Below are 86,029 nucleotides of genomic sequence, written 5' to 3' on the forward strand. Positions count from 1 at the left end.
TTAAAAATAAAACTCCTTGGTGGGTTTGCAGTTCATATTGAGGGACAAATGCTTTCCAGTTCGGCCATCAAGGGCAGAAAAGCCAGGTCCTTACTTAAGCTGCTGGCACACCAACGGCAATATCAGATGGTAAGGGATCATGCCGTAGATATTTTATGGCCTGAATTGGAAGCGGATGCAGCCAATGCACAATTGTATAAAGCCCTTTACCATATCCGAAAAGCCTTTGCAAAACACCATAAAGATGCGGGAAATTGGATTGGGATTACCGATGAACTTATAAAGGTCTCTCCTCCAGGGGGATTGGTTACTGATACAGCACTTTTCACCCAATCAGCTCGAATAGGACTAAGGGATAAAAATACAGCTGAACTGGAAAATGCTTTGTCATATTATTCCGGTGACTTTCTTCCCATGGACCGCTATTCGGATTGGGCTTCCTTTCCTCGGGAGCATTATCGTCAACTTTACCTGGATGTGCTTTCCGCCTTGGCAGAAGCCTATGAAAATCAAGGCAAGCTCTCTGAAGCTGCTGAATTGATGCGTCTTGCCTTGGATAAAGAGCCTACATTGGAAACCGCCCATGGTCAGTTGATGCGAATTTTTGTCAAGATGGAGCAGCCGACCCGCGCATTTCATCAATATGAAGTTTGCAGACAGACCCTTCGGGATGAACTGGGCATTAGTCCTTCACCAAATACCAGGAAAATCCTGGATGATGTGGCCGAAGGAAAACTCCGGGAAAAGAAGGAAGCAAGTTCTAATGGAACTTCCGGTTCTAGTTCCTCCTCCCCCCTTATCGGACGGGCTGAAGCCTGTGCCGCTATAGATCAGAGCCTTGAAGACTTAAGCAAAGGGATGGGTGGAAGCATGGTCCTATGCGGAGGAGCAGGTCTGGGTAAAACCCGCTTGGTTGAGGAATTACGCCTGCAAGCCCGGGAAAAAAGATTAAATGTCTTTATGGGATGCACCCATTCTGACCGGGGGAATAGGCTATACGAACCCTTCATTGATTTGTTCGAAGAGATACTCAGCCATCAATCTGGATTGAAAAATATTCTCCCCAATGAATTGGGATTCCTAATACCAGGTTTCGCCGGGAGTACGCAACCGTTAGCCCATGGAGACAAACGGGCCACAAAAGGAGATCTCTTTGCCCAGGTGCATCGGTTTTTTTGCCAACTTTCGCTGGCAGGTCCTGTTATCATCATTTTGGAAGACCTGCATGCTGCCGACCGCGCGAGCAATGATCTGTTGGCCTATTTGATTGAGCACCGCGGTCGGATGCCCCTCCTTTATGTACTGACTTACCGAAATGAAAAAGGACGGCCTTTATCCGGCCTGTTAGCTGATCTGCAGGGTCATTTAGGAGAAGTACTCGAACTTGGCCCTTTTACCTATGAAGAACACATCCAATTGCTCCAATCCCAGGCTGAAAATGAAAGGTTATCTAAGGAATTGGCCGAGAATATTTATCAACTTGCCGAAGGAAATCCTTTTTATGCCCTGGAGCTTTTTTTTCATTACAGGGGAAATGGCAATAGGTTCCTTTCTGAGAAGTTGGAAAGCCATGAAATACCATCCGCTGCAACAGGTACCCAAAAAATCCCACCGTCCATTTCCAAAATTCTTGAGCAGAAGCTGGAGAGGCACTCGCCTGCCGCCCGGCAATTGCTGTTTATTGCAGCAGTATTAGGGCGACAGGTACCTTACCAAATGCTGTCATCTATGTGGGAGGTCGAAAATGATGATGACCTGTTTAATGCGCTTGAGGAGGTCCTCCGGTCCAGGATATTGGAAGAGAACGGTCTTGATTATAGTTTTAGGCATGCACTGGATCAGGAAACCATCTATGCATCCATTGGTGAGGCCCATCGACAAATGTTACATCAAAGAGTAGCGGAAATGATTGTGGAAATGTCACCTGATACGACTGAAACACCCGCTGAATTAATTGCCTGGCATTATCTTGGGGCCAAAGAATGGATGAAGGCGGCCCACTATTTAAAAACTGCGGGTAGACGTGCCGATAAGGTTTATGCCCATGAAAACGCACTTCAGCGTTACAGGGAAGCCTACGATGTTATCAATAAAGAAATTCAGGCCTGCGGGAACAAGGTCGGGGATGCCAAAGCATTGAAGGCTGAAATAATGGAGGGGATCGGTGATGTTTACCGGGCCTCGGGCCAGCTTGGGAAGAGTTACGAAGCCTATGAAGAAGCCCTTTCCCTTGACGAATGCGTACCCATACGAGATCAGGAATTACAGGAACTTCATCGAAAAATGGCCGTCGCTGCGATTTTTCGAAAGGATAGTGAAACCTCAAAAAAGCATTTGGACAAAGCATTCGCACTTCAGACAAGTGAGCTCGGCCCTCAGGAACGCCTGTTGATTACCAAAGCGCTTTATCTATGGAACGTCAACCGATTGGATGAAGCTTATGGTATGGCCCAAAAAGCATTTTGGGGGGCTAAAGAAGCGGGTATGGAGGCAGAAGCCTCGCAAGCCTGCGAGATCCTGGCGATGACATGTCTTCCGCTTCGCCGTTTTAAGGAAGGCTTAAAATATGAGGAGGAACTTGAAATCCTTGGCTGGTCCCCGGAAATTCTTCTGGCAAACGATTTGCACCGGTGCTTGGGGGAGTTTCATATTGACACAAATCAACCTTTACAGAAACCACAATCATTATCTGAGCGGGTTTCTTTTCAGGTGGACGGTTTACGGTCCGTTTCTTTTAAAAAAATGACTGCGCAGGAAGGTTCTCCAGCAAGGATGGCCTATTCACATGCCCGGAAAGGTGTACTTCTTACCTTGACAGGAAACAAAGCATTGGGTTGGCAAACCGTACAGGACGGCTTTGTTTATGCCATGCAGGCCGGGGTGGGAGATCATTGCCTGCGAAGGCTTTATGCCATTGGAATCTGGAACAGAGTGGAAGCCCATGACCTTGAACAGGTGGGGGTATTGATTGAAAACACGGAAAAACTGCTGGCCCAATCAGCACCCTGCCCAGCCTGTATTTTGGAACTCTATCCCTGGTTTTCCTATTATTTTTTACAAATAAGGGAGTTGGGGAAGGCCCAGGAATGTTGTAAAGCCATCGCTGAACTTTCAAAAAAGACAAGTAATCCCACTGGCAGAGCGATGACAGCGATGATCAAATCCAGCTTTTGTGCAGCCCAAATGAATTGGGAGCAAGCAGGGGAATTCAAGAAAAAATCCCGAAGGATTTTGGAAAATGAAGTTCCTGAAGCCGTTAAACCTGCGATCGCAGACTACCTTAAACTAATGGCTGAACAACAGCGAACCCTTCAACCGATTTAGGAATTTTTCAGAAACCCGGGTTGCTACATTTTTCATCATTCAAACCGGAAGAAAACCGGAAGATTTGATTGGTAGTTTTGGGAAAAATCAAAAATCCATAAAACTACTAGTTATGCCTATTTCAAATACAAAATTAGATGAAGCATCGGTGTTTCATGCCGTAAAAGAAATGTATGAGGAAGTAGCCGTAAAACCTGAAAAGGGCTTTCATTTCCCAACGGGAAGAAACTCTTGCCTTTTCCTGGGCTATCCGGAGGAGGTGCTGAACGCCATTCCCGATACTGCCATTGAATCTTTTGCGGGAGTCGGCTATCCATTAATGGCTGATATGATCCGGCCGGGACAAACGGTGGCCGATATTGGTTCCGGTTCTGGTACCGATGTGTTGATTGCAGCCCTCAAAACGGGACCGGATGGTCAGGTTTTCGGCATAGACATGACCGAAGAAATGATTGCCAAGGCACAGAAAAACATCAAAAATGCCGGTATGCACCAGGCCAAAATAATCAAAGGCCGGGCCGACAAGGTGCCTTTGGAGGAGGCATCTGTAGATGTGGTAATCAGTAACGGTGTGTTCAATTTGGTACCTGATAAAGAAAAGGCCTTCCGCGAAGCTTATCGTATCCTCAAGCCGGGAGGTCAGCTTCAAATTGCAGACATCGTCCTTTCTAAACCGGTTTCCGAGACGTCGAAATCCAATCCCCAGCTCTGGGCAGAGTGTATTGTCGGCGCTGAACCGATAGATCGCTATTTGGAAATTATCCGGTCGGCAGGGTTCGAAAATGTAACCGTAATCGACCGTTTGGATTATTTCGACCGCAGTTCCAACGAAGGAACAAAAAAAGCTGCAAAAGGACTTGGAGCACATACTATCGTACTGACTGGAGAAAAAAATTAAAGCTTGACAGTACCTGTCAAACAGGACGATTGGGTGCCCCATTCAGACCGAAAAAACCTATTATTTTAAAATTAAAATTAGATAATTATGGAACCGAACACAAAGAACCAATCTCTATACGAGCGATTGGGAAAAGCCCAAGGCATTTCAGCATTGGTTGATGATATTGTAAAGGCACATATGGCTAATGATGAAATAAAGGCTCGCTTTTTACCCTATAAGGAAGACCCGGATAATTTGAAACAAATCAAAGACCACCTGGCAAATTTTCTTTGTGCCGGAAGTGGTGGCCCGGAACAATATACGGGAAGGGACATGCCTGCCGCCCATAAGGGAATGAACATCAGCGAAGCTGAATATTTAGCTGCAACCGATGATATTATGATGGTATTAGAACAACATGGGATCGATGAGGAATCCCAAAAAGAGGTGCTTGCAGTGGTTTATTCTCTTAAGGAGGAAATTGTCAGGCTTTAATTATGGAGCAAATATTTTAGGATCAGTGAATAAAACCAATCATGAATACTCAGAAAATCAATGAAGAACAGGTTAACGAACTAAAATCTCAAACTAGGGGCGAAGTAATTTTGCCGGAGGATGCCCAATATGACGAAGCGCGTGCCCTATACAATGGGATGATCGATAAATGCCCTGCGATGATTGTGCGGTGCAAAAATTCCGGAGATGTCATCTATTCAGTGAATTTCGCCCGAGAACATGATTTATTGTTGGCCATCCGTAGTGGAGGGCACAACGGTCCCGGTCTTGGTACTTGTGATGGCGGAATGATGATTGACCTTTCCTTAATGACAGGGGTTCAGGTTGACCCTGAAGATCGTACTGCCACCGTAGAAGCCGGATGTACCTGGGGGGATGTGGACCATGCGACTCATGCTTTTGGATTGGCCACGGTCAGCGGGGTAATCTCCACCACTGGCGTAGGCGGGCTTACCCTTGGGGGAGGTCACGGTTATTTGACCCGGCAATATGGGCTGACCATTGACAACTTGTTGGAAGCCGATGTGGTCCTGGCTGATGGGCGTTTTGTGAAAGCCAGCGAAGAAAAAAACGAAGACCTGTTTTGGGCCCTTCGTGGTGGAGGGGGTAATTTTGGAATTGTCACCTCCTTTAAATTCAAATTACATCCGGTAGATACGGTCATTGCAGGGCCTTTGTTCTGGCCGCTAGACCAACTTGAAACCACCCTAAAATGGTACAGGGATTGGCTGCCCAAGGCGCCGGAAGCTATCGGCTCATTCTTTTTGTTGGCTGAAATTCCTTCGGCACCCCCTTTCCCTGAATCGGTACAGGGCAAGAAAGTATGTGGGCTGATGTGGTGCCATACGGGCTCATTGGAAGAAAGCGAACGGGCGATTCAGGAAGCCCGGGAGGTAGCCGAGCCTCTATTCGAGCACACGGGCCCCATGCCTTATCCGGCTTTACAAAGCTTGTTCGATGTATTCTATCCTAAGGGTGACCAATGGTATTGGAAAGGCGATTATGTCAACGAAATAAGCGATGAAGCCATTGCCGAACACCTGCGTTTTGCAGAAGTACCGACTCCGCAATCCTGCATGCACCTCTATCCCATTAACGGAGCTGTAAACCGGGTGGATAAGCATGAAACAGCTTGGAGTAAGCGGGATGCCAATTGGTCGATGGTGATTGTTGGGGTGGATGCTGATCCAAAAAACAAAGATAAAATAGCCAATTGGGCTCGGGATTATTGGGAAGCCCTGCATCCGCATTCGGCCGGAGGTTCCTACATCAACTTCCTGATGGAAGAAGGAGAAGAACGGATTCGTGGTACCTATGGTGATAATTATAACCAACTGGTGGAGATAAAAAACAAATACGATCCTGAGAATTTCTTTAGGGTCAACCAAAACATTCAACCAAAACCAGTGGAGTTAGACCGCTAAAGGTTTTCGAATTTTTTGAATTCCGGGTTTCCTTTTCCGGAGTCCCTGAAACTGACATGAATAAATAGATTCATTATAATGATTGAGCGAGATGAAGACAAAATTTTATTTTCCCAGTTGTTCAATATTATTCGTGTTGATAGGCTGTATGCTCCAATCTTTAAATGCGCAGGAACGGATGCCGGTACAGCATTCCTTTCAAACCCTCCAACTTCTACTTCCTGAGCAGGAAAACCGACTTACCCAGGAGGAAGAGAAGTTACTTATCGAACAGTTAGTGGATAGGATGGAATACTGGAATGATCTTTCCAGAGAAAACGATCCTGGATGGAAAAATAAGGCGCTAAAGTTCCTGGTTAGTAATGGTGTAGAGAAATTTACAGGCATGGCAGCCAGATCACCAATTTTGAGTACCTCTCCTTTGAGAAACCATGTAAAGGCAACAGGAGGGTGGCTTGGTGAACAAGTAACGAACTATCTTTTTGAAAAGGATGCTCAGGAATATGCCCGTCTGAGGGACTTTAAAATCCGCGAAACCTTTGAACTTACGGCCAATGCCATTGTGGAAGACCATTGTTCGGGGGACGTAAATTGTATGGATGCGGTTTTTAGGCAGGTTTTAGATGATCCCGATGTGCAGGAGCAAATTCTTGAAGCGGACGCGTTGGGAGCCTTTGATGAGGCCCAAACAAGGGCCTATGTGAAAAATGCTCAGGAAAATTCGTTAAATAATTATGATGGGGCTATCATGGAAATTGACAACCTGTCGGCAACGGTCAATGCTGCGGTGTCTGATGTAAAGGCAACCGTGGTCACTAATTTTCAGGAGTTGATCCAAAACCAGGAACATTTTATCCATACCGCGGCCGAAATCATGCATTCCCAACAGGAAAATACCATTGCCCTGGCAAATCTTCAGGAGATTGTAACCAACAACCTGGAAAATATCGATACCAAAGTCGATAATATCACCGTAACACAGCAGGAAATCTTATTTATCTCCGAAGCGATTCAGGATGGAATCGTAGAAATCGATAGCAGAGTCATTGCTCTTTCCGAATCTTTTGAAGCCATGCGGAAGGAAGAAAAGATTGAAGAAATCCATCAAATTTTCGAGAATTCACCGATCAACAAAAAGATTGAGGCATTGGACAATGAAAACAGTGCCATCAGTATGCTTCTGGGAGAGGAGAAAAGACAAACCGTTCTAGAGAATTTAAGGAAAGTCAAAAAGGAGCAAGATATAATTAAAGCAACCGAGATCATTGGTAAGGCTGGAACAGTGGGCCGGGAGGCACTCAGTGTTTTTTGCCAGAGCCGGGACTGCCACCCTGAAATTGAAAAGAGCATCGACCTGGGTTTGGCCCTTACCGATATCGTAGGCAATTTCACTGCTGGAAACTGGGCCAAGGCCAGCTTAACGGCCCTGGGCATATTTAAAGAACCGCAACCAGGTCCCGAATTAAAAATGCTCAACCAAATTAGTAAGCAATTGGAAGGTTTAGAGGCCAATATGAACCAGGGTTTTAAGAATGTGCATGAACACCTTTTTGCCCTTGAGGATAATCTGGGACAACGTCTTGATATCATTGATATAAAATTAGATCAGCTTTCCAGGGAATTGATCCAAACCCGCCAGGATATCTTACAAAGCCTGGGCCGTGTGGATACAAAATTAAACTATATTGTCAACCAAAATGAATGCATCAAGGAGCTTATTCTGGAGGTAACCCTGGAGCAAAATCAAGACCTCTGCAGGTCCCCGGCAGAGACTTTTACCAAAAGGATCGCAAACGAAGAAATCTCGGATTATCAGGATCTGGAAAATTTCTTTCGGGGTGGATCCTGTGGAAGTTGTATTGCAGCGCTGTTAAAGGTCAAGGAACAGCCTCTTTCTCCTTTTTTCCGATATGTTGGGTGTAATCCGGAAGGAGAAAATAACAAAGCAGCCCCCAACCGGATATATGATTATGCCTTTAACAAACTCCTGGACGGAACAGGGACGAATAAAAATACGGTCCATTCACTTCTATTTGTTCCGAAAAATTTAAGGTTACTGGATTCATTGAAAAATGCGTTAAAACCTCTTGAAGACAGCATTACATTTGATCTAAAGAAAGAAGACAGCCATTATCGCAATTATGGCGCTGTTTTGGATTATGCCCGTTATGTGCTCAATTTATTCCCCTTTTTGGAGCTTTATGACGGTGGGGAATTGTTGCGTCCGGAGGAAATCCGCAACAACCCCGGGTTCTCAAAAGAACGTAGCCTGTTTTTGATCAGCCAGCTGGAAGGAACATTGGATCTTATTAATCATACCATTTTCCAGCAATCGCTGATGGCAGGCAATGGGGTATTGACTACCGTTGATCAGATGTTGGAGGAGGGTCTTTCCGGTTTTGATGAAAGTGGCGTTTTTACCCTCCGGGATCTATTTTCCTATAACCCCTATTTTAGGAAAAATTATTCAGCTCATCTGCTGGATGAGGTAGTAGGTCTTGAAAAGATAAAAGACTTGATTGATCATGACCGGCTTAAAGAAGGGCCCCAAAGGATCGTGATGAAGGGCTACAATATTCAAATCTTTGAAGAAGAAAATGCACCTGTTTTTACGGTCAGCATCAACAATCGCAAAGAACCGGAACAACATAGTACATTGTTTGACGGCTATCTTCCTGTGGCGGATGGCAATATCGATGAGGAGACCTACCAAAGAAATCTGGAATTTGCGTACCCTTCCTCCATCACCGAACTTTCAGAAATGAAGCAACTGGTAATTAATAAGCTTGGCGAAATGCGGATGATTGCTTCTTCTGAGCTTGATGAGTCGGGCACTGAACTTTCAAGTGCGGATTTGGCCGATTTGATAGTGCTGTTCAAAGAATAAACACAGGCTTCAAAATTCAGAAATGAACTGAAAAAAATATAGTGATGATTCCGATAAGATTCTTTTCTCTTTCTCTGATGGTAATTGGTTTATGCATAGGCCATAATACAGCAGTCTTTTCTGAGGAGCTCACTCGGCTTGTGCAAGATGGTGTTCCTGAGAAAGGTTTACCAAAAGAAACCAATCTTCACTTAGATAAAAACCTGACCGAATATATCAACGCCCAGGCCGAGTTGGATGGTGCGGATCAGGTAGTACTAATTGCGGATTCAGTGTTTGTCACGCAGGCGGTAACTTTTAGGGAAGTAGATTTAGTTATTGTTACCAATTATTTCAGTACGGATGGAAACCAGGTGGATGTCCTTCCTGCCCCAACAAACAACGAACGAAGTGGAATTTCCGGTAAAAATGGCAAGGAGGTCCAAGTTATAGCCAAACATATCGGGGAGGCCGAATTTCACCTTCCCGGAATGGACGGAACAGATGGTAAGGATGGCAGCAATGGAAAAAGCGGAAAGAAAAGTGAAGTGAAGAAACATGGAGATGTAAGTAAAGGCACCGCTGGTAACGATGGACAGGATGGAGGAAGTGGTGGAAAAGGTGGCCAATTGGTCCTGCATGCCGGGAATGATGGTTATCCGGTACGATTGACCGCACCAGGAGGAAGCGGCGGTAGTGGGGGTAAAGGTGGTACCGGGGGGACCACCTTCATTTGGGTATTTACCCAACCACCCGGGAAATCCAAAAACCCGGATCCGGGACGGCCTGACCCCGGTGGGAATGTCCAGATTCAAAGCCAAAATAATCAATCAGCTATAAAGAGCAGACAGGAAAAGGATGGGCAAAATGGCAAAAGAGGAAGAAACGGATTGGATGGAGAAAAGGAAATAGAGGTGCTGTCCGATCAACAATTTGCAGGAGCGGTCCGCAGACATTATCATTTTGATTGGCAAAATTTAGATCGGACAGGCTGGCAAATTCTTTTCAGAAAAAAGTAAGAAATCCCAATAATACCAAGGCAATTCAATATTCCATAAAGGGTTGATAACTGGAACTTTATAAATTTATTGTGTACATTTATTATAGCTTTCAATTCCATAAAGACATAAATTATGACTTTAAGAATAATTTCCATTTCGTTGTTTATCTTGTTATTCGGCTCAGCCGGTTTGCTAGATAATGGCGCAATAGCACAAAGCAAAGAGGAGGTATCGGTGGAGGGAAGCAGTGCCCCTGAATTCAGCCTCCCGGATCTGAAAGGGGAGCAAGTAAGCTCAGATGATTACAAGGGGAATTACGTGGTGATCCATATCGCCACGACCTGGTGCCCGTTTTGTAATGCGGAAGCTCCCCATTTGGAACAACTCAATCAGGATTACGAGGATAAGAACGTCAAAGTACTGATTATTGACGTCAAAGAACCCAAAGATTTGGTAAAAACCAAGTTGAAAGATCGTTTTAACCTCTCTTTTCCGGTTCTATTGGATTCTGACGGGTCTGTGGCGGCAAGTTTTGCTCCTGAAGGTGTGCTTCCCGATTTGGCCCGTGATGAGGTCATGCTTGCTTCCAATATTTTGATCGACCCCAAAGGGAAAATTCAATTCTTTTCCCTCTTGGACTCCCAAAACTTTGATGCGAAATTGGTGGATTTAAAGGCCAAACTCGATGAATTACTTGCCTCGGAATAACATCCTTATATTTTATTTTTTGATTTTACCTTTTACTGCATTTGCTCAAGTTGAGGAACGCAGGTTTGTGGAATTAAAATCCGAGCCGGAATTAAGGTTGGCACCGGGTGAGGAAAATCAATTGATAGTTTCCTTTCTTATCAAAGAGGGTTACCATATTCAGGCAAACCGGGTTAAAGATGAAAACCTTATTCCTACTAAATTATCCTTTGAATCGGCTGAAGGTTTACGTATTGGAGATCCAGTTTATCCGCAAGCGGATGAATTCAGGATGGAAGGTGTCAAAGAACCTCTGGCTGTATTTGGAGACACCTTGAAAATCCAGCTTCCGGTCAAATTAATAAATACGATGGGGAAGCAGCGGTTCCTTATTAAGGGGCAATTGTATTACCAGCCTTGTGATGCTTCCAAATGTTATTATCCCCGTGAGTTTGATTTTAACCTGAGTATACGGGTGAAGTAACGAGGATAATTTTGCCATAATAGGAGTAAAGGAAATGGTCATCCCCTTCCCTATAAAGATATTCTATCCACCTTATGATATCGATTATTTGTGATACCTTTTGACTATGAACAAGTTATTTTGGTTGCTTCAGTTGATGATCCATTGTACTGCCTATTCGCAAGGAATCCATAAAGGCAGCTTTGTCAAAGGGATCTATGGCAATCCGGAAAGGATCCTTGAGGCAGGCTACGCGTTTGACGAATTGGGGGTGAATGCCGTTTTTGTCAGAAGGTCCTCATTAAATCAGGAATTTTATCAACAAGCCAAAGCCCAGGGATGTAAGGTATTCGTGGAATTCCCTACACTTAATGGCAAGGGCTACATCGAAGGCCATCCTGAAGCCTGGCCCATCAATGAAAAGGGAGAGCCCGCAGGTCCTGCAGATTGGTTTATGGGCGTTTGTCCTACCGATCCCGGTTTCCAGGCCCTCAGGGAAGAACAACTCAGGGAAACGCTTGCCAACTATTTGGTAGATGGCGTGTTTTTGGATTACCTTCATTGGCATGCCCAATTCGAAACGGACCAACCTTTACTGCCAGAAACCTGTTTCTGTGACCGATGTACCCGACTTTTTGAAAAGGCCAGGGTCCTCCAAATTCCTGAAAAAGATATATCGGCCAGGGCACAATGGATATTGGCCAATCAGGAATCCGCCTGGCGGGACTGGCGAAATGGTATTTTGAATAAATGGGTGAGCGATATGGGCAAAATCCTTACCGAAAACCAATCTGATGCCCTTTTAGGAGCCTTCTATTGTGCCTGGTTTCCAGAGGACCATGGTGGAGCCTTGTACAATACCCTGGGCATCGATGTGCCTTCTTTGGCCGAACGGGTGGATGTGTTGGCCCCCATGCTTTTTCATCGGATGTATGCTCGACCGGTAAACTGGTCGGGGGACTACCTGGATTGGCTGAACAACACCATCGATTCGCCGGAGCCATTGGTCTGGCCCATTGTTCAGGCGCACAACAAACCCGGAATCGTCTCCCCTGAGGAATTTGGCAAGGCCCTGCAAGCAGGTTCTCAGCCTCCTGCATCGGGTATTATGATGTTTTCCGAACAGTCGCTCATGGAAAATCGGGAAAAGATGAAGGTGATGCAAGATTTTTATCAGAGAACAAAACCGTAGTATTTTACAAATGACTCTTCTTAAGAAAGCGAAATTTTAATGAAGGCAGCAGGTAAATTTCCGGCAAAAGCGTTAAGGTCTTTTTTCCACCCTGTTTATTTTTCTATTGCGTGAACAGAGATATTCTCATTAAGTGTAGGTGCCTTTTTAAACAGGTTGGTTGGGGTCATGGAGGCAAAATTTGTTGAAGAGTCATTTTTATTGTCTTAAAATTTAGGTAAATTATACTCGGTTAATAATCAGACAACTATCCAATAATTCCTTTGATTGACCCGTAAACTTGGGAACCATGAAAAAGCTAACTACTCCTTCTTTCAGCGTTTTCCTTTTTTTGCTGGTATTACTGAGTCATCACTTTATCGCCTTCGGGCAGAGGCCTCCGACCAGTGGACCTAATCCGGATGAAACTAATTTGACACCTTATATTATTGGGGGAACTGGTTTGCTGATGGCGGCCGGATCTTATTTATACCTTAAAAGCAGGGGACCAAAAATTCCGGTCACAGACAATCTTCGGGATTATTTGTGGCGTCAGAATATCATGCCCTCACCGGATGCCCTGGACCTGATGTATGAACTCAATCCCAGCCTTAGGGGAAAGGAATTAATGCGCGAGAAAAAGAACTTGCTCACACCGGAATTTCCCGAAATTCCCGAGGAGATGAAACAATTAGCGGCTGATGTGCCCCCTCCCACCCATGTCATACCGGACAACCTAAAGGAATTGATGGAGCAATTCAAATCAAGTCTGAGTGCTTTCCGAAATATTAGTGTGGCAACAGCTAATCCGAATGCTCCAAAGGGAGCCTTTATTGAGGTCCTGGGCAATTTGGAGGGTTTCCTTACCGCACCCGAAAGGAATACTGAGGCCAGGAACGCCGTAAAGGACCAGTTATTGACCGATCTTATCAGGGCGATCAATCAAACCATGGATGATGCCATCCAGACAAGGGAACTGTCAGAGGACCAGCTTTTTCTTTTACATGCCATAGCAGAGGATTTGGAGAATTTGCTTTTCCCCAACCTCAACTCCCCACCACCGGTGGCGAGTACGAGTATAGGTGAAGACGGAGACCATTTTGCGAACTGGGATTCGTTTTTGGCATCGGCCGATAAACATTCCAATGAAAACGGGGATCATCAACCGGATTTGAAAGGAGATATTCGTGGAGGGTTGATGGATCAAAATGAAAATGCGGATGTAAAGTGGTTCGCATTTGCCGTTTACAAATACGATACGGAGGGAGACCTCGTCACCAAAGGAAAGGAAGTAGAAAAAAGGTACCAAATATCCTATGCTTCACCTGCCTTGAAAGATATCGAGGGAAGCTTTCATGCCATTAATGGAAACGCTTCTTATGGAATTGCCCTGCTGGGAAATGGGAAATATTTTATAAGAGTCAAAGATGGGGAAGTAGAGGTGCCTGTTCAAAACCCGATAATCCATTTTGGACTGGCCTTTCAAAATCCCGTAAAAGAATTGCACAATGACTTGACGAAGGTTATTATCTATTTATTAGAGTGATCAAACTATTACAATATCGGGCCGCATTGGTGACAGTTATGTTTGGACTGTTTGGCGGAGCCATTTCCAATTTTTTGGTGATAGAAGAATATTCGTGGATTTACGTTGGGTTAGCGAGTATACTGGGGCTGACCGTCAATTTGCTTGTCTCCTTTTTACTGAAAAGCAGATGGTCCAAAGGTATCAAAAATAATATAAAAATGGTATGTATCTTTTTGTTTACGGCCATGGTGGTGAACTTATACATGCATACCAAATTCTTTTTGGAAAGGACCTTTGCCTATAGGGATTTTAATAATGAGGTGACCTACTATGTGAAAGGAACAGAATATACGTCCCTGGCCAAAGCCTTTAAGCTCGCCAATCCTCAAATCGAAAGTGATGCCGACCTTATCATGGAAGGGTTTGGGTCTCCTTTGGAAAAAGGTAAAGTGTGGACGGAGGCTTCCATTATTGAAAGCTGGTTAAAATTAATTTCTTCCTATGCCCTGTTTATCATTTTTTTTGTGGGCCTTATCTCCGTTTTGATCGAAGTCTTAATGGGTCAATACGGGAAAAGCACCGCAAAATCCATGGAAATTATTTCAGCTAAAAGTACAGAAGAGGGTTAGCTGTTTAAGGTAGAAATCAGTTTTGAGCTTCCAAGAATCAAGATAGAAATAAAAGAAAACCAAAGGATCCTATGAAAAACGCAACAATGTTCCGATTCAGGCCAATCTATTGGGGCTTGATCCTTTTTATTTTCGTTAGTTGTGAAAACTTTGATGATTTGACCGATCCGGTTTTAGTTAGGTACAATGTCCCTACCGAGGTGCTGGAAATGGTTTTCACCCCAGATATTCCAAGTGATATCAAAAATGTGGATAATTTCCTTGATCGGATAAAGCAGCATGGAATGGTCATTCATGAAGGGAACAGCCCTCCCGCTATACCCGGTTCGTTTAGCAATTTTACACCAGGATTCAGCATTGGGAATCATTGCATTTACGATGGAAGTAATTCAGAAAATGAGGGGTTTAGTTATGGCAGCTACGAGGAAATAATTCGGGTGCATACGGATCAAAATCAAAACAATTTTCTTGGCGATATTTCTTATACCTCTATTTTTAATCCGGATTATCCCGATTACCCAGTAGGTCTTGACAGTGGATCAGGCAGGGGATATGTGTCTGGCGAGGGTGATGATTTCACCATCTTCACAAAAGTTACGAACGGAAGCTATGGAGATGTCAGCTATAGTGCCATTTGGATCATTTCCGGAACTTACGCCTACATTGTAGGCAGTCAATATGAGTTGAGAAATGTTACCAAATGCATGATAATGCTGGAGAAAAGTGAGGATCCTGGGGATAGGGTAGCCAACAGAGGAACGGTGAGGATTTTCAAGGATGATGCCCCCCAACGGATTCGCGATTGAAGAAGTGGAAATTACCCTTTCAAAAATGCTTGCGAACCAGAGAATAGCTATAGGATAGCTTACAATTGAAAATACGTTCCGAGGTGACATTAAGCAAAACCTAAGGGAACAAAAAAGAGCATTATGCAAACCAATTTGTAGGCTCAGGAATGTCATGCGTTAACCTGTTGCTACTCCTCTAACTTGGAATACTATCAAAGTATGCCGTTAATTTGGCTGGTAACCGCTTGCTGATATCAGTCGTAGTGAGGATTTGGTATATTACCAGAGAAAGCGATTGATCGAAAAATTTTGGCCAAACAACTTACGCTACCTTTCGTTTGGTTTGGGTGTCGTACATGCGTACCTTGACAATAACCTCAAAAACGACACCTTGAAAATATTACTTACAGGAGCTACAGGATACATTGCCCAACGTTTATTGCCGGCACTATTGCAGGAAGGGCATCAGGTGGTATGTTGCGTGCGAGATAAAAACAGGTTTAATGCGGAGCGATTTCCCCCGGAAAACCTTAGCGTGGTGGAAGTTGATTTTCTGGAGGAGAAAAGCCTTCAGAATATCCCTAAAGACATTGACCTTGCCTACTACCTCATCCACTCCATGTCTACGCAGAGCGGAAAGTTTGAAGAAATGGAGGCTACTTGTGCGATTAATTTCAAAAAAAGGATCGAGGAAACATCGGCCGACCAGGTCATTTACCTAAGTGGTATTGTGAACGATGAGGAGTTGTCCAAACATTTATCCTCCCGCAAAAACGTGGAAGGGATTTTATCGGATGCCCGTTTTGCGCTTACCACGTTGAAAGCAGGGATTATTGTTGGGTCCGGCAGTGCTTCCTTTGAAATCATTCGGGATCTGGTGGAGAAGTTGCCGGTTATGATCGCTCCCCAATGGCTGAAAACAAAATGCCAACCCATTGCCATCCGCAATGTAATTCAGTTTTTAAAAGGTGTTATTCTGAAAAAGGAAACCTACAACCAAAGTTTCGATATTGGAGGACCGGATATCCTGAATTACAAAGAAATGTTGTTGCGTTTTGCAGAAATCAGGGGACTGAAGCGAAGGATTGGGATTGTGCCGGTCATGACGCCAAAAATTTCATCCTACTGGTTGTACTTTGTTACCTCAACCTCTTATGCCCTGGCCCAGAATCTGGTCAACAGCATGAAGATCGAGGTTATTTGTACGCCCAACAACCTGGCTTCCACGCTGGGCATCACCCTTATTGGCTATGACGATTCCATCCGCCTGGCGTTTGATAAAATCGAACAGAATCAGGTTCTATCCAGCTGGAAGGATGCCCAAACCAGCGACCTGCTGCAAAATGGGCTCAGCCAGTACATGGAGGTACCCGTAAACGGTTGTTACGTGGAGGTTCGAAAGCAGGCGATTGATAACCCGGAAAAGGTGCTGCAGAATATCTGGAAAATAGGTGGAAAGCAAGGCTGGTATTATGGCAATTGGCTTTGGGAGATCCGAGGCTTTATGGATCAGTTGGCAGGAGGTGTAGGCATGCGCAGAGGACGGAAAAGTGATACCGAGATTTCTGCTGGAGAAACATTGGATTTTTGGCGGGTACTCATTGCCAGCAAATCGGAAAAACGGCTCTTGTTGTATGCAGAAATGAAACTACCGGGGGAAGCCTGGCTGGAATTTAAGATTGTGAAAGACGAGTTGGTGCAGACCGCCACTTTTAGGCCCCTAGGCCTGCTCGGCCGGGTTTATTGGTATTCCGTTTTCCCCTTTCATGGGTTTATTTTTGGGGGGATGATCAGAAATATCATCAAATACAACCCCTAAGTTAAAGGCCTACTGATAATTTCGATTACCTTAATAGCAATAGATTTTTAAATTTTGGCTTCTTTTCAGTTCCAAAACTCCTGCATCTAACTTTTGATATTCAATTCTTATTTTCGAAAAAAGAATGATTTTTCCATTTTAAGAGGTAAATTCAAAAGGTAATAAATTTCTGACAATCAGACCTTATGAAAAAAACAGCCTTGATCACCGGTGCCTCGGATGGCATTGGTTTGGAGTTGGCCAAAATCCATGCTTCCAAGGGAGATGACATCGTGCTAGTGGCGAGGACCCTATCCAAATTAAACGAACTTAAGAAGCAGTTGGAAAGTGAGTTTGGAATACAGGTTCACACCATTCAGAAAGACCTTTCTGTCCCCAATGCTGCCAGGGAAGTGTACGACGAAGTGGCAAAAAAGAATATATCCATTCAGCACCTGATCAATAATGCCGGGTTTGGTGATTTTGGATTTTTTCACGAAAGTGACTGGGAGAAGCAAGCAAAGATGATCAACCTGAATATCATGGCCCTGACCCAATTTACCAAACTTTACCTGGAGGATATGATCCGGCAGGGAGGAGGTAAGATCATGAATGTGGCTTCCACAGCTGCTTTTCAGCCAGGTCCAATGATGGCCGTTTATTTTGCCACGAAGGCTTATGTGCTCCATTTTTCTGAAGCCATCAATAATGAAGTGAAAGAAAACGGCATATCGATAACCGCTCTTTGCCCAGGTCCTACAGAGAGCGGATTTAAAGCAGGGGCAGAAATGGAAGAGAGCCGCCTTATGAAAGGGAAGAAACTACCATCCTCCAAAGAAGTTGCTGATTTTGGATACCACAAAATGATGCAGGGTAAAGCAGTGGCCATTCATGGTTTGAAGAATTTCATTTTATCGAATTCGGTACGATTTGCGCCCCGGTCCCTTTCCGTTAAAATCGCCAGATCAGTGATCAAAGAAAGTTAGTTGAAATGGGGTTAGGTTTCATTTTTTAAGGTATTCAATCGTTATTCTAAAAGAACTGCTGAAAGGAGGTAAAAAATTCTAGGTTCAATTCTATGACTAATGAAAGATTGTGTGGTATTTTTCATCCATTTTTATAAAAACGTTCATCCCTTCAGTTTGAAAATGATTTTTTCAATTGGAAAAAGTTGTCAGAGAAACCAAAAAGCAGCTAAAATCAAGGTTGCAGGTGTTTGTGGAGAAAGTTTACCGTCGCTTCATTCACCTTCACCATATTCGAAAATTTCATCCAATGGTGGGTATCTCCTGGAATGACCAGATAGTCATAGGGTTTTCCCAATTCATCAAACCTTCTTGCCAGGTCTGCGCTGTGGTAAAAACCTACGTTTCGGTCATCGTCGGAATGGATAAACAACACCGGAGAGGTCCATTGATCCAAATCAGCAATTGGAGATGATTCCCAGGCAATCCGCTTGGCTTCCTCATAATCCGGTGCCACTTCAACACCCTCTGGCAGCTCGTATCGATGGTCCATGTCGTGCACGCCGCTAATGTCCACGCCCACTTTGAATAAATCGGAATCCCGGGCCAGTGCCATAGCCGTCAAATAGCCCCCATAGGAGCCGCCATAGATTCCAATTCGCTCCGGATTTACCTGCTCCAGACCAGCCAGGTACTGTCCGGCAGCTTTGATATCCTGGTACTCCGCGGCACCCTGATAGTAGGTGCCGGAGGGGCGATGGAACTCATAACCATAGCCAATACCCAACCGATAATTCACCGACAATACCACAAACCCCATTTCGGCCAGTTTTTGGTTGATCGCATACGTATTGGAGTAATAATCCATGTAACTCCAGCCCAATAGCATCTGCCGTTGCGGTCCGCCATGAACGAATACCACGGCAGGTTTCGGGCTGGTATTATCCGAGGGCTCAAATAACTGTCCATATACGGTAGTACCATCTGCTGCTGTAAATTGTACATGCTTCGGGTTGATCAGATCCGCCTGAGGGAACTCCCCGGGAATGAGTTCCTCTCCCAGCAGGGTGATTTGCTCTTCGTTAAGAATTGCCGGAAGCAGGGGACGTGTTGGCGTAGCGGAGAAAAAAGCAACTTCATCTTCCCTCCCGGTGAACACTGGATAGGCTTCTATGCCCTGACCAGCACTTTTCCATTCAAAAGTGCCCGTGGTTAAATCCACTGTAGCCAAATGCCTTCTGTCCCGGTCATCCGGAAGATCTCCTCCATTGGCAGCAAAAACCAGGCTTTGCCCATCCGGATGCAGGCTGAGTTGCTCTACCATAAAGTTACCCGGGGTAAGCAAGGTGGATGAATTGTTTCGAAGATCTCTGGAATAAAGGTGCGGCCAGCCGTCCTCATAGGATAAATAGACCAATTGATCCTGAATTGGCCAATGAAGGTTAAAGCCGCCATGTGTAGAGGGCACCGATCCTCGCAGTGTCTCGGGAGCTTTCCACTGCATTTTCGCTTCTCCGGTTTGCACATCTGCTGTCCAGATTTCCCAGGGCTGGTGTCTTTTTTCCATGAGAGGCAAAGCAGCTCCCGAACCGCCCAGGGTCCGTACAAAAGCGAGGGATTTACCATCCGGAGACCATCTTGGGGATTGGTCTCTTTGAAAAGAGGGAGCCAGCCATTTTATGGGTTTAGCAGGGTCACTGTATATGCCGATCAGGCTATGGGTTCCTCTATTGGCCACAAAAGCCAATTGCCTCCCATCCGGGGAAAAGTGAAGCTCACCCAGCCTTCCCCTGTTCTGGATAATGGAGTGCGGTGCTTTATCCGAATCCAGGTCTTTCATCCAAATCTCCCCATTTTTGATGAACGCCAACTGATGTCCGGCTCCCCAAACGGGATCATCTCCTTCTATCAACGATTCGGTCTTTCCGGTACCCAGATCGATGGTCCAAATGGCCACATTCGTCATTAGGGGCAAATTACGGGTATTTACCGGCCGGGAAGCATTGCCTCCTCCATGATCCCCTCCACGGACAAAAACCAGGTATTCCCCATCTTCACTGAACTGCAAACCGCTGATCTCCTGTCCGTCGTCTTCCAGAAAATCGGTTACCCGCCTGGGCTGATATTCAGGTGCCTGGGCAACATACACGTTTCGCTTACCTTGCTCATTCATGGCCCAGGCGATGCTGGATTGGCTGGCGTTGGCCGTAAGTTCAGAAGGAAAGGAAAATTTGGAAACAGCTGCCATGCTGAAATCCTGGCCAAAGCCAGAAAGTACCGGAAGTAGAGAGCAAATGAACAGGGCAAGCAATGGGAGAAACCTTAGGGTAGGCATGGCAGGAACGTGTTTAATAATTGGAATGGATGAAATACAGTACTTTTTGAAGCTCCTCTTTTTGTACATTGGAACTGCCGGTGTAGTTATTAAAAAACGTGCTAAAAATTAGCGTTTTGCCGCTTTTGGTGATCAGGTATCCGCTCAAAGCCGAGCTCATGCTCAAGGTGCCGGTTTTAGCATAGATATAGGCCGGTTCGCCCGGGTCTGCCGGATACCAATTCCGAATCGTCCCGGATTCCCCGCCAGCAGGGAAGTAGGCCTTGATTTTTTCCATGGGCACTTCCTCCTTTATCTTTTCCAGTAGTCTTACCACAGACCGGGGAGTAAACATATTTTGTGGGGAAAGGCCGGATCCATCCACCCATTGGGGCTCGTCCGGAAGGTCCTGCAGCAGGCTGTCCTTGGAATATTGGATGGCGGCTGATAGGTCTAGCGAGTCAAAGAGTTCGTCCGATACCATCACCATTAACTGTTCGGCCAAAAAGTTGTCGCTTATTTTCATCATTTGCGCATAGATGGAATCCACTTTTGCGGTTGGCAATTTTTGGTGAGTGAGGTTGGAATAGCCCAGGTCATCGATCAGGGTTATTTCCCTTCCTAACGCTTCCTGCAGCAGGTTTTTGGTCAGATTGGCAGAGGTAATAAAGGGCTTGTCCGTTTCAAAGGTCAACTCCCCGGCTTCCGGATTAAGTGCATAACTGAAAATGTTTCTTTCAAAGTCCCTTCGGATAACGTAGCTATCCGGGGTGTTGTCTATTTGTTTGCTCAAAGGCAATAAGGCCGTGTAGGGATACGTTTTGGCGAGCGGATCTTCTGCTTCTTTTGAATAGCGCAGCACATTCCCGTAAACAGGCATGCTAGAGCGCTCGGCAGCAAAATAATAAGGGTACCAGTTCCAGGTCCATCCTCGCCCATACCGGGAAATCTGATCAAAATTATCGACCATATACAAGTCCTCCGGCCGTTTTTGTAAAAAACGAATGACTGTACTGTCCTGAAGGTCCGGATGCAGCAGGGAAGGGTCGCCGGTTCCCCAGAATAGGAGGGAATCTCCTTTTTCGATGTAGTTCAGGCCATTGACCCGATCATCTCCCAGTACCTTATAGCTGGTATAAAAGGTAAAGATCTTGGTATTGGAGGCAGGAATGAAATACTTCTTTTCATTCAGGCTGACCAGGGTCTTTTCCTTTACCGGGTCATAGAGCATAAAGCCCATATGTCCTTTTTCAAAGACTTCGGAGTCGTAGACGGATTTTTTTACTTTTTGGACGGTGCAGTTGCAGAACAGCAGGAGCAATAGCCAGTAGATGTGCTTCATGGTTTAAATTTAAACCTGCTTGGGCAATAAAAAATAAAAAACTAGAAAAATACCGGTTAATAAGCTGTTTTTATTTGAAAATGGGGATGGATTTCATTTTTCCTCCTGATTTTTAAACCGAAAAAGGCTGCCAATGGGAAGTGCCATCGCTGTGTCGTAATAAAAGGGATCGTCCGTGTTCCGGTCGGAAAACCAATTAAAAACTCTTTCCCAAACTGATTCCTCCCCAAAGCGGGATAAATTTTCGGAATCCTTCATTATTGAAATCAAGCGAAATAAAAGGGGTATAGCCTACCCTGAAAAAGAAGCCGCCCTCAGGTTTTTGGTACCTGTATCCTACTCTCAGGGGCACCACCGCATCCAACGTAACTTTATCTCTGAATTGTGAAGTATTCTGGTCTTGTTCACCGATTACCGTTAAATAGGCCATAATGCCAGTACCCATTTCCAAATGATGGGAGGACCTGCCAAATAGAGCGGAAATTTCTAACGGTAGTGTGGGAAGCCAATGGACCGCTTTGGATGTATTGTAAGGCAGCTCCGATCGGTCGTCTCGCCACATCGAAAAACCAGCGCTAGCTGACAACTTAAATTTCCCTTTTTGGTGAAAGATACGGGCATAACTGGCCGCATACCTCCCCGCATTTCCTCCTACCTCGAGATAAACTGCATTTTTGGCGGTAAACGCCTTGGAATCGGCTTGGGAGAAGCCTTCAACGACAAAGGCAAGTGTTAGCAATAGGAGAAAAAGTCGCATTTTGAATTTAACAAGAAGAAAATCCCCCCCATAGCCTTGGGCTTCTTTTGGGTTCACCGTGTAAACGTGCTTCATAACGAGTCTATTAGTCAAATTAAGACTGTATTCTTAAAGTAAAACTAAAAAACCAATAAAACAAATGGATCGACTCGATTTTTAGGAATTTTATAAAAATACCAAAGTAATTTATTATTATTTTACTCAAAGAGGGTTAGTTATGGGTTATAATTGAGGATAAACTTATCCATTCGAATAATTGCAAAGGGGTATTATTACATTTTCGAAATGAATCTGTTTTACGGCTGTGTAATACTGTTCTTTATAAGTTTTAATCCTTTGGAGGGCCGGATTTCTTTGAAAATGTGAAAATGGATAAGGATTTCTGAAAATGGATTTGTCTGGCCATTGCAAATGCCTTTCGGTAGGCACCGTCGGTATGGCATCATCGAAAATACAGGGGTGAGGAGGCATACTCAGCCAGTCAGAGGTAAAATTTTACATTCAGCGTATGGGTGTAGTTTTCCCTTTTTCCTTCAAACCTATTTTAAATGGTTCTAAGGTATAGGAATCGGCATGGATAAAAACATATCCCGCCCTTCCAGGGCTTTCGGTCAATCGGCTATCAATTCACGATGGGCTTACACCCATCGCTTTGGTATTTCGCCCCTGCAGGGCTTGATACAATTTTTAATGCCTAGGAGGTAATGAAGCTTTGCAGTATCCTGAAAATAAATTTTAGGAGATTTTACCAGTTGCTTTTTGACATTGATATGCCATGAGGGTAGTTCTTTTGTCAAAAATGCATTTGGTATTCAATGGATTTTCCAAAGGTATATTTACCTACTTCCCTTGGTCCAATAAGTCCCTCAACGGGAGAATGTGTGCAGGAAAACAATGTACTGGATACACTAGTCGTTTCAACATCTCTGCAAATTTAAAATTTGATTCTAAAATTGCAGGGATAAATAACATTCACAACGCAGTTTTAGGGGTCGGATCAAACCATGTCCACTACCCGGGCATGGCGTCTTTCAATGTCAGCGATTCAAAGGCTTTTCGAACTACCTCCTTATACCGCTCAAAAAAGTCACAACTGGTAAATCTGGTCACAATTATCCGACCCTCTCTTTCAAAGAGGGTATGCTCATTCGTGCTAAGGTAGACTTCACCCTTCGGATCCACAAATCGGCGTTTGTAGGTAATGGTGTATCCCCTTATACCATTCGCCAGTTCCTCAATAGAGAGCTCGTTCAGTTGGTCGTTTGATCGATAACCATCTGCACGTGAAGACAAATATTCGTCAACATCAAATGGTTCTTCTTTGGGAATCCCAACGGTAAGTTGCATCGATGCACCGCAAACGGATTTATCAGCCGGGTTTTCTCTGACAAAAGCTGCCCCGGTGAGGTACAAACCGTCTCGCTCTCCAACCGATTTCTTTTCTTCCAATGTCCAGCTGGGGGGATAGTTCCAACCTGCTGGCGGTTCTATCCGGAAATAAGCATTCTCCGCGATGATTTTCTTGTCGGGTTGACGAATGGGATCTAGTTGTTTGCTGTTTTTCCCTTTCCCGGCGGACGACTCTTTCTCAAAATCGGTGATACCGCCTTCATTTAAATCGTATTCGTAAAGTACATCCTCCTTAAAAAAAGAAATCCCATACAATTTTTTGAATTCCTCAGCGTACGTAAAGGTAGTGATGGGCTGGTCCAGCCTAAAGCGATCCAGTAAATTTCCCTCCCAATCCCAGACTTCCAGGTAGGGTCGGAAGGTTTCAAAATTTTCTTCTACTTCCTTTTTGGGCATTCCCACGTAAAGTACATAGATGTGTTCACTACTGGCAAATGGATCCGCCCGGTAAATCCACATTTCCTCATCGGATGAGCTGTTGGAGGAGCTCTTCACCTCTATTTGCTGAAGAAGTTCCCCATCTCCACTATACAGTCTGATTTGATTGTGGTACAAGTAAAATACGGCCAAGCTTCCATCTTTGGGGTTGGCCACCGTACTTTTCATATAATCGCGGGACAGGTTTGCCTGATCCTTATTTTCCCCGGCGGCTGGCTTGGGGTATTTACCGAATCGGACCAATTCCTCATTTCGTCCCAGGTGGACCAGCCGGTGCTCCGGTGCTCCCGGTTTTGCCTCCCCGATGTCGGCCACATATACGGAGTCATTGACCAGGTGCAGCCCGTTAATCGGCCCACCGGTATCGGAAATCAATGTATGTTGCGCTTCCCGGGTTGCTTTTTCCGCATGCAGTTTTATTTTGATCAACTGTGTACCCGAAAGCACCACGAGGTGTTCCCCATGGATTTTCAAGGAATTTCCATTCACAAACTGGAATTCATCAGGGCCCTCACCGATGTCGCCAAAGGCGTACTGGAAGGAAAAATCAGGCAGGGTATAGACTTTGAATAGATTTTCTTTCCCCTGGTCTAAGACCACGGCTTTGTCAGCAGACGCGACGATTTTATACGGCATTAGAGCCGCATTGGCCAGGCTTACTTCGCTGGATTTCAGGGTTCCTGATTCCGGAATTTGGCGTATTATTTTTTTGCCTTCCTCCTGGGGATGGCAGGAATAAAGGGCAAGGATAAAAATTGAGGTGATGAGGCGGATGTTCAACATGTGACAAGAATAAGCTGTGAGGGCTATAAAGGCAAATAAATGTGACGGAATAGGCATTATTTGTGACCGAGTCAGACTCATTCGTGTAATTCCTCACATGGAAAACCAGATCTAACCCCTGGCTTTTTTCCTGGATAAGAAATTATTTCACGTTTACTGATTCCTGTTGACCAGGCGAATGGTGTCGGAAAGCGGGCTGATGGCAGGTACCCATTTTTTGGAGCGAATTCCCGCATCGGCCTGATTTTTAGGTAGCACTTCGCCTTTTTCCGTTACATAGACTGGCTCATTGGCATAAAACCATTTTATGCCTCTCTCGGTGTGTTCAACGATCACTCCTCGTACAGCCCCTTCCATCCCCATTTCCAAGGTCCGTTGGTACAGCTCGCTGCGATAGCGGTTGTAGGGATCGGTATTGATAGGACTGCCCCCTGACAGGATGATGGCGTTTTTGTCATCCAATAGCAAGGTCTGCCCGGGACTTCTTTCCGACAAGCCATTCGCTTTAATCACCTTTTTCTCGGTGTCGTAATAAAAGGGATAGTCCATGTTCCGGTCAGAAAACCAATACTGCTTGAACCGCTCTCTATCGTCTGTGTCTTGCACCAGAAAAATATAGCCGATGGAATCCCTATCCATACTGCCCATTAAGCCATTCCAAACCTCCAGTTCCCGGTCAATTGAGGAGCCTTTCGGGTCTAATACCGTCACCAATTTTAGGGGTTTTACCAGGGGGTTGACTTCGGTATTGCCACTAACCTTTTGTGCATTTGCTGGTAGTTGGAATAGTTTGGACTCGGTGGCTTCCTGGGCATACCCGAAATGGGATAGCCCAAAGACTACTACAAGTAAATAAAGTCGTATCATTTAGGGTTCGTTTAATGGGTAGGCGATTAAACCGGGTTCTTTCTCAAAAGAAGCAGCATACAGTATTTTGGCTTGATCATCTACTGCGATGGAGCGGACAGGCTGATCCAGTAGGTATCTTTTTACAGGCTTTCCTTCCCAATCCAACACAAATACCTCATTGGAAAGACCTGATTGGATGATGGTTTCCCGGGAACTTTCATCGATTGTTTTTCCACTGTACAGGAAGTAAATATGGTCTTCCGTCACCGCCACGGACATGTATTCAAAGGTAGACCCCTCCTTATCCACGACCGCCATGCCTACAGGGCTATGTTGCACATCCAAAGGGGTATCTCCCCATGCATAGGTAGTAACGTCAATCGTATCCTGTAAAACCCTGAGAATTCCAAATTCCGGGACCCTGGACATGCCGTATACGGCCAAATTCTTTGTGGGGTGGTTCATGAAAAATGACTGGTTGGCCATCGCCATGGAGGGCCCTCCCGGGTACTCACCCACTTCGATAAAGTCCCCGTTCTCAATATCGTAGGCACAAAACCGTTTGTGATGCATGCTGCCTACGATGTATCCATCCACATGGACGGTACTCCCCATAAAGCGCTTTTCCTGTTGATCGATGGTAAACTTCGCTGTGGGCTCATCCAGGCCGCTTTTCAAGTCATCGATGTCATGGATGTAATAGTGCACCTGGTCTGTCAGATAGAGCCGATTTTCTTTCCGGTCCACTGAGAAATAAAAGGCATCGCTTAGCAATTGGTTGGGCCCCTCTCCCTTTTTTCCAAACGGCCTGACCGACATGTTCCTCAAATCAATTAGTTTGTAGGTATACTCCCGATCCGGAAATTCGTTGACCAGTATCAGGCTGTCAAAAAAAGTCATATTGAATAGGTAGCTCAGCGGCTTTTCTCCTTCGGTCAACGCTACCGTTTCGCCCCTTACCGCTACTACTTCCGTTTTCGAAAAGTACTCCCTGAAGTTTGCACCAAGTGGGGGTTCCGAGCATGCGGTGAATAGGCCAATCCCAACAATAAGGGAGGGCAAACCTGAGTGGGTTTTGCGAACGGTCCAATCCAGGAGTAGGCTAATGGGTTTCACTCGGAGCATGATTTAGGGCTAAGATAAGCGGCAGCTGGTGAGTCGAATAGTTTCTTGTGTAAGATATAACTAAATTGTTATAAATCAAATGCAATGGGTGGAAAGGCTCCTTTCTTGCCCTGGGTTTTTGTTTCGTTTGCTGAGAACGAGCTGCTGCTACTGGGTGAAGTATGTCACTTCACCCTGCTATCATCGCTATCGTAAAAGAAAAAAGCCGCCAAAAAGCCATTTGCAATGGCTAAACGTACCTGTTTCCGGGAAAGATTTTTAAACGGTCTGTCCAACGGATCCGGCATTACAAATGCCTCGCTGGCGTTAAAAATATAATAAAAGGGATATAGTTACACCCAGCCCAGGAAACAAAGGCCCCTGCCAGGAGCTATCCTTTTTCCACATGCTGCGATCCGGGAAAAATACAAAGTCGACCCATAAATGATTATCGTTTTTGTTGACGGATAAGGAGTGGCCATTGCAAATGGCCTTTTGGTACGTATTTTCTGTTTACAATTTCGAAAATAGTTGGGTGAAGTTACAAACCTCGCCCAGCTTAGGAATGAGTAGGAGGCATACCCCGGCATTTATCTTCCGAGGTAACGTCCAGGACAGACTGTGGGAACAGGGACCCCGATAAGCGGTTAGTCGCGAATTCAAATTTTATTGTTCAGTATCGGTTGAATGGCTAAGAGGCATGGTACTGAAAAAGCTAGTTGGTATTTCTCAAAATTTTTCTATATTTAAGGGAGTTGAATCCGCCGCCCAAAAGGGAAGTAACCGCAAGGGGTGCGGTTAGCCAGTAGTTAGGCACAAGGCTAAAGAACCATCATACAATAAAGAGAATGAACAAAGAAAGAGCCATAACATACAGCTTGCTAGCCCATATAAGAAATACGGGGAGTCTTGCAAAAGGACCAATTGACATTTTCATTCCCTTAGTAAAAAGGGCTCTATCAAAAATGAATTTTGAAGGAGTTTTTAAGGGGAAAAGCATAATAGAAATAAAGACAAAAACAGACTCTCTTTATAATATAGATTTTCCAATTCCTACTTTAAAAAAAATACTTGACGAAATCTGTAAAGAAATAAATACAGAAGAAACAACCCATTTTGTAATTTATAGTGACGGAGCATTTAGCATTAATCAATACGCATTTACAGATTTTGAAGAAGTTATACATAATCAAGAAAAGGAAATAGGAGAATTGGAGGAATTGTTTAAAAAGTTTTGCGAAACTTCCGAACTTGAAATTGAAAATAGTAGCTCCATTTTTAAATTCATTGAAAAGAATAAATTTACCCTTTCAAAATACATCTCCAATAATCAAAGTACCAATGGAGAGGATTATACTTCCGAAGCTCAATTCATCGAATTTTTCAGAAGAATCCCCACCATTTATGAACGCATAAAAAATATTTATCTTGGCTCAATTATAGCAGGGTATATAGAATACAATCCTGATGGTGTCAAGAGAGAAATTGAATTGCTATTGGACACAAATTTTGTTGTTGGACTTTTGGACTTAAATACTCCTGAATCTACTCATACTTGCAGAACATTAATCAGAATTGCTAAACAACAAGGATTTACTATAACTATTTTAAAGGATACAATTGAAGAAACAAAAAATCTTCTCGAAACAAAAGCATCGTTCTTTGAAAAATCATTTCTACAAAAAAAGGTAAACCCTGAGGATGTATATAATGCTTGTGATAGAAAAGGATATTCAAAAACTGACTTAGAACGTGCTGCTGATAACCTTGAAAGTTCCATTGGAGAGTTTGGTATCAGTGTGATTTATCATACAGAAAAACTTAAGAACGAAGCAAAGTTTACCGAAGAATATAAAATTTTTGAAAAGGTACGAAATTCAAAAAAATCAGCACTTCACGATGCTGTTGCTATTTTGTATGTAAAAAAGAAAAGAACTAAGAAAATCAGGGATTTTGAAAAGGTTAATGCTTGGTTTGTAAATAACTCTGCATCAGTCGAAGGGGATAATATATTTTTAAAAGATGGGTTTCAACCTGAGACTATAAAAGCTGACGATTTATTAAATATTTTGTGGCTAAGTAATCCTCAAATTAACAAACAAATTCAAGGGGATGATTTAGCTGAAATTGGTTTAACATCTATTATTTCATTAACACTAAACAAAAACCTTCCAAAGTCTCAAATATTAAGAGAATTAGACGATAATATTCATAAATACGCTAAGGAAGAAATTAGTGACACGGATATTGTTCGCGTTGCTACACGTATTACGAATAAGCAATTAAAAGATATTGAAGAATTAAATTTACTTGCTGAAAAAGACAAAGAGCAATTTGTAAAAAGACTTGAGGACGAAGCTGCGAAACAAAAAAGATTAGAAGAAAGCAGGATTAAAAAGTTAGAAAAAGTATTTGAAGAAATAGCCTTAAGGACTGATGAACTTGAGAAATCAAAGTCGACATATGAAGAAAAAGCTAAAGTTTTTGATTCTGTCATTAATAAAAAAAATGAAGCTGACTTAAAGGTTCAAACTTTAGAAAACAAACTTGTAGATGAACAAAATAAAACAAGGGAAATACAAAGAAACCTATGGGTGAAATCAGAATTGAAAAAGTGGAGAAATAAAAGTTGGATTGAGTTTTCCATCCCAAGCGTTTTATTCCTTTTGGCATTATTGTACATCTTGTATTCATCTGACTGGAATTTAAAAATCGCATCTGACTATCTTAAAGAATTAAATTCTAACCTCATAATAAGCAGTATTTTTTCAATAATAGTCTTTATTTTCTCAGCAGTTTCATTCTCAACATTAATTGGTAAATATCGAAATCATGGTAATATTCAAAATTATATCAAAGGTTTAGAAATACCAGAAAGTATGAAAGAAGTTAAAAAGCCCAGTAGCTAACATCACCTAAGAACAAGCGGGCGGAAAGTTTTAAATTGAAAGTCATTACCTTTAACAAACCTTGGTCTTGGTGGACAGGCAATCGGGTTTTAATGCCCGCCTACTCTTAGCCGTGGCGGTTGTGCTCAATTTGATAATTATCAATGAAATAGACTAAAACTGAGCAACACCGTATAAAATTAATTGCTGGTTTTAGCCAGTTTACGAAAATGTTTAACTTTCCTAAAATTATAAAATAAACTCACTACCCATGTTAAAAAACAAGATACTTGCTGTACTATCATTAATAACCTATTTCGGATTTACAATCACCTCTATAGCGCAAAATACTCAACATAACCCTACCCATAGCCACGATCACACACACCATGCTCATGAAAATGTTGCTATCGCGCATCATCACGTTGAGTCATCAGTATCCGACAACATTCCCGAGCAGGCAAAACTGGTAACTGGGCAGGGTGAATTTATATTTTCCTGGGATAAAGAATTAACGGCTGCCTTTCCAGAAGGAGCCCGGGAATTTGAGGCGGGAATGCACGGCGGTTTTAATGAAGATCCCGAAACGGGAATCGTATATACTGGAATCCCCGGATACGGCCTGTGCAGTATAAGTCCCGACCTTACCAAATGGTCAACGATAGGAACTGATCCGCGTTTAAAAGATAATATTCACGGTATCGTTTTCTTTGTACATAAGGGTGAAAAATACCTCGCCCTGGCACAAGAGGGCAAAAGAGTACTGGTTTTAACCCTGGATGGAAAAATTGTTAGTGAAATTGTGAAGCCTACAGGTACGGAATTCAAATTTGAACCCGCCAATGAGTTCTTCGCATCAAAAGACAGCAATTTTGGGGTAACAGACGTAACATACTTGAATGGCACCTTATACGTAGCCCACGGGTATTCCAAAGGAGATTTTGTCATGACAATTAAGGAAAAAGGAGGCAAATGGAGCTGGGGAAAACTCGCATGGGGTGGAAAGGGAAACAACCCCGGACAGTTTCAAACGGCACATGGTATATACGCCCATGAAAAACATATTTTTGTAGCCAACAGAGCCGCAGGGCAGGTTGTGAAATTCACTAAAAAAGGAAAGTTTGTAGAGACTTTCAATGATATACCGGAAGGGAGTCTCGTTTGTAACGTCTCTTATAAAGCTGAACACTATTTCCTAAATGCGCTAAGTGCTATTGGCGAACAAAAATCTGCGCCCGTATATGTACATACAGGTGATAATTTGGTATCGACTATCGTCCCCGGAGATCTGGATATACCTGTCCTGACAAATATTCATCAAGTTTGGCCACACGTTGTAAATGAAAACGGGTCCAAACAATTATACATACTCGTCCATGGTTGGAACAAAGGCAAATTCGCAGTTCTGAAAATGGAAAAATAGATCCCAGGCAAAAGGAAAAACCGGGTTTTTAAGCAGCCATATACGGCGTAATGCGCCTATAGACGGCTCCCATATGATGTGAGCCAAGCCTACGGAGCTCTGGAGGACGTAGCACATTTGAGCAGATCATTGAATATTCTAAATGAGATATTATTAATTTTCCTGCAATATTCAATTATTCAGGGCCTGATCCTATCAATATGGCTACTCTTTTATCGTAGGCAAGTCATATTTGGATTTTTCTTCTTAAATATTTCCTACTTATTTTTCATTTTCATATTTGAGGTGCGTGGATGGACTCAATTAGCTCCACACCTCATTTGGACGAATGTTCCAAGTTGGTTCTTGGTCGCTCCACTTCTCTTTTTAGTTTCGATTCGCATTTTAGAACCCTCAAGAAAAATAAAAATTCGGGAAGGATTACACTTTTTACCTTCATTATTAAGTTTGGTTTTATTCCTTTCATTCTACTTTGAGGATGCCAGTATGAAGCTGCGCATTTACCATTCCTTCTATAGCGAAGATTTTGAGGTTGATTATGTACAGCTTATATACATCACTCAGATGTTCACCTATGCGTATTTTGGCCGTAGATATATCAAAAAGCGTCTGAAAGAAATCACAGGTACTTCGTCTGACTCTACTCTCGTATCGATACTCGCGGTTCCAAAGATTTTTTCCGTAATGGCCATTTATGTTATTGTTTCTATTGTAAATGCACTGATCTATAGTTCCGTGGACCAGGCGAGTATTTCGTACTATACCATGGCTTTTTTTGTTCTTTCCACTTCCATTATCATCTCTACTTTTATCTTTTTGAATTCATCTTATGAAGAAAACCCGATTGAGCTTCGGCAGCTCTCTTTGGATCAGAATAAACAAGAAGCTAAGACTTATAGAACAAGTTCTCTTTCCCATAAAGAGGTACAGCAAATTTCGGAAACGATCAGACAAACCATGGAAGATAAAGAACTGTTTAAAAATACTGATCTTGATCTCAAGCAGTTCGCCCTAGAGTGTGAAATCCCTTCACATCATATTACCCAATGCTTAAATCAGTTTTTGCAAAAATCGTTTTTTCAGTTTGTCAATGAATACAGGGTAAATGCAGTAAAGAAAGCCTTCCAACAAGACCGGCACCTTTCTCAGACACTCTTATCCATTGCCGAGGAAAGTGGTTTCAAAAGCGAAAGTTCTTTTTACCGTGTTATGAAATCTCAGACTGGAATGACGCCAAAACAATTAGCTGACTCCATCTCATCGAATTCTCCCACTTAAATGAGTGGGAGAAAATTTAGTTAAAAGTAAGGCCCAATCCTTCTATCTTCGTCAAAGTATCCATTAAAAAAAAGCTAAATGATGAAGAAAAATCTTGTTACTCTCTTGACACTAATAATTGTGATGCAATTCGCAGGCCGCGCCCAAAGTCTAGGTGACAATACTAAGCACAAGCTTACCGATTACCCAGAATTAGAGTCCTATATCAACTTTAGATTTGAAAATGAGAGATATAGCGGAGTCACAGTAATCTTCCAGGATTCAATATTGGAATTTTCCTCCATTAAAGGGAGTGCAAATCGTGATTGGGATGTGAATAATACACTTGATACCAAATTCGATTTGGCATCGGCAACAAAAATGTTCACCGCCATTGGCATTGCAATTTTATATGATCAAGATCGAATCAATCTGGATGCACCTTTTATGAAGTATTTTCCTTCATTTCCACTAGAAATAGCAAGTGAGATTACATTGCGGCAATTGCTGTCACATACAAGTGGACTCACTGATTTATTTTTTGAAGAGGCTTACCTCAGAGGTGACCGCAGTAGACTTAGAAAAGTTAGCGATTATGATCCCTATTTTTCTGAGTTGCGAATCGGGCATGTTCCATCTGACCGTATCATGTATTCGAATACCAATTTTTTAATCCTTGGAAGAATCATAGAAGAGGTTTCAGGTAAGAATTATTATGACTTTGTCCATGAACAAATATTTGTTCCACTTAACATGTGCGACACCGGTTTTTTTGAAAAAGATGAAGTAGTCAAAAACCGTGCAGTTGGTTATTTCAATGATGCGCAAGCTTCGATGGAGTTTGGAGTTCCTAATGACGACCAAATCAGAAGTAACATCGCCATTCGTTCTATTAAAGGAATGCCGGCAGGCGGAGCTTTTTCTACCGTATCGGATATGAATCTTTTCATGAATGGCATCCGTTCCGAAAAGCTTATTTCCGTAGAAACCTACAAGTTATTTACAAAAGAATTCCGAGGGGGATATGGACTTGGATTTCAGGTTTATGAGCAAGAGGGTCAGCGTGTTATAGGGCATTCCGGGGGCTTCTATGGGGTGAGCACTATGATTTTCTATATGCCAAATATCAATAGAACGTTTATTTCGCTTACTAACACCGATTTTGCTGCTCAACCGATATTCGATCGTTTTTTGGCATTGCAAAATGACATAAATACTTTTAGGCCGATTTCTATTTCATCTGAGGAGTTGTCCCAATATGAAGGTTATTATGCAGTCATTGAAGGAGAAATGAAAGGGCATCAAATACATATCCAAGCTACAGGAGAAAGGCTTCTATTTGACAATTCATTGGAATTCTTTCCTTTTGGAAAGGACTCTTTCTTTGATATAGATAATGATAGATTTAGTTTAATTTTTCAGCGTAATGAAAATGATGAAATTATTGGTTTTGAACGAGGAGACGGTGGCATGTTTGTTCAGGTTGCAGAAAATATAGATTCAACGCAGGTTAGGACTGTGGTAGCGCTAATTCTACCAGAGGAAATACTTCAAGAGTACATTGTAGAATTGATTTTCGAAGAATATGGAATGATGGGAGGTCATAGGCCAACTATTTCGGTTGCTGATGGAGCACTCCTTATTGATAACATGATGAAATTTCTTCCCTACGAAAAAGATAAATTTTTCCTTCATGATGATATGGGAATGAAACTTCATTTTAATAGAGATTCCAAAGGTGAAATTATGGGTGCACACGTATTAAGAGGAGAAGATGTGGTTGGAAAGCTGTCGTTATTAGATAAATAAGTCTTAATTCACCAAGAAGGACAAAACTTAATAATTAAACCCTTATTTGACCGAATTGCACAAGTTGGAGAGACTTCTTCCATTTCTGATGAGCAAGACAAGGTCCATTGGTTTATTGCCAATACTGAAACTGCATTTACGTTTGACGTTATTATGTTAGACCTGAACCATAAAAAATACGAAATACACAATCTTGATATTTATGAATCAGAAGACTTGAAAAATGAAATGTTGAAAGTACCGATTTTGGACGTTCAAACTGCTTTGAAAAAATATGGAAGACAGCACCATTAAAAAAGTCTAATTACTATGAAAACTGAATTTTTAGAAATTTTATCAGTATTGCCCAGTCAAAATATTGAAAGAGATGTAGGATGGTATCAAAAACAAGTAGGCTTTAATCTGTTACGTAAGGATTAAATGCATGCCGTTATGAGAAGAGAAGACCTCTTTATCCATTTACAATGGCACGCTGACACAGAAGATGACCCACTACTTGGTGGTTCAGTCATAAAGATTTTTGTCAATAATTTGCAACCGATTTTTGATGAACTTGTAGCAAGAAGAACAATCCAAAAGAAAAAATTGAGACTTAATACAGCTTGGTTAGCACTAGCAAAATTAAGTTCTAACCCACGCAATTACTCATAGCGGAAACCGTACAGAGTTAAGCTAATAACCCCAAAACGGCAAACAATAACGAAAGATTACATTCATTCAGGAAAGGCAGAATCCAGATTCAAAAAGATTCCCGCTTCCGCCCCTACCATCAGCACAGTGCAGGATGGTTCCTGTTTGCTGCTATCGTACTTTTAACACGGATTTAATTGTAAACGGCTTACTTACCCGGTAATCCGTCAGGCATCGGAAGGGAAAAGTTATGTAGTAAATACTGGCGAATTACCTTCTGATGCTTATCTTTATTGCATGAGGCCAACAATGGTCCCTCTATTTTGTTACATATCCAATAACACCTCCTCTGAATGAAAGTCGGATTGTTTATACCCTGTTACGTCGAGCAATTTTACCCAAAAGCAGCCATCGCAACCTTGGAACTGCTGGAAAAAGCGGGCGTGGAGGTAGCCTACCCGCTGAAACAAACCTGTTGCGGACAGCCCATGGCCAACTCGGGATACGAGGAGTTTGGGCAAGGCGCTTCCGACCTGTTTCGGGAAAATTTTGCTGAATTTGACTACGTGGTTTGTCCCTCCGGAAGCTGTACCCTGCATGCCAAGGAGCACATTCTTTCTAACAAGGAAGGCGAACCCAAACTATACGAATTGTGTGAATTTCTGACCGATGTGGTCCAAATCAAGGAATTGAAGTCCCGGTTTCCTTATAAAGTGGGCCTGCACGCCAGTTGTCACGGGCTGAGAGGCCTTGGACTAGCGAGGCCATCGGAACTGATGGTGCCGGATTTCAACAAACCCCTGCAGCTGCTGGAAATGGTCGAAGACATTGACCTGGTCCATTTGGCCAGGAAGGACGAGTGTTGCGGGTTTGGCGGTACCTTTGCGGTTTTTGAAGAAGCGATTTCCGTACAGATGGGAAAAGACCGCATACAGGACCATCAGGAGCAGGGAGTAGCGGTGATTACCGGTGCTGACATGTCCTGCCTTATGCACCTGGAAGGCCTGTTACGAAGGGACAAAAGTCCAATAAAAGTGATGCATATCGCAGAAATTTTGAACGGGCAGGAGCCCGAGCTAAAAAATCAATAAACCATGAAAGCAGCCCCAACCCATGCAGCGGCAGCAGAAGAATTCCTGAAAGATTCCGAGCGAAGCCATTGGCACGACGAAACCCTGTGGCATGTCCGCAGTAAACGGGATGTTTCGGCCCAAAAAATTCCGGAGTGGGAACAGCTCCGTACCCTTGCCTCTCAGATAAAAGACCATGTGCTTTCCAATCTGGATAACCTGCTGCTTCAATTTGAGAAAAAGGCACAGGCCAATGGCATCGAAGTGCTGTGGGCCAAGGATGCCGAGGAGCACAACGAACATGTACTCCGTATTCTGGAGGAAAACCAGGTAAGGCAACTGGTAAAAAGCAAATCCATCCTGACAGAGGAGTGCGGCTTGAATCATTTCCTTGAAGATAAGGGGTATGATGTCGTCGACACCGATTTGGGAGAGCGCATCATTCAGTTCAATAAGCAAGTGCCCAGCCACATCGTGATGCCGGCCATTCACCTGAAGAAAAAAGAGATCGGAGATATTTTTCACAAGCACCTGGGTACGGAAGCGGGAGCCGATGACCCCAAGTACCTGACGGAAGCGGCCCGCCAACACCTGAGGCAAAAATTCATTCAGGCGCATGCGGCCATTACCGGGGTGAATTTTGGAATCGCTGAGACGGGTGGCTTTGTGGTCTGCACCAACGAAGGAAATGCGGACATGGGCACTCACCTGGCGGATATACACATTGCCTGTATGGGCATAGAGAAATTGATTCCCCGTGCTGCGGACCTGGGAGTGTACCTAAGGCTTTTGGCACGAAGTGCTACCGGACAGAGCATCACCAATTATACCTCGCATTTTCATCGTCCCCGAAAGGGCAAGAAAATGTACCTGATTTTGGTGGATAACGGGCGAACCAAGCAGTTGGGCAGGGAGGATTTTCGGAATTCGCTCAAGTGTATCCGATGCGGGGCCTGCATGAATACCTGTCCCATTTACCGCAGAAGCAGTGGCTTTAGTTATAATTCCACGGTTCCAGGACCCATTGGCTCGATACTTTCTCCCGGAATGGATCTCAATAAACACAGTACCCTGCCTTTTGCCTCCACCCTTTGTGGATCCTGTTCGGATGTGTGTCCGGTAAAAATCAATATCCACGAACAACTTTACAAATGGCGGCAGGTAATCACCAAGGAAGGACCTCCTCAAACGTCCAAAAGATGGGCCATGCGCTTTGGCGGGCAGGTCATGTCCAAACCCAGGTTGTTTGACCTGATGGGAAAAATGGCCCGAAAGTCACTTTCCATTAGTCCCCGGGGATTTGTGTACAACAGCTTCAATGCCTGGGGCAAGCACCGCGAATTACCGGAAGTTCCCAAAGAAACGTTCAAAGACTGGTACCGAAAAAACCGTAACGATGACAAGTAAAGAAAGCATCCTGGCTGCCATACAAGCCAATAAGCCGGATCTGCTGCCCTTGCCGGAACAGCCTGAATTCCCTTACGATAGTAATTTGACCGAACAATACCGGCAAAGCCTTTCTCTGAATGGAGGAGAGGCCCGGGAAGCGAAAAGTTTGAAGGAGGTGACCAATCACCTGCAGGAGCATTTTCGAAACAGTCAAATGATCGTTTCGCTTAGCGAAAAGGTTGCCGGAAATTTCGATGTGAACATGGCAGATGATCCCCACGAACTGGAGCACGCAGAAGTGGCCATTCTGGAAGGGGAATGGGGAGTGGCCGAAAATGCAGCCATCTGGCTGCCGGAAGAAAAATTACATCACAGAGCCCTGCCTTTTATCGCTCAGCACCTGATTGTTTTGCTGAAAAAGGATCGCTTACTCGGTAACATGCACGAGGTGTATGCCCGCATCAACGTGGAAGGTTCCGGCTATGGCGTTTTCATTGCCGGCCCTTCCAAAACCGCTGATATCGAGCAGTCCCTGGTTATTGGGGCACATGGGCCCCGTAGCATGACCGTATTTTTGTTGGATTAAGCGGAAAAAGAACCCTGAAGTGCTGCCTCGGTAGCCTCTAATTGTTCCCTTACTTCCACGATGCTTTCCCATTCCCTGCCGGCTTCTCCGTATTCGATGCCACACCAGGAGCGGTAGCCTGCTTTCAGCACAATCCGCATCATCTTTTCATAGTCCAGCGGGGACTGATTGCCTTTGTTATCCCAGACGGTGGTTTTCACACTGACACCCTGAGCATAAGGCATCAATTCCTTTACCCCTTTGTACGAATCGTAGGATATGGGATTGCCGTCGTTGGGGCTGATCTGGAAATTGCCAAAATCAGGCAAGGTACCCGCCCTGGGATGATCGGCCGCTTTCATCACCCCGGAAAGCCACTTGCCGTTACTGGAAAAGCCACCGTGATTTTCAATGGTGACGCCAATGTCCATGGTGTCGGCAAATTCACATAGCTGGTGCAGCCCATCTGCCACCAGGTTCATGGATTCCTTAAAAGCGCTTCGGTCAGAACTGTATTCTACGGAAGAATAACCGTTTACCCGTATCGCGTGACAGCCCAGAAATTTGGCTGCTTCCACCCATTTTTTGTGATTTTCCACGGTGGTTGCCCGCTCGGAGGCATCTGCGGCACCTAACTGGCCTTCCCTGTCGCACATGATCAATACCGAGGTTACGCCCTCTCCCTCTGCGCGGGTTTTCATTTCGCGTAGGTAGGCCTGGTCCTGGGCTTTGTCCATAAAAAACTGGTTGACGTATTCCACGGCATGGATGCCATGTTTTTTTGCCAACACCGGAAAATCCAGGTGATCCATTTTATCGGAGAATAACAATTTGTTGACCGACCACTCGGCCAGGGATATTTTATACAAGTCGGCCTTTGGTGTGATGGAAAAAGCGTGATTTCCCAGGCCCAGGCCGAAAAAAGCGGATGCGATACCGGTCTTTTTGATAAAGTCTCTTCTGTTATGCATGTGTTTGGAGTAAAGGTTACTGCTTGTTAAATATAGAACCTCAAGATAGAACTTTTATTTTTTAACAACAATTACGCTGTACAGGAATGGTAGGTACGTTATGGTGCCAGCCAATTGCTTTTCCACTCATCTCCCTCTTTGTAGAAACGATTTCTTAGGTGACGCAGGCCGTCTAGTTGCAGGCACTCAATGGCGGATGCTTCAATTACTATGACCGTAAAATGAGCATCCCCTTTTTTATCCTCCCAAACATGAGCAGCTCCCGGATTAGCGACCTCCTTTCCGGGAGGGATCAGTCCCTGATAGGCTTTTTGGGCGTCGCCTTGCACGGTTTCCCAATGCGTTTTACTTAGGGAATCCTGTTGATGGACCCGGGCCGTTCCCTGCACTTTTACCTGGCAGCGCTTCCGGGGATGGTAAAAAAGTAAGGTAACCGCTGGATTGTGAATCAGTTGGTTAACTTTATGGCTACGGCTGTCAGTAAAGATGTGAAAGCAAAGGTTCTCGTCCAATTGGCGCAAGACGACATAGCGGCAGTCCGGCTGTTCTGCCGAAAGGGTGGCCAAGGTGACGAAGCGAAAAGGATGTTTGCTGTCCCGGGCTCCCCGATGCAACTCATGCCTGACGGTGTCCCAAATAGTTGCTAATGAATCGGTTTCTCTAAAAAGCATGCGTCGATGGATTTACTTATAAATTTTGGTGATTCGGATGGCGTTAAGGATGGCCAGTAATGCCACGCCGACATCGGCAAAAACCGCTTCCCACATGCCCGCTAAACCCAAGGCTCCCAATGTTAAAACCAGTAATTTAACCCCAAAGGCCAGGCCAATGTTTTGCCAAACGATGCGTCGGGTAGTCTTTCCGATGCGCAGCGCCAGGGCTACCCGGGAAGGATGGTCGGTTTGTATCACCACATCCGCCGTTTCTATGGCCAGGTCACTGCCCAGGCCCCCCATGGCAATACCCAGGTCCGCTACAGCGAGGGCCGGGGCATCATTGATCCCATCCCCCACAAAAGCGATCTGGCTACCGGGCTTGCGTTTCAGTTCTTCCAGGCGGCTGCTTTTTTCATCCGGCAGTAGGCCTCCAAAGGCATAGTTGGCTCCCAGCTCCTTGCCCAGGGCCTCTACAATCTCCTGCCTGTCACCCGACAAGATGCCCGTTTCGGCGATGCCAAGTTTCCGTAATTCGGTAAAGGCTTCCAGGGCATCTGGTTTGATTTCATCTGCGAGTGCGAAATACCCACAATATTCCCCCTCCACGGCGGCATATACGAGCGTTTTGCCAGGAAGGGACAGTTTTGGCAGCTCAGGGATGGCTTTGGCCTCCATTAGGGATCGGTTACCTACCAGCACCTGCTTGCCGCGAACTTGTCCCGATAGCCCCTGTCCGGCATGTTCTTCCAGTTCCAATACAGAATCATTGGGTTTTCCCAGATGCTTTACCAGTGCCAGGGCAATGGGGTGGTTGGACTTGGCCTCCAGGCTGATGGCGAGCAATCTCCAATCGGGATCAGCAGTAGCTACCGCTTCTTCCTGCTGCACCGAAAACACGCCTTTTGTCAGCGTACCGGTTTTATCGAAAATTACGGTGTTGACTTGCGTAATTATGTCCAGGTAGTTGGAGCCTTTGAAGAGGATGCCTTTTCTGGAAGCCGCTCCGATGCCTCCAAAATAGCCCAGGGGAATGGAAATGACCAGGGCACAGGGACAAGAGATGACCAGAAATACCAGGGCCCGGTACAGCCAGTCGCTGAATTGGTAATTGGTGACAAAAAAGTAGGGAAGTACTACCAAGGCTAAGGCCAGGTAGCTAACAATGGGCGTGTACACCTTGGCAAATTTGCGGATAAACTCCTCTGTTTTGGCTTTTTTTGCCGTTGCCTGTTGGACGGTACGGATGATTTTTGAAAGGGAACTTTCTTGAAAGGAGCGGGATACCCGGAGGGTAATCAGGTTTTGGAGGGTTACCATTCCTGCCAGTACTTCCTGGCCCTCGGAAATTCGGGCCGGCATGCTTTCACCGGTAATGGCCGCGGTATTAAAATTCCCATAACGCTCCTGCAATACCCCATCCAGCGGCACCCTTTCCCCCGGCCGGATTTCGAGGATTTCACCGACATGTACTTTTTCCGGCTGTACCCATTGCCGCTTACCGTCGCGGATAACCCGGGCCCGGTTGGGGCGCAAATCCAGCAAGGCTTGTACGTTCCCCTTAGCCTTGCTTACGGCCTGGTGCTGCAATACTTCTCCGATGGTATAGAACAGCATGACCGCTACTGCTTCCGGGTATTCCCCGATGGCAAAGGCACCTATGGTGGCGATTCCCATCAAAAAAAACTCCGTAAACACTTCTCCCTGAAAGATCAGCTGGCCTCCCTTTTTCAATACAGGCCATCCCACCAATGCATACGCCAGCAGGTACAGGGGCAGCCAGGCAGTGACTGTGAAAATTTGATGGGGGAATAAGTATTCGCCTCCTACTGCCAAAAGTAAGATGAGCAAACTTAAGATACTGCTTCTCCACAGCTCCCACCTTCGAGACCATTTGGAAGGACCGGTCTCAGGAGATTCGGGTGGCTGATCACAACAGGAAGAATGGGAAGAAGAAGTGCCCATGGTCATATTTCGTTTTGGCCAAAGGTACAATTAAAACTCGTGCACGGGAATTGCAATTGGCAGGGAAAGGAAATTTAATTTTAACCGAAGGGGGCGTTTGCTTTTTTTCCGGAAAATTTGATTTTCATGCGTTCACAGGTACTATCGGGGTGATTGCGGTAGTAGACATAGGTTCGTAAGTCGACTTTCCCGACCCGGTACTTCTTTTTAGCCCAATCGAAAAAATCTGCATCGGCTGCGTAGCCATCGACGAATGCCCTGCTTCTAAACACCTCTCCTTTACCAAATAAAGTGGCAAACAGAATGCAATCGTCTACGTGGATCAGCTGGTCTGGTTGGTGCCGGTCGGTGACAAAATAATCTTCTTTTTTGGTAACTACGGTACGGGTAGTAGACGCAATCAGGTCATAACTGTCCATTTGATCAAGGCAGGCTTGCAGGTGCTCGGGTAGGTATTCGTCGTCTGCATCCAGTATGGAAAGGTACCGGCCACTGCTAAGCGCGACGGCGCGGTTGATGGCACGGGATTGCCCCTGGTTTTTCTGCCTGAGGTAGAGCAAACGGTTTTCATGACGTTTACACAAGTTAAAGAGTAAATTCTGAGGGTCCTGGCTGCTTCCGTCATCGACAAGAATAACCTCAAAATCCTGATAGGTTTGGTTCCATAGCGAGTCAAGTGCTCTTTTTACCAGCGGAAAAGGAGTATTGTAGGTAGCGATCAATATGGAAATTGCTGGGGGTTGGGCCATACCGCTAAAATAACCTATCAAATGCTAAAATGGTTGGCGGCAGGAGAAAAAACTAACCAAAATCATAAAAAAAGCCCTGCGGTTGAGGCAGGGCTTCGTAACTATCCGTTTACCGGAATTAATTTTTAGCAAGGTAAGAGGCAACTCCCTCACGGGTAGCACTCATGGCTTCTTTGCCTTCTTCCCAGTTAGCAGGGCATACTTCCCCATATTTTTCCACGTGCCTTAGGGCATCAATCAATCGAAGCATTTCGTCGATATTTCTTCCCAAAGGCAGGTCGTTTACGGTTTCGTGACGGATGGTTCCTTCTTTATCAATAAGGAAAGTGGCACGGTACGCGACAGGAAGTCCTTCGTAGGTGAGCTCTCCTTCTTCGTTGTAGTTCCAATCACCGGCAAGTACGCCAAAATTATGGGCGATTGTTTTTACCGGATCGGCAACGATCGGATAAGTTACGCCTTGAATTCCGCCTTCTTCTTTAGGGGTATTTAACCAGGCCAGGTGAGACTCTTCCGTATCGCAGGAAGCGCCAATTACCGCCACGCCTCTTTTTTCGAATTCTTCCAGTTTTTCCTGGAATGCCAAAATTTCAGTGGGGCATACGAAGGTAAAATCCTTCGGGTAAAAAAAGAAAATCACATCTTTATTACCGAGGTACTGATCAAGAGAGAAGTTTTCTACGATTTCTTCTCCATCTATGACAGCAGGTGCGTTAATTAAAGGTGCTTTTTTTCCAACTAGTGACATAAAATAAATTTTAATTGTTTGTAGATAATTTAATGATGGTATTTAGAAAATTATTTCGTTTTTCCTTTGATTACCAATGATACTTCTTCAACTTCAAAGCCGTCAATTTGGTTCTCTTCAAAGTACTTTTTTAACATTTTTTCCAGAGCGGCGTTTTTGTAGTCCCTTATTTTTTTGCTTTTGCTACAGTACAGATGACTATGGGACTCCAATACAGGATCAAATCGCATCAAACCCAGGTCATCGGTGAATTTCTGAACCATGTTGGCATGAACAAAGGTATCCAGGGTCTTATAAACCGTTCCCTTGGAAAGGCCAGGATTGGCCTCTTTTACCCGGGAAAAAACCATATCCGCCGTAGGATGGTCCTCTGAACGGCATAGGGCCTCGTAAATCACCATTCGCTGATGGGTAAATTTCAAGCCGCCGGAGGTAATCTTATTTTTTAGCTTTTGGAAATCCATTTTTTGTTGATACTCATTCCTATCTGGGAATGAGTATGCAAAAGTAGGCAATATTTCATAAAAATCATATGGATAGTTCGTTCATTTTTTTAAATTGAAAGTTAATTCATTCAACCTGTCGGTCCGAATCGCTGAGGTAGGCAGGGAAATTCCGGAAAACGATGGTTTTATGATTAAAGTCTTGTTTGTTTGCTTAGGCAACATTTGCCGCTCTCCGTTGGCTGAAGCATTATTCTCCCATAAAATTTCTCATAAGGGCTATGCGAAGCAGGTGATTGCCGATAGCTGCGGAACGTCGGATTACCATATTGGCGAACTTCCAGATGAACGGGCCATGAGCTGCGCCGTAAGAAATGGGATCAATATGGACCATCGGGGCCGTCAATTGCATCGAACGGATTTCAGGGATTTTGATTACCTGATTGCCATGGACCGGTCCAATCTGGAAAACATCATGCTGCTGTCTCAAAAGGTGGGCATACCAGCTAAAAAACTCCACCTGATGCGTGAATTCCAACTTTCTCCTGAATTTTTGGAAGTTCCTGACCCTTACTATGGAGGGGAAGATGGGTTTCAAAAAGTCTTTGATATCCTGGACGAGGCCCTCGATGGATTGATTGTCGAATTGGAAAAAAATCACCGCCTGAATGGAGTCACTTGAAGGACTTTTTGCGCATGCCACCCTGTTAGCCTTTGGGCAATCACTTGCGGTACAGCAATACCAGCTTGTGGCAGCCGGAACCCGAAACCAAGCCATTTATTTGGAAACAGAGCAAGGGCCTTACTTTCTTAAAACCAACCATGAATCCGCTGCAGAAATTTTCAAACGGGAACGCGAGGGATTGAACTGGGTACGAACAAATTGCAGCCTGTATGTTCCCCAAACACTGGCGCAGGGAAGCTACGAAGACCGACATTTTTTATTGATGGATTGGATTGCCAGTGCACCAAAGCAGCCTGACTATTCAGAAAGGTTGGGAGAAGGGCTGGCAGAACTACATATGTGTACCGCAAATTCCTTTGGACTGGACCGTGACAACTACATAGCCATTTTGCCGCAAAATAATGATTGGAAAGGCCGTTGGCTGGATTTTTTTGTGGAAAAAAGACTGGAACCCCAATTGCAACTGGCCTATTACAATCAACTGGTAGACGAGAAATTTTTAGATCGTTTTCGAAGCCTTTATCCTTTTTTGGAGGGTTTTTTTCCAGTGGAAAAACCGGCATTGTTGCACGGAGACCTTTGGTCAGGAAACGTTCTTCCGGATGCGGGCGGGTCACCCGCATTGATTGATCCTGCCGTTTACTTTGGCCATCGGGAAGTGGATCTGGCCTTTTCACGCTTATTTGGGGGCTTTGACTCCCGGTTTTACGAAGCCTATCAGGATGTTTTTCCACTGGAACCGGGCTTTGAAGATCGGGTAGTGGTGTATAACCTATATCCGTTACTGGTCCATCTGAATCTGTTTGGAAAAGCTTACTTGTCGGGTATCCAGCAGACGCTGAAGCGATTTTTGGATAATTAGAAAGTTTCTGAGGGGATTAATCGTCGTCCGCCTCGTAAACCCATTGAATCAGTTCGGGGCTTCTTTGTTCCAGGTGGCATGTTTCGGCTACCTGCCGGTAATGCTTGATTTCGGCATCGGTGGGATTTTTCACCGTAATCATTTTGAGATGGGTTTTGATCTGGACCTGGAAAACATCCCGAAACGGCCGGGCAAGTTGCTCCGCTGTGGAGGGCATGTCTTGAATCACCAGGCGCAGGTGAGCGGCAGTGGCCTGTATTAGCTGAATGCGCCAGTTGGCTTTTTTGGCCACCTCGTATATAAATTCAAAGTGGAACCCGCCTACCATTGAAAGGTCCCGGATGCGCAGATCGATGAGTGTCAGGTGATCTTTGAAGATGGTGATCGGGATTCGGGGTGCCTGACCAAAGGATCCGATAATCGTCCCTGCCGCATCGGGATTGACAAAGGACTTGACATAGAGTGGTATATTGTGTTTTGCCAGGGGTTTGATGGTTTTGGGATGAATCACCTTTGCCCCGTAGTAAGTCATTTCGGCGGCTTCTTCAAAATCCAGGTATTCAAATTTAACGGCATCCGGAAAGAGATCCGGGTCGCCATTGAGTATACCGGCCACATCTTTCCAGATGGTAACGGAAGCGGCACCGAGGCTGACTCCCAGGATGGCAGCGGTGAAGTCCGAACCTTCCCTTCCAAGCGTGGTGGTATTGCCGAGTAAATCCGTACCAATAAAACCCTGGGTGACCACAGGGAATTTTTCCAGTTTGGGAATGAGAGCCCTCCGGCAATGCTGCATCGTCAGTGCCCAATCTACCCGGGCCATTTTGGTGGTAGAGTCTGTCCGCACCAATTCCCGGGCATCTTGCCAAAGACAATGAGAACCGGTTTCACAGAGGTATTCCTGAAGGATACGGGTGGAGATAAGCTCCCCGTAGCCTATTATCTGATCATAGAAGAAGCCTTCCTCGTCCTTCAATATATCGCTTTCCAAAAGTCGTCGCAACTGCGCAAAATGATTGTCTACCCGGGAAAAGATGCCATGGTCGGTAGGAAAAAGGCCACGGCAAAGGTCCTCATGGTAATCCAATAACTCGATCAATTCGGTGTCGAAGCGCTTTCCCTGAAACGAAAGTGCGATTAGCTGTTCCAGTCGGTCGGTGGTTTTGCCAGCGGCGGAGACGACCAGGACCATACCGCTGGTCCATCGTTTTTTTACCAGTTGGGCGATGTTTTTGATGGCAGCGGCATCTTTTATGGAGGCACCACCAAACTTGTAGACCAGGGGTTGTATCATGAAAAATCGAAAAGAAAGGCCAATGAATTGAAGATAATGAATTATATTCAAAGGTATGAAGACACAGCCTTACAAACAAGATACCGGTAACCTGGCCTATAAAGTCGGGGTAACCCTGGACCGGTTTATAAAAAGCAAACAGGCAGATTTTCCTTTTGCCACCGGTGAACTTTCCCAGATATTGCGGGATATCGCCCTGGCTTCCAAGATTGTATCCAGAGAGATCAGCCGTGCAGGGCTATCAGATGTCACCGGTGCCTTCGGGCAAACCAATGTACAGGGAGAGGAACAGCAGAAGTTGGATGTGGTAGCTAATGTACGTTTTACCCGTGCATTGACGAAAGGTGGGGAGGTCTGTGCCGTGGTATCGGAAGAAGAAGACCTGGTCATCGACCTTCAAAATAGCAAGGGTAAGTACGTAGTGGCCATCGACCCCCTGGATGGATCCTCCAATATAGATGTGAATGTTTCCATCGGCACCATCTTTTCGATTTACCGCAGAAAGACAGCGACTGGGTCGCCCATTAAGGAGGAGGATGTTCTGCAAAAAGGCTCCGAGCAGGTAGCAGCCGGATACGTTCTGTACGGATCTTCGACCATGCTGGTCTATTCCACCGGTAACGGGGCCAATGGTTTTACCTATGAAAGGTCTCTGGGAGAATTTTTCCTTTCTCATCCTGACTTAAGTATGCCCGAAGAGGGCTCCATTTATACCATCAATGAGGGCTTGACTCCTCACATTAACCCAAATATCTTATCATACCTGGAGGCCTGTAAACGAGCAGGGGCTTCCGCCAGGTACATAGGCAGTTTGGTGGCGGACTTTCATCGAAATCTGCTCAAAGGAGGAATCTACCTTTACCCGGCCACTTCCCAGGCACCGAATGGAAAAATCAGGTTGATGTATGAGGCCAATGCCCTGGCCTTTATCGCCGAGCAGGTGGGAGGAGCCGCTTCTGATGGTCGGCAACGGATTCTGGACATTGTCCCGGGCAGTTTACATCAGCGAACGCCCGTTTACATCGGATCGAAAAATATGGTAAAGGGGCTGGAGAAAAGTCTGAACGGTTAGCGGTACTTGTTTCGGAAATGGATCTTTATTAATTGCCGGTCTACAATGGCCAGGGAAAGGTGTTGAGTCATTTTTTCCGGAGGACTTTCGGAGAGAATGCTTCGTAGTTTTTGCTCATCCAGGTCCAGCCGATAGCATAGCTGTAGTAATTTGTCCAACTGTCCGTTTAGCAAGCGGCCGATGGCCGGTGCAATGGCAGCAGCCAGACTTTCCCTGTCCCGGACTTCGGGAATAGCTGGAAGCTGTAGTAATTTTTGCAAATCGGCAGCTCCCGATTGGATGCTTTCAGGCCCGGATTTTTCGGGATCAATCATTCTTCCCCTTTATCGGTGTCTTTATCCGTCTGCTCTTTGGAATTTTCGGAAGCTGCTTCTGGCTTTTCTTCCAGCACTTCCGGACATTCTTTACGGATGATATGGTACCAGCTAATAAGTTTTTTGACGTCAGATGCATAGACACGGTCTTCGTCAAATTCCGGTAAAATATGTTTCATGAAGGCCTGGTACTCTTCTTTGTCAGCACCTTCCAGACCGGTATCGCCCTGGAATTCCTTTTCGATTTTTATCATTACCTCTTTCAAGGGGGAGGCTCCCTCTTCGGTTAGCGTGTAAATCGAAATTTCACTCAGGAGGGAAACGCGCTGAGCAGCCCCCACGACCAATTTCCCTTTTTTGTCGTCCAGGGACTCCAGGATAACGCCGCTGCGGCTGGGCTTGAGTATTTTATAAAGGCCGGGTTTTCCGGAAACGGTGGCGATGTCTTTAAATTCCATGATAGCTAGTTTGTTTTCAGGCTGCAAATATACGGTTTCGTCAGAATTGGCCAAGGAACTCAGTTGGCACCGTACCATTCGGTAACGTTTTCTTCGATAAATTGGATCAGTTCATCCCTTCCTTGCTGATTAATGGCAGAAGTCACGAAAAACTCGGGAGCTTCTACAAATAACTTTTCCATTTCATCCAGAAAACGGTGTACGTTTTCAGCGGTTTTGGAATGGGACTGTTTGTCGGCTTTGGTAAACAGGAGGGCCACTGGCATTTCCAGCTGCCCGCACCATTGGATGAATTCCAGGTCTATTTTTTGCGGAGGAAGCCGGCTGTCGATAAGGACAAACACCGCCGTCAGGTTTTCCCTTTCCGTGAGGTAATTGCGAATCATTTTGTCCCAGTCTGCCTTTAGTTTTTTGTTTACTTTGGCAAAACCGTAGCCGGGAAGGTCTACCATATACCAGCGGTCATTAATCACAAAATGATTGATTAGCTGCGTCTTTCCCGGTCGGCCGGAAATTTTCGCCAGGTGCTTGTGATTGGTGAGCATGTTGATCAGAGAGCTTTTTCCCACATTTGAGCGACCAATAAAGGCAAACTCCGGTTTGGTGGGGGGCGGACATTTTTTATGATCCGTATTACTGATTAAAAAGCGTGCATTTTTCAACATGGCCCATTTTTTCACAAAGGTAACCAATTTCCATCATGGCCTCCAAACCATTATTTCATTAACAATTTTCCAATGCTCAGGTTTACTTAGTAATATTGTATCGAAATTAGAAGCCATGTCCGTAGTTCCCTATAAAGATAAAAAAGAAGGCAAAAAGCAGCAGGTTGCCAGCATGTTTGATAATATCAGCAAGAAATACGACCTGCTGAACCACCTTTTGAGTTTAGGTATTGACATTATCTGGCGCAAAAAGGCCATTAAGATGCTTCAAAAAGATCAGCCAAAACTTATTTTGGATATTGCCACCGGGACTGGAGATTTTGCCATTGAAGCCCTTGTGCTAAAACCGGAAAAGGTGATTGGCGTAGATATTTCAGAGGGCATGCTTCAGGAAGGCCGTAAGAAAATGAAGCAGAAAAAGCTGGAACATTTGATTGAACTCCAGCTGGGCGATTCGGAAAAGTTGCTCTTCGAGGAAAATAAGTTTGATGCCGTCATCGTTTCTTTTGGTGTCAGGAATTTTGAAAATTTGGAAAAAGGACTGGCAGACATGTACCGGGTGTTGAAACCCGGAGGCAAAACGGTCATCCTGGAATTTTCTAAACCAAAAAAATTTCCGATGAAACAGGGTTATTCCTTTTATTTTAAATATATTTTGCCTCAGATTGGCAGAATGATATCAAAAGACCATTCGGCTTACACCTATTTACCAGAATCGGTAAAGGCTTTCCCGGATGGAAGGGATTTTCTCGGCATCCTTGAAAAAGTAGGCTTCAAACAAACGCAATGCAAAACCCTCACCTTCGGCATCAGCTCGATTTACACCGGTATAAAATAGCCCTGATTGTTATTTTATCACTTGGACTGGCCTTCACCACACAGGCTCAGGAAAGAAGTTTGATATTTAATACTTCGGGTAGCGACGATCAGTTGCTTTCCTATGGGTTTTTTCTAGCCGCGCATAACAGCAGCCTGAGAATAAAGTATTCGGATAATTTTGTGGACCCCGATTACACGAGCTTGCACAATGTGCGAGCGATTATGCCGGTATTTTCCCCGGGATTTGCCTTGGGCTTTTTGGTAACAGGCCGCCTACACGATCAGGTAAACCTACTTTTTACCCCCAAGGTTGGCTTCTATGAATACCGCACGGAGGTGCAGCTATTTACCGATGATGCCGATAGTCCCAATGGCACCGGTATCAGCACGGTCCCCTTACTCACCGAAGAAACACTGGTAGAATTTCCCCTTTTGGTGAAGTACAAATCAGAGCGGTTTAACAATACCCGGATGTATTTCATTGGAGGCGTAAATGGGCAGATCCGTACCAAAAATCAGGAAGAAGCCAATGAGGATCCGGTAGTGCTTAAAGGAAAAGACCTGGCGGTAGAACTGGGGCTGGGCTTTGATCTGTATTTCCAATACTTTAAATTTTCTCCTGAAATCCGTTTTTCCCATGGCCTGATGAATCTATACCAGCCCGGCCATTCGGACGAACGAATAGCGGGTGCGATCCAGGACATTCGCCGAAAATCCATTACACTTTACCTGAATTTTCAGTAACAACCGGAGCATTCGTAGGGGATTGGTTTTTGATCCAGACGGAAAAATTTTATATTTCCTTATGGAAAAGAAAATCGCATTTATCACTGGAGCTACTTCCGGGATAGGAAAAGCTTGCGCCCATTACCTGGCGGAAGAAGGTTTTGCTATCATCGGTTGTGGCCGGAGAAAAGAAAGGCTGGAAGCCCTCCAAAAGGAACTACCCAAGGGAACTCCCTATCATTTTCTGGTATTTGACGTCAGGGAAAAAGATGCTGTATACGAGGCTATTGATTCCCTGCCCGCCGAATGGCAATCCATCACCGTACTCATCAATAATGCCGGTAACGCTCATGGATTGGATCCCATCCACGAAGGCAGCGAGGAGGATTGGGATGCCATGATGGATATCAATGTAAAGGGACTGCTCTATGTTTCCAAAAGGATCATCCCGGGTATGGTGGAGCGAAAGGCGGGTCAGATTATTAATATAGGCTCAACAGCAGGGAAAGAGGTCTACCCCAAAGGAAATGTATACTGTGGCTCCAAGCATGCCGTGGATGCCATTACCAAGGGGATGCGTTTGGACCTGAATCCATATGGCATCAAGGTCATGGCCATCAATCCCGGCTTGGTAGACACGGAATTCTCGCTGGTACGCTTCAAAGGCAACGATGAAAAGGCGGCCGGCGTTTACAAAGGATTTGAGCCCCTTAAGGCGGAGGATGTTGCCGATCTGGTACGGTATGCTGTCACGCGCCCGCCTCATGTGGTGCTGGCAGACGTGATCATTTTGCCAACCGCCCAGGCGAGTACCACGATGCTTCATAAAAAAGAATCATGAGAAGCGGTGTAGGGGTACTACTGTTCCTGGCATTGGCCTGTGATCCTGGGTCTGGCAAAAAAAACCAGGACCTACCTGGCAGTGAATCTGTGGAAATGGCTGCCAACGGGACCTCCCTTCCAATAGAAGCAAATGGGGAGCCCCCCCAGCGGCAAGAAGAAATGGGGGAGTTGGAGCGGCGATTGATTGCTGCGGGCCTGGTGGATATACAAGAAGTTATCCCTGAAGTGCAGGTGGACCTGAAGTACGCGTCTACCGATAATTTTTTTGGGAAAAATGTTTATGGTTCCCTATCGCGATGCTACATGCAGCCGGAAGTGGCGGATAGGTTGAAAGTAGCCTATCAGGAACTTTCAGCGAGCCATCCCGAATTGACCTTTTTGGTTTATGATGCCGTACGACCCCAGTCCGTGCAACAGATTCTCTGGGATGAATTGGACAAGCCGGATAGTCTCAAACCCCTCTATGTGGCCGATCCGCAAAGAGGAAGCCTCCACAATTTCGGTGTTGCCGTGGACCTGACCCTGATTTCAAAAGAAACCGGGACTCCATTGGACATGGGTACTGGCTACGATTACTTTGGTTACCCTGCTTATCCCGACCGGGAAGCGCAAATGTTGGAGGAAGGAAAAATTACCGAGGCACAGGTAGCCAATCGCAAAATACTGAGAGCGGTCATGAAAAACGCAGGCTTTACGGGCATTGGTTCTGAATGGTGGCATTTTAATGCCTATAGCCGAAAAGTTGCGGGGGAGAAATTCGACATTGTGAAATAATAATTGTATAATCGTCCTTTATTTTAACTTAACAAATATATGCTCTTCATAAACAATAAACTCAAAGTCCTGGGCCTGTTGGCCGTGGGGTTGGCCCTTTTCCTATTACCTGTATTGAGTCAGGCTCAGCAATTCCGGGCCCTGGTCATCAGTAAGACTTCCGGTTTCCGTCATCAATCCATACCTGAAGGGGTCGCAGCCCTAAAAAAGCTAGGAGAAAAGCACCGTTTTCAGGTATATGCGAGTGAAGATGCCGGTCTTATCAACGATGAGAACCTGGAGCGATACGATGTCATCATCCTCATGAGTACCACCGGGACGATTTTTAATGCAGAACAGAAAGAGGCGTTTGAGCGATTTGTTCAAAGCGGAAAGGGAGTGGTTGGCATTCATAGTGCGACCGATACCGAATACGATTGGCCCTGGTACACCAAGCTTATCGGAGGACAATTTAACCACCATCCCCAGCAGCAAACGGCCAGAATGCAGGTAGTGGATCGAAATCATCCGGCTACTTATCATCTGAATGACAAATGGCTTCGGACCGATGAATGGTACGAATTTAAAAATTTCAATGAAAACGTGAATATCCTGGTGCAACTGGACGAAACCTCCTATGAAGTTGGCGAACGCGGTGGGCAACAAATGGGTATGGGTGCGGTGCATCCCATTTCCTGGTACCACGAATACGACGGGGGCCGGGTGTTTTATACCGGGTTAGGTCACGTAGAAGAGGCCTTTCAGGATGCAGACTTCCTGGATCATGTGTACGGAGGGATTTGGTATGCAGCGCTGGGAAGACCGTTTTAATAAATAGAAAATTAATCTTATAAAAACTCCTGACTAAACCTGAATTCAGGTAGGGTTCAGGAGTTTTTTTATTTGAAGCAAGTTCGTTTTGCTATAGCTCAGGGAGTAGCTGTTCCAGTTCTCCCAAATCCTCGTATCGGTCCACATCCCGAAGCTTTTCCAATAGGCCATACCCCAGGTTTTCTTGGTTTGCCCTGTTCAGGGTTTGCTGCAAAACGGTAGCCGTGCTCCAGGAGATTTCTTGAAACAATGGTGCAGCGGGTCTTTTCAATCCAAGCAAGTAATACCCCCCATCCACCGCTGGTCCCAGGACGAGATCCTTCGTCTTTAGGGCTTCAAAAGCCTGCTGCAGGTGATCCCTTTTGAGTTCGTAGCAATCTGTCCCGATGATCAGCACCTGCTCAAAGCCCAGATCGAAAACCCGCTGAAAGGCTTGGTGCATTTTTTTCCCCAGATCCCCAGATCCCTGAGGATAGAAGTGATATCCTTTTTGAGGGTAGTTTTCGGTAGCAATGGGGCCCAGGTGAAAAACAAAAATTGCGGCTTCCAATCCGGCAAGTTGCTGATGTGTGTGGCGGATAAGGAATGCATACAAATTGGCTGCTTTTTCCGCGCCGATTGTTTTGGCCAATCGGGTTTTGACGAATCCCGCTTCAGGATATTTCTGAAATACGATGATGGCTTTTTTCATAGCTACCGGCCAAAGTAAGGCAAAAAATTCAAAGGACATAAAAAAAACCGAAGGTCAATGACCCCGGCTTTCATCCATTAATTAAACCCAAATAAATTTCAAAATGTCTTAATTATAACCTGCCCGAACCTGGCGCATTGCGGCCCCTCATTCGTTCTCCTGATCCTCTACGCCTGTCTCTCATTTTCGACCGGTTTTCCTCCTTCATTTCTTCCCAGGTCGCTTTTTGTTCTGGCGTGAGCAGGGCAGTTATTTTTTCCTGATGAGCCTCCCGTTCCGCTTTCAAGGCTTCCCTTTCTTCTTTTCTGGCTTCCCACTGTTCTTTTCTTTTCTGTGCCTCCTCCAGGTGGAGGGCATACACCGCTTTCTTTTGTTCTTCGCTGAGGTCCAGTTTTTCAGCCATTCGTTCGCTCATTCGTTCCGCCAGCTGTTCCGGATTGATTTCCTGGTTTCCTCTTCGTTGCGCTTGCGCCTGTACAAAAGTAGCTCCTACCAGCACGGCGATGATCATTAGTTTTCTCATGGTCTTTTGTAATAATTGGTTTACAATTCTTAGACCGGACAAGTTCTGGAAAGTTTAACAGGGCCTTGTTAAGAAATGTTAAACAGTCGGAGAGTCAGCTACTTAATTTTTTTGGTAACCAGCTTTTCCCGGTCCTGCGGCCTGGAAATGGTGGGTTTGATCAGCAATCGCAGGGACGGGTCGAAGGAAAGGTAGTTCCAGGCCCAGTCCAAAAAGATAAAAATCCGGTTTTTTACCCCCAGGATGGCCATGAGGTGGACAAAAAGCCAGGTCAGCCAGGCCAGTAATCCCTGAAACTTGACGAACGGCAATTCCACCACAGCGAGTTTTCTTCCGATGGTGGCCATGCTTCCGAGATCCTTGTAGCGGAAGGGTTTTTCTGGTTTGCTGCTGAGTTTGGCAAGGAAGTTATTTCCCAGGTTTTTGGCCTGCTGTATGGCTACCTGTGCCACCTGTGGGTGACCTTTGGGGTAATCCTCCATCACCTGCAGACAGCCATCACCCAGCACGTAGATATTTTCACTGCTGTGAAGCCGGTTAAACTCATCGACCAGTAGGCGTCCTCCTTTTGCTTTTTGATCAGCCGCAACTCCTTCTATGAAATTGGGGGCAATTCCGGCAGCCCAGAGCAGGGTATGGGTTTGAAAACGGGTTTCTCCTTTGATGATGACATTCAGGCCGTCATAGTCTTCAACGGCGGTATTCAACAGAACTTCTACCTGAAGTTTTTCCAGATAGATTTTAGCCTTGTCGCCCGAGGTTGCACTCATGCCGGCCAAAAGCGATGGTCCCATTTCTACCAGTACCACCTTCATATTGTCGAAATTGAGCTGTGGGTAATCTTTTGGGAATACCTTATTGCGCAATTCTGCTAACGCTCCCGCCAGCTCTACACCGGTAGGCCCGCCGCCTACGATCACCACGTTCATCAGGGCCTTTCTTTTGGATTCATCCGCTATGGTGATGGCCCTTTCGTAATTGGAGATGATTTTATTCCGGATAAACAGCGCTTCGGAGACGGATTTCATGGGAATGCTGTTTTTCATGATGTTTTCCATACCGAAATAATTGGTGTCCGCACCCATGGCCAGGACCAGGTAATCATAGTCAATAAAACCGATGTCTGTGTACAACCTGTTTTGCTGCTGGTCTATGCGTTTGGCTCCTCCCATTCTAAAGGTTACATTCGGGGTGTCGTGGAAGGCCTTCCGCAAGGGGAAGGAAATGGCACTGGGTTCCAGTCCAGCCGTAGCTACCTGATAGAAAAGCGGTTGGAACTGATGGTAATTGTTTTTGTCCAGGAGAATGACCTGATAGGGTTTATTTCGCAAGGTTCTGGCAAGTTTTAGTCCGGCAAAACCGGCTCCTGCAATGACCACTATGGGGTTAGGTGATTGGGGAAGGTTTGGCAAGGCTTGCTCCATCGTTGCAGGGTTTGGGGTGGTTAGGATATGCTGTTGATACGAATTTCCGGGGGAATAGGTTGAGGAATGGAGCCCTGTCGGGAAGATATGTTTTGCTTTGTTTGAATTGGATAATAGTCCAAATGAAAAATTTATTTATTTTTACAAACCTGAAAAAATAAAATGGTATGGGAAGAGCATTTGAATTTAGAAAAGAAAGAAAATTCAAACGATGGAGTAAGATGTCCAAGGTGTTTACACGCCTGGGCAAAGAAATCGTAATGGCGGTAAAGGCAGGGGGACCCGATCCGTCCAACAATGCTAAACTTCGGACCGTCATACAGAATGCCAAAGGTGCTTCCATGCCCAAGGACCGGATAGAAGCGGCCATAACCAGGGCAAGCAATAAGGACGAAAAAGACTACGAAGAAATTGTATACGAAGGCTATGGTCCTCATGGGATTGCTGTCATTGTCGAAACTTCTACCGATAACCTCAACCGTACCGTGGCCAATATCCGGCATTATTTTACGAAGGCAGGCGGCTCATTGGGAACTTCGGGCTCCGTGAGTTTTATGTTTGAACGAAAGGCTGTATTTCGTTTTCCGAAACATGAATGGGATCTGGAAGAACTGGAACTCGAATTGATCGATTTTGGATTGGAGGACATAGACGAAAACGAAGGAGAAATTTTTGTCTATACGGCTTTTGAGGATTTTGGCAACATGCAAAAAGCGCTGGAAGATAAAGGAATAGAAGTAATAAGTGCAGATATGCAGCGTTTTCCCATGTCCACCACCGAAATTAGTGCTGAACAAGAAGAAGATATCAACAAAATGATCGAGCGGATGGAAGAGGATGACGATGTAAATCAGGTCTATCACAACATGGCCTAAATCAAACGATTTCCAACTTTAAATCACCCAATGGCATTCCCTAAAAGAAGAAACTACCAGGAACAAAAAAGGCAAAAATTAGTCATCGTAGGAAGTAAAAATCCGGTAAAAATTAAATGCACGGAAAACGCCTTTCAATCGCTTTTTGAAGATTATTTTATTGTAGAAGGTTTAAATGTAGACGCTAACGTAGGAGAGCAACCTCACGGCGATGTGGAAACCTACACCGGTGCCTATAATAGGGCTTTTGAGGCTAAAACGGCATTTCCCGAAGCAGATTATTGGGTGGGGATCGAAGGCGGAGTGGATGAAGTGGGGGAGCAAATGGTGGCCTTTGCCTGGATGGTCGTCCTGGATGGGAGTAACCAAATTGGAAAGGCCAAAACCGGAACCTTCTTCCTTCCGGAAGTAATATCAAAACTGGTTCGCGAGGGAATGGAGCTGGGAGAAGCCGATGACCGGGTGTTTCAACAGACCCATTCCAAACAAGGCAGCGGAGCCGTGGGAATCCTGACCAATGGGGTGGTTAACCGGCTGGAATACTACCAACAGGCGGTAACCTTGGCTTTGATTCCCTTTGCGCAAAAAAATTTGTATTAAATCTCCTCAATGACTCATAGAGATAATCAATTGGAAATTGAAAATTATAGTCATTACCTTTGCCGCTTCATAAAGCTAAAACGGAAATAAATATGTTACAGGAATTAACAACAGATAATTTATCAGAGGTCATTCAGGACAACGAAAAGGTAGTGGTTCAGTATGGGGCTACCTGGTGTGGCAACTGCCGAATTATGAAACCAAAAATGAAACGGCTGAGCAAATCCTATGAAGGGGTCGCTTTTCTATACGTGGATGCCGAAAAATTACCTGAATCGAGGAAACTGGCACAGGTGACCAATTTACCTACGTTTGCAGTATTCAGTAAAGGAGCGATTGTGAATCAGGTACAGACAAATAAGGAAGAAGTCCTAAAAACACTAATTGATGAGATTACCAATAATTAAGCACGTATTACAGTTTATTGAAGAAAACGATGAAGACTGGGTGGTGGAAACCATTGAACTGCTGGAATCCATGACGGAGATTAGCACGCTTAAGGACGAGGAATTGGATGTCATAGGCGAGTTGCTTTCGAATTTGTCAGGAACACTGGAGGTCAACCAGATGATTAAAGATGGAGCCGATAAAAAGGAGGCCATGAATACCTTTATGAAACGCGTGGTAGGCTCCATTGATAAGTAAATGCACTTTGAAAAAGTAGAAAAGTTGTTTATCACCCTAAATTAAATCTGCTACAACGAAGTGTGAGGCATGTCCGATGGGCATGCCTTTTTTTTCTACCTAACCCTGCTGAAACTACAAAATGACTATTCGACAGAGGCTGTTGGTGCAATGGAACTACTTTTCACCAAGACCAATGGCTCTTTAAATTTGCTTGAGATGATGTCTATCATGTACCTTAAGTCTGGGTAATCAACTGCCCCTATGATATGGGTTTTTACGCTAATTACGGCATTAACAGCCGCTATATTTTCTAGAACATTGACTACAAAATTGAAAGTGATTGCGCCACCTGGAAGCGTTATTGCGGTATTTTCCGGGAAATCATCCAGGATATACCCTTCGGGAATTTTAATGTTGGTAGCATACCGATCTGTGAACGTATAGTTAAAATCGATGGGAAATGCCCGAGTGGAACTTATAAACGGATTGGATTGCCACCGCATTAGGTAAAATGGATTAATGTAAAGCGTGTTATCCCCGTTGAGTTCTTTGCTAGAAGTGTAGTTTATCGAAAGCTGATTCCTATATTTCTTGTTTTCATTAATGGATATCGTCTCTATGTTTTCCTGATTACCGGTAAATACAATTTTTTCGAATTCCTCCTGAGATATCGTTTCATTTTGTTGAATGCCAAAGTTGTGTACATAGTCAAAATCCGTGACTTTGAGGGATGATTCTCTCTTTATGGTGTGTTCGTCTTCAAGGGTAATATCGGAGAAGGCATAATAACCGGATGAATGAGGTATTTGGATGTCAATCAGGCCACTATTCTCCTCCATCAATAAAAAACCTTGGTTGACAAGAAAATTTTCCGGCAAAAACCCAAAGGGTAGGTTAGGATCGGTTGCATCCAAAAAATAGATTTTATTTCCAATTAAGGAAACGATAATAAGTTCATTAAACTGATCCATGTAAGGAAAAGGTACCAGATTGGACCGTCCATTTCCCTTGCTGCTAATCAGGACGGGAAATGCAACGATTCCGTATTGCCTTAGATGTGCCAGTAGTGACAAATTAATTTCGGCTCTATCTCCATTTTTACTGGAAAGCATTTCAGAAAAGTCTTTAGAAGGAATGATTCTGGATATTCCGGAAAAATTATATTGACTGGAGGCGTATTCGTAAATGTCAGTTGCAAGCCTTAACGTGTCGTTTTCCGAAAGGCCTATTTCGTTAATGATGCCTGCTTCTTTTTTTGGCTCCAAAAAGCGTTCAAAATGATAGCTCCCGGTGAAGAAATCTGCTAAATCCTGCCAGGTATTAAACAGCTTTTTGTATGTATTAAAATCTATTCCAGAAATATCCATTTGCCCCATTTCGTAGCCTTCCAGTTGAAAGGCTACTTTCTCCAGGTAATCGGTATAGTGCGCCATGTAGGGCTCTGGTCTGAATGCGTTCAGATTTTCCAACTCCCATCGATAATTGTTATTGGTATTTGTTAAGGAATTATGGCTGATCGTTTTGATTCCCTGACCAAACGTTTTGTATTTTAGAAAATCGGGGAAAGTAATATCAAAAATGGATTTTAGTGTTGGAATTTCATTTTGGAATACCCAACCATCCAGAGAAATAACAGATTTATCTGTTTTCTCATATGAAAACTCCATGATTGATCCGATTTGTACATTGGGAAAGGTAAATCTGATTTCATGCCATCCTTCACCGGCATCTGCCTCAAAAAAATCAGTTTTTGATAATTCTTCGATTTCAATTTCTCCATTAGTGGAGTTAATTGTTTGGGCTTTTATTTTAAAAATGTCTTGAACCTTGTTTTCGCCTTTATAGTACCTCAATATGACATTGGCTTGTTCCTTACCGCTCTCTTTTAAAACTTTAATCCTTCGATGGATTTGATTATGTATAACGATTCCGGAGAAAAAACTATAACAAGATTCCTGCAACACGACAGCATCGGCATCGGGCTCAAAATCCACTTCATTATAGCTAAACTCTAAATCACTGTACTTGCCGTAGCGCATCTCTTGGGCACCTAAAAGCATCGGGGCAAGAGTTAAAATTGCCAGGGATACTAAAAATCTTGAAGAAATCATCGGATTATAATTTGGTAAATATTAATTCTCCTGTTAATTTTTGTTGAATAGTTTTTATTAATTCTTTCTCTTCTTCCTCAGTAAGTGAGGCAGGTTTTTTGATTTCTACATGCTTTGTTATAACGATATCTTGTTCTCCGATTTGGATGAAAACGTTTAAGTCATAATTTTTCTCCTGAATGTTGATATTATCCGGGATGGATTCAATCGCCAACATCCGATGCTTTCTTATGCTAACTTCCTCCTCATATACGCCTGACGAATTCCCTGTATCCTGATTCCAATTCAACCATGAAAGCGGAAGGAATACTCTTTTTCCCGTATTTCTAAAATACCTTAAAACAATACCGGAAAATTGGAGCAATGTTGAGATTTCTTGCCATTGAATAGTATTGTCCAGAAGCAATTCATTTATAACCAAACCATTATTTCCAATTTGTGCATTAAAGACATTGTAAACTTCCGCTTCTTTTTTATCGAATGTTTTCATGGTTATGGTTTCTGCTGGAAATCCATGATAGCTTATTGTTCCGTCAATTTGTGCATTGCCATCCTCACGCAGAACGATGGAGGCGTTGATTTTGGTTCTATTAAAATCAGGATCCGAATAAGCAGGCGTATGGTCCATTTCTCCGCCCTCAGGAGTTATTACCAATACGTTTCTATTTTTAGTAAAAGAACCCAAAAAACCAGCAGGCAGGTGACTAGAAGTGCATTCTAACCAATATTTCTCTTGACCTAAGCTTACTCTTAAAATAGCGTGATTAAATTGATTTGAAGGAAAATGCTGATCAAATGTGGCATCATCGCCTGCCCTAACCAACGTGTATTGCGCATTTATTCCCACTTCTTCCAGCATTGCCAGCATGAATAAGGTTAATCCTTTACAATCACCATATTTCTTCGATAGGACTTCTTCACTTGGCATGGGTCTCCAACCCCCTAACCCGAGTTGGATACTCACATAGCGGTAATTTTTTTGAAGGTATTGATATAAAATCTGAATTTTTTCTTTTTCGTTTACAGCATCTTTTACCATGTGCTGAATTTCCTTCCTGAATGACTCAGGTAGCTCGGATCTTCCCTGGTTCAGTTGGTAAAACCACAAACCAAAATCCTTCCAGGTATCCATGTCGGCTTTAAAACCATCCATGCTAAACTTTTCTGGTGCCAGCGTTATTGTCGTGAGGGATGATTCTTCTGTACCCCTATCAGTAGGAGGTACATTAGCTACGGTCCAGGAAAGCATTTGGGTTTCTCCATCGGATTTTTGGTTGAAATCGCCCTCGAATAGTTGGGACTTATGGCGAATTCCCAGGGCGGTGGGATAATTAATTTCCAAACTTGCGGTCTCTACGCTTTGGTTATGGTAGTTTTGTGGATGCCAGATGGGGAAATAAAAATTTCCGGATTTTTTGATAGTAACAGCCATTTCTACCCTAACGGGAAAAGTAGAGGGCTCCATAGTGAAATACTTCAAAACAATGTCTTGGTAAATGGACCCATTATCGATGACTGATCTTTCTTTAAGGTCTTTTGATTTAATTTTTTTTAGGGTTTTGCCATTAATCGGATTAATTATCTGAACTTCAAAATGGTCAAGGGTGGTAAATTGATCTATAAAGAGCTGATAGGAGGCATGGGATATCCCTCTTGCATCAAATACGTTTGTGGTCTGGATTATTTCTATTTCATAAGAGTAATCTTCCAGTAAAGTAATTTTGTGCTGTTTTGTTACACTTGAATAAGACGGTATAGGTATTGGCTTGCCACAAACGATAATCGAAGGAATTATTAAATTAAAAAAAACACCAAAAATCAATAATCTAACCATGACTTGCGATAAGTTGTATGGAAAAATAAAAAATGGTTTTTAAATTTTAAACCTTTTATAAATTATATTTTATGCGTCAAAAATAGTAGATATTTTTAACAAATAAAATAACTCAATATTATTATTTAGAAATGAGCTGGAAAATGAAAACTTCGGTCATCGCAAAAATTGAAGCAATTCAGGTTCCTGGTAGCCTGGTTTAGGGAAAGGTTATCCGGACCTGGCCCTTTCAAGCAATGAAGGGGTTTGGCTGGGGCGAGTAGGATTTTCTCCGCGAAAGAAAATTTATTGAAATTAACGAGAGACCTGCTCCAAAAATGCCTTCAAGGCTACCCTCCAGTTGGGATCGGCATCCCAGCTGGTACCAATATACTGCTCGTTTCGTACCAAAAACCGGATAAAATATTTAACCACCACCCGGTCCGGCTGTTCACTAGCGGCTGGGTCCAGGCCCATGCTTTGCATAAGGTCCGCTTCCCGACCTTCCTGTTTCATAAGCAGAAACTGGACCCCATCCTGAATCAGTTCCTGATTGGATTTGGCTTCTGTCAGGAAGACTACGTCATGGGGGTAATTGGCCTCAAAGACCGATTCCATTCCTTCTCGTTCTGCCCGCTGTTCAGTGGCCACTTCTTGCTCCGGTTTTCCATAAATATCATGCCGGAATGTGGTGAGAAATCCTTCGTTTCCTGCAGCACCTGTGAGCAGGACACCCAGTTTAAAGGCATCCAGATTTAGCGGGTTCTCGGCAAGGTACCCACTTTGGGCGCTGTTGTTTTCCATGCCCGGGATGGGGGGATACTCGGGTACTTCGATTACCAGAAAATTTTCGCTGCGCCTTCCGCTGTTCAGGGCCTCAATTTGATTTTTCAATCCCTCCAGATTTTCGGCAGATCCGGACCAGTTTTCTCCGGGTGCGATGATGTTTCCATTACCAGTAAAGGGAAATATATGGCTGTAAAATTGACCGTCATTTTTTCTTATCAGTAGGACAATATTTTGGACCAACCTTCGGGAAAAATAGGAAGCATAGCTGTTTTTAGTGGCATCCGAGAGAATAGCTTCCTCCAATTCATAATAGGCAATGGGATCCCCACCGGCGGCTATCAGCGATGGGTGTAATTCCTCGGCCAGTTCTTTCCAGGAGAAGGAAGGACTAGCCGTGGTGGAGGCAGAAACAAAAACGACTGATTTTCCGCTTAAAAACTGACCCACTACTTCGTTTTGGCCGATGCTTTGCAGGGAGGTTGAAAAAAGCAGGCCTGCGATAAGGATATATTTCGTCAACAAAATCAAATCTACAAGTGAAAGTTTAGTATTTTCACGAATATACACAAGCCAATGTAAAATCTTCTGTTATGAAAACGATTACCCCCCTTATTTTATTACTTTTTTGGGCCAGTCCCTGGATTGTTTCTGCTCAACATATAGACCGAAATACCTTAATAGAAGATATCCGGACACTTTCCTCCGATGCGATGGAAGGGCGAGCGCCGATGACAGCAGGAAGTGAAGCAGCAAGAACTTACATCAGGGATCGCTTTGAATCCCTGGGCCTGAGTAGTCAGTTTCCAGAATTTTCCCAGCAATTTACATTAGATGCGAATCAGGCAGAAGAAGGAAAAGGAGTAAATGTATTGGGTTTTATACCCGGAACATCCACATCCGAAATCATTCTGGTGCTGGCTCACTACGACCATCTGGGAAAGAAAGGCGAAGTAATTTACAACGGGGCTGATGACAACGCATCCGGTACGGCGGCGTTGTTGCAGATGGCTGGCTATTTTACTGAAAATACCCCCCGCCATTCCATGATTTTTGTAGCATTGGATGCGGAGGAAAAAGGCCTATTGGGGGCAAGAGCCTTGATCCGTGATTTCCCTTTCCCTCTGAAAGACATCAAATTGGTAGTGAACATGGACATGATTAGCAGGAGTGTGGATCAAACACTTTATGCGGTAGGTACCCGATTTTACCCCCAATTTCGGCCCTTTTTGGAAGCGGCAGCGGGTAGGTCCTCTATTCGGTTGGTTTTGGGAAATGATGGCGCACCAGGCGAAAAAGATTGGAGCCGGGCATCGGACCACGGGCCTTTTCATGAAAAAGACATTCCCTTTATTTATTTTGGAGTGGACGATCACAAGGATTACCATCAACCCAGCGATACCTTCGAAAACATACAACAGGAATTTTATACAAAAGCCTGCGATCTCATACTGGATACCCTTATTGGTATTGACCAAAGCATTACCGAATAAGGTAAGTGAGTCCTAGCTGCCCAACGAAGGTGGTTTGATCTAATCCGGGTACGAAGTAAATTTCCGGATGATTTTCCAGGTACCACTTGTAATTGAGGGTATTCACGTATTGAAATTTACCGGAAACCAGCAGGTTATCAAATCGCCATTCTGCTAAAAGGGACGGAACAATATCCACGTACTTCCTCCGCCAATCTTTGATTTCTTCAAAGCGCTTGTAATAGAAATCATTGTTGTGGTTAATGTATTCCAATTCAAATCCCAAGCGGTTAAACCCTTTCACCCAGGCGGCATCGAGCGAAATCACGTTACTCCCGGGGCCATAGCCAAACCCTAAAACCTGGCCCTTATGGGTGTAACCGTGCCGAACGTGTGGATGGGTATACCAACTATTACGTGCTAAAATCACTTCCCGTACGGTCTGACCGGTTTGGGTCATTTCCATGCCGACCTGGAAAAATTCCTCCTCTCTTTTTAAAGGAATCAGATTTGAAAATCCAAAGGAAAAAGCCCTGTTTTTGTCCGGATTGATGAGGAAGTCGTAGAGACTTCTGCTGTTACCGTTAGAGCCGTATTCGCCATAAAATTCAAAATGACCACTGCTATCCATCCACCTAAAATAACCGGCACTTAATTGGTTTCTTTGGTCCACATTGGGTTTTGAGATGCTTTCAGGTCCTTTTTCTCCGTTAAAAACGGGTAGGTAATCGGACAGTTGGTCCATGTCAGTGTGGTACATCTGCGAAACGGAACTAAATCCCAGAAACAAACCAGGCAACCATTTGGGCTGAAAACTAAGTACCAGACCGGATAGGTAGCGCCAGTCTTCGTCCGGTCTTTTGGGAACGTAAAGCGGCGTATTGGCATGGGAATAGTTTTGATGAGGAGGTTCAAATCCGGAAGATTGCAGCTTGCCTGCTATAAGCTGACCTTCAAAACTACCGATTGGCGTTTGAACGGGCTTCCGCGTGTTTAACGTCAGGTGGAGAAATCCTGGTGCATGGTTACTCATTAGTAGGGAACTTTTTCTTCCCGGTCCCCACCAGAGGTTTTCATTGGATATCCCTACCGAAAATTCCCCGAGGTTGAGCCGAATGCTACTTTGTCCCAGGGATAGGTAGGTATAAGGAGATCCTCCAAAGCGTTCTGGAATGTCTGCAGTATTCAGCCATTCGTAATATTGTAACCAGGTACTTTCCCAATGGTCCAGCGGAAATCCCTGGAAATAGTTATTGGAGGCATGCATTACTTCTGGTTGGACTTGGATACTCAGCGGGCCGTATTCAAAATAAACCCCGGCATTAATCAGGTATTGCATGCCTTTGTTGGGAATCATGGGGCCATCGTTGATTCCAAAACCATAGGCATCATTAAACTGAGACTTCATCATAAAGGGAAGTAATTGAAATCTCCCCTTGTTATCCTTGGTGCTGAAATTAAATTCTGACAGATCCTCATCTGTGAATGTTTCGTCCAGGTCCAGGCCATTGGACTTGTTAAAAACTTCTGTGGGATACAAGGGCCGGATCATAAAACTACTGGTTTCGGAGAGGTTTCCCAGCAATTGCTGCCGGCGCATGTAATCGCCATAAACCGGTAAATTCAAACTAACACTTTGACCAAGCAGGGTAGGAATGCTAGTCAAGAAACTAAGAAACAGCAAAGCAGTCGTTAAGAAAAAAGGGAATAGTTGTTTTCTCATCTGTCCATTAGTTTACGGTCATGGTGCTTACCTGAATCCTTGCGATGGACCAGCTTTCATCACAAACGGGGTCTGCTGCATTTTCTTGTTTCAATTCATCTCCACAGACGATTTCCAATTCATTTTCGTCGTGCCGAATGATTTTGGTTATTTGGTACCTGCTGGTCCAGCCGATGTCATTGCTGTATTGACAGCGACCGGGTAGGTTACTGCTCACGGCTTCCGTTTTAGGCTCGTAAAACCGGGGGTAATTATCCGGGTAGGATTGGTACAGACAATAGGTGGACTCACAGGGACTGTTGGAAAAGGTCGTTTTCAATACCTGAATACCATCCAGATTCATGTACCAGAAATCAGGCCCCCCGATATTGTCCGGGTTTCCATCCCAACTGTCATGGAGCAGCAGGTCAATGGTGACTTTAATGGTATTGTGGGATGGTAAATCCGGCAGCTTCAGTAAGATTTCCTCGTTGTGGAAATATCCTAAAACCGTGTCGTCGTTATAATCGAATAACCTTCCTTTCTCAAAATACACCAGGTCTGAATCCGAAAAATCATTATCATAGACCAGCACCTCATCGGTCAAGGTGTCTTCACATGAAAACAGGGAAGCGATCAAAAACAAAAAAAACGCTATTTCTGGTTTTTTTCTAACCGAATGGGATGTTATCAGGGATGTAGGTTTCAATGTTTGGATTGACTAAGCATGCAGCGGAACTTCCATTTTGGAAACCCCAACTATCTGGTACGGACTAAATGACAAATAAACGAAAATATATGCAATTCTTCACCAGAAAGGGACCTAATCCACTGGGAATTCAGTCCAATACGTAAAGCCGCTTTACCCGCCTACCGATACTGGTCAGTAGTTCATAAGGGATCGTTCCGATTTTTTCAGCCAGCTGTTGTAGTGTTGGATCCTGTCCAAAAATTATGGCCTCATCCCCTTCCCTTACCCCCATCCCGGTAACGTCCACCATACACATGTCCATGCAAATGGTCCCCACAGTGGCTGCTCTTTTTCCGTTGATTTGCACATAGGCGTTGCCATTGCTACATCTGCGATCGTATCCATCTGCGTATCCGATGGCCAGCGTGGCAATTTCTCCATCATCAGCCATTACCCCCTTTCTGCCGTAACCGATAGTCGTGCCTTTTTTTAGGAATTTTACCTGCGAGACCACGGTTTTTAGGGTTACTGCCAGTTGCAATTTCGCCTGCTCCTTATGGCTTACTTCTATGCCATAAAGTCCAATTCCCAGCCTGACCATGTCCATAGCAAACTCCGGATAACCAATAATCCCAGCCGAATTTAAAACATGGCAAAGGGGCTTGCAGGACAGTTTGCTCCTGATTTCCTGGCGCAATCGCTCAAATAATGCCAATTGTTCCCGGGAAAAAGCATCGTGGATAGCTTCGTCTGCTGTGGCCAGGTGGGAAAACAAACCCGCCAGACGAATATTCGGATGGGCTTCCAGAATGGTTATTGCTTCCTTTAGGTCCTGCTCTTCCAACCCCAGACGCCTCATTCCCGTGTCCAGTTCCAGGTGGATGGAAACGATTTCTTTGGTGGCCAAAGCCAACGTTCTTAACGCATTGAGCTCGTAAACCACCGGTTCTAGCTGATGCTGAAGAAGCAGGTCAATATGGCGGGCACCGGAGTTCATTACCATGATGGGTAAGCTCACTCCCTTCTCTCTTAGATATACTCCCTCATCAGGATAGGCCACGGACAGGTAATCAGCACCGATCTGCTGGAGGTAGTTGCCAATTTCGGCGGAACCACTTCCATATGCGAACGCCTTAACCATGACCATTACTTTGGTGCCGGGACTTACTTTTTGTTTGTAATAATTGAAATTATGACGAATGCTGTTGAGATTAATCTCCAGGACCGTTTCATGTACCTGCGCTTCCAGGGAACTTACGATGCGTTCGAATTGAAAGGTCCGGGCTCCTTTTACCAAAACCAGGTCATCTTTTAAATTCAGCTCGGAAATGTTTTGTTGTAGGGTATCGGTATCCGGGTAAAACCTACTGTCAGAGGGAAAAACGTCTTGATAGGCTTCAAAGGTTTTCCCTACCCCCACAAACAGATCAATCCGATAGTGTTTAAGTAATCGAATCGTGCGCTCCAGGACCAATTGCCGCTTTCCTTCCTGATGCATTTCCGAGAGGATCAATATTTTTCTTCCTTCGGGTTGACGCTGTTGGTTCATAAACTCCAGGGCGATTTCCAGTCCTGCAAGGTCATTGTTATAGCTGTCGTCAACGATCTGGCAGCGTTGGATTCCCTGTTTTACCGTTAGTCGCATATCAACGGCATGAAGCAGGTCCAGGCCTTTCTGTATGGAAGCTGCTGTCATTCCCAAAACAAGGGCGGAAACGATCACCTGCCGGATATTTTCCAGGGAGGCGGGATCCCGGAATGGACTGGAAAAAGTGTAGGTGGTCAGGTCTTTACCGATCAAAAGGATTTTTGTATGCCTCCCGTCCGGCCGGAGGGCAAGGGTGTAATCCGCACCGGTTTGTTCAGACCAGCTGACCAGCTGTTCCGAAGTAAAATGTTGCTCCAGATACCTATGAATTTTTGTATGATCTTTTCGGTAAACGATAAACTTACAGTGCGCAAAGAGTTGGCATTTTTCAGCGATTTTAGTTTCCAGGTCCTCAAAATGCTCATCATGGGCACTTCCAATGCTGGTAAATATCCCCAGGTCAGGTTGGATGATAGCCGCCAGTGATTGCATTTCACCCGGTTTGGAAATGCCAGCTTCCAGCAAGGTTACCTGATGCTTGCTCTCCATCCCCAGGGCGGAAAGTGCTACCCCAATTTGGCTATTGTAGCTTTTAGGGCTTTTCCAAACCCGGTATTTTTCGGAGAGGACTTGAGCCAACCATTCCTTGACGATGGTTTTGCCGTTACTTCCGGTAATTCCTGCCACTGGACCTGAAAATTTTTCCCGGTTAAACGTTGCCAGGGCTTGAAGGGCTTCCAGAGGAGCGTCACAAAATAGCATGTTGGCTCCGTAAAGGCTTTCAATAAGTTCCGGCGAGTTGGCCTCGGGGGGCAAGATATAGTTCCTGACATTTTTCTGGTAGGCATCTTTTGCAAAATGCCAACCGCTGCTCCGGGTTCCCTCCAAAGCCACAAAAAGCGTTTGAGTACCGTTTTGTATTTTTCTTGAATCAATGGATACCTGTTCTATCCGATCAGCAGCGGTTCCTTTTAAAAAATAACCTGTTTGATTCGCTGCAAATGTATGGAGATGGATGATCTCGATCATAGCCGATTTGCTTACGTTACGCCTGCCAAAGGTAAAGTAATTATTTCTAGATTTTCCAGCATTTGGCCTGCTATTACGCCGCTTGTGGAACCAATTTACCAGCGACCATGACAATAGGATTCAATAAGAACGTTTGCAGTCAGGTAAATTTTTTAGTAATATTGGAACATTATATAATGGAAAGGCGTTTTCCAGGTACATTAACAGAACTGCCAGGTGTTCACACAGAATAAAATTTCGAAAATCTGCTTAAAAATCCTATTTTTAGGGATATTATTTTGTGTTTTTTCTACTACCCTGTCTTATGGGCAAAAAGAAGCCGGAGAAATAATTGCAGGTGAACAGGACAAAGAGGTTTCTTACCATCCGCATGTTTCTGAAAAGCAGTTGGATAAACCAAGTGAAAAATCCGAAAAGAGGTCGTTTTCAGGTTACTCCAGGGCAGACAAGGATCCTGACCGGTCTGTCTATCAGGATATCAGCGATAAAGAGATTGAAAATGGTGAAACTTCATCAGAAGAAGGTTCCACGCTATCCTTTAACATCTTTCTGTACGTATTGGACCGGTTCAAGGAGGATTAGGTTGATTCTCGCCGCTATTAAATTAGTCTCCTTTTACAATTGGATGCCTAATTCCTCTGGGTCTTGGTTTTTCTTCCAAATAAACCTTTAATTCTTATTGATGTAAAAACCAATTCTAGTCTTGTGCCTATGGCCCTTTAGCTCCATCCCATTTATTTTAGTCGTTCTATTTTGGAACAATAGTTTCGTAAATTCAAAGGAGGAGTAAAAAGGAAAGGAAGGGTAAGCTTTTCATGCCTATTCCCTCCCTTAACCGGATCAGATTGATTTCTTAGTCCAAATACAGGTATTTAATGCGGCCCTCCGCATCTTTTACCTGCAGGTAAACCTCTTCTACTTTCAGAAATTTCAGGTGGTAGTTTTTGGCAAAGCCACCCGTTTCCTGGATAACATCTGTAGCGATTTTAGTGTGGCTATTGTCAAAAATAGTGACCTCCGTACCGGGCTTTTCGATCCCGAGTACTTTAAGCGTAAAGGTTTTAGGATCAATTATTTCAGTGTAAGCCAGGAGCTTTTTTTCAACCTTTTTCCTGTTTTCCATTTTAAAACTGACGATTTCTTCTTTGGTTTCCAGTTTTACCTTGTAATTCCCTTCGGGCATCTTAGACAGATTGTAGGGAATATTCAGGGGTGAATTTACCTTGTAGTGGTTTCTATCGATCAGTTTTCCATCCGGATTGTATATCGATACCATTACCTGGCCCGCTGCTTCCGTTAATCTTAACGTGAATCGCTGTTCTTTCGCTTCTATGGATGATATTTCCATCAGGCTTTTATCAGCCGCCATACCTCCAAGTGCGAGGCTGAGTGTCAATACTAGAGTTGCTAACGTTTTCATGGTTGTGTGCATTTGTTGGATATTGAATTTTCCTGAATCATTACCAATGCCATACCATGAAAAATGGGTAGTGGGAAGACCGATCAATGGGTAAAAATTTATTGATTCGAATGAAACCCTTTTAGGATGCTCCCAAAGCTATAAGTTGTATCGAAAGCGTACGAAAGAATCCGAATTTGTTTGGTACTGATACAGGTTTTGTAAAAATGAGTAAAGCATACCAGTGAAAACGGAATCAGGGAAAATAAAAAATATTTTTTAAAATTGATTAAATGAATTGATAATCAATCTATTAATGGAACTTATACTGTCCATTAATGAACATTGACTGAATGGAAGTGAACGGTTTTAATGGGTAAATAGGTCGTTGAATAGGCCCAAGATGATACGATGTGCCTTTCTGCGGTTTAATTTCGCACGGATTTGCGCCTCCGTTTATAGCCTCCCTTTCTTCGTTTGCTGCTGGTGTAGAAATTATAGAGAAAGTTGACCGCCATCAGGGCAATGGTGAGCGGGATAAAAAACGAAGGCAGCATGTTTTTGATTCCCAATAAAATAAATAAGGCGGCAATGATCCCCACTTTGAATGAAGTATAGCTTTCGGGAAACGTGCTGCCCACCAAAACCAGACTGCCAATTTCGGCTACAATTAAAACCAGTATCATCCAGGTAAAAAGGGTATTGGTAGGAACGCTACTCCCGACGAAGTACCAGGCAAGCAGGCCAATCACAGCGATTAAACTTAAGGTTTGCAGGGCAGTATGGATTGTTTCTTTCATGATTCCGGTTTTATAAGTAGGGAATTTAGAATTATTTCTCTGAAAACCAAAAAAATATGCTCAATTATACCGGATTACCTACAGTTTGTTTTTTACATAGTCTGTCATCATCCGGTAAAGATGCCAGCTAGTGTTGCCCCCGTAAATACCGTGGTTGCGGTTGGGATAATAAAACGTATCCACTTGTTTATCGGCTGAAATCAGCGCATCCAGCAGCTCTACCGAATTCTGAAAATGGACATTGTCATCACCGGTACCATGGATCAAAAGGAAATTTCCTTTGAGCTTGTCTACATGGCTGATGGGGCTAAAATCATCGTACCCTCCAGGATTAAGCTGAGGGGTTTGCAGGTACCTTTCGGTATAAATAGTATCATAGTACCGCCAGCTGCTAACCGGAGCAACTGCAATGGCCGTTTTGAACAGGTCGTGCCCAATCATCAATGCCAGGGAGGACATGTAGCCGCCGTATGACCAGCCCCAGATACCAATTCTTTCTTTATCAATGTAGGGCTTGGCACCAAGATAGTTCGCTGCCGCCAATTGATCCTGCGTTTCCAATTTCCCTAATTGAGCATAGGTGCTATGTTTGAAATCCCTGCCCCGACCACCCGTGCCTCGGTTGTCCACACAGGCGACCAGGTATCCTTCTGCGGCCAGGTGTTGGTGCCACCAATCCCGTGTGCTGCCCCAGGAGTTCATCACATTTTGAGAACCCGGCCCCCCGTAAACGTACAGCAATAGGGGATACGTTTTGGAGGGGTCAAAATCAGCCGGTTGGATCAGGTACCCGTTCAATTCGGTGCCATCGACTGTGGGAAAGGAAAAAAACGTTTTGGGTCGGTAGGCATAATGTTCCATTCGGTCTTCCAAATCCTCGTTTTCTTCCAGGGTGGTGATTAAGCGCCCTTTGCTGTCCATCAGCCTGCTTACCAACGGTTGGGTAACGGAACTGTATGCATCGATAAAAAAACGGTGATCGGGACTCATGCGAATGGAATGGGTTCCCCGCTCCGGAGTCAGCAATTGCTTGTTTCGTCCATTCATCCCAATGGAATAAAAATGCCTTTCTAAAGGTGAACTTTCAGTAGAGAGGTAAAATACACGTTTATTATTCAGGTCTACCCCTACCAACTCGGCCACTTCCCAATTTCCTTCAGTAATTTGCCGGACCAGGTTTCCTTCCAGATCGTAATGATAAATGTGTTTGAAGCCGTCCGTTTCAGAGGTAGTCAGAAAGCCCTTGTTGTCAGGTAGGAAAATAAAGTGGTCGTTGTAGTTAAGGTCTATGTAGGTTTCAGAGGTTTCGGTTAGGATTTTTTTGACAGTACCCGTATTTGGGTTCGCAAAAAGGATGTCTTTTTGGTTTTGAAGCCGGTTTAGCCGGATGATGGCCAGGTTGCTATTATCACCAGCCCAATACATGCGGGGGAGGTAAATGTCCGTTTCTTCTCCGGTGTCCATAAGTTGCGTTTGGTCCAGGTCCAAATCGTACACCTGTATGCTTACCTCGGCATTTTTTTCTCCTGCCTTGGGGTATTTGAAAAGGTAATCTTCCGGATAAAGGGTTCCCCACAGCTGCATGGAAAAAAGGGGCACTTCCCGCTCATCAAAACGGATAAATGCTAGTTTGCTGCCATCGGGTGACCATTCAAAGGCCTTGGCCATGGAGAATTCCTCCTCGTACACCCAATCCGCAGCTCCATTGCGAATGGAATTGGATTCCCCGTCAAAAGTAACCTGCACCTTTTTCCCGGTGCTTAACACCTCATAGAAAAGATTATTTTCCTTTACATAAGCCACACGGGTATTATCTGGGGACAGACTGGCATACGAAATCTTCGCTCCGTTTTCTAGTTGGCGCAACTGTTTTGTGCGGAGGTCAAACAGGTGAAATACGGCCTTGGTGGACCTTCGGTAGATGGATTCCACTTCAGACTCCAGCAGTGCCATGCTTTCATCCGGGTTAAAGGCGTAGTTGCTGAAGTTCAGTCCCAGTTCTTGCCCATCGATTAGTATATGGGATTCTTTGCCGGTCTCCAGGTTGATTTGAACTACCTGGGAGTAGCCATCCCTTTTTTTCAGTGCGGTGTAATAGCGCCCGTCCTTCATCCAATTGATGCCGTTGACCGTCTCAGGGCGATAGATTTCTTTTTTGATTACATCTTCCAGGCTGATTTTTTTTGCCTCCTGAGCGATAACCGGGAAAAACGCCAGCGAGAGGAGGGCTAAACTGGCTAAAAACTTTTGTGGGTGCAACATCGATGGGACGATTTATTAGGGTGTTATGTGCTGCCGGTAGGGAAAGAATACCGAACCGGTCATCATTCAGTACCTTAAAATGGGGTCATTTGTTTTCCATTTACCAAGGTATAGCTGATAAAAACGAATGGAGGGTGCTTTTAGTTACCCAATGGCTCACCACCTGGCCTTACCGGTTGTGTCCAGGCCTGTTGGTATTTCATGTTTTCTACCGGGTTTTCCTGTGCTTCAGATGAGATGATCTTGCAGCGGACAAATAGAAAGTCTTCTCCTACTTCAAATTCCCCTTCATTGCCTGAAACGGTTTTCAAAACGGCCGTTTCTTTTTCCCCGGTTTTACAACCGATAAACTGTAAGGTATAGGTAACCCCATCTTTTGGTTTGGCCCGAATGCTTAGCAGGTTATCAACATACCGAACCTCTTCGAGTTCCACCCCCGTAGAAGCATAATAATCTCCTTTTTCCAGGGATTGGATCAGGGATCCAGGCGTCAGTTCCGGGGCCCGCACCACTACCCAACCCCTGCCGGCATTGGCCAGCTTGGAGGATTGCTCGTGGTAACTATGGCTGTCATCCGTAGCCAGTCCAAAAAGCAAGGGCTGCCCTTTTTCCAGGTAAGCGATGTTGATAAAATCCCACATTTCTTCGTAGCCCAGGCGAGTGGAATCTCCCAGATTGTTAACTGCCGGGTGTCCGTTATAGACTTCAAAGAATCGCTCTCCTTTGAGGCGAATCATGTCTTCAAGAGTAATGGCCCATCTGAAATTGGGGTGGTTGATGTGCACCATCATGGGCTTGCCGGATTCTTCTCGCTGTTCGAGTACGGCATTGATGTTATTTTGCAGGACCTCGACGACACTTCCTCCTTCCCGAGGCTGTATCAATCGGTCGAGATTGGTGGCATTCAGGTGCAAAGGTTTTCCATCGTATCCGGCTGAAATTTCTTCTGCTGGCAGCATGATGAATCGTTCCTTTTCTTCGTACAAAGGAGCATATTCTTCATAGGTTTTGAGTTTGACCCGAAGCTCGTCGCCTTCCTCTTCATAAAGCACCCAGGAATCGCTGTATTCATCGAGGTAATTCTCAAACGCATTTCGATACATGCTGTCCTGTCGGATGCTTACCCATTTTTCTCCTTCCTGGAAAATATTATGATCAGAAAGGGCAACAAACTGGTACCCATTGTCTTTATACCATTTCATAATTACTTCGGGAAATTCATCCCCGTCACTCCAATAGGAGTGGGTATGCAGGTTTCCCTTATACCAATTTTCTTCACTGTCTACCAGGGTATTCTGTTGGGGTGAGCATCCGGCAAGTACCAAAAAAATGCCCAAACTTAGGGGAGATAGCCAATAGCCACCGAATTTCGTTTTCATGTCTTATTGAAAGCTAATTGAGGAATAGATTTTACCTGTGGTGAAGATATTGAATGCCAGGGTAAAATCAAACCGGTTGCCAAGCTATTACGGGTAAGGATAGGCAGGACCAAAGCATTTTGGTATATTTATCCCTTAAAATCGATAATTTGCGTATGGCTATTCAACAAAAACTGATCAACTACCTGAACCAAATCCTCAGACATACCCATGAGAGCATCAAGGGATACAAAGACGCAGCCAGAAACTTAGGAGAGGGTCCGTTCAAAGAATTTTTTATAGAACGGGCCAAAGAAAAAATCGTTCTTAGGGATGCACTTATAACAGAAATTTACCGGCTGGAAGGACAACCGATCGAAAAGGGCGGGTTTTTAAATTTATTTCAAAGATCCTGGAAAAACTTTAAAACCTCTTTGGATCACGATAACGAAAAAGAAATCGCAAAGTATTGTCTGGAAGAAGAAAAAAAGGCCACAAAAGAATTTGGTGTATTGCTGCGAAATCCGGAACTGGTTTCGGAGGATTTTTTTCAAATTTTAACGAGCCAACATGAAAAAAACCTTGCTGCATCAAAAGCGTTAGTAGAAAAGATTAAGGTGTAAATGCTGCCATTTTACTAAAGTTTTTTCCTACAAACGAAAAAGGTAAACCATAACTCTTTACATTAGTGAAGGGTTTGGATCAGAAAACCATTCGTAACAACCAGAAACTATATCACTTACCTATGAAAAAGCTATCTATTTGGTTCGTTTGTGTTGTCCTTACGCAAACAATGGCCTTTGGTCAGACCAAAATTGACTTTAGGGAATTTACCCTGGACAATGGGCTACATGTGATCATGCACCAGGACAATAAGACACCGATTGTGGTGACGTCTGTCCTTTATCACGTAGGATCCAAAAATGAAGATCCCGAACGTACAGGTTTTGCCCATTTTTTCGAGCACTTACTATTTGAAGGCTCTGAAAACATTGAAAGGGGAGAGTACACGGAGCTTGTAGAAAGCAATGGTGGAGCATTGAACGCATTTACGAGCAACGACATCACCTATTATTACGAGTTGATGCCTTCAAATTACCTGGAGCTGGCCCTTTACCTGGAAAGCGAGCGCATGTTGCATGCGAAAATTGATGAGGTGGGGCTGGAAACCCAACGAGAGGTGGTCAAAGAAGAAAAGCGGCAGCGCTACGATAATCAGCCTTATGGAACCATCCTTCCGGAAACCCTGGCAAGGGCTTACACCAAACATCCCTATCAGTGGGCACCCATCGGGTCTCTAGAGCATTTGAATGCGGCCAGTCTGGATGAATTTATGGAGTTCTACAATGATTTCTATGTACCCAATAATGCTATCCTTACCATAGCAGGAGATATTGATTATGAGCAAACCGAAGACTGGGTAAAGAAGTATTTTGCTGAAATTCCACAAGGAAAAGAAGAAATCTATCGGCCTGAAATAAAAGAGCCCCGGAAAGAAGAAGAGATTCGAGATGTCGTCTACGACAACATTCAAATTCCGGCCATAATCCAGGCTTACAACCTGCCTCCCAAGAACCATCCCGATGCCTATGCCATGGAGATTCTTTCCACCTACCTTACTGGCGGTAACTCTTCCTTGATGACCAAGGAACTGGTAGATAAACAACAAAAGGCGCTGGTCATCGCTGCCATTCCCCTGGATTTGGAAGATGGGGGTATTTTCATCATGTACGGGATTACCAATATGGGGGTCGAGCCCGAGGATCTGGAAAGTGAGATTGACGGATTGATCCGGCAAGTTCAGGAGGAAGGCATATCGGAAAGGGATTTCCAGAAGTTGCAGAATATTATCGAAAGTGATCTGGTGAGCAAAAATGCCACCGTAGAGGGCATTGCGCAAAACCTGGCAGAATCCAGGTTATTTTATGGAGATACCGGGTATATCAATCGAGAGCTGGAAAAATATCGGGAGGTGAGCAGGGAAGACATACAGCGGGTTGCGAAGGAATACCTCACACTGGACGGCAGGGTAGTGCTCTATTACCTGCCAAAATCCCAACAAACCGCAGCCAATCAGGAATAATCTTTAAACGCTGAAAACCATGAAAAACCTATCAATATTGCTTTTTGCCTGGCTTCTTACCAGTACTGTTTTCGCACAGGTAGACCGATCGGTTCTGCCTGAACCCGGACCTGCTCCGAGCATAGCATTTGAGAATCCGGCTACCTTTACCCTGGATAATGGGCTTAAGGTGTTTGTGGTTCCTAACGATAAACTCCCCAGGGTGTCTTTCTATTTAATCCTGGATCGCGATCCCCTTTTTGAAGGGGAAAAAGCCGGATTAACCAGTTTTGTGGGAGACATGATGATGGCCGGAACCGAATCCCGGACGAAAGACGAATTGGATGAAGCGGTGGATTTTATTGGGGCCTCTTTGAGTGCGAGTTCTACATCTCTTTCGGGCTCTTCATTGAAAAAACACCAGGAGGAAATCCTGGATTTAATGACAGATGTCCTAAACAATCCGGTATTTCCGGAGGATGAACTGGACAAGCTAAAAAAGCAAACGCTTACCTCCATCGCCTCCTCGAAGGATAATCCGGACTATTTGGCAAATTTGATATCCAGTGCAATCGTATATGGTAAGGATCATCCCTATGGAGAACCAATGACTGAGGAGACCGTCGAACACGTAACCCTGGACGACATTCGGGAATATTACAAGACCTTCTTCAAACCAAATATTGCCTACCTGGCAATGGTGGGAGATATCGACGAAATGGAGGCGAAGCAATTGGCTGAATCCCATTTTGCATCCTGGGAAAAGGGAGAGGTACCCGAATTTGACTATGCAAAGCCCGGACTGCCTGCAGAAAATAAAGTGGCGTTGCACGATCGGTCCTCTGCGGTACAATCGGTCATAAACGTTTCCTATCCGGTGGAAATGGATCTGGCGAATCCAGACTACATGGCCACCCGGGTATTGAACTTTATTTTAGGCGAGGGGTTCAATTCCAGGCTGAACGGAAACCTCAGAGAAACCAAAGGATATACCTATGGAGCACGGTCCAGTTTTGGTTCTGATAGGTTAATTGCCCGGTTTTCTGCAAATACCTCAGTCAGAAATGCGGTAACCGACTCGTCTGTTCATGAGATTTTATATGAAATACAAAATATTGCGGAAAATGGCATCAAAGCAGAGGAACTGGAAACCGCAAAAGCCAACTTGAGCGGAAGGTTTGGCAGGTCCCTTGAGAATCCCAATACCATTGCCACCTTCGCCATCAATACCGCACGCTATGGTCTTTCGGACGACTACTACAGCAATTACCTGAAACGCCTGGAAGCACTTACTGTGGAAGGTATCAATGCAGCAGCCGAAAAGTATATGAAGCCTGAAAACCTGTACATTACTGTGGTAGGAAACGGCTCCGATATCAAAGAAGGACTGGCTCGGTTTGGAGAAGTAGAATTGTACTCTAATGAGGGAGACAAGGTTCAGGAAATTAACCTGTCCGATGCGGATGCGACGGCTTCGGAGGTATTGGATCAGTATTTTGCAGCCATAGGCGGCAAAGATGCAGCAGCTGAAATCCACACTGCCAAAATGGAAATGTCTGCGGAAGTGCAGGGAACCCAGCTAAACATGCTGGCCGTTCACGATATGGACAACCAACGCATGATCCAAAAAGTAATGATGATGGGCAATGAGGCCTCCAAAACCATTCTTAAGGACGGAGAAGCAACCGTCAGTGCCATGGGGCAATCCCAAACCCTGACGGATGAGCAGTACGAAGATGTGAAAATGGCATCCCTTTGGTTGATACCGGAATTGTATTATGAATCCATGGGCTACACAATGGAACTGGATGGGGCGGCCGAGATTGAAGGAGAGGCAGCCTATAAACTAGTGGTGACCAATCCTACTGGCGGGAAGGTGACCAATTATTACAGTATGGATAGTGGCCTTAAGTTGAAGAGTGAAAATCAGATTTCCGGAGAAACCACTTATTCCGATTACCAGGAGTTTGAGGGGGTGAAAATTCCGGTAACCATGACCTTGAAAAGTCCGATGATCCCGGTGCCATTAAATTCCAAGGTTGAAAATCTGGAATTAAATGTACCTTTGTCGGATCAGGATTTTAATTAATTTCAAATTACGTTAGAAAGGTTGCATGAAAAAATTCATTTTTCTGGTTTTCGCAGTGGGTATGCTGGTTTCCACGGTTTCTGTAGCAGGATTGTATGGGGATAAAAAGCCCCTTGCTGAAAAGACCCCGAAGGAAGTATTGGATGCCTATGTCAAAGCCATTGGCGGTGCAGAAAAAATTAGCGAGATAAAGACCCTGGTATTGGTCATGGAGGCCGAGGTGCAGGGCATGGCGGTGGAAATGAGCACTGTCCGCGACATGGAAAACCTGCGCATGATGCAACAGGTTGTGATGGATGGAAACGTAGTCCAAAAGACGGTAGTGAACAATAATGAAGGGTACATGAGTGCCATGGGGCAGGTTCAGGCACTGAGTGCTGATCAATTAGAAACCCTAAAAACCAATATTTATGCCTTTCCTGAGTTGTATTATGAGGAGATGGGGTTTACCATGAGCATGGGTGAAACGACCGAGATTGACGGAGAGCCAGCCTACACCCTTCATGTGACCAGCACCGAAGGATTGAAAAGTAAGGAATACTTCAGCATAGAGAGCGGTTATAAACTTAAAATGACGGCGGAAATTGCTGGCGATGTTGAATTCAGGGATTATCAGGAAATAGAAGGCGTTAAATTTCCTATGAAAGTTTCCATTTCTAATGCGGTATTACCAGTGCCCCTGGAAACTCGCCTAATCGATATTCAAATCAATCAAGAATTAGACGATTCCCTGTTTGAATAAATGAAAGGGGAACAGTAGTTCCCCTGTTTCGTTAAGCGGTGGGATGATTTTTCATATAATCATCGATCGAAAATTTTCCAGATCCAAATACCAGAAATACAAGGAGTAGTACTAAAACCACCAGGGAAAGCACAAATTCTACGTTATTGGTAACGGTTAGAAATCTAGAGTCCATATTGACAAAAAATACAGCTCCGATCAAAATAGGAAGCTGTACCGTTACAGCCAATCGGGTTAGTAAGCCCAAGGCAATCAGAATTCCTCCCACGATATGGGCGAAGGCCACGTAGTGAGCAAGAGCCATGTGAAAAAATCCTACATCCATTTCTCCAATCAGGTTCATCAACGCCGCGGTATCAGAAATAAATAGCACGCCCTTGTATAAAATGAAAAGACCTAAACTAATGCGAACGAAATCAACCCACCTGGGATGGTGCCTATCGGCCCAGTGTTCAATTTGATGTAGGGTATCCATGGCTTTATAGACTTGTTTTACAGCTATTTATACGTGATTTTTAGCTGTTGGTTGTCTTTCACCGACTGAGGGGATAGTTTATAGCCGGATGAATCTTTCAAAAAGCGCTGGGATACCCGTCTGTCGAATTCGGAAATTCATATAGTAGGATTGATCCGATGGCGGCAGATAGACGTTCTTTTCTTGCTGCCAACGCCTTACGGTCAAGTGAGCACCACTTTCAGCAATCTTATAGGTAAGGATTTCGTCTTGTACCATGAGTTGCTGATAGGCTGCTGATTGGGGATGGAGCCGGATGATTTTTCCCTTATTATCTGTTTTTATTCCAACCACAGTTTCCAGGCAATTTTCTTTTTCCACCTGTTGAATCTCAAGTCCGATGGCTGGAAGCAGGGATTTTAGGAGTGGGTAGAGATCATTCTTTCCGAACACGAAACGTTCAAAAAACGAGTCCATTTTTCCGGGGTTTTCAGAAAGGGAGAGAATTGCTTTTCGAAAATCATTTAGAGTGTACCCCTTACCTGTTTTCCCAAACCTGTTCCACAAGATTCTCATGACCTCATGCATTCGCCGACCATTTTGTAATAGCAAAAGGTCGACTGCGAAGATCAGCAATGCTCCGTGGGTATAGATACTCACTTTTTTATCAGGGACCCCCGCTTTGTATCCGTCCAGCCACAGGTCAAAACTCGAATCGATGATGGATTGGTTTTTCCATCCCTGGTTTTCAAAGCCTCTTTCAAAAAGCGTTTCCATTTTGTCCAGGTATTCCCTGGTAGAGTAATACCCAGACTTCAGCAAATAAAAATCCCCCATAAAGGTGGTAACGCCTTCCGCAATCAACCCCTCTTGCAGATAGGCTTCTTTGGAAAAATCATAGGGCTGAATCGCTTTTGGCCGTATCCGGCAAACGTTCCAAAAATGGTATAACTCATGTGAACAGATTCCCATCAGTCGATCCATCCCTACTTTGGTAGCCATTAGATGGTCTGGCCCCAGGGTGATGACGGTGGAATAGTTATGTTCCACGCCATGGTAATGCGGGAAGGGGAGCAAGTGAATCAGAAAATGATAGGCTTTGGCTGGAAAATCGCCAAAGTCGTCGATTTGTTTTTGGGTAAAATTCCTGAACTGTTTCAGAACGTCGTCCCAATCAAATGAAACGTTTCCAGAAACCCATAAATGAAACTGGCTATCGTTAACCCGATAGCTACGATGATGCAGTTTTTCGGCGGCAAAAAGTGGGCTGTCTACCAATTCCTGAACGTTTTTAGCCTGAAGCAGGCCGCGTTCGGGCTGGGGGAGGGCACAGGCGACCTGATAGAATTCTGGAACGTTCAATTGGATGGTAATCGGCTCGTGTTCTCGGCCATTTAGGACAAATGCCAGGTTGATAAAATTGATATAAACCATGTCTGGGGAAACCCAACTTCCGCCGGCATCGAATTGGGCAGCATGATAGGTATAATTCATCCGGTATAATCCGGAGTCCGGGGCGGTAAATTCCCACAGGTCTTTGGTCTTTTTTTGACAATCGATGGGCCCTGCCGGACCATGAACTTCCAGGTTTATGAGGTACTGGGCGTAGTTGGCGATTTCATACCTGCCGGGTCGCCAGGAAGGGAGTTGCAGGTGGACGAGCTCTTCTTTTTCGCATTGGAAATCGAGTTGGATTTCCAGAATCTGGGAAGAAGGAATCGGGGTGGAAAGGGTATAAATCATGGATAGAAAGAATTAGGTCCTAAACAAAAGTAAGCCACTGGTTTGTAAATAAAAAAAACCTATCTATCTTTGCAGTCCTTTAAAATTACCTGATAGAAAAGTAAAAGATAGCAATAATGAAAAGAACATTTCAACCTTCCCGCAGGAAAAGGAGAAACAAGCATGGTTTCAGAGAAAGAATGTCTACTGCCAACGGCAGAAGGGTGTTAAAAGCAAGAAGATCAAAAGGCAGACATAAATTATCGGTTTCTTCTGAGAAGACGCTGAAGAAGTAATGCTTTTTTTGCTATCTTTAGCAGGTAGACCAGAATGCTGTACATGAGGAATTGTAAATTTTCAAAGGATGAAAGGTTACATTCCAAAAAGTCAATAAAGGAACTTTTTGATAAAGGTTCCTCTTTTTTTTTATACCCCTTCAAGGTCATTTGTCTGGACCAGGAGGCTGCAGCTGAAAACCAGATTTTGGTGTCGGTTTCGAAAAGGAAACTTCGAAAGGCTGTTCACCGAAACTATATCAAACGAAGGGTGAAAGAAGCCTATCGATTAAATAAATTTCTCCTGGAGGAGCCTGGGGTTACGAAAAAACTTATCGCGTTGGTTTACGTATCTCAGGAATTAATGGGGTATCATAAGATTGAACCGAAGGTAAAAAAGATCTTGCAAAAAATCCCCAAAGCAAAATTTCCTAAGAATGAGTAAGTTGAAATCAAAAAAAGTTCTGCTGAGCGCACTTCTACTGGTAGGGGTGACCGTTTCCTTGTTTTCCTTCTATCCCAAGAACGACAAGCTTTTTAGTATTGCCAAAAACCTGGATATTTTTGCCTCGTTGATCAGGGAATTGGATTCCTATTACGTGGATGAGATTGACCCGGATGAGCTGGTGGCAGTAGGTATTAACGCCATGTTGGCCGAATTGGATCCTTATACTGAATACATCCCGGAGGAAGAATCGGATGATTTCAGGATGATGACTACCGGTGAATACGGGGGAGTGGGCGCAGTAATAGGAAACAGGGTAGGGGCTAACATGATTTTAATGCCTTACAAGGGATTTCCTGCCCAACTTTCCGGGTTAAAAGTTGCGGATGAATTGCTACGGGTAGATTCGGTTCAGGTGGTGGATAAAAACACAGCGGAAATTTCCGCCCTGCTAAAGGGGCCTGCCAATACCGAAGTGCAGGTGGAGGTAAAGCGTGGGGAAGATACCCTCACTTTCAACCTTACCCGGAAAAAAATTGTCATCAGCAATGTTCCCTACCACGGTATGGTGGACGGGGAAACGGGGTACATTAAACTCAGCGATTTTACAACCAATGCTGCTAGAGAAGTCAGTCAGGCGGTACAAAACCTTAAAAAGGAGGGAGCCAAAAAGATCATTCTTGATGTCAGGGATAATCCGGGAGGTATTTTGAAAGAAGCGGTAGATGTGGTCAATATTTTTATACCTAAAAGGAGAGAGGTTGTAAAAACAATTGGGAAATTGGAAAATGTGAATGCCACCTATACCACTGAATTATCCCCTATCGATAAAGACATTCCATTAGCAGTGCTTATCAATGAAAGAAGTGCCTCCGCTGCCGAAATTGTGGCTGGGGCATTACAGGATTACGATCGGGCAGTTTTGGTTGGTAGAAAATCATTTGGCAAGGGATTGGTACAAAGCACCGTTCCCTTGTCTTATAACTCTAAGGTTAAATTGACTACCGCCAAATACTATATTCCCAGTGGCCGTTGTATTCAGGCCATAGACTACAGCTTGAAAGATGAAGCGGGCAATGGAAGATCCGTGCCTGACTCCCTAAGGAAGGCCTTTGAAACCAAAAATGGGCGAACGGTCTATGATGGGGTGGGAATTGAGCCTGATATTGAAATTGATTCCCGTAATTTTGCCCCGATTACCTATAGTTTGGTTACACGAAGCTTGATTTTTAGATTTGCGAACGAATTTGCACTCCAGCGGGATTCCATTCCAACTGCCAGAGAATTTGAGGTTAGTGAAGAATTGTATGATGAATTTGTGAACTGGCTTCAGGACAAAGAATATGACTATACTACACGAGTAGAAAAAACGATTGATGACCTGGAAACCTATGCTGAGCGGGAAAAGTATTTCGAAGATATTCAGGATGAATTGGCTTCTTTAAAGGAAAGTGTTAGCCATAGTAAGGAGCAAGACCTGATCACCTTTAAAGAAGAAATAAAAGAGGCTCTCAAGGATGAAATCGTATCCAGGTATTATTATCAACAGGGGACCATTGAGGCTTCTTTGGACAAGGATCCTGAATTGGTAAAAGCCCTGGAAATCGTGAAAGATTCGGAGCAGTATTCCGGTATTTTGTCTCCCAATTAATCTTTGTAACGCTTACTTCTTATACTCAGGCTTAATACCTCGTGATAATTGCGTGCAACAAAAGGGATTCAGGGCTTATTGGGACTCCCATTGGGTGATCTTTGGGATTTGTTCGGAGTAGTAGGTTTGCTGCTATTCAGGCCAAAAGAATGATGCTGATACCTCAGGCGTTATTTTTTTCAGGGATGATAACAAAACGTTTTATGCCGGGCACAACTCGGGCAAACTATTTATGCACCATGAGTCTACTTCTTTCTATTGATACTTCGATTGAGATATGTTCGGTGGCCCTTCATGAACGGGGAAGGCTAACGGGATTGATGGAACTACATCAGGGTAATATTCATGGTAGTAAGCTCGTCCCCTGCGTTAAGAGTCTGATGGATCAGTCGGGCTACAAAATGGAGAACCTGGATGCCATAGCTGTGGCTCAGGGACCTGGATCCTATACGGGATTGCGAATTGGGGTTGCCACAGCAAAGGGTTTGGCTTTTGCCCATGACCTGCCGTTGATAGGAGTGGACAGTTTAGAGGCCTTAGGAAGGCGAGTCATTTCACAAGCTGAACCGAATTCGTATATCATTCCTATGATAGATGCCAGAAGAATGGAGGCGTATGCCGCTGTATTAGATCATGAGGGTAAGACGTTGGTGGCTTCACGCCCCGAAATACTGGATGAAAATCCTTTTCAGGAATTTTTGGAGAAAGGGAAGGTGTATTTTGTAGGAAATGCGAACGAAAAGGCCAAAAAATGCTTCCTTTCACCTCATGCGATATTCAGGGACGGCCTCAACTCGGCTTCGGGTGTAGGTGAAATTGCCTATGAGAAGTTCGGGAGAGGGGAGGTAGCAGATATTGCCTATTTTGAGCCGAACTACTTAAAGGAGTTTATGGTTCTAAAGTCAAAGAAAAATCCATTATTGTCATGAGTGAAATTACCAACAGAGTTGCCAGTAGTCCAATTGTCACCATAGATCTGGAATCCTTTTATGAAAAGGGAGACCGGGTTTTGTTTGACCTGGAGCCTCTCCTTTTTCAGGGAATGGTGGTGAAGGAAAAGGAATTTCGTCAACAGGTGAAGGAGTTGGACACTTCGGTTTACAAGGATAAATTGGTGGGTGTTCATTGTTCGGTAGAAGCCATTATTCCTACCTGGGCTTATATGTTGGTAGTGGTACGACTGCATGAAGCGGCCAGGGAGGTAGTTATTGGTGATTTAAAAGACCTGGAAATTCATTTAATGGGAAAGGCCTTGCGAAAGCTGGACATTGAGGCCTTTCGGGACAAACCGGTGGTGGTGAAGGGTTGCAGCAAATTGCCTGTACCGGATTATGCCTATGGGGCGTTGGTGAGCCTGGTACTACCGGTAGCAAAGAGCCTTATGTTTGGGGAGCCCTGTAGTACGGTACCGGTGTATAAGCGGCCGAAAGCTTCCAAGGGATGACCGAAACAAATCTAGCTGTTAATCAGGTATTTTGTATAAAATAGCGAATAAAAGCCCGCTCTGATTTGGCTATCTCCGAAAAGAGGTATATGTTTGCATTCCAATTCAGAAAAAGACCTGAAAAAGTGCCGAAAGGAAGCGAGTTTCCCGGTGTTAATTTCCATAAAAAGAAGCAAAATTTCATAAAAATTTTCAATCTTAAGGTTTGAGAATCTGAAATTTTAATCCGACATTTGCAAACCCATTTCGCAGATTAGTTGACTACGAAACGAAAGCGTTTCGACAAGCGGGCAAGCAAGTTGCCTGACAAGTTCTTTGAAGTAGTGTAAGATAGAAATAATGATCCTGACGATTCGATTTAATTCGAACTAGAATAATACAGTGAAAGCTTCGTTTTTTAACAAAATGAATTTTCACTAAACAAACTTTACAATGGAGAGTTTGATCCTGGCTCAGGATGAACGCTAGCGGCAGG

77 protein-coding genes (1 of these 77 running past the window's edge) are annotated in these 86,029 nt (G+C 44.5%); 45 read left to right on the forward strand and 32 right to left on the reverse strand.

Annotation, left to right across the window (positions count from 1 at the left end):
* The 14 genes from GJS45_RS14575 to GJS45_RS14640 form a co-directional block, all read left to right on the forward strand.
* Positions 1-3,324, forward strand: partial view of an AAA family ATPase gene (locus GJS45_RS14575; RefSeq protein ID WP_162342583.1) — the 3' portion only. It extends 33 nt beyond the left edge of the window; 3,324 of the gene's 3,357 nt are visible here — the last part of the coding sequence; its start codon lies off the left edge, out of view; its stop codon occupies positions 3,322-3,324.
* 112 nt (positions 3,325-3,436) lie between these two features.
* Positions 3,437-4,222: a methyltransferase domain-containing protein gene (locus GJS45_RS14580; RefSeq protein WP_162342584.1), complete on the forward strand. Its 786-nt coding sequence runs from the start codon at positions 3,437-3,439 to the stop codon at positions 4,220-4,222.
* A gap of 87 nt (positions 4,223-4,309) precedes the next feature.
* On the forward strand, positions 4,310-4,699 hold the full coding sequence (locus GJS45_RS14585; protein WP_162342585.1) for a group I truncated hemoglobin: 390 nt from the start codon (positions 4,310-4,312) through the stop codon (positions 4,697-4,699).
* A gap of 41 nt (positions 4,700-4,740) precedes the next feature.
* Positions 4,741-6,144 carry an FAD-binding oxidoreductase gene (locus tag GJS45_RS14590; RefSeq protein ID WP_162342586.1) on the forward strand — a complete coding sequence of 468 codons (1,404 nt, stop codon included), beginning with the start codon at positions 4,741-4,743 and terminating at the stop codon, positions 6,142-6,144.
* Positions 6,145-6,292: 148 nt separating this feature from the next.
* Complete coding sequence (locus GJS45_RS14595; RefSeq protein WP_162342587.1) at positions 6,293-9,031, forward strand: hypothetical protein; 2,739 nt, start codon at positions 6,293-6,295, stop codon at positions 9,029-9,031.
* Positions 9,032-9,075: 44 nt separating this feature from the next.
* A complete protein-coding gene (locus GJS45_RS14600) occupies positions 9,076-10,029 on the forward strand; it encodes a hypothetical protein (protein WP_162342588.1) in 954 nt (317 codons plus the stop codon).
* Positions 10,030-10,143: 114 nt separating this feature from the next.
* Positions 10,144-10,719, forward strand: coding sequence for a peroxiredoxin family protein (locus GJS45_RS14605; RefSeq protein ID WP_162342589.1), 576 nt, complete (start codon positions 10,144-10,146; stop codon positions 10,717-10,719).
* 67 nt (positions 10,720-10,786) lie between these two features.
* Positions 10,787-11,182: a protein-disulfide reductase DsbD domain-containing protein gene (locus GJS45_RS14610; RefSeq protein ID WP_235954769.1), complete on the forward strand. Its 396-nt coding sequence runs from the start codon at positions 10,787-10,789 to the stop codon at positions 11,180-11,182.
* Positions 11,183-11,288: 106 nt separating this feature from the next.
* Positions 11,289-12,353, forward strand: coding sequence for a glycoside hydrolase family 10 protein (locus GJS45_RS14615; protein ID WP_162342591.1), 1,065 nt, complete (start codon positions 11,289-11,291; stop codon positions 12,351-12,353).
* 289 nt (positions 12,354-12,642) lie between these two features.
* Entirely contained in the window at positions 12,643-13,878 is a 1,236-nt protein-coding gene (locus GJS45_RS14620; RefSeq protein ID WP_162342592.1) for a hypothetical protein, read from the forward strand.
* Positions 13,875-14,489, forward strand: a complete 615-nt coding sequence (locus tag GJS45_RS14625; protein ID WP_162342593.1) for a hypothetical protein — start codon at positions 13,875-13,877, stop codon at positions 14,487-14,489. The genes GJS45_RS14620 and GJS45_RS14625 overlap by 4 nt, the downstream gene beginning before the upstream one ends.
* A gap of 71 nt (positions 14,490-14,560) precedes the next feature.
* A complete protein-coding gene (locus tag GJS45_RS14630; RefSeq protein ID WP_162342594.1) occupies positions 14,561-15,295 on the forward strand; it encodes a hypothetical protein in 735 nt (244 codons plus the stop codon).
* A gap of 277 nt (positions 15,296-15,572) precedes the next feature.
* Positions 15,573-17,096 (forward strand): SDR family oxidoreductase, encoded by a 1,524-nt coding sequence (locus GJS45_RS14635; protein ID WP_317165108.1) that lies wholly within the window; start codon positions 15,573-15,575, stop codon positions 17,094-17,096.
* A gap of 185 nt (positions 17,097-17,281) precedes the next feature.
* Positions 17,282-18,061, forward strand: coding sequence for an SDR family NAD(P)-dependent oxidoreductase (locus GJS45_RS14640; RefSeq protein ID WP_162342595.1), 780 nt, complete (start codon positions 17,282-17,284; stop codon positions 18,059-18,061).
* A gap of 214 nt (positions 18,062-18,275) precedes the next feature.
* Here the strand turns inward: GJS45_RS14640 and GJS45_RS14645 are convergent, their stop codons facing one another.
* The 7 genes from GJS45_RS14645 to GJS45_RS14670 all read right to left on the reverse strand — a co-directional run bounded on the left by GJS45_RS14645 (position 18,276) and on the right by GJS45_RS14670 (position 27,058).
* Positions 18,276-20,375 carry a S9 family peptidase gene (locus GJS45_RS14645; RefSeq protein ID WP_162342596.1) on the reverse strand — a complete coding sequence of 700 codons (2,100 nt, stop codon included), beginning with the start codon at positions 20,373-20,375 and terminating at the stop codon, positions 18,276-18,278.
* A 13-nt stretch (positions 20,376-20,388) separates the two neighbouring features.
* Positions 20,389-21,696 (reverse strand): D-alanyl-D-alanine carboxypeptidase, encoded by a 1,308-nt coding sequence (locus GJS45_RS14650; protein ID WP_162342597.1) that lies wholly within the window; start codon positions 21,694-21,696, stop codon positions 20,389-20,391.
* Between the two features lie 196 nt (positions 21,697-21,892).
* Positions 21,893-22,528: a hypothetical protein gene (locus GJS45_RS14655; RefSeq protein WP_202928090.1), complete on the reverse strand. Its 636-nt coding sequence runs from the start codon at positions 22,526-22,528 to the stop codon at positions 21,893-21,895.
* Positions 22,529-23,091: 563 nt separating this feature from the next.
* Positions 23,092-23,250, reverse strand: a complete 159-nt coding sequence (locus GJS45_RS24105; protein ID WP_394366591.1) for a DUF4143 domain-containing protein — start codon at positions 23,248-23,250, stop codon at positions 23,092-23,094.
* Between the two features lie 214 nt (positions 23,251-23,464).
* Entirely contained in the window at positions 23,465-25,084 is a 1,620-nt protein-coding gene (locus GJS45_RS14660) for a TolB-like 6-bladed beta-propeller domain-containing protein (protein ID WP_162342598.1), read from the reverse strand.
* A gap of 153 nt (positions 25,085-25,237) precedes the next feature.
* Positions 25,238-25,951 carry a hypothetical protein gene (locus tag GJS45_RS14665; protein ID WP_162342599.1) on the reverse strand — a complete coding sequence of 238 codons (714 nt, stop codon included), beginning with the start codon at positions 25,949-25,951 and terminating at the stop codon, positions 25,238-25,240.
* Positions 25,952-27,058, reverse strand: coding sequence for a BF3164 family lipoprotein (locus GJS45_RS14670; protein ID WP_162342600.1), 1,107 nt, complete (start codon positions 27,056-27,058; stop codon positions 25,952-25,954).
* Between the two features lie 827 nt (positions 27,059-27,885).
* Here GJS45_RS14670 and GJS45_RS14675 point away from each other — a divergent pair.
* The 8 genes from GJS45_RS14675 (at position 27,886) to GJS45_RS14710 (ending at position 38,089) form a co-directional block, all read left to right on the forward strand.
* Complete coding sequence (locus tag GJS45_RS14675) at positions 27,886-29,946, forward strand: hypothetical protein (RefSeq protein WP_162342601.1); 2,061 nt, start codon at positions 27,886-27,888, stop codon at positions 29,944-29,946.
* A gap of 250 nt (positions 29,947-30,196) precedes the next feature.
* A complete protein-coding gene (locus GJS45_RS14680; protein WP_162342602.1) occupies positions 30,197-31,348 on the forward strand; it encodes an NHL repeat-containing protein in 1,152 nt (383 codons plus the stop codon).
* A gap of 78 nt (positions 31,349-31,426) precedes the next feature.
* Entirely contained in the window at positions 31,427-32,626 is a 1,200-nt protein-coding gene (locus tag GJS45_RS14685) for a helix-turn-helix domain-containing protein (protein WP_162342603.1), read from the forward strand.
* Positions 32,627-32,704: 78 nt separating this feature from the next.
* Positions 32,705-34,414 (forward strand): serine hydrolase domain-containing protein, encoded by a 1,710-nt coding sequence (locus tag GJS45_RS14690; RefSeq protein WP_162342604.1) that lies wholly within the window; start codon positions 32,705-32,707, stop codon positions 34,412-34,414.
* Positions 34,415-34,846: 432 nt separating this feature from the next.
* Positions 34,847-35,065 (forward strand): hypothetical protein, encoded by a 219-nt coding sequence (locus tag GJS45_RS23710; protein ID WP_202928091.1) that lies wholly within the window; start codon positions 34,847-34,849, stop codon positions 35,063-35,065.
* Positions 35,066-35,397: 332 nt separating this feature from the next.
* A complete protein-coding gene (locus tag GJS45_RS14700; RefSeq protein WP_162342605.1) occupies positions 35,398-36,135 on the forward strand; it encodes a (Fe-S)-binding protein in 738 nt (245 codons plus the stop codon).
* 3 nt (positions 36,136-36,138) lie between these two features.
* Complete coding sequence (locus GJS45_RS14705; RefSeq protein ID WP_162342606.1) at positions 36,139-37,521, forward strand: lactate utilization protein B; 1,383 nt, start codon at positions 36,139-36,141, stop codon at positions 37,519-37,521.
* The gene (locus tag GJS45_RS14710; protein ID WP_162342607.1) at positions 37,511-38,089 is read left to right on the forward strand and encodes a LutC/YkgG family protein; all 579 of its coding nucleotides are present in this window, start codon (positions 37,511-37,513) and stop codon (positions 38,087-38,089) included. Before GJS45_RS14705 ends, GJS45_RS14710 begins: the two co-directional genes overlap by 11 nt.
* Here GJS45_RS14710 and GJS45_RS14715 read toward each other — a convergent pair.
* From GJS45_RS14715 to GJS45_RS14740, 6 genes are all read right to left on the reverse strand, one after another.
* Entirely contained in the window at positions 38,086-39,039 is a 954-nt protein-coding gene (locus GJS45_RS14715; protein ID WP_162342608.1) for a sugar phosphate isomerase/epimerase family protein, read from the reverse strand. The genes GJS45_RS14710 and GJS45_RS14715 overlap by 4 nt on opposite strands.
* Positions 39,040-39,137: 98 nt before the next feature.
* A complete protein-coding gene (locus tag GJS45_RS14720) occupies positions 39,138-39,710 on the reverse strand; it encodes a pyridoxamine 5'-phosphate oxidase family protein (protein ID WP_162342609.1) in 573 nt (190 codons plus the stop codon).
* 12 nt (positions 39,711-39,722) lie between these two features.
* A complete protein-coding gene (locus GJS45_RS14725) occupies positions 39,723-41,657 on the reverse strand; it encodes a heavy metal translocating P-type ATPase (RefSeq protein WP_162342610.1) in 1,935 nt (644 codons plus the stop codon).
* Between the two features lie 80 nt (positions 41,658-41,737).
* The gene (locus tag GJS45_RS14730; RefSeq protein ID WP_162342611.1) at positions 41,738-42,406 is read right to left on the reverse strand and encodes a glycosyltransferase family 2 protein; all 669 of its coding nucleotides are present in this window, start codon (positions 42,404-42,406) and stop codon (positions 41,738-41,740) included.
* 118 nt (positions 42,407-42,524) lie between these two features.
* Complete coding sequence (locus GJS45_RS14735; RefSeq protein WP_162342612.1) at positions 42,525-43,154, reverse strand: peroxiredoxin; 630 nt, start codon at positions 43,152-43,154, stop codon at positions 42,525-42,527.
* A 50-nt stretch (positions 43,155-43,204) separates the two neighbouring features.
* Positions 43,205-43,618: a Fur family transcriptional regulator gene (locus tag GJS45_RS14740; RefSeq protein WP_162342613.1), complete on the reverse strand. Its 414-nt coding sequence runs from the start codon at positions 43,616-43,618 to the stop codon at positions 43,205-43,207.
* Between the two features lie 94 nt (positions 43,619-43,712).
* On the opposite strand from GJS45_RS14740, the gene GJS45_RS14745 reads away from it, so the two are divergent.
* Together GJS45_RS14745 and GJS45_RS14750 are read left to right on the forward strand one after the other, a co-directional pair.
* Entirely contained in the window at positions 43,713-44,279 is a 567-nt protein-coding gene (locus tag GJS45_RS14745) for a low molecular weight protein-tyrosine-phosphatase (RefSeq protein WP_317165109.1), read from the forward strand.
* Positions 44,266-45,144: a fructosamine kinase family protein gene (locus tag GJS45_RS14750; protein ID WP_162342614.1), complete on the forward strand. Its 879-nt coding sequence runs from the start codon at positions 44,266-44,268 to the stop codon at positions 45,142-45,144. Before GJS45_RS14745 ends, GJS45_RS14750 begins: the two co-directional genes overlap by 14 nt.
* A gap of 16 nt (positions 45,145-45,160) precedes the next feature.
* On the opposite strand, the gene GJS45_RS14755 is transcribed toward GJS45_RS14750, so the two are convergent.
* The gene (locus GJS45_RS14755) at positions 45,161-46,438 is read right to left on the reverse strand and encodes an aspartate kinase (RefSeq protein WP_162342615.1); all 1,278 of its coding nucleotides are present in this window, start codon (positions 46,436-46,438) and stop codon (positions 45,161-45,163) included.
* Positions 46,439-46,493: 55 nt separating this feature from the next.
* On the opposite strand from GJS45_RS14755, the gene fbp reads away from it, so the two are divergent.
* A complete protein-coding gene (gene fbp / locus GJS45_RS14760) occupies positions 46,494-47,510 on the forward strand; it encodes a class 1 fructose-bisphosphatase (protein WP_162342616.1) in 1,017 nt (338 codons plus the stop codon).
* Here the strand turns inward: fbp and GJS45_RS14765 are convergent.
* The 3 genes from GJS45_RS14765 to yihA are packed head-to-tail and all read right to left on the reverse strand — an operon-like array spanning position 47,507 to position 48,947.
* The gene (locus tag GJS45_RS14765; protein ID WP_162342617.1) at positions 47,507-47,824 is read right to left on the reverse strand and encodes a hypothetical protein; all 318 of its coding nucleotides are present in this window, start codon (positions 47,822-47,824) and stop codon (positions 47,507-47,509) included. The two genes, fbp and GJS45_RS14765, sit on opposite strands and share 4 nt — an antisense overlap.
* Positions 47,821-48,282, reverse strand: a complete 462-nt coding sequence (locus GJS45_RS14770) for a DUF5606 family protein (RefSeq protein ID WP_162342673.1) — start codon at positions 48,280-48,282, stop codon at positions 47,821-47,823. Before GJS45_RS14770 ends, GJS45_RS14765 begins: the two co-directional genes overlap by 4 nt.
* 59 nt (positions 48,283-48,341) lie before the next feature.
* Positions 48,342-48,947 (reverse strand): ribosome biogenesis GTP-binding protein YihA/YsxC, encoded by a 606-nt coding sequence (gene yihA / locus GJS45_RS14775; RefSeq protein WP_162342618.1) that lies wholly within the window; start codon positions 48,945-48,947, stop codon positions 48,342-48,344.
* A 115-nt stretch (positions 48,948-49,062) separates the two neighbouring features.
* Here yihA and ubiE point away from each other — a divergent pair, with 115 nt between their 5' ends.
* The 5 genes from ubiE (at position 49,063) to GJS45_RS14800 (ending at position 52,919) form a co-directional block, all read left to right on the forward strand.
* Positions 49,063-49,785: a bifunctional demethylmenaquinone methyltransferase/2-methoxy-6-polyprenyl-1,4-benzoquinol methylase UbiE gene (ubiE, locus tag GJS45_RS14780; RefSeq protein ID WP_162342619.1), complete on the forward strand. Its 723-nt coding sequence runs from the start codon at positions 49,063-49,065 to the stop codon at positions 49,783-49,785.
* The gene (porT, locus tag GJS45_RS14785; protein ID WP_162342620.1) at positions 49,734-50,510 is read left to right on the forward strand and encodes a type IX secretion/gliding motility protein PorT/SprT; all 777 of its coding nucleotides are present in this window, start codon (positions 49,734-49,736) and stop codon (positions 50,508-50,510) included. The genes ubiE and porT overlap by 52 nt, the downstream gene beginning before the upstream one ends.
* A gap of 61 nt (positions 50,511-50,571) precedes the next feature.
* Positions 50,572-51,333, forward strand: coding sequence for an SDR family NAD(P)-dependent oxidoreductase (locus GJS45_RS14790; protein WP_162342621.1), 762 nt, complete (start codon positions 50,572-50,574; stop codon positions 51,331-51,333).
* A 95-nt stretch (positions 51,334-51,428) separates the two neighbouring features.
* Positions 51,429-52,109: a M15 family metallopeptidase gene (locus GJS45_RS14795; protein WP_394366593.1), complete on the forward strand. Its 681-nt coding sequence runs from the start codon at positions 51,429-51,431 to the stop codon at positions 52,107-52,109.
* Between the two features lie 39 nt (positions 52,110-52,148).
* The gene (locus GJS45_RS14800) at positions 52,149-52,919 is read left to right on the forward strand and encodes a ThuA domain-containing protein (RefSeq protein WP_162342623.1); all 771 of its coding nucleotides are present in this window, start codon (positions 52,149-52,151) and stop codon (positions 52,917-52,919) included.
* Positions 52,920-53,010: 91 nt separating this feature from the next.
* On the opposite strand, the gene GJS45_RS14805 is transcribed toward GJS45_RS14800, so the two are convergent.
* From GJS45_RS14805 to GJS45_RS14815, 3 genes are all read right to left on the reverse strand, one after another.
* Positions 53,011-53,649 (reverse strand): TIGR04282 family arsenosugar biosynthesis glycosyltransferase, encoded by a 639-nt coding sequence (locus GJS45_RS14805; RefSeq protein ID WP_162342624.1) that lies wholly within the window; start codon positions 53,647-53,649, stop codon positions 53,011-53,013.
* Between the two features lie 73 nt (positions 53,650-53,722).
* Positions 53,723-54,133 (reverse strand): DUF4890 domain-containing protein, encoded by a 411-nt coding sequence (locus tag GJS45_RS14810; RefSeq protein ID WP_162342625.1) that lies wholly within the window; start codon positions 54,131-54,133, stop codon positions 53,723-53,725.
* 98 nt (positions 54,134-54,231) lie between these two features.
* Positions 54,232-55,557 carry an NAD(P)/FAD-dependent oxidoreductase gene (locus GJS45_RS14815; protein WP_162342626.1) on the reverse strand — a complete coding sequence of 442 codons (1,326 nt, stop codon included), beginning with the start codon at positions 55,555-55,557 and terminating at the stop codon, positions 54,232-54,234.
* A gap of 167 nt (positions 55,558-55,724) precedes the next feature.
* Here GJS45_RS14815 and GJS45_RS14820 point away from each other — a divergent pair, with 167 nt between their 5' ends.
* From GJS45_RS14820 to GJS45_RS14835, 4 genes are all read left to right on the forward strand, one after another.
* Positions 55,725-56,432, forward strand: a complete 708-nt coding sequence (locus GJS45_RS14820) for a YebC/PmpR family DNA-binding transcriptional regulator (protein WP_162342627.1) — start codon at positions 55,725-55,727, stop codon at positions 56,430-56,432.
* A gap of 30 nt (positions 56,433-56,462) precedes the next feature.
* Entirely contained in the window at positions 56,463-57,032 is a 570-nt protein-coding gene (yjjX, locus tag GJS45_RS14825; RefSeq protein ID WP_162342628.1) for an inosine/xanthosine triphosphatase, read from the forward strand.
* 92 nt (positions 57,033-57,124) lie between these two features.
* Complete coding sequence (locus GJS45_RS14830) at positions 57,125-57,439, forward strand: thioredoxin family protein (protein WP_162342629.1); 315 nt, start codon at positions 57,125-57,127, stop codon at positions 57,437-57,439.
* A complete protein-coding gene (locus GJS45_RS14835) occupies positions 57,420-57,677 on the forward strand; it encodes a DUF6952 family protein (protein WP_162342630.1) in 258 nt (85 codons plus the stop codon). Before GJS45_RS14830 ends, GJS45_RS14835 begins: the two co-directional genes overlap by 20 nt.
* Before the next feature lie 125 nt (positions 57,678-57,802).
* On the opposite strand, the gene GJS45_RS14840 is transcribed toward GJS45_RS14835, so the two are convergent.
* From GJS45_RS14840 to GJS45_RS14850, 3 genes are all read right to left on the reverse strand, one after another.
* Positions 57,803-59,719 (reverse strand): DUF3857 domain-containing protein, encoded by a 1,917-nt coding sequence (locus GJS45_RS14840; RefSeq protein ID WP_162342631.1) that lies wholly within the window; start codon positions 59,717-59,719, stop codon positions 57,803-57,805.
* A gap of 55 nt (positions 59,720-59,774) precedes the next feature.
* Positions 59,775-61,592, reverse strand: a complete 1,818-nt coding sequence (locus tag GJS45_RS14845; RefSeq protein ID WP_235954770.1) for a DUF3857 domain-containing protein — start codon at positions 61,590-61,592, stop codon at positions 59,775-59,777.
* A gap of 306 nt (positions 61,593-61,898) precedes the next feature.
* Positions 61,899-62,891: an NTPase gene (locus GJS45_RS14850; protein WP_235954771.1), complete on the reverse strand. Its 993-nt coding sequence runs from the start codon at positions 62,889-62,891 to the stop codon at positions 61,899-61,901.
* A 71-nt stretch (positions 62,892-62,962) separates the two neighbouring features.
* On the opposite strand from GJS45_RS14850, the gene GJS45_RS14855 reads away from it, so the two are divergent.
* Positions 62,963-63,862 (forward strand): M28 family peptidase, encoded by a 900-nt coding sequence (locus GJS45_RS14855; RefSeq protein WP_162342633.1) that lies wholly within the window; start codon positions 62,963-62,965, stop codon positions 63,860-63,862.
* Here the strand turns inward: GJS45_RS14855 and GJS45_RS14860 are convergent.
* The 3 genes from GJS45_RS14860 to GJS45_RS14870 form a co-directional block, all read right to left on the reverse strand.
* Entirely contained in the window at positions 63,852-65,564 is a 1,713-nt protein-coding gene (locus GJS45_RS14860; RefSeq protein WP_162342634.1) for a capsule assembly Wzi family protein, read from the reverse strand. The genes GJS45_RS14855 and GJS45_RS14860 overlap by 11 nt on opposite strands.
* A 7-nt stretch (positions 65,565-65,571) precedes the next feature.
* The gene (locus GJS45_RS14865; RefSeq protein WP_235954772.1) at positions 65,572-66,252 is read right to left on the reverse strand and encodes a hypothetical protein; all 681 of its coding nucleotides are present in this window, start codon (positions 66,250-66,252) and stop codon (positions 65,572-65,574) included.
* Between the two features lie 130 nt (positions 66,253-66,382).
* Complete coding sequence (locus GJS45_RS14870; protein ID WP_235954773.1) at positions 66,383-68,851, reverse strand: bifunctional UDP-N-acetylmuramoyl-tripeptide:D-alanyl-D-alanine ligase/alanine racemase; 2,469 nt, start codon at positions 68,849-68,851, stop codon at positions 66,383-66,385.
* 216 nt (positions 68,852-69,067) lie between these two features.
* Between GJS45_RS14870 and GJS45_RS14875 the strand changes: the two genes are divergently transcribed.
* Entirely contained in the window at positions 69,068-69,433 is a 366-nt protein-coding gene (locus tag GJS45_RS14875; protein ID WP_162342635.1) for a hypothetical protein, read from the forward strand.
* A 271-nt stretch (positions 69,434-69,704) separates the two neighbouring features.
* Here GJS45_RS14875 and GJS45_RS14880 read toward each other — a convergent pair whose 3' ends face one another.
* The 4 genes from GJS45_RS14880 to GJS45_RS14895 form a co-directional block, all read right to left on the reverse strand.
* Positions 69,705-70,271: a T9SS type A sorting domain-containing protein gene (locus GJS45_RS14880; RefSeq protein ID WP_162342636.1), complete on the reverse strand. Its 567-nt coding sequence runs from the start codon at positions 70,269-70,271 to the stop codon at positions 69,705-69,707.
* 407 nt (positions 70,272-70,678) lie between these two features.
* Positions 70,679-71,050 carry a hypothetical protein gene (locus GJS45_RS14885; RefSeq protein WP_162342637.1) on the reverse strand — a complete coding sequence of 124 codons (372 nt, stop codon included), beginning with the start codon at positions 71,048-71,050 and terminating at the stop codon, positions 70,679-70,681.
* 78 nt (positions 71,051-71,128) lie between these two features.
* On the reverse strand, positions 71,129-73,312 hold the full coding sequence (locus tag GJS45_RS14890; protein ID WP_162342638.1) for a S9 family peptidase: 2,184 nt from the start codon (positions 73,310-73,312) through the stop codon (positions 71,129-71,131).
* A 140-nt stretch (positions 73,313-73,452) separates the two neighbouring features.
* Positions 73,453-74,691, reverse strand: coding sequence for a PHP domain-containing protein (locus GJS45_RS14895; protein WP_235954775.1), 1,239 nt, complete (start codon positions 74,689-74,691; stop codon positions 73,453-73,455).
* Between the two features lie 155 nt (positions 74,692-74,846).
* Between GJS45_RS14895 and GJS45_RS14900 the strand changes: the two genes are divergently transcribed.
* From GJS45_RS14900 to GJS45_RS14915, 4 genes are all read left to right on the forward strand, one after another.
* The gene (locus GJS45_RS14900; protein ID WP_162342639.1) at positions 74,847-75,293 is read left to right on the forward strand and encodes a DUF2383 domain-containing protein; all 447 of its coding nucleotides are present in this window, start codon (positions 74,847-74,849) and stop codon (positions 75,291-75,293) included.
* Between the two features lie 122 nt (positions 75,294-75,415).
* The gene (locus GJS45_RS14905; protein ID WP_162342640.1) at positions 75,416-76,753 is read left to right on the forward strand and encodes a M16 family metallopeptidase; all 1,338 of its coding nucleotides are present in this window, start codon (positions 75,416-75,418) and stop codon (positions 76,751-76,753) included.
* Positions 76,754-76,772: 19 nt separating this feature from the next.
* Positions 76,773-78,821: an insulinase family protein gene (locus GJS45_RS14910; protein WP_162342641.1), complete on the forward strand. Its 2,049-nt coding sequence runs from the start codon at positions 76,773-76,775 to the stop codon at positions 78,819-78,821.
* A 25-nt stretch (positions 78,822-78,846) separates the two neighbouring features.
* On the forward strand, positions 78,847-79,563 hold the full coding sequence (locus GJS45_RS14915; RefSeq protein WP_162342642.1) for a LolA-like protein: 717 nt from the start codon (positions 78,847-78,849) through the stop codon (positions 79,561-79,563).
* Between the two features lie 31 nt (positions 79,564-79,594).
* Here the strand turns inward: GJS45_RS14915 and GJS45_RS14920 are convergent, their stop codons facing one another.
* Both GJS45_RS14920 and GJS45_RS14925 read right to left on the reverse strand, forming a co-directional pair.
* Positions 79,595-80,038: a DoxX family protein gene (locus GJS45_RS14920; RefSeq protein ID WP_162342643.1), complete on the reverse strand. Its 444-nt coding sequence runs from the start codon at positions 80,036-80,038 to the stop codon at positions 79,595-79,597.
* Positions 80,039-80,116: 78 nt separating this feature from the next.
* Positions 80,117-81,760, reverse strand: coding sequence for a M61 family metallopeptidase (locus tag GJS45_RS14925; RefSeq protein ID WP_162342644.1), 1,644 nt, complete (start codon positions 81,758-81,760; stop codon positions 80,117-80,119).
* Between the two features lie 116 nt (positions 81,761-81,876).
* On the opposite strand from GJS45_RS14925, the gene rpmH reads away from it, so the two are divergent.
* The 5 genes from rpmH (at position 81,877) to GJS45_RS14950 (ending at position 85,554) form a co-directional block, all read left to right on the forward strand.
* On the forward strand, positions 81,877-82,035 hold the full coding sequence (gene rpmH, locus GJS45_RS14930) for a 50S ribosomal protein L34 (protein WP_162342645.1): 159 nt from the start codon (positions 81,877-81,879) through the stop codon (positions 82,033-82,035).
* A gap of 43 nt (positions 82,036-82,078) precedes the next feature.
* Positions 82,079-82,459: a ribonuclease P protein component gene (gene rnpA, locus GJS45_RS14935; RefSeq protein ID WP_162342646.1), complete on the forward strand. Its 381-nt coding sequence runs from the start codon at positions 82,079-82,081 to the stop codon at positions 82,457-82,459.
* On the forward strand, positions 82,452-84,110 hold the full coding sequence (locus GJS45_RS14940) for a S41 family peptidase (RefSeq protein ID WP_162342647.1): 1,659 nt from the start codon (positions 82,452-82,454) through the stop codon (positions 84,108-84,110). Before rnpA ends, GJS45_RS14940 begins: the two co-directional genes overlap by 8 nt.
* 239 nt (positions 84,111-84,349) lie before the next feature.
* Positions 84,350-85,039 carry a tRNA (adenosine(37)-N6)-threonylcarbamoyltransferase complex dimerization subunit type 1 TsaB gene (gene tsaB, locus GJS45_RS14945; protein WP_162342648.1) on the forward strand — a complete coding sequence of 230 codons (690 nt, stop codon included), beginning with the start codon at positions 84,350-84,352 and terminating at the stop codon, positions 85,037-85,039.
* A complete protein-coding gene (locus GJS45_RS14950; RefSeq protein WP_162342649.1) occupies positions 85,036-85,554 on the forward strand; it encodes a DUF2480 family protein in 519 nt (172 codons plus the stop codon). Before tsaB ends, GJS45_RS14950 begins: the two co-directional genes overlap by 4 nt.
* Positions 85,555-86,029 lie beyond the last annotated feature (475 nt).

This window comes from Cyclobacterium salsum (assembly GCF_010119245.1).
Lineage (GTDB): Bacteria > Bacteroidota > Bacteroidia > Cytophagales > Cyclobacteriaceae > Cyclobacterium > Cyclobacterium salsum.

What these genes read in the sequence shown, in the direction of transcription:
- GJS45_RS14580 (WP_162342584.1), top strand. Translation starts at nt 3,437, where the DNA reads ATGCCTATTTCAAATACAAAATTAGATGAAGCATCGGTGTTTCATGCC.
- GJS45_RS14585 (WP_162342585.1), top strand. Translation starts at nt 4,310, where the DNA reads ATGGAACCGAACACAAAGAACCAATCTCTATACGAGCGATTGGGAAAA.
- GJS45_RS14590 (WP_162342586.1), top strand. Translation starts at nt 4,741, where the DNA reads ATGAATACTCAGAAAATCAATGAAGAACAGGTTAACGAACTAAAATCT.
- GJS45_RS14595 (WP_162342587.1), top strand. Translation starts at nt 6,293, where the DNA reads ATGCTCCAATCTTTAAATGCGCAGGAACGGATGCCGGTACAGCATTCC.
- GJS45_RS14600 (WP_162342588.1), top strand. Translation starts at nt 9,076, where the DNA reads ATGATTCCGATAAGATTCTTTTCTCTTTCTCTGATGGTAATTGGTTTA.
- GJS45_RS14605 (WP_162342589.1), top strand. Translation starts at nt 10,144, where the DNA reads ATGACTTTAAGAATAATTTCCATTTCGTTGTTTATCTTGTTATTCGGC.
- GJS45_RS14615 (WP_162342591.1), top strand. Translation starts at nt 11,289, where the DNA reads ATGAACAAGTTATTTTGGTTGCTTCAGTTGATGATCCATTGTACTGCC.
- GJS45_RS14620 (WP_162342592.1), top strand. Translation starts at nt 12,643, where the DNA reads ATGAAAAAGCTAACTACTCCTTCTTTCAGCGTTTTCCTTTTTTTGCTG.
- GJS45_RS14630 (WP_162342594.1), top strand. Translation starts at nt 14,561, where the DNA reads ATGAAAAACGCAACAATGTTCCGATTCAGGCCAATCTATTGGGGCTTG.
- GJS45_RS14640 (WP_162342595.1), top strand. Translation starts at nt 17,282, where the DNA reads ATGAAAAAAACAGCCTTGATCACCGGTGCCTCGGATGGCATTGGTTTG.
- GJS45_RS14645 (WP_162342596.1), bottom strand. Translation starts at nt 20,375, where the DNA reads ATGCCTACCCTAAGGTTTCTCCCATTGCTTGCCCTGTTCATTTGCTCT.
- GJS45_RS14650 (WP_162342597.1), bottom strand. Translation starts at nt 21,696, where the DNA reads ATGAAGCACATCTACTGGCTATTGCTCCTGCTGTTCTGCAACTGCACC.
- GJS45_RS14655 (WP_202928090.1), bottom strand. Translation starts at nt 22,528, where the DNA reads ATGAAGCACGTTTACACGGTGAACCCAAAAGAAGCCCAAGGCTATGGG.
- GJS45_RS14660 (WP_162342598.1), bottom strand. Translation starts at nt 25,084, where the DNA reads ATGTTGAACATCCGCCTCATCACCTCAATTTTTATCCTTGCCCTTTAT.
- GJS45_RS14665 (WP_162342599.1), bottom strand. Translation starts at nt 25,951, where the DNA reads ATGATACGACTTTATTTACTTGTAGTAGTCTTTGGGCTATCCCATTTC.
- GJS45_RS14670 (WP_162342600.1), bottom strand. Translation starts at nt 27,058, where the DNA reads ATGCTCCGAGTGAAACCCATTAGCCTACTCCTGGATTGGACCGTTCGC.
- GJS45_RS14675 (WP_162342601.1), top strand. Translation starts at nt 27,886, where the DNA reads ATGAACAAAGAAAGAGCCATAACATACAGCTTGCTAGCCCATATAAGA.
- GJS45_RS14680 (WP_162342602.1), top strand. Translation starts at nt 30,197, where the DNA reads ATGTTAAAAAACAAGATACTTGCTGTACTATCATTAATAACCTATTTC.
- GJS45_RS14690 (WP_162342604.1), top strand. Translation starts at nt 32,705, where the DNA reads ATGATGAAGAAAAATCTTGTTACTCTCTTGACACTAATAATTGTGATG.
- GJS45_RS23710 (WP_202928091.1), top strand. Translation starts at nt 34,847, where the DNA reads ATGAGAAGAGAAGACCTCTTTATCCATTTACAATGGCACGCTGACACA.
- GJS45_RS14700 (WP_162342605.1), top strand. Translation starts at nt 35,398, where the DNA reads ATGAAAGTCGGATTGTTTATACCCTGTTACGTCGAGCAATTTTACCCA.
- GJS45_RS14705 (WP_162342606.1), top strand. Translation starts at nt 36,139, where the DNA reads ATGAAAGCAGCCCCAACCCATGCAGCGGCAGCAGAAGAATTCCTGAAA.
- GJS45_RS14710 (WP_162342607.1), top strand. Translation starts at nt 37,511, where the DNA reads ATGACAAGTAAAGAAAGCATCCTGGCTGCCATACAAGCCAATAAGCCG.
- GJS45_RS14715 (WP_162342608.1), bottom strand. Translation starts at nt 39,039, where the DNA reads ATGCATAACAGAAGAGACTTTATCAAAAAGACCGGTATCGCATCCGCT.
- GJS45_RS14720 (WP_162342609.1), bottom strand. Translation starts at nt 39,710, where the DNA reads ATGCTTTTTAGAGAAACCGATTCATTAGCAACTATTTGGGACACCGTC.
- GJS45_RS14725 (WP_162342610.1), bottom strand. Translation starts at nt 41,657, where the DNA reads ATGGGCACTTCTTCTTCCCATTCTTCCTGTTGTGATCAGCCACCCGAA.
- GJS45_RS14730 (WP_162342611.1), bottom strand. Translation starts at nt 42,406, where the DNA reads ATGGCCCAACCCCCAGCAATTTCCATATTGATCGCTACCTACAATACT.
- GJS45_RS14735 (WP_162342612.1), bottom strand. Translation starts at nt 43,154, where the DNA reads ATGTCACTAGTTGGAAAAAAAGCACCTTTAATTAACGCACCTGCTGTC.
- GJS45_RS14740 (WP_162342613.1), bottom strand. Translation starts at nt 43,618, where the DNA reads ATGGATTTCCAAAAGCTAAAAAATAAGATTACCTCCGGCGGCTTGAAA.
- GJS45_RS14750 (WP_162342614.1), top strand. Translation starts at nt 44,266, where the DNA reads ATGGAGTCACTTGAAGGACTTTTTGCGCATGCCACCCTGTTAGCCTTT.
- GJS45_RS14755 (WP_162342615.1), bottom strand. Translation starts at nt 46,438, where the DNA reads ATGATACAACCCCTGGTCTACAAGTTTGGTGGTGCCTCCATAAAAGAT.
- fbp (WP_162342616.1), top strand. Translation starts at nt 46,494, where the DNA reads ATGAAGACACAGCCTTACAAACAAGATACCGGTAACCTGGCCTATAAA.
- GJS45_RS14765 (WP_162342617.1), bottom strand. Translation starts at nt 47,824, where the DNA reads ATGATTGATCCCGAAAAATCCGGGCCTGAAAGCATCCAATCGGGAGCT.
- GJS45_RS14770 (WP_162342673.1), bottom strand. Translation starts at nt 48,282, where the DNA reads ATGGAATTTAAAGACATCGCCACCGTTTCCGGAAAACCCGGCCTTTAT.
- yihA (WP_162342618.1), bottom strand. Translation starts at nt 48,947, where the DNA reads ATGTTGAAAAATGCACGCTTTTTAATCAGTAATACGGATCATAAAAAA.
- ubiE (WP_162342619.1), top strand. Translation starts at nt 49,063, where the DNA reads ATGTCCGTAGTTCCCTATAAAGATAAAAAAGAAGGCAAAAAGCAGCAG.
- porT (WP_162342620.1), top strand. Translation starts at nt 49,734, where the DNA reads ATGCAAAACCCTCACCTTCGGCATCAGCTCGATTTACACCGGTATAAA.
- GJS45_RS14790 (WP_162342621.1), top strand. Translation starts at nt 50,572, where the DNA reads ATGGAAAAGAAAATCGCATTTATCACTGGAGCTACTTCCGGGATAGGA.
- GJS45_RS14795 (WP_394366593.1), top strand. Translation starts at nt 51,429, where the DNA reads ATGGCTGCCAACGGGACCTCCCTTCCAATAGAAGCAAATGGGGAGCCC.
- GJS45_RS14800 (WP_162342623.1), top strand. Translation starts at nt 52,149, where the DNA reads ATGCTCTTCATAAACAATAAACTCAAAGTCCTGGGCCTGTTGGCCGTG.
- GJS45_RS14805 (WP_162342624.1), bottom strand. Translation starts at nt 53,649, where the DNA reads ATGTCCTTTGAATTTTTTGCCTTACTTTGGCCGGTAGCTATGAAAAAA.
- GJS45_RS14810 (WP_162342625.1), bottom strand. Translation starts at nt 54,133, where the DNA reads ATGAGAAAACTAATGATCATCGCCGTGCTGGTAGGAGCTACTTTTGTA.
- GJS45_RS14815 (WP_162342626.1), bottom strand. Translation starts at nt 55,557, where the DNA reads ATGGAGCAAGCCTTGCCAAACCTTCCCCAATCACCTAACCCCATAGTG.
- GJS45_RS14820 (WP_162342627.1), top strand. Translation starts at nt 55,725, where the DNA reads ATGGGAAGAGCATTTGAATTTAGAAAAGAAAGAAAATTCAAACGATGG.
- yjjX (WP_162342628.1), top strand. Translation starts at nt 56,463, where the DNA reads ATGGCATTCCCTAAAAGAAGAAACTACCAGGAACAAAAAAGGCAAAAA.
- GJS45_RS14830 (WP_162342629.1), top strand. Translation starts at nt 57,125, where the DNA reads ATGTTACAGGAATTAACAACAGATAATTTATCAGAGGTCATTCAGGAC.
- GJS45_RS14835 (WP_162342630.1), top strand. Translation starts at nt 57,420, where the DNA reads ATGAGATTACCAATAATTAAGCACGTATTACAGTTTATTGAAGAAAAC.
- GJS45_RS14840 (WP_162342631.1), bottom strand. Translation starts at nt 59,719, where the DNA reads ATGCTTTTAGGTGCCCAAGAGATGCGCTACGGCAAGTACAGTGATTTA.
- GJS45_RS14855 (WP_162342633.1), top strand. Translation starts at nt 62,963, where the DNA reads ATGAAAACGATTACCCCCCTTATTTTATTACTTTTTTGGGCCAGTCCC.
- GJS45_RS14860 (WP_162342634.1), bottom strand. Translation starts at nt 65,564, where the DNA reads ATGAGAAAACAACTATTCCCTTTTTTCTTAACGACTGCTTTGCTGTTT.
- GJS45_RS14870 (WP_235954773.1), bottom strand. Translation starts at nt 68,851, where the DNA reads ATGATCGAGATCATCCATCTCCATACATTTGCAGCGAATCAAACAGGT.
- GJS45_RS14880 (WP_162342636.1), bottom strand. Translation starts at nt 70,271, where the DNA reads ATGAAAACGTTAGCAACTCTAGTATTGACACTCAGCCTCGCACTTGGA.
- GJS45_RS14885 (WP_162342637.1), bottom strand. Translation starts at nt 71,050, where the DNA reads ATGAAAGAAACAATCCATACTGCCCTGCAAACCTTAAGTTTAATCGCT.
- GJS45_RS14890 (WP_162342638.1), bottom strand. Translation starts at nt 73,312, where the DNA reads ATGTTGCACCCACAAAAGTTTTTAGCCAGTTTAGCCCTCCTCTCGCTG.
- GJS45_RS14895 (WP_235954775.1), bottom strand. Translation starts at nt 74,691, where the DNA reads ATGAAAACGAAATTCGGTGGCTATTGGCTATCTCCCCTAAGTTTGGGC.
- GJS45_RS14900 (WP_162342639.1), top strand. Translation starts at nt 74,847, where the DNA reads ATGGCTATTCAACAAAAACTGATCAACTACCTGAACCAAATCCTCAGA.
- GJS45_RS14905 (WP_162342640.1), top strand. Translation starts at nt 75,416, where the DNA reads ATGAAAAAGCTATCTATTTGGTTCGTTTGTGTTGTCCTTACGCAAACA.
- GJS45_RS14910 (WP_162342641.1), top strand. Translation starts at nt 76,773, where the DNA reads ATGAAAAACCTATCAATATTGCTTTTTGCCTGGCTTCTTACCAGTACT.
- GJS45_RS14915 (WP_162342642.1), top strand. Translation starts at nt 78,847, where the DNA reads ATGAAAAAATTCATTTTTCTGGTTTTCGCAGTGGGTATGCTGGTTTCC.
- GJS45_RS14920 (WP_162342643.1), bottom strand. Translation starts at nt 80,038, where the DNA reads ATGGATACCCTACATCAAATTGAACACTGGGCCGATAGGCACCATCCC.
- GJS45_RS14925 (WP_162342644.1), bottom strand. Translation starts at nt 81,760, where the DNA reads ATGATTTATACCCTTTCCACCCCGATTCCTTCTTCCCAGATTCTGGAA.
- rpmH (WP_162342645.1), top strand. Translation starts at nt 81,877, where the DNA reads ATGAAAAGAACATTTCAACCTTCCCGCAGGAAAAGGAGAAACAAGCAT.
- rnpA (WP_162342646.1), top strand. Translation starts at nt 82,079, where the DNA reads ATGAGGAATTGTAAATTTTCAAAGGATGAAAGGTTACATTCCAAAAAG.
- GJS45_RS14940 (WP_162342647.1), top strand. Translation starts at nt 82,452, where the DNA reads ATGAGTAAGTTGAAATCAAAAAAAGTTCTGCTGAGCGCACTTCTACTG.
- tsaB (WP_162342648.1), top strand. Translation starts at nt 84,350, where the DNA reads ATGAGTCTACTTCTTTCTATTGATACTTCGATTGAGATATGTTCGGTG.
- GJS45_RS14950 (WP_162342649.1), top strand. Translation starts at nt 85,036, where the DNA reads ATGAGTGAAATTACCAACAGAGTTGCCAGTAGTCCAATTGTCACCATA.